At 61.6% G+C, this 111,118-nt stretch carries 114 protein-coding genes and 1 pseudogene (1 of these 115 cut by a window edge); 49 read left to right on the top strand and 66 right to left on the bottom strand.

Annotated elements, in window-relative coordinates; genetic code table 11:
• The 3 genes from CXR43_RS00005 to CXR43_RS00015 form a co-directional block, all read left to right on the top strand.
• The coding region (locus CXR43_RS00005) for an integrase core domain-containing protein (protein WP_146036443.1) at window positions 1-353 on the top strand (353 nt) is incomplete at its 5' end.
• Between the two features lie 63 nt (window positions 354-416).
• On the top strand, window positions 417-1,070 hold the full coding sequence (locus tag CXR43_RS00010; RefSeq protein ID WP_168219708.1) for a LysR family substrate-binding domain-containing protein: 654 nt from the start codon (window positions 417-419) through the stop codon (window positions 1,068-1,070).
• A 114-nt stretch (window positions 1,071-1,184) separates the two neighbouring features.
• Window positions 1,185-1,925 (top strand): alpha/beta hydrolase, encoded by a 741-nt coding sequence (locus tag CXR43_RS00015; RefSeq protein ID WP_103332020.1) that lies wholly within the window; start codon window positions 1,185-1,187, stop codon window positions 1,923-1,925.
• Window positions 1,926-2,001: 76 nt separating this feature from the next.
• Here CXR43_RS00015 and CXR43_RS00020 read toward each other — a convergent pair whose 3' ends face one another.
• From CXR43_RS00020 to CXR43_RS00050, 7 genes are all read right to left on the bottom strand, one after another.
• A complete protein-coding gene (locus CXR43_RS00020) occupies window positions 2,002-3,267 on the bottom strand; it encodes a class II aldolase/adducin family protein (protein WP_103332021.1) in 1,266 nt (421 codons plus the stop codon).
• Window positions 3,268-3,276: 9 nt separating this feature from the next.
• A complete protein-coding gene (locus CXR43_RS00025) occupies window positions 3,277-3,591 on the bottom strand; it encodes an antibiotic biosynthesis monooxygenase (RefSeq protein WP_103332022.1) in 315 nt (104 codons plus the stop codon).
• A gap of 2 nt (window positions 3,592-3,593) precedes the next feature.
• A complete protein-coding gene (locus CXR43_RS00030; protein WP_103332023.1) occupies window positions 3,594-4,085 on the bottom strand; it encodes an RbsD/FucU domain-containing protein in 492 nt (163 codons plus the stop codon).
• 27 nt (window positions 4,086-4,112) lie between these two features.
• Window positions 4,113-4,838 carry an ATP-binding cassette domain-containing protein gene (locus tag CXR43_RS00035; RefSeq protein ID WP_103332024.1) on the bottom strand — a complete coding sequence of 242 codons (726 nt, stop codon included), beginning with the start codon at window positions 4,836-4,838 and terminating at the stop codon, window positions 4,113-4,115.
• Between the two features lie 77 nt (window positions 4,839-4,915).
• Window positions 4,916-6,055 (bottom strand): substrate-binding domain-containing protein, encoded by a 1,140-nt coding sequence (locus CXR43_RS00040; RefSeq protein ID WP_168219709.1) that lies wholly within the window; start codon window positions 6,053-6,055, stop codon window positions 4,916-4,918.
• Window positions 6,056-6,107: 52 nt separating this feature from the next.
• Window positions 6,108-7,139, bottom strand: a complete 1,032-nt coding sequence (locus CXR43_RS00045) for an ABC transporter permease (protein ID WP_103332026.1) — start codon at window positions 7,137-7,139, stop codon at window positions 6,108-6,110.
• 129 nt (window positions 7,140-7,268) lie between these two features.
• The gene (locus tag CXR43_RS00050) at window positions 7,269-8,180 is read right to left on the bottom strand and encodes a sugar-binding transcriptional regulator (protein ID WP_246831235.1); all 912 of its coding nucleotides are present in this window, start codon (window positions 8,178-8,180) and stop codon (window positions 7,269-7,271) included.
• A gap of 182 nt (window positions 8,181-8,362) precedes the next feature.
• Between CXR43_RS00050 and CXR43_RS00055 the strand changes: the two genes are divergently transcribed.
• Both CXR43_RS00055 and lsrK read left to right on the top strand, forming a co-directional pair.
• The gene (locus tag CXR43_RS00055; RefSeq protein ID WP_103332027.1) at window positions 8,363-9,622 is read left to right on the top strand and encodes an LVIVD repeat-containing protein; all 1,260 of its coding nucleotides are present in this window, start codon (window positions 8,363-8,365) and stop codon (window positions 9,620-9,622) included.
• Between the two features lie 12 nt (window positions 9,623-9,634).
• Complete coding sequence (lsrK, locus tag CXR43_RS00060) at window positions 9,635-11,200, top strand: autoinducer-2 kinase (protein ID WP_103332028.1); 1,566 nt, start codon at window positions 9,635-9,637, stop codon at window positions 11,198-11,200.
• 466 nt (window positions 11,201-11,666) lie between these two features.
• Here the strand turns inward: lsrK and CXR43_RS00065 are convergent, their stop codons facing one another.
• The 3 genes from CXR43_RS00065 to pdxA all read right to left on the bottom strand — a co-directional run bounded on the left by CXR43_RS00065 (window position 11,667) and on the right by pdxA (window position 15,677).
• Window positions 11,667-12,881: an MFS transporter gene (locus CXR43_RS00065; RefSeq protein ID WP_103332029.1), complete on the bottom strand. Its 1,215-nt coding sequence runs from the start codon at window positions 12,879-12,881 to the stop codon at window positions 11,667-11,669.
• A gap of 250 nt (window positions 12,882-13,131) precedes the next feature.
• A complete protein-coding gene (aldA, locus tag CXR43_RS00070) occupies window positions 13,132-14,613 on the bottom strand; it encodes an aldehyde dehydrogenase (protein ID WP_103332030.1) in 1,482 nt (493 codons plus the stop codon).
• Between the two features lie 20 nt (window positions 14,614-14,633).
• Entirely contained in the window at window positions 14,634-15,677 is a 1,044-nt protein-coding gene (gene pdxA / locus CXR43_RS00075) for a 4-hydroxythreonine-4-phosphate dehydrogenase PdxA (RefSeq protein WP_103332031.1), read from the bottom strand.
• A gap of 169 nt (window positions 15,678-15,846) precedes the next feature.
• Between pdxA and CXR43_RS00080 the strand changes: the two genes are divergently transcribed.
• Window positions 15,847-16,626, top strand: a complete 780-nt coding sequence (locus tag CXR43_RS00080; RefSeq protein ID WP_103332032.1) for a DeoR/GlpR family DNA-binding transcription regulator — start codon at window positions 15,847-15,849, stop codon at window positions 16,624-16,626.
• An 8-nt stretch (window positions 16,627-16,634) separates the two neighbouring features.
• On the opposite strand, the gene CXR43_RS00085 is transcribed toward CXR43_RS00080, so the two are convergent.
• Both CXR43_RS00085 and CXR43_RS00090 read right to left on the bottom strand, forming a co-directional pair.
• Window positions 16,635-17,678 carry a four-carbon acid sugar kinase family protein gene (locus CXR43_RS00085; protein WP_103332033.1) on the bottom strand — a complete coding sequence of 348 codons (1,044 nt, stop codon included), beginning with the start codon at window positions 17,676-17,678 and terminating at the stop codon, window positions 16,635-16,637.
• A 45-nt stretch (window positions 17,679-17,723) separates the two neighbouring features.
• Complete coding sequence (locus CXR43_RS00090; RefSeq protein WP_103332034.1) at window positions 17,724-18,560, bottom strand: MurR/RpiR family transcriptional regulator; 837 nt, start codon at window positions 18,558-18,560, stop codon at window positions 17,724-17,726.
• 212 nt (window positions 18,561-18,772) lie between these two features.
• On the opposite strand from CXR43_RS00090, the gene CXR43_RS00095 reads away from it, so the two are divergent.
• The 7 genes from CXR43_RS00095 to CXR43_RS00125 all read left to right on the top strand — a co-directional run bounded on the left by CXR43_RS00095 (window position 18,773) and on the right by CXR43_RS00125 (window position 25,073).
• The gene (locus CXR43_RS00095) at window positions 18,773-19,699 is read left to right on the top strand and encodes an ABC transporter substrate-binding protein (RefSeq protein ID WP_168219710.1); all 927 of its coding nucleotides are present in this window, start codon (window positions 18,773-18,775) and stop codon (window positions 19,697-19,699) included.
• Window positions 19,700-19,720: 21 nt separating this feature from the next.
• Window positions 19,721-20,059 carry a type 2 periplasmic-binding domain-containing protein gene (locus tag CXR43_RS00100; protein WP_103332036.1) on the top strand — a complete coding sequence of 113 codons (339 nt, stop codon included), beginning with the start codon at window positions 19,721-19,723 and terminating at the stop codon, window positions 20,057-20,059.
• A gap of 84 nt (window positions 20,060-20,143) precedes the next feature.
• Window positions 20,144-21,070, top strand: a complete 927-nt coding sequence (locus tag CXR43_RS00105; RefSeq protein ID WP_103332037.1) for a carbohydrate ABC transporter permease — start codon at window positions 20,144-20,146, stop codon at window positions 21,068-21,070.
• A 20-nt stretch (window positions 21,071-21,090) separates the two neighbouring features.
• The gene (locus tag CXR43_RS00110) at window positions 21,091-21,930 is read left to right on the top strand and encodes a carbohydrate ABC transporter permease (protein WP_168219711.1); all 840 of its coding nucleotides are present in this window, start codon (window positions 21,091-21,093) and stop codon (window positions 21,928-21,930) included.
• A gap of 26 nt (window positions 21,931-21,956) precedes the next feature.
• Entirely contained in the window at window positions 21,957-23,030 is a 1,074-nt protein-coding gene (locus tag CXR43_RS00115) for an ABC transporter ATP-binding protein (RefSeq protein ID WP_103332039.1), read from the top strand.
• A gap of 37 nt (window positions 23,031-23,067) precedes the next feature.
• Window positions 23,068-24,057 carry a hypothetical protein gene (locus tag CXR43_RS00120; protein WP_103332719.1) on the top strand — a complete coding sequence of 330 codons (990 nt, stop codon included), beginning with the start codon at window positions 23,068-23,070 and terminating at the stop codon, window positions 24,055-24,057.
• The gene (locus tag CXR43_RS00125; RefSeq protein ID WP_103332040.1) at window positions 24,054-25,073 is read left to right on the top strand and encodes a carbohydrate kinase family protein; all 1,020 of its coding nucleotides are present in this window, start codon (window positions 24,054-24,056) and stop codon (window positions 25,071-25,073) included. The genes CXR43_RS00120 and CXR43_RS00125 overlap by 4 nt, the downstream gene beginning before the upstream one ends.
• Window positions 25,074-25,146: 73 nt before the next feature.
• Here the strand turns inward: CXR43_RS00125 and hydA are convergent, their stop codons facing one another.
• The 7 genes from hydA to CXR43_RS00160 form a co-directional block, all read right to left on the bottom strand.
• Window positions 25,147-26,547 carry a dihydropyrimidinase gene (gene hydA / locus CXR43_RS00130; RefSeq protein WP_103332041.1) on the bottom strand — a complete coding sequence of 467 codons (1,401 nt, stop codon included), beginning with the start codon at window positions 26,545-26,547 and terminating at the stop codon, window positions 25,147-25,149.
• A 13-nt stretch (window positions 26,548-26,560) separates the two neighbouring features.
• The gene (locus CXR43_RS00135; RefSeq protein WP_103332042.1) at window positions 26,561-27,457 is read right to left on the bottom strand and encodes a MurR/RpiR family transcriptional regulator; all 897 of its coding nucleotides are present in this window, start codon (window positions 27,455-27,457) and stop codon (window positions 26,561-26,563) included.
• Window positions 27,458-27,468: 11 nt separating this feature from the next.
• Window positions 27,469-28,209: an amino acid ABC transporter ATP-binding protein gene (locus tag CXR43_RS00140; RefSeq protein WP_103332043.1), complete on the bottom strand. Its 741-nt coding sequence runs from the start codon at window positions 28,207-28,209 to the stop codon at window positions 27,469-27,471.
• Complete coding sequence (locus CXR43_RS00145; RefSeq protein WP_103332044.1) at window positions 28,206-29,306, bottom strand: amino acid ABC transporter permease; 1,101 nt, start codon at window positions 29,304-29,306, stop codon at window positions 28,206-28,208. The genes CXR43_RS00140 and CXR43_RS00145 overlap by 4 nt, the downstream gene beginning before the upstream one ends.
• Window positions 29,296-30,474, bottom strand: coding sequence for an amino acid ABC transporter permease (locus CXR43_RS00150; RefSeq protein WP_103332045.1), 1,179 nt, complete (start codon window positions 30,472-30,474; stop codon window positions 29,296-29,298). Before CXR43_RS00150 ends, CXR43_RS00145 begins: the two co-directional genes overlap by 11 nt.
• Window positions 30,475-30,594: 120 nt before the next feature.
• Window positions 30,595-31,605: an amino acid ABC transporter substrate-binding protein gene (locus tag CXR43_RS00155; protein ID WP_210402050.1), complete on the bottom strand. Its 1,011-nt coding sequence runs from the start codon at window positions 31,603-31,605 to the stop codon at window positions 30,595-30,597.
• 40 nt (window positions 31,606-31,645) lie between these two features.
• Window positions 31,646-32,887 carry a cysteine desulfurase-like protein gene (locus CXR43_RS00160; protein ID WP_103332047.1) on the bottom strand — a complete coding sequence of 414 codons (1,242 nt, stop codon included), beginning with the start codon at window positions 32,885-32,887 and terminating at the stop codon, window positions 31,646-31,648.
• A 65-nt stretch (window positions 32,888-32,952) separates the two neighbouring features.
• On the opposite strand from CXR43_RS00160, the gene CXR43_RS18255 reads away from it, so the two are divergent.
• Window positions 32,953-33,246, top strand: coding sequence for a hypothetical protein (locus tag CXR43_RS18255; RefSeq protein ID WP_146036444.1), 294 nt, complete (start codon window positions 32,953-32,955; stop codon window positions 33,244-33,246).
• Window positions 33,186-33,593 (top strand): annotated as a pseudogene (locus CXR43_RS18260) (transposase); the annotation flags it as partial. The gene CXR43_RS18255 and the pseudogene CXR43_RS18260, both read left to right, overlap by 61 nt.
• Here CXR43_RS18260 and CXR43_RS00170 read toward each other — a convergent pair.
• Both CXR43_RS00170 and CXR43_RS00175 read right to left on the bottom strand, forming a co-directional pair.
• Complete coding sequence (locus tag CXR43_RS00170; protein WP_103332048.1) at window positions 33,518-34,834, bottom strand: MFS transporter; 1,317 nt, start codon at window positions 34,832-34,834, stop codon at window positions 33,518-33,520. The pseudogene CXR43_RS18260 and the gene CXR43_RS00170 sit on opposite strands and share 76 nt — an antisense overlap.
• A gap of 8 nt (window positions 34,835-34,842) precedes the next feature.
• Complete coding sequence (locus tag CXR43_RS00175) at window positions 34,843-35,103, bottom strand: metal-sensing transcriptional repressor (RefSeq protein ID WP_103332049.1); 261 nt, start codon at window positions 35,101-35,103, stop codon at window positions 34,843-34,845.
• A gap of 81 nt (window positions 35,104-35,184) precedes the next feature.
• Between CXR43_RS00175 and CXR43_RS17980 the strand changes: the two genes are divergently transcribed.
• Entirely contained in the window at window positions 35,185-35,439 is a 255-nt protein-coding gene (locus tag CXR43_RS17980; RefSeq protein WP_210402043.1) for a hypothetical protein, read from the top strand.
• 66 nt (window positions 35,440-35,505) lie between these two features.
• Complete coding sequence (locus CXR43_RS00180) at window positions 35,506-35,787, top strand: hypothetical protein (protein ID WP_210402044.1); 282 nt, start codon at window positions 35,506-35,508, stop codon at window positions 35,785-35,787.
• Here the strand turns inward: CXR43_RS00180 and CXR43_RS00185 are convergent.
• The 14 genes from CXR43_RS00185 to CXR43_RS00250 form a co-directional block, all read right to left on the bottom strand.
• The gene (locus CXR43_RS00185; RefSeq protein WP_103332050.1) at window positions 35,757-36,674 is read right to left on the bottom strand and encodes an MBL fold metallo-hydrolase; all 918 of its coding nucleotides are present in this window, start codon (window positions 36,672-36,674) and stop codon (window positions 35,757-35,759) included. The two genes, CXR43_RS00180 and CXR43_RS00185, sit on opposite strands and share 31 nt — an antisense overlap.
• Window positions 36,675-36,859: 185 nt before the next feature.
• Complete coding sequence (locus CXR43_RS00190) at window positions 36,860-38,278, bottom strand: FAD-binding oxidoreductase (RefSeq protein ID WP_103332051.1); 1,419 nt, start codon at window positions 38,276-38,278, stop codon at window positions 36,860-36,862.
• Window positions 38,271-38,504 carry a hypothetical protein gene (locus tag CXR43_RS00195; protein ID WP_146036445.1) on the bottom strand — a complete coding sequence of 78 codons (234 nt, stop codon included), beginning with the start codon at window positions 38,502-38,504 and terminating at the stop codon, window positions 38,271-38,273. Before CXR43_RS00195 ends, CXR43_RS00190 begins: the two co-directional genes overlap by 8 nt.
• Window positions 38,505-38,572: 68 nt before the next feature.
• Window positions 38,573-40,234, bottom strand: coding sequence for an acyl-CoA synthetase (locus tag CXR43_RS00200; protein ID WP_103332720.1), 1,662 nt, complete (start codon window positions 40,232-40,234; stop codon window positions 38,573-38,575).
• Window positions 40,235-40,248: 14 nt separating this feature from the next.
• The gene (locus tag CXR43_RS00205; protein WP_103332053.1) at window positions 40,249-40,641 is read right to left on the bottom strand and encodes a rhodanese-like domain-containing protein; all 393 of its coding nucleotides are present in this window, start codon (window positions 40,639-40,641) and stop codon (window positions 40,249-40,251) included.
• 2 nt (window positions 40,642-40,643) lie between these two features.
• The gene (locus CXR43_RS00210; protein ID WP_103332054.1) at window positions 40,644-41,213 is read right to left on the bottom strand and encodes a peroxidase-related enzyme; all 570 of its coding nucleotides are present in this window, start codon (window positions 41,211-41,213) and stop codon (window positions 40,644-40,646) included.
• Between the two features lie 16 nt (window positions 41,214-41,229).
• Entirely contained in the window at window positions 41,230-43,530 is a 2,301-nt protein-coding gene (locus tag CXR43_RS00215) for a molybdopterin guanine dinucleotide-containing S/N-oxide reductase (RefSeq protein ID WP_103332055.1), read from the bottom strand.
• A 12-nt stretch (window positions 43,531-43,542) separates the two neighbouring features.
• On the bottom strand, window positions 43,543-45,087 hold the full coding sequence (locus CXR43_RS00220; protein WP_103332056.1) for an acetolactate synthase large subunit: 1,545 nt from the start codon (window positions 45,085-45,087) through the stop codon (window positions 43,543-43,545).
• On the bottom strand, window positions 45,084-46,580 hold the full coding sequence (locus CXR43_RS00225) for an FGGY family carbohydrate kinase (protein WP_103332057.1): 1,497 nt from the start codon (window positions 46,578-46,580) through the stop codon (window positions 45,084-45,086). The genes CXR43_RS00220 and CXR43_RS00225 overlap by 4 nt, the downstream gene beginning before the upstream one ends.
• Window positions 46,580-47,257 carry a class II aldolase/adducin family protein gene (locus tag CXR43_RS00230; RefSeq protein ID WP_103332721.1) on the bottom strand — a complete coding sequence of 226 codons (678 nt, stop codon included), beginning with the start codon at window positions 47,255-47,257 and terminating at the stop codon, window positions 46,580-46,582. The genes CXR43_RS00225 and CXR43_RS00230 overlap by 1 nt, the downstream gene beginning before the upstream one ends.
• An 8-nt stretch (window positions 47,258-47,265) precedes the next feature.
• A complete protein-coding gene (locus tag CXR43_RS00235) occupies window positions 47,266-48,315 on the bottom strand; it encodes a 2-hydroxyacid dehydrogenase (RefSeq protein WP_103332058.1) in 1,050 nt (349 codons plus the stop codon).
• Between the two features lie 9 nt (window positions 48,316-48,324).
• Complete coding sequence (locus tag CXR43_RS00240; protein WP_103332059.1) at window positions 48,325-49,521, bottom strand: CaiB/BaiF CoA transferase family protein; 1,197 nt, start codon at window positions 49,519-49,521, stop codon at window positions 48,325-48,327.
• A 10-nt stretch (window positions 49,522-49,531) separates the two neighbouring features.
• Window positions 49,532-50,284: a CoA transferase gene (locus CXR43_RS00245; RefSeq protein WP_103332060.1), complete on the bottom strand. Its 753-nt coding sequence runs from the start codon at window positions 50,282-50,284 to the stop codon at window positions 49,532-49,534.
• Window positions 50,281-51,081, bottom strand: coding sequence for a CoA transferase subunit A (locus CXR43_RS00250; protein ID WP_103332061.1), 801 nt, complete (start codon window positions 51,079-51,081; stop codon window positions 50,281-50,283). The genes CXR43_RS00245 and CXR43_RS00250 overlap by 4 nt, the downstream gene beginning before the upstream one ends.
• A gap of 250 nt (window positions 51,082-51,331) precedes the next feature.
• On the opposite strand from CXR43_RS00250, the gene CXR43_RS00255 reads away from it, so the two are divergent.
• From CXR43_RS00255 to CXR43_RS00275, 5 genes are all read left to right on the top strand, one after another.
• Complete coding sequence (locus CXR43_RS00255; protein WP_103332062.1) at window positions 51,332-52,474, top strand: ABC transporter ATP-binding protein; 1,143 nt, start codon at window positions 51,332-51,334, stop codon at window positions 52,472-52,474.
• Entirely contained in the window at window positions 52,471-54,255 is a 1,785-nt protein-coding gene (locus CXR43_RS00260) for an ABC transporter permease subunit (protein ID WP_103332063.1), read from the top strand. Before CXR43_RS00255 ends, CXR43_RS00260 begins: the two co-directional genes overlap by 4 nt.
• A gap of 34 nt (window positions 54,256-54,289) precedes the next feature.
• Complete coding sequence (locus tag CXR43_RS00265) at window positions 54,290-55,375, top strand: extracellular solute-binding protein (RefSeq protein WP_103332064.1); 1,086 nt, start codon at window positions 54,290-54,292, stop codon at window positions 55,373-55,375.
• Between the two features lie 102 nt (window positions 55,376-55,477).
• A complete protein-coding gene (locus CXR43_RS00270) occupies window positions 55,478-56,230 on the top strand; it encodes an IclR family transcriptional regulator (protein WP_103332065.1) in 753 nt (250 codons plus the stop codon).
• A 16-nt stretch (window positions 56,231-56,246) separates the two neighbouring features.
• Window positions 56,247-57,698 (top strand): NAD-dependent succinate-semialdehyde dehydrogenase, encoded by a 1,452-nt coding sequence (locus CXR43_RS00275; RefSeq protein WP_103332066.1) that lies wholly within the window; start codon window positions 56,247-56,249, stop codon window positions 57,696-57,698.
• A gap of 246 nt (window positions 57,699-57,944) precedes the next feature.
• On the opposite strand, the gene CXR43_RS00280 is transcribed toward CXR43_RS00275, so the two are convergent.
• From CXR43_RS00280 to CXR43_RS00295, 4 genes are all read right to left on the bottom strand, one after another.
• Window positions 57,945-58,151, bottom strand: coding sequence for a cold-shock protein (locus tag CXR43_RS00280; RefSeq protein WP_103332067.1), 207 nt, complete (start codon window positions 58,149-58,151; stop codon window positions 57,945-57,947).
• 224 nt (window positions 58,152-58,375) lie between these two features.
• Window positions 58,376-59,332, bottom strand: a complete 957-nt coding sequence (locus tag CXR43_RS00285) for a 2-hydroxyacid dehydrogenase (protein WP_103332068.1) — start codon at window positions 59,330-59,332, stop codon at window positions 58,376-58,378.
• A gap of 173 nt (window positions 59,333-59,505) precedes the next feature.
• The gene (locus CXR43_RS00290) at window positions 59,506-60,570 is read right to left on the bottom strand and encodes a tyrosine-type recombinase/integrase (protein WP_246831236.1); all 1,065 of its coding nucleotides are present in this window, start codon (window positions 60,568-60,570) and stop codon (window positions 59,506-59,508) included.
• A gap of 116 nt (window positions 60,571-60,686) precedes the next feature.
• The gene (locus tag CXR43_RS00295) at window positions 60,687-61,571 is read right to left on the bottom strand and encodes a LysR family transcriptional regulator (RefSeq protein ID WP_103332069.1); all 885 of its coding nucleotides are present in this window, start codon (window positions 61,569-61,571) and stop codon (window positions 60,687-60,689) included.
• A 100-nt stretch (window positions 61,572-61,671) separates the two neighbouring features.
• On the opposite strand from CXR43_RS00295, the gene amaB reads away from it, so the two are divergent.
• Window positions 61,672-63,189 carry an L-piperidine-6-carboxylate dehydrogenase gene (amaB, locus tag CXR43_RS00300; RefSeq protein ID WP_103332723.1) on the top strand — a complete coding sequence of 506 codons (1,518 nt, stop codon included), beginning with the start codon at window positions 61,672-61,674 and terminating at the stop codon, window positions 63,187-63,189.
• A gap of 26 nt (window positions 63,190-63,215) precedes the next feature.
• Here amaB and CXR43_RS00305 read toward each other — a convergent pair whose 3' ends face one another.
• Window positions 63,216-64,751, bottom strand: coding sequence for an ATP-binding protein (locus CXR43_RS00305; protein ID WP_103332070.1), 1,536 nt, complete (start codon window positions 64,749-64,751; stop codon window positions 63,216-63,218).
• Between the two features lie 271 nt (window positions 64,752-65,022).
• Between CXR43_RS00305 and CXR43_RS00310 the strand changes: the two genes are divergently transcribed.
• Together CXR43_RS00310 and scpB are read left to right on the top strand one after the other, a co-directional pair.
• Entirely contained in the window at window positions 65,023-65,862 is an 840-nt protein-coding gene (locus tag CXR43_RS00310; RefSeq protein ID WP_103332071.1) for a DUF1403 family protein, read from the top strand.
• 77 nt (window positions 65,863-65,939) lie between these two features.
• Complete coding sequence (gene scpB / locus CXR43_RS00315; protein ID WP_103332724.1) at window positions 65,940-66,446, top strand: SMC-Scp complex subunit ScpB; 507 nt, start codon at window positions 65,940-65,942, stop codon at window positions 66,444-66,446.
• A 169-nt stretch (window positions 66,447-66,615) separates the two neighbouring features.
• On the opposite strand, the gene CXR43_RS17790 is transcribed toward scpB, so the two are convergent.
• The 9 genes from CXR43_RS17790 to mutM all read right to left on the bottom strand — a co-directional run bounded on the left by CXR43_RS17790 (window position 66,616) and on the right by mutM (window position 76,656).
• On the bottom strand, window positions 66,616-66,780 hold the full coding sequence (locus tag CXR43_RS17790; RefSeq protein ID WP_168219712.1) for a hypothetical protein: 165 nt from the start codon (window positions 66,778-66,780) through the stop codon (window positions 66,616-66,618).
• A 203-nt stretch (window positions 66,781-66,983) separates the two neighbouring features.
• Entirely contained in the window at window positions 66,984-69,434 is a 2,451-nt protein-coding gene (gyrB, locus tag CXR43_RS00320; protein WP_103332072.1) for a DNA topoisomerase (ATP-hydrolyzing) subunit B, read from the bottom strand.
• Between the two features lie 81 nt (window positions 69,435-69,515).
• Window positions 69,516-70,136 carry a LysE family translocator gene (locus tag CXR43_RS00325; RefSeq protein ID WP_103332073.1) on the bottom strand — a complete coding sequence of 207 codons (621 nt, stop codon included), beginning with the start codon at window positions 70,134-70,136 and terminating at the stop codon, window positions 69,516-69,518.
• Window positions 70,133-71,221, bottom strand: a complete 1,089-nt coding sequence (gene recF, locus CXR43_RS00330) for a DNA replication/repair protein RecF (protein ID WP_103332074.1) — start codon at window positions 71,219-71,221, stop codon at window positions 70,133-70,135. Before recF ends, CXR43_RS00325 begins: the two co-directional genes overlap by 4 nt.
• A gap of 76 nt (window positions 71,222-71,297) precedes the next feature.
• Window positions 71,298-72,416, bottom strand: a complete 1,119-nt coding sequence (gene dnaN / locus CXR43_RS00335) for a DNA polymerase III subunit beta (protein WP_103332725.1) — start codon at window positions 72,414-72,416, stop codon at window positions 71,298-71,300.
• Window positions 72,417-72,646: 230 nt separating this feature from the next.
• Window positions 72,647-74,008, bottom strand: a complete 1,362-nt coding sequence (gene dnaA, locus CXR43_RS00340) for a chromosomal replication initiator protein DnaA (RefSeq protein ID WP_103332075.1) — start codon at window positions 74,006-74,008, stop codon at window positions 72,647-72,649.
• Window positions 74,009-74,537: 529 nt separating this feature from the next.
• On the bottom strand, window positions 74,538-74,813 hold the full coding sequence (gene rpsT / locus CXR43_RS00350) for a 30S ribosomal protein S20 (protein ID WP_103332077.1): 276 nt from the start codon (window positions 74,811-74,813) through the stop codon (window positions 74,538-74,540).
• A 154-nt stretch (window positions 74,814-74,967) separates the two neighbouring features.
• A complete protein-coding gene (locus CXR43_RS00355; RefSeq protein WP_103332078.1) occupies window positions 74,968-75,744 on the bottom strand; it encodes an enoyl-CoA hydratase-related protein in 777 nt (258 codons plus the stop codon).
• Window positions 75,745-75,804: 60 nt separating this feature from the next.
• On the bottom strand, window positions 75,805-76,656 hold the full coding sequence (gene mutM / locus CXR43_RS00360; protein ID WP_103332079.1) for a bifunctional DNA-formamidopyrimidine glycosylase/DNA-(apurinic or apyrimidinic site) lyase: 852 nt from the start codon (window positions 76,654-76,656) through the stop codon (window positions 75,805-75,807).
• A gap of 112 nt (window positions 76,657-76,768) precedes the next feature.
• Between mutM and ubiE the strand changes: the two genes are divergently transcribed.
• Together ubiE and ubiB are read left to right on the top strand one after the other, a co-directional pair.
• Window positions 76,769-77,521 carry a bifunctional demethylmenaquinone methyltransferase/2-methoxy-6-polyprenyl-1,4-benzoquinol methylase UbiE gene (ubiE, locus tag CXR43_RS00365; RefSeq protein WP_103332080.1) on the top strand — a complete coding sequence of 251 codons (753 nt, stop codon included), beginning with the start codon at window positions 76,769-76,771 and terminating at the stop codon, window positions 77,519-77,521.
• Window positions 77,522-79,051, top strand: a complete 1,530-nt coding sequence (ubiB, locus tag CXR43_RS00370) for a 2-polyprenylphenol 6-hydroxylase (RefSeq protein WP_103332081.1) — start codon at window positions 77,522-77,524, stop codon at window positions 79,049-79,051.
• A gap of 6 nt (window positions 79,052-79,057) precedes the next feature.
• Here the strand turns inward: ubiB and CXR43_RS00375 are convergent, their stop codons facing one another.
• A complete protein-coding gene (locus CXR43_RS00375; protein WP_103332082.1) occupies window positions 79,058-79,726 on the bottom strand; it encodes a flagellar hook capping FlgD N-terminal domain-containing protein in 669 nt (222 codons plus the stop codon).
• Between the two features lie 12 nt (window positions 79,727-79,738).
• A complete protein-coding gene (locus tag CXR43_RS17795) occupies window positions 79,739-80,242 on the bottom strand; it encodes a flagellar hook-length control protein FliK (RefSeq protein ID WP_168219713.1) in 504 nt (167 codons plus the stop codon).
• Window positions 80,243-81,315: 1,073 nt separating this feature from the next.
• Here CXR43_RS17795 and CXR43_RS00385 point away from each other — a divergent pair.
• The 6 genes from CXR43_RS00385 (at window position 81,316) to CXR43_RS00410 (ending at window position 85,069) form a co-directional block, all read left to right on the top strand.
• On the top strand, window positions 81,316-81,609 hold the full coding sequence (locus tag CXR43_RS00385; RefSeq protein ID WP_103332084.1) for a rod-binding protein: 294 nt from the start codon (window positions 81,316-81,318) through the stop codon (window positions 81,607-81,609).
• Entirely contained in the window at window positions 81,593-81,913 is a 321-nt protein-coding gene (locus CXR43_RS00390; RefSeq protein WP_103332085.1) for a hypothetical protein, read from the top strand. The genes CXR43_RS00385 and CXR43_RS00390 overlap by 17 nt, the downstream gene beginning before the upstream one ends.
• Before the next feature lie 197 nt (window positions 81,914-82,110).
• A complete protein-coding gene (locus CXR43_RS00395; protein ID WP_103332086.1) occupies window positions 82,111-83,406 on the top strand; it encodes a flagellin N-terminal helical domain-containing protein in 1,296 nt (431 codons plus the stop codon).
• A gap of 69 nt (window positions 83,407-83,475) precedes the next feature.
• Window positions 83,476-83,853, top strand: coding sequence for a flagellar biosynthesis regulator FlaF (flaF, locus tag CXR43_RS00400; protein WP_103332087.1), 378 nt, complete (start codon window positions 83,476-83,478; stop codon window positions 83,851-83,853).
• Window positions 83,850-84,254, top strand: a complete 405-nt coding sequence (gene flbT, locus CXR43_RS00405; protein ID WP_103332088.1) for a flagellar biosynthesis repressor FlbT — start codon at window positions 83,850-83,852, stop codon at window positions 84,252-84,254. Before flaF ends, flbT begins: the two co-directional genes overlap by 4 nt.
• 59 nt (window positions 84,255-84,313) lie before the next feature.
• On the top strand, window positions 84,314-85,069 hold the full coding sequence (locus tag CXR43_RS00410) for a DUF1217 domain-containing protein (protein ID WP_246831237.1): 756 nt from the start codon (window positions 84,314-84,316) through the stop codon (window positions 85,067-85,069).
• A 13-nt stretch (window positions 85,070-85,082) separates the two neighbouring features.
• Here the strand turns inward: CXR43_RS00410 and CXR43_RS00415 are convergent, their stop codons facing one another.
• Window positions 85,083-86,423, bottom strand: a complete 1,341-nt coding sequence (locus CXR43_RS00415; RefSeq protein WP_103332090.1) for a FliI/YscN family ATPase — start codon at window positions 86,421-86,423, stop codon at window positions 85,083-85,085.
• 84 nt (window positions 86,424-86,507) lie between these two features.
• Between CXR43_RS00415 and CXR43_RS00420 the strand changes: the two genes are divergently transcribed.
• The 9 genes from CXR43_RS00420 to CXR43_RS00460 are packed head-to-tail and all read left to right on the top strand — an operon-like array spanning window position 86,508 to window position 91,002.
• Complete coding sequence (locus CXR43_RS00420; protein ID WP_103332091.1) at window positions 86,508-86,891, top strand: FlgB family protein; 384 nt, start codon at window positions 86,508-86,510, stop codon at window positions 86,889-86,891.
• A gap of 10 nt (window positions 86,892-86,901) precedes the next feature.
• Complete coding sequence (flgC, locus tag CXR43_RS00425) at window positions 86,902-87,282, top strand: flagellar basal body rod protein FlgC (RefSeq protein WP_103332726.1); 381 nt, start codon at window positions 86,902-86,904, stop codon at window positions 87,280-87,282.
• An 11-nt stretch (window positions 87,283-87,293) separates the two neighbouring features.
• Window positions 87,294-87,584 carry a flagellar hook-basal body complex protein FliE gene (gene fliE, locus CXR43_RS00430; RefSeq protein WP_103332092.1) on the top strand — a complete coding sequence of 97 codons (291 nt, stop codon included), beginning with the start codon at window positions 87,294-87,296 and terminating at the stop codon, window positions 87,582-87,584.
• An 8-nt stretch (window positions 87,585-87,592) separates the two neighbouring features.
• Window positions 87,593-87,859, top strand: a complete 267-nt coding sequence (locus CXR43_RS00435; RefSeq protein ID WP_103332093.1) for a flagellar biosynthetic protein FliQ — start codon at window positions 87,593-87,595, stop codon at window positions 87,857-87,859.
• A gap of 1 nt (window position 87,860) precedes the next feature.
• Entirely contained in the window at window positions 87,861-88,571 is a 711-nt protein-coding gene (locus CXR43_RS00440) for a flagellar hook-basal body complex protein (protein ID WP_103332094.1), read from the top strand.
• Between the two features lie 9 nt (window positions 88,572-88,580).
• The gene (flgG, locus tag CXR43_RS00445; protein ID WP_103332095.1) at window positions 88,581-89,366 is read left to right on the top strand and encodes a flagellar basal-body rod protein FlgG; all 786 of its coding nucleotides are present in this window, start codon (window positions 88,581-88,583) and stop codon (window positions 89,364-89,366) included.
• On the top strand, window positions 89,366-89,785 hold the full coding sequence (gene flgA / locus CXR43_RS00450) for a flagellar basal body P-ring formation chaperone FlgA (protein WP_103332096.1): 420 nt from the start codon (window positions 89,366-89,368) through the stop codon (window positions 89,783-89,785). Before flgG ends, flgA begins: the two co-directional genes overlap by 1 nt.
• Before the next feature lie 4 nt (window positions 89,786-89,789).
• Entirely contained in the window at window positions 89,790-90,509 is a 720-nt protein-coding gene (flgH, locus tag CXR43_RS00455; protein WP_103332097.1) for a flagellar basal body L-ring protein FlgH, read from the top strand.
• Window positions 90,510-90,516: 7 nt separating this feature from the next.
• Window positions 90,517-91,002: a flagellar basal body-associated FliL family protein gene (locus CXR43_RS00460; RefSeq protein ID WP_103332098.1), complete on the top strand. Its 486-nt coding sequence runs from the start codon at window positions 90,517-90,519 to the stop codon at window positions 91,000-91,002.
• A gap of 215 nt (window positions 91,003-91,217) precedes the next feature.
• Here the strand turns inward: CXR43_RS00460 and CXR43_RS00465 are convergent, their stop codons facing one another.
• Genes CXR43_RS00465 through CXR43_RS00485 form a run of 5 tightly spaced genes read right to left on the bottom strand, consistent with a single transcriptional unit; the run spans window position 91,218 to window position 96,171 of the window.
• Entirely contained in the window at window positions 91,218-91,526 is a 309-nt protein-coding gene (locus CXR43_RS00465) for a hypothetical protein (RefSeq protein ID WP_146036446.1), read from the bottom strand.
• 17 nt (window positions 91,527-91,543) lie between these two features.
• Window positions 91,544-92,632: a flagellar type III secretion system protein FlhB gene (flhB, locus tag CXR43_RS00470; protein WP_103332100.1), complete on the bottom strand. Its 1,089-nt coding sequence runs from the start codon at window positions 92,630-92,632 to the stop codon at window positions 91,544-91,546.
• Window positions 92,633-92,637: 5 nt separating this feature from the next.
• Window positions 92,638-93,408 carry a flagellar biosynthetic protein FliR gene (locus CXR43_RS00475; protein ID WP_103332101.1) on the bottom strand — a complete coding sequence of 257 codons (771 nt, stop codon included), beginning with the start codon at window positions 93,406-93,408 and terminating at the stop codon, window positions 92,638-92,640.
• Window positions 93,405-95,480 (bottom strand): flagellar biosynthesis protein FlhA, encoded by a 2,076-nt coding sequence (locus CXR43_RS00480; RefSeq protein ID WP_103332102.1) that lies wholly within the window; start codon window positions 95,478-95,480, stop codon window positions 93,405-93,407. Before CXR43_RS00480 ends, CXR43_RS00475 begins: the two co-directional genes overlap by 4 nt.
• Before the next feature lie 7 nt (window positions 95,481-95,487).
• Window positions 95,488-96,171, bottom strand: a complete 684-nt coding sequence (locus tag CXR43_RS00485) for a lytic transglycosylase domain-containing protein (RefSeq protein ID WP_103332103.1) — start codon at window positions 96,169-96,171, stop codon at window positions 95,488-95,490.
• A 170-nt stretch (window positions 96,172-96,341) separates the two neighbouring features.
• Between CXR43_RS00485 and CXR43_RS00490 the strand changes: the two genes are divergently transcribed.
• Genes CXR43_RS00490 through lpxK form a run of 3 tightly spaced genes read left to right on the top strand, consistent with a single transcriptional unit; the run spans window position 96,342 to window position 98,768 of the window.
• Window positions 96,342-96,584 carry a DUF4170 domain-containing protein gene (locus CXR43_RS00490; RefSeq protein ID WP_103332104.1) on the top strand — a complete coding sequence of 81 codons (243 nt, stop codon included), beginning with the start codon at window positions 96,342-96,344 and terminating at the stop codon, window positions 96,582-96,584.
• Between the two features lie 13 nt (window positions 96,585-96,597).
• Complete coding sequence (locus tag CXR43_RS00495) at window positions 96,598-97,794, top strand: 3-deoxy-D-manno-octulosonic acid transferase (RefSeq protein WP_103332105.1); 1,197 nt, start codon at window positions 96,598-96,600, stop codon at window positions 97,792-97,794.
• Entirely contained in the window at window positions 97,794-98,768 is a 975-nt protein-coding gene (lpxK, locus tag CXR43_RS00500) for a tetraacyldisaccharide 4'-kinase (protein ID WP_103332727.1), read from the top strand. Before CXR43_RS00495 ends, lpxK begins: the two co-directional genes overlap by 1 nt.
• 9 nt (window positions 98,769-98,777) lie before the next feature.
• On the opposite strand, the gene CXR43_RS00505 is transcribed toward lpxK, so the two are convergent.
• The 3 genes from CXR43_RS00505 to CXR43_RS00515 are packed head-to-tail and all read right to left on the bottom strand — an operon-like array spanning window position 98,778 to window position 101,097.
• Window positions 98,778-99,902, bottom strand: coding sequence for a CaiB/BaiF CoA transferase family protein (locus CXR43_RS00505; RefSeq protein WP_103332106.1), 1,125 nt, complete (start codon window positions 99,900-99,902; stop codon window positions 98,778-98,780).
• Window positions 99,899-100,558 carry a DsbA family protein gene (locus CXR43_RS00510; RefSeq protein WP_246831238.1) on the bottom strand — a complete coding sequence of 220 codons (660 nt, stop codon included), beginning with the start codon at window positions 100,556-100,558 and terminating at the stop codon, window positions 99,899-99,901. The genes CXR43_RS00505 and CXR43_RS00510 overlap by 4 nt, the downstream gene beginning before the upstream one ends.
• Window positions 100,558-101,097: a DUF721 domain-containing protein gene (locus CXR43_RS00515; protein ID WP_246831239.1), complete on the bottom strand. Its 540-nt coding sequence runs from the start codon at window positions 101,095-101,097 to the stop codon at window positions 100,558-100,560. The genes CXR43_RS00510 and CXR43_RS00515 overlap by 1 nt, the downstream gene beginning before the upstream one ends.
• An 81-nt stretch (window positions 101,098-101,178) precedes the next feature.
• Here CXR43_RS00515 and mutY point away from each other — a divergent pair, with 81 nt between their 5' ends.
• Window positions 101,179-102,225, top strand: a complete 1,047-nt coding sequence (gene mutY, locus CXR43_RS00520) for an A/G-specific adenine glycosylase (protein WP_103332109.1) — start codon at window positions 101,179-101,181, stop codon at window positions 102,223-102,225.
• 48 nt (window positions 102,226-102,273) lie between these two features.
• Complete coding sequence (locus CXR43_RS00525) at window positions 102,274-103,410, top strand: alkane 1-monooxygenase (protein ID WP_103332110.1); 1,137 nt, start codon at window positions 102,274-102,276, stop codon at window positions 103,408-103,410.
• A 5-nt stretch (window positions 103,411-103,415) separates the two neighbouring features.
• On the opposite strand, the gene pcaF is transcribed toward CXR43_RS00525, so the two are convergent.
• Genes pcaF through CXR43_RS00540 form a run of 3 tightly spaced genes read right to left on the bottom strand, consistent with a single transcriptional unit; the run spans window position 103,416 to window position 106,030 of the window.
• Complete coding sequence (gene pcaF, locus CXR43_RS00530; protein WP_103332111.1) at window positions 103,416-104,615, bottom strand: 3-oxoadipyl-CoA thiolase; 1,200 nt, start codon at window positions 104,613-104,615, stop codon at window positions 103,416-103,418.
• A 12-nt stretch (window positions 104,616-104,627) separates the two neighbouring features.
• Window positions 104,628-105,299, bottom strand: a complete 672-nt coding sequence (locus CXR43_RS00535; RefSeq protein ID WP_103332112.1) for a 3-oxoacid CoA-transferase subunit B — start codon at window positions 105,297-105,299, stop codon at window positions 104,628-104,630.
• Window positions 105,296-106,030 (bottom strand): 3-oxoacid CoA-transferase subunit A, encoded by a 735-nt coding sequence (locus CXR43_RS00540; RefSeq protein WP_103332113.1) that lies wholly within the window; start codon window positions 106,028-106,030, stop codon window positions 105,296-105,298. The genes CXR43_RS00535 and CXR43_RS00540 overlap by 4 nt, the downstream gene beginning before the upstream one ends.
• Window positions 106,031-106,146: 116 nt before the next feature.
• Between CXR43_RS00540 and CXR43_RS00545 the strand changes: the two genes are divergently transcribed.
• Window positions 106,147-106,908 carry an IclR family transcriptional regulator domain-containing protein gene (locus tag CXR43_RS00545; RefSeq protein WP_103332114.1) on the top strand — a complete coding sequence of 254 codons (762 nt, stop codon included), beginning with the start codon at window positions 106,147-106,149 and terminating at the stop codon, window positions 106,906-106,908.
• Between the two features lie 63 nt (window positions 106,909-106,971).
• Here CXR43_RS00545 and CXR43_RS00550 read toward each other — a convergent pair whose 3' ends face one another.
• Window positions 106,972-108,846, bottom strand: coding sequence for an ATP-binding protein (locus CXR43_RS00550; RefSeq protein WP_103332115.1), 1,875 nt, complete (start codon window positions 108,844-108,846; stop codon window positions 106,972-106,974).
• A gap of 524 nt (window positions 108,847-109,370) precedes the next feature.
• On the opposite strand from CXR43_RS00550, the gene CXR43_RS00555 reads away from it, so the two are divergent.
• Window positions 109,371-109,697, top strand: coding sequence for an Hpt domain-containing protein (locus CXR43_RS00555; RefSeq protein WP_103332116.1), 327 nt, complete (start codon window positions 109,371-109,373; stop codon window positions 109,695-109,697).
• Window positions 109,698-109,764: 67 nt separating this feature from the next.
• Here CXR43_RS00555 and CXR43_RS00560 read toward each other — a convergent pair whose 3' ends face one another.
• Together CXR43_RS00560 and CXR43_RS00565 are read right to left on the bottom strand one after the other, a co-directional pair.
• Entirely contained in the window at window positions 109,765-110,109 is a 345-nt protein-coding gene (locus CXR43_RS00560; RefSeq protein WP_103332728.1) for a DUF1850 domain-containing protein, read from the bottom strand.
• Window positions 110,110-110,117: 8 nt separating this feature from the next.
• Window positions 110,118-111,118: the end of a TRAP transporter permease gene (locus tag CXR43_RS00565; RefSeq protein WP_103332117.1), read on the bottom strand. 1,090 nt of this gene lie beyond the right edge of the window; 1,001 of the gene's 2,091 nt are visible here — the last part of the coding sequence; its start codon lies off the right edge, out of view — the gene reads right to left on this strand; its stop codon occupies window positions 110,118-110,120.

Raw genomic sequence — 111,118 nt, forward strand, 5'->3', positions numbered from 1 at the left:
TGAAGTTCGTGGATGATCGCAAGTTTGACTGGCATTACATCGCGCCAGGCAAGCCGACCCAGAATGCCTTCATCGAAAGCTTCAACGGCCGCCTGCGCGACGAGCTCCTGAACGAGACCCTGTTCCCATCTCTGCACCATGCCCGCGTCACGCTTGCCGCCTGGCGCACCGACTACAACACCGAACGCCCCCACTCGCGACTCCGCTGGCAGACGCCTGCCGAGTTCGCCCTGACCTTCACCCCGCAACGGGGCCTGACGCTGCGCAATCCACAAAGCTCCGCGCCAGCCCCCGTTGCCCAACCCGCCCAAAGGGGCAAAACTCAAACCCGGAGTCTCGCTCACCATGGATAAAAGTCGGGGGCAACGTCAGAAATAACCGAAGCTGGACAGGTTTTTCTCGAAGACGCACGGCTGGTGCTCGCGACGTTCGAACGAACCATCCGCGCTTCCCGCCAGAATGACCTTGGTGCGCGCGGCCACATCATTGTGGCGTATTCAGCCCTTGCAACCTCATCTCAAATCTCCGCCGGCTTGGACAAGTTTGACAAGCGCCACCCTGGCTGCCAGGTCGAGATGCATGTCATGTCAACGGATGCCATGATGCGCAAACTCAAGACTGGCGAAATCGACATCGGCTTTCTTCTGTCACATGCCAGTGTGCAGGACCCAGAGGTCACCCAAAGCCCGGTATGGTCCACACAGATCGGTGTCGTCGTTCCACGCTCGGCCAGCGAGGTGTCTCTCGACGATCTTCGCGAGGCAAATTTTGTGCTTGGCGTCCGGGAAAACTGGCGATCCTTTCGCGCGCTTCTGGATGAGGCCTTTCTTGCACCAGGCCTGAGGCCGACCATTGTGGATGAGGCTTGGGATGTGCAGGTGATATTTCAGCGTGTCGCCGAGGGACGTGGGCTGACGTTTTTCCCGATCAGTGCAGCGGACAGCTTGCCCGCCGCGCTCAAGATCCTGCCGGTGCCGATCTGGGCACCACAACTGACCATCGCGATAGCGTGGAGCAATGTGGTGGATGCCAAGCTGCTGCGGGCTTTCCGGGAGAGCTTCACTCAATAGCGCCAAACACGTGATCCAATTTTGTGATCAGCTGATCGCACAACCCTATTTGAGCTTCCTCACATTCTTACGCTTTATGCCGCAATATCAACGATTGACGGCAATGAGCGTGTGATGGACTACGATACCGATCCGAAGCCATGCTATCTTCACGGATCGCGTATCGGCCTCGTCTTGCTGCATGGTTTCACAAGCACACCGCAAAGTGTCGCCTATGTGGGCCGTCGGATTCATGCCGCGACCGGCGCAACCGTCAGTGTGCCGCTGCTTGCAGGCCATGGAGAGACGCCGGAAGCGCTGGCGCAGACCGGGTATCACGACTGGCTTGGGTCGGCGCAAGAGGCGCTCAATCGTGTGCGCGCGGAATGCGATGTGGTGGTTATAGCGGGCTTGTCGCTTGGGGGAATGATCGCACTCAATCTTGCCATCAGGTTCCCAGAGGTTGTGGACCGCGTCATCAGCATCAACGGATCAACCGGCATTTACAGGCCAGATCAGGCGCAAGGATTGTTTGCTTCCGACGAGAGCGGATTTCATTGTGGCATTGGGTCCGACATCAAGCATCCGACACGACGTGAGACATGTTACGACCGTATTCCGCTGGCAAACATGCGCGAGCGGTTCGTCCTGACATGCGCGACAGGCATCATGCTACCTGATCTAAAGCAGCCCATTCTTGTGTTTCAATCCCGCGAAGACCATGTTGTTGCGCCAGAGAATGGATCTCGCATTGTCCGAGACGTCGGCTCGTCGAACGTGCGCTTGCACTGGCTTGACCAATCCTATCACGTGGCGACACTCGACAATGACCGGGACCAGATCGTGATGCAGTGCTCAGATTTCATTACCCAGTGATGGAGCGGCTCAACCTTTCTTGAGCCGGCCTGTTCACCTGCCCCCCGTCATACAAAACGCAACGATCTGTTAACTATTAACCACTTTTAAGCTTTGCCTGCTCAAGCGACCAATATTCCATTTCGAACAGCCGCAGAGGATGAAGTGGTTCAAAGCGGCCATAGCGTTCCGCTGCTGCAACCACACGCACCATCTGCATTGCCAAATCCGCCACGATCTTGGCGTCGCCAGCGGACTTTCCGATACCGAATATACCCAAGCCCGGCACAAGAACCAGCCGGGGAAGCGGGTCGAGCATGATCTTTGGTTCTGCAGCCTGAGATGCGCCCTGTTCAAAGTATTGATGGTAGCGGGTGGAGAAATCCTTCAAGGCGTTCCCAATGTCAGCCACCGTAGCATCGCACTGCAACACCAGCGGAAATGGCTTGAGCCGGATCACATGGTCAGGTGTGACGGTACCGCGTTGCAGCGCCTGCACATTTTGAGGTTGGTCAAGAATGGCGCGGATCAATCGTGATGTGCGAAAATCAAACACCACTTTCGCCCATCCATGATGTGTTTGAGCGATGGCCTCTTGCAGACTCGTCGTGAATTCTGTCGCCGCATCAGGTGGTGTCTGCTCTGCCCCTGGCTCTGGGTCGAGTGCAGCCTTATGATCTTCAAGGAAACGCTCTGCCATGGTGGCGAACTCGATCATCCGTGCATAGGATTGCTCTGCTGTGTCACCAAAGGTGAACAGGCCATGATTGACCAGCCAGAGCCCTTCGCAATCTGGAGAACTGTCAAAAATCCGGGCCGCTTCTATGGAAAGATCATAGCCAGGCATCACATAGTCAACGACGGCAACCCGCTTGCCGTAAATATCAGATCCGATTTGGGCAGCATCGGGCTGATTGGCCAGCGCCAACACCGCCGAGGCATGGGAGTGATCCACAAACTTGGCAGGCAGGAAGGCGTGGAGCAGGGTTTCTAGCGACGGGTTCGGCGCGGTCGGGTCCAGAAGGTTGGCCCGCAGAAATGCGACCATCTCCTCATCCGACATTGGCGGCATGTTGCGCGCAGATTGCAGGGCCTCAAGGTCAAGGGCAGGCAGACCCGGCCCTTCTATCGTGGCCAGATCCCAACCGCTCCCCTTGACATGAAGCGTTGGGCGACGTGATCCATCCGGCCAGAGTCGGATCGTTTTGACCGAGGTGTTTCCGCCCCCGTGCAAGACAAGATCAGGGTCGCCCCCGATCAGCCGCGAGGTATACACCCGATCCGCCAGATCAAGATCTGCCGGATCGGATCCCGCCGCAGCACGATAGCGGGCCGCGTCTGCATCTTTCCAACGTGACTGCATGGCTTTTCCTTAATGCGCCGATTGAGTGATCAGGTCGGACATCCGCAGATGATAAAGGTCTTTGCTTCGCGGCCCTTCCATAATGTCGTCCAGCAATGCAACGGTCTGGCGGTAATGGTCCGTGTTGCGGTGGTCATCCACGGACTCGGCCGAGCGAAATACCTCTACGATGGTGAAGTGCGTCGGCTCTTCCCGATCCTGCAGCACATCAAACCTGAGGTTTCCAGGCTCTTGTGTTGTCCCATCGTAATTGATCCGGAAGGCGTCGAGAAAGGCGTCGATCTTGTCGGGTTTGACCCGAATATGAACCAATTGCACAAACATGTTTACTTGACCCCCTTCATGCCGTGCTTGACATTCAAGGTATGGCGTTCCGTCCAGCTGTCGGGCACGTCGCCGCCCGTGTTGTCAAACCATTCCTTGACCGGAATGCCTGAGATCAGCGCGACATTGCCCCAAGGCATCCAGCCGCCGGTGCGCACGATATATTTGGCACCGTGGTAGCCCTCTTCGTGAAACCAGCTGTTTGGGCGTGTGTCGGGCAGAGCGTCGGGGAAGACGTCATTGGTTGTGCCCCAGGCGTTTGGATTGTTGGCCTTCGCTTCCTCGATCATGTAGAATGCCTCAACCCACATATCTTGGCGGATCGCACTCAGCACAGTGCGCAGATCCGGCACGCCGGGGCAGAGGGCAAGGTCTATGACGCGGTCATCATAGACCATCGGAAAGCCGGCATCGACGACAAGCATGATGTCATCATGGCCCATTTCAGAAATGGCGCGGCTGAGTTTGACGTTCAGAATACCTTTGCGACGCATGGTCGGTCCTTTCGTGTAGAAGTAGGTTCAGGCGTGACCCTGAACGATGAGTGAGATGATTTCGTCCTGAGTGGTGTCCGCCATGTTGCGAATGCCTGCCATCCGGCCCAGATGCAGAATGGCGACGCGGTCGCATACCTTGCGCACATGGCCAAGGTCATGGCTGACCATGATGATGCCGATGCCCTGATCAGCCAAGTCACGTACGATGGCCAGCACCTCATCCCGTGCCGAGGGCGACAGGGCCGAGGTCGGCTCGTCGAGAATAATGTAGCGGCTGCCAAAAGCGGTTGTGCGTGCCAGCGCCGAAACTTGCCGCTGCCCCCCCGACAGATGGCCTGACGGCGTTCGCACATCAAAGGGGCGCACCGAAAAGCTGTTCACAATTTCCTGCGCACGCTTGCGCATGGCACCATAGCGCAGAAAGCCAAACCGATTGGTGATTTCGCGCCCCAGAAAGATGTTGTGCACGACCGACATGTCATCACACAGCGCCAGATCCTGATAAAGCATTGCGATGCCGGCATCCCGGGCCGCACTGGAACTGGTAAAACTGTAGGTTTCGCCGTCTACCATGATTGTACCGGCATCGGGGGCGGTGGCCCCGGCAAGAATTTTCATCAGGGTAGATTTGCCCGCCCCGTTGTCACCAAGAACACCCACGACCTCGCCGGCCTCAACGGTCAGATCTATGTCTTCAATCGCCTTGACCGCGCCGTAGGATTTCGCAATGCCGCTCAGAACCACGCTCATCGACTTGCCTCATTTTTGTGAAAGGCCCACATCTGGGCCGGGAGTGATCCGGGGCCGAGGGCCCCGGACCTGCAGGATCAGCGGTCGAGCTTGCCAGAATAGCGGAACGCGTAATCGGTCTCGGCGGTGATCTCATCCGGTGTCAGCTTGTAATCCAGCGCCTTGATCGTTGCGGCCAGAACGACCGGCACCGGCTGTTCTTCTGCATGGGCGCGGATTGCTTCGGCAACGGCAGTGCCCCAGTCGTCATTCACGCGAAACGCGGTGACCTTCAGGCCGCCATCCATGATGGATTTCAGCTCATCCGCGCCACCGCCCCATCCGTTGATGATCACATCATCCAGAACTCCGCGTTCTGTCGCGGCCGCCAGCGCTCCAAGCGCGATGGCAGTGCTTGCTGCATGCAGCATCTTGATGTCGGGATGGCGGCTGAGCAGCGCATTGGCCCCGGAAAACGACAGCTCACGGTCACCATTCGCCTCAAAATGATCGACGATTTCCATGTTGGAGTTATCTTCGACGCATTTCGCAAAATGGTCAGACCGCTGTGAGTCAATCAAGCCAGGGATGTACCGCAAGAGGGCAATCTTTCCCTCCCCGCCGGTTTCCGCAATCGTCCAGCGGCAGAGTTCCTCGGCACCGATCGTGTGGTCAAATCCGACATGGGTGATCGGTTGATTTTCCGTGCCCAGCAGATCAACAAACGGGTTGACGACGTTCATCACCAGGGTCGGAACCTCTGCGGACAAGCGGGCAATATTGGACTTTTGTACTTGGTACTCGGTTGGACCAATCACGACGTAGTCAAAATCCCCGGCGAGAATCTGTTCAACCTGCGCGCCCTGCCGGTCATGTTCATCGGGCTTGAACATGTATTCCACGATTTCGAAGGGGACGCCCATTTCTTCCATCCGTGCCCGGATCGAAAGGTTCAACCGCGCCCAAGCATCCGACGTTTCCAGACTTGGAAACATGAGCGCTATTTTCAGCGGTGCCTCATAAGTCTTGTCTGATGGGACAGCCGCGGCCTGCACACGTGCCATGAACTCGGTCATCGCATCGCGTTCGGCTGGCAGCATTTCGTGTAGTTCGGGCAACAGCAGGTACCCCCGCTCTTTGGCTGCGTCCGGCACCGTTTGTGCAGTCACATGGTGTGCAAGGCTCGAAATCAGCAGGCCTGACAACAGTAGGCTTTTCAGAGACATCTTTCCGGTCATGGTATTTCCTCCCATTTGTGGTTCAGTGCATCCGTTTTATTTGGTCCTACGCTCATTCTTCGGCGCGGGTGTTTCTGCGGGAATAGAGCGCGATGGTGATCAGGATCACCGCACCGGCGGCGACGTGCTGCCAGAACGCTTCAAAGCCCAGCATTACGACGGCGTTGGTGATGGTGGCCAAAAGCCATGCCCCAAGTAACGTACCGATGATGGACCCTCGCCCGCCGAACAGGTGGGTGCCTCCGACAATCACGGCCGCAACTGTGTTCAGCAGGATGGTTACGGCTCCCGACGCCACGACTGCATCCAGCCGCCCGGTCAGGATGATGCCGCCAATCGCCGCGATAATGCCCATGAAAACATAGACCCCTACGCGGTAGCCGGTGACGCTGATGCCAAGGCGCTTGGCCGCTGTCGGGTTGCCGCCAACTGCATGGAGTCGCATGCCGATACGGTGATAGGCAAAGATGCAATGCGCCACCACGACAAGCGTCAGCGCAATGATCAGAGGCATCGGGACGCCTATTACACGCCCCCGACCCAGGAAGGTGATGACCTCGGGAAACCCGAAGAACACGCCGCCGCCGGCGTAGACCAGCGCCAGACCGCGAAACACGAGTTCAGACGACAACGTCACAATGAAATCGGGCATCCTCAGCCGGGTGATGAGCAGCCCATTAAACAGCCCGCACAAGGCGCCAACTGTCAGGCCAACAAGGACCGATACCCAAAGTGGCAGACCGAAATCCTTAAGCGCTGCGGCGAAGGCCACACTCGACAGCGTCAGAATGGCACCAATCGACAGATCAATCCCACGTGCGGTGATCACGGCCGTCATACCTATTCCCAAGAGCATGATCAGCGACGCGTCCAGTGCGATCGCCCGCAAGTTCCCCACTGCAAAGAAGTTCGGCGCAGCCAACACCATGCCGACCGCAATGATCGCCAGCATGACAAGAGGGGCAGCAAGCGGAACCTGGGTCGGGCCGAGAAGCGGTGGCATTCGCGCGCGCCATCCCGTTTCCCCCAATAGTGCAGCGCGGCGTTCATCGGCCGATGACATGTTGTCGGTCGCGGGCGTCATCTCGTCTCCTGCAGTGTTCAAATGTTTGTATAACGATCATATGAACAGATCTGCACATTTTCTGTCAAGCGGAACTTGAAAAGAAAACGGCCAGCTCCGAAAGCTGGCCCGAGGGATGAAAATCAGAGGTTAGTGCAGCAGCGCAGGGGCTGTTTCTTCATCCGTGATGAAGATGTTGATAAATCCCCCCCGCAGGGCTGCGCGAATGGCCTGTACCTTTTCTGAGCCAGCTGCAGCAGCAATCACCTTTGGGCCCCTGCGCAAATCGGATAACGGTACCCCAACCACTCTGCGGTGGAGTGGAAGGTCAACCTCTGCTCCATCCGAGTCGATGAATCGGCATAGGACGTCTCCTACCACACCGCGTCGACGCATCGATTCCACTTCGTTGGGATGCACATAGCCATGCCTGATGACTGTCGCTTCTGGCGTCAGCCCGCCGATGCCCACCAGGGCAAAATTGGCTTGCATCGACATGTCCAGAATGCTCCGCACACTGGTTTCGTTGCGCAGCGCGGACGCAATTTCCCCGCTTTCAACAATGAGAGGGGCGGGCACGAGGTAGAACTTTTGCGCACCACCGACGATTCGAAGTCCATCTGCATAGGCCTGGACTCCACCGGTCAGGCTCACCAGATCCACGCGACGATCAGTGGCCAGGTGGCCCAATCGATGAATTGCTGCCCCCACCATTTCGCCCCAGCCCACCGCCAGCAGGCTGTTTTCCGGGAGATGTCGCATCAGATATTGCGCCGCCGCCTGTCCCAACCTTTCGCTGACCCGCACACCATCCAGTCGCGGAATCACACGAACCTCGGCGATATCGAACTGCTCCTCAATGAGGCGTTCAAGGTTCAGGCAGCCCTGCAAGGCAGAGTTTATCCGCAATTCTAGCAGGCCTGTCCGCCGTCCCATCTCCAGCAGGCGTGACACCTTGATGCGCGGAATCCCAAGGCGCTCACCGATTTCCTGCTGCGTCTGGCCGTCATTGTAATAATACCAGGCTGCCCGCGCCATCAGGGCTTCATCATCATCTATCAAGGGGTGATCCAAGCAGTTGCCTCTCGACCTTATCAGTGCGTCACGTGAAAAAACCTTGACCCGACCATCGGGCCACTGTTCATATGTTCAGAATAGAAACTTTTGGTCGCATCGCAAGCGAACAAGCGCAGGCTGTCACCGGGTGCGGCTGCGAACTGAACCATGCAAGTATAGAGGGTGACATGTCAGGGCCAAACGGGAAAACAGCACAATACACGCGGAATATGCGCCTGATCGGACATTGCGATCAAGGAGGTCGTGGCGACGGCACGCAGATCATGGTCGCCAATGGCTATGCCTATGTGGCGCATATTTTCTCGCAAGGGTTTAGTGTGCTTGATGTCCGCGACCCCGCAAAGCCCCGGACGGTCCTTCATGTGCCCGCTCCTGCCAATACCTGGACCCTGCATCTTCAGCAAGCCGACGGCCTTTTGTTGGTAGTCCATGCCCAAGATCAGTTCCGCCGCGCCGACATTCGTCACGAGTCTGATTATTACAAGGCCGACACCCGCGATACGGGCAAGTCTGTCGCGACCGAGCAGCGCGATTATTCGGCGGGGATGGCGGTGTATGACCTTTCTGACCCGGCAGCCCCCAGACAGATCGGCTTTATGCCGGTCAATGGCATTGGCCTGCATCGCATCTGGTACGTTGGTGGACGCTGGGCTTACGCATCCGCCCAGATCGAAGGGTTCAGCGACTTCATTCTGGTCACCATCGACATGTCCAATCCAGCACGACCTGAAATTATTGGACAATTCTGGTTGCCAGGTATGAACATCGCAGCCGGTGAAGTGCCGGACTGGCCGCTCGAACGCGGTCGCTACAGCCTGCACCACCCGATTGTGCACGATGACGTCGCCTATTGCGGCTGGCGTGACGGCTGCCTTGTGATTGTCGACGTGGCCGACAAGGCTGAGCCGAAGCTGATGGCACATCGCAACTGGGCTCCGCCCTTTGGCGGCGGAACCCACAATTGCCTGCCTTTGCCGGACCGTGATCTTTTGGTGGTGGTTGACGAAGCTGTACTGGACAATGGCGAAGATGGTGACAAGCCGATCTGGCTGTTTGATATCCGCGATAAGACCAATCCTGTCAGCATATCCACACTGCCTAAGCCGTCTGACCGAAATTATCTGGCGGTTGGCGGTCACTTTGGGCCGCATAACGTGCATGAAAACCGCCCCGGCAGCTTTGTCAGCTCTACTCTGATCTTCTCAACCTGGCAAAATGCAGGGCTGCGGGTCCACGACATTGGCAATGCCTATGCCCCGCAAGAGGTTGGTGCCTTTGTTCCAGAGGCTCCGGCCCGTCACGTCGACCCGCGACCAGGGCGACCGCTCGTCATCAACACCACCGATGTTTTCGTCGACAAAGCGGGATTGATTTACTTCACCGACTTTAGTGGGGGGGGGCTGCACATTGCAGAGTTCAATGGCTGAGGGGAAGAATCAATGACCCGGTACTTTTTGGCAATCGACGCGGGCACCGGGAGTGGCCGTGCAGTCATCTTTGATCAAAGTGGCAATCAGGTGGGGATGGGCCAGCAAGAGTGGACCCATATCAGCGAACCGGGCGTGCAGGGCTCGATGGCGTTTGACTGCCAGGCCAACTGGCGCATTCTGTCGGATTGCATCCGCGCCTCCGTTGCAGATGCCGGAATTTCTGCAGACCAGATTGCAGCTGTCAGTTCCACCAGCATGCGCGAAGGCATAGTCCTTTACGACCGCGATGGACGGGAACTTTGGGCATGCGCCAATGTCGATGGACGCGCGGTCCAAGAAGTAATCGATCTGAAGCGGCAGGATGACGGCATGGAAGCTGCCTTTTATGCCGTGAGTGGCCAGACCTTCGCGCTCGGAGCCTGGCCCCGGTTGGAGTGGCTGCGCCGCAATCGACCTGCGCTTTTGGACAAGGCCGCCAAGGTCTCTATGATCAACGATTGGGTTCTGGCCCGACTGTGTGGTGAAATTGTCACCGAACCCTCAAACGGTGGCACAAGCGGCCTGATCGACCTCTCCACCCGGCAATGGTCGCCCGAGTTGATTGCGCGGACTGGCCTTGCGTCTGATCTGTTCCCCGCCATGGTTGAGCCCGGCACAGCGGTAGGCCGCGTCTCGTACAAGGCGGCGGCTGAAACCGGCCTCACTGTCGGCACAGCCGTCATCTGTGGCGGCGGCGACGTACAACTTGGAACCTTGGGTCTTGGTCTGGTCGATGAGGGGGCGGCTGCCGTCCTGGGCGGCACGTTCTGGCAGCAGGTTATCAACATCGGTCAAGGGCGCACGGATTCGACCATGCGCGTTCGGATCAACCCGCATGTGCAGAACAATCTGAACCAAGCTGAGTGCATTTCATTCTTCGTTGGCCTGACGATGCGCTGGTTCCGGGATACCTTTTGTCAGGATGAAAAGGCGCATGCCGCCGCTCATGGCCTGGATGCTTATACCGTGCTGGAACAGATGGCCGCGCAGGTGCCAGCCGGCGCGAACGGAATCATCCCGATTTTTTCCGACGCTATGGATTTCGGACGCTGGTATCATGCGGCCCCGTCCTTCTTGAACATGTCGATCGACCCCGGCCACACCACCAAAGCCAGCTTGTTCCGTGCCTTGCAGGAAAATGCTGCTATCGTGTCGGCTGTGAATTTAGACCGCGTGTTGGACTTTGCCGGTGTCAGCATTGATCGTCCGGTCGTCTTTGCGGGCGGGGCATCAAAAGGGGCGCTCTGGTCGCAGATCTTGGCAGATGTCCTGGGACGCCCCGTCGCCATTCCCAAAGTGCGCGAGGCCACGGCACTTGGGTGCGCCGCCGCTGCGGCTTGTGGGGTTGGGCAATTTGCGACGCTAGCAGAAGCTGGACGGAGTTTTGCCGCAACCGATCGGATTGTCGAGCCAAACACCGCCAACGCCTCTGTGTATGCACGCGCACGCACCGATTGGATGCAGGCTTATGCCGCACAAAAAGCTCTGGTCGATCAAGGTGTGACGACGTCCCTGTGGAAGGCCCCTGGAACTTGATGCGCTATCCGGTCTTCGACGTGACACGCAAGATGGGGTGGCTGTTGTTGCGTTGTCTCATTGCCAACAAAGCGCCGCAAGCCTTTCTTAAGGCGCGGACCGCAAAGATCAGCCGGTACTCCGCAATGAAAGCATACCTCACCGGGAGTCCCTGGCGAAGCATGGGATCGCCTTTTTGAGGATGCTCCCATGCGCCGGGAAAACAGTCCGCCGGACTGTTTTCTTGTCCCGCTCAACTCCGTCACCCTGGCAAGGTCGCGCTTGAGGCGGCGGATCTCGTCCGCTTGGGCATCGACCTCCTTGATCACCTTGGCCGATCGCAAAATCTACTTTTGCCAAGTGTGGATCGACTTGGTGCTAATCCCCAACCGCTGCGCCATCTGTCGATCCGGCGCGAAACTTTCATGCTGGAAAACGTTGCAGACTCGCCTGGTTGCAGTCGGATGACGTCTGCTCTTGGAGTGTCTCAAAGGTGACGTGCAGCGCGGCGGCCGCCGATGGCCCCAAGAGTTGCGGCGATCACGAAATAGGCGCTCATGCCAAAGGCCTGTTGCGGCATGTCAATGCCCTGGTCGATCAGCCAGCCGCAGATGCCCGGCCCGAGCGCAGAGCCCAGTACCATGACGGCCCCGGTCATCGCGCGGATGCGGCCCAGATTTGCTGTGCCGAAAAACTCTGCCCACAGGGCTGCGCTCATCGTTGAGCTGGCCCCGACGGAAGCCCCGAGCAGCACCAGGGCCCCGGCACCGAGCCACAGGTTTTCGGCGATGGCGATCAACAGATAGCCGAAGGCCATGGGAATGAGATAAAGCCCCGCAATCCGGGGAGATCCGATCCGGTCCACCAGCCAGCCGGTCAGCAGCATGGATGTGACTGCCGTTGCGCTGAAAACCGGAAACAGTGCGACCAGATCAAAATGCGCCCAGCCCTTGGCTTCTGCGAAATGAACCTGACGGAAAAAGAACGCGGTATTCCATGCGGCCGGTCCCAGTAGCGCGGGCAGCGTCAGCCAGAACAACCAATGGCGCAACACCTCGATCCGGGTCCAACTTCGCCCGCCCATGCCAACAGAGGTATCGTCGCGGGCCATGGCCTGCGGGGTGCGTTCGGATTTCAGGATCAACACCATGACCAGTGCCGCAACCACCAGAAAGAGCGCGGCGATCATCCAAAGTGCGCGCCATTCGAACCAGCCCATCAGCCCGACAAAGGCGAGGGGCAGCACCGCTTCGCCCAGGGAAACTCCCAGGGCAGCAATCGAAATCGCCCGCCCCCGGGTTGCGACGAACCAGCGCGACATGGCGACCATGGAGGTCTGCATCATCATGCCCTGACCCATCAGCCGCAGCAGAAAGATGGCGCAGGTGAGTGCGGCAATGCTTGTGGAGAGCGACACAAGGGTTGTGGCAAGTGCCAAGCCGATCAGGATGACCGGGCCAATCAATCGCACGCGGAACCGGTCTGTCAACCCGCCGGCAAAGACCATGCACGCAGCGGATGCCATGGTGGCAAGCGCATAGATGCCCCCCCAACCGGCATTGGTCAGGCCAAATTCTTCCCGGATGTCACCGGCAAAAACGGCAATAAAGAAGGTCTGGCCGAAGCTGGACGAAAACGTCAGCAGGAACCCCGCAAAAAGCCAGGGCGCATTCTGACGTAAAAAGCCAATCGGACTGGGCATCCAGTCAGATCTCCTGAGTCACGCGTGCGTTTGAACGGTTCTCCGAAGCGCTTTTCACGCATTTTCCGCAAGGGCCCAGAAAAACTCCAGGTTCGAAAAGATCAGTCCCGGACCGGAAGATCAAGGCGAAACCCGGTGTGCGGCGTCGTCCGGACGGGAACGGCATGTCGCCGGGCAACTGGGTGGATGGGTCACGCGCAGACCTGAGCAGTGCGCGTGACCCCGATCAGAGCTGAAAAGGCGTCACGCCTCAGGCATAGGGCATCAGCGGCACGGGCGAGGAGCCGGACCAGTTCACATAGACGGATTTCTTGCGCAGATAGGATTCAAGTCCGTGAATGCCGTCATCGCCACCGGGACCCGAATTCCGGTATCCGGTGTGATAGCCCTGCAGTGCCTCTGGCCCGATGCGGTTCACATAGATCTCGCCAAAGCGGATGTCGGCCACCGCCTGCATGATGCGTCGGTAATCTTGGGTGAACAGATAGGCGGAGAGGCCATAGCGACTGTCGTTTGCCACGGCCATCGCCTCGTCAAAGCCAGAGACTTTCATCACCGGAACAACGGGGCCAAAGATTTCGTCCTGCATGATCGCCATATCGGCAGTCACCCCACCCAGCACTGTCGGTGTCATCCAGTAACCCCCGGCCACCGGCGGTGTGTCGGGCCGGCCGCCCAGCAGCAGCGGTTCGGCACCGGATTTCAGCGCAGCGGCCAGAATGGCCTCCACCTTCTCCAGTTCCGGTTGCGAGACTTTGGGGCCAAGATCTGTCGTCTCCAGCATCGGGTCTCCCAGCCGCAGCGCCTTGGTGGCCTGTACGAAGCGGGTGACAAAGGCATCGTAGACCTTTTCATGCACCAGCATCCGTTCGTTGCAGATGCAGACCTGCCCGCAGTTCATGAAGCGCGAAGTGACGGCCGAGGCCACGGCAAGATCGAGATCGGCATCTTCCATCACGATCAGCGGGGCCTTGCCGCCCAGTTCCAGCGAGACGGGCACAAGGTTCGGGGCAGCAGCGACCATGATGCGCTTGCCGGTTGGCACAGAGCCGGTCATGGTCACAAGATCAACGTCCGAGTGCGTGGTCAGGGCCGCGCCCACTGTGCCGCCCGCGCCGGTGACAATGTTCACCACCCCTGCAGGCAGGCCCGCCTGTTCGAACAATCGCGCCATGTACAGCGCCGAAAGCGGCGTTTCTTCATGGGGCTTCAGAACAATCGTGTTCCCGGCAATCAGGGCAGGGGCCACTTTGCGACTGACCAGTGCTGCGGGATAATTCCAAGGAATGATGCCGACGACGACACCCACCGGCACCCGCTGAATCCAGATCTGTTCGCCGGGCGCGTCCGAGGGCAGGATCTCCCCTTGAATGCGGCGGGCAAATTCTGCAAAATAGGTGAAGAACTCGGCAGCGCCCCCCACTTCACCCCGCGCCTCGGTGATGGGTTTGCCTTGTTCGCGCACGACCAGCTGCGCCAAAGGCTCGGCGTGTTCTCGGATCAGCCCCGCGATCTTGTGCATAAAGACCCCGCGTTGCAGCGGTGACAGCCGCGCCCAGGCGGGTTGTGCGGCGCGAGCTGCATCAATGGCCTGCAGGGCCTGTGCCGCGCTGGCCTCGGGGGCATGGGCAAATACCTCTCCGGTGGCGGGGTTGATGACGGGGCGGGTGCCTTCGGCCCCCTTATGCCAGTGCCCGCCAATCCACATGCTGCTGTGATCCTCGCTTTGCATCCTGTCTCCTCCCAAAGATCTTAGTCCGTGATGGCGGTATCCGCCTTGCTGCTTACCAGGGCCAGCGCGTAGTCGATGGCCTCGATCAGGCTGGTCGCTTCGGCAATGCCCTGACCTGCAATGTCGAAGGCGGTGCCGTGATCGACAGAGGTGCGGATGATCGGCAGGCCAAGGGTGACATTCACCCCACTGAGCCCGACCCAGCGGCCAGTTGCCGGATCAACAGTAAAGCCAAGCAGCTTGACCGGAATATGCCCCTGATCGTGATACATCGCGACCACGGCATCAAAGGCTCCGCCGCGCATTTTCACAAAAACCGTATCGCCGGGCACCGGGCCGGTGATGTTCAACCCTTCGCTGCGCAACTGGGCCACCAAAGGCTCGGTCACGTCGATGTCCTGTCGCCCGAAGATGCCGCCTTCGCCTGCGTGGGGGTTCAGCGCGGCTATGGCAATGCGGGGGGTGGCAATGCCCAGCCGGCACAGGGCGCTGTGGGTCAGGGTCACAACATGCCGGATGCGTGCGGCGGTGGCGCGCGTGGGCACATCTTCCAGCGCACAATGTGTTGTGACATGGGACACGCGAAACGCCCCATGGGCCAGCATCATCACGCTGCCTTTTGCGCCAGTCAGATCAGCCAGCAGTTCGGTATGGCCCGCATAGGCATGGCCTGCCAGATGCAGCGCCTCTTTGTTCAGGGGTCCGGTCACGATGGCATCGGCGGCCCCCGTCATGGCAAGCGTGGTTGCCTGCACCACTGCACGATAGGCCTGATCGCCCGCATCGGCGGATAGGGTGCCGGGCAGGATGGGACGCGCAGGCGGGACTGTCGGCAAGATCGCCGCGCCGGACAGGCTGCGCACGTCATCCTGCCCGATGACGGGCGGGCAGGGCAGGCCAAGGCTTGCCGCGCTGCGCTGCAACGTTGCCGCGTCGCCAATCAGCACAAGGGCCAGGTCCTGTGCAGACAGCCTGGCCATCAGGGCATGGCACGCCTTCAGCGCGATTTCGGGGCCGATCCCGGCAGGGTCACCGATCGAGATGGCCAGAACAGATTTTGGCATCTTTTGACGCGGCCTTTCCGAAGCTTGCTCCGATTCGTGTTATATTTTGATCTTTTATGAAACATCTTGAACTATTTTGGTAGAACATTGCAACGCTGTGAGAGCAGGCTGGAACATTTTCGCGGTTTTGTGCCAGTATGCTGACAAGTCAGCGATCAACAGGGCGCATATGCTACCAGCAAAAAGACGAGCCCGGATTCTGGAGGTGCTGGGAGCCGAACAGATGGTGTCCCTGAAAGACCTGTCGGAAGCCTTGGGCATTTCGATATCCACGGTGCGCCGCGATGTCGATTATCTGGATGAGGCAGGCTATTTGTCCCGCACCCATGGCGGCGCGATTTCAACCGCGCGGGCATCCACGACGTTTGAGCCTGAAGCTGCCATCGCATCGGCCATCGAAAGTGCGGCAAAGGCTGCCATCGGTGCCGTTGCGGCGCAGCTGATTCAGCCGGGGCAATCGGTGTTGTTTGACAGCGGAACCACGACCGCAGCGGCGGCGAGGGCCGCAGCCAAGCTGAGCATTCCCTTCACCGCGATGACCAATGATGTGATGATCGCATCTTGCCTGTCACAGAATGCGCTGGTGCAGACCAGCGTCACAGGCGGGACCATGCGCAGTGGCACCACCACATTGCTGGGGGCGGATGCGGTGAATTCTGTCGCGCGGCTGCGGGCCGATATCGCCTTTGTGGGCACCCATGCGATCACGCCAGAGGTGCTGTCGGATACGTCGCTGGAACTGGCAGACCTCAAGCGCCGGTTTATGGCAGCGGCAGACCGGGTGATCCTGCTGGTGGACAGCAGCAAGTTTTTCAACCGGGCGTTCTGCGCCTTTGGCGAAACCTCTGCGGTGGATCTGGTGCTGACCGACAGCCGGATCAGCGCGGATGCGACGGCCGCCCTCAAAGACCGGGGTATTGACCTGCGGATGGTGGATATCGCGCCATAAAGGGCGGATCAGCGCGGAGATGCGCCCGAGATAAGCCGCGACATGGTATCGGGCGCGCCAAAGCCGCCGGATTTGGTGATGATCTGAAGCCCGGGCCATCCGGTCAGGGCGGTCGAAAGCGGCAGTCCCGGCAGCACTTCACCCCGCACCTCAAGCAGCCCGATGCCCAGTTCAGACAGAACAGCTTCGGCGGTGGAACCGCCACAGGCCAGAACCGTGGCGGGCGGTGAGGCTTTGACCCATAAAGCCACACCCGTGGCAAATCGGGCCGCTGCCTGAAGGGGCGTTGTCCCAGAGCGGCCGGGTTGCATCTGCAAAATCATCAAAGGCCCTGACGCCGCCGGTGGCGGCGGCACCGCGCCATCGGGTGCCGGGAAAACATCAAACCCGGTGAGCTGAGCCAGCGTGATCGGATCGCGCGATCCGATGGCAAACAGGGCAGGGGAAGCCAGCCGCTGATGAGCGGCTTGCGGCGCGCCAGCCGTTAACCGCCGTGCCAGAGAGTCTGCCAAGCCGGCAGCACCCACCAGCAAGGCAGCCTCAGAGGCCGCTGCAAGCCCGGCGTCAATCTGGGCCTCGGTATGAGCATTCAGCACGGCAGAGGCGGCAACCCCGGCGCGCTCTGCCACGGGAAGGGCACGCTCAACGCCCATTCCGGTGACATGGCCATCCTCAACAAAGCGGCCCAGCCTTGGAATGGCCGGGCAGATCAGCACAGGCTGACCCGGAATGCAAAGCGCCTGAAGCTCGGCGGCGATGTGTCCCTTCATCCGGCTGTCGATTTTCTTGAAGACGATCGCACTCCGGGCCACAGGGTCGCCCATCAAAGCAACCCGCACCTGCAAAACACGGGCAACAGCGGCGTCTTGCGTGCCGTCGCGCGATCCGGTCGAGACGGCGACCACCTGCGCCCCGCTGCGCAGCGCCGCGTCAAGATGGTTGGTCGAGGTTGCACAGACGACCGTCATGCCCCGCGCCGCAAAGGCGGCAGAGCTGTCCAGCGCGCCGGTCAGATCATCTGCAATCACGATCACCTTTGGCCCCAAGGTCATGCGATGGCCTGACGGCAAGACCGAGATGTCCCGGCAGGGCACATCCTAGCGGCTTTCACTGGGTCGGGTTTCATTGACGGCAATGGCAAGGGCCTGCAATACGCAGGTTCCGATCACCAGCGGATGCGCGGCAATCGGGCTGCGCTGGGGGGTTTCAATGGTCACTCTGGCGATGGCTGCCAGCGGGCTGAGCACATTGTCCGTCACCGCGACCACAATGCCGCCCCGCGCGGCATGCAGCTTGGCCCCGCGCACGACAGAGGTCTGATAGGGGGCGAAACTGATGGCCAGAATGGCGTCTTCCATCCCCAGAAGCTCGATTTGACGACTGAAAAAGGAACCCGCCTCATCCAGCATGTTGGTGGGCGTGCCAAGGCTGAGCGCGGTGGCGTGAAAGATGCAGCCAAGCGCAAATGAGGTTTGCTGCGCCAGAACATGGATGCGATCCGCTCGCACCAGTTCGATCACCGCGCGGTCAAATTGTTTACGGTCAAGTTCCTTGAACAACCGGTCCAGATCGCGGCGGGCCTCGCTCATCAGCGCATCGGCAACGGCAATGGCCCCGCTGGCGGGATGGGCGCTGATCGCCTCACGCTCGCGGATTTCGCCCATCCGGTACACCAGATTGTCACGGAAATCGCGCTTCAACTCGTTGAACCCGGCATAGCCAAGCGTCTGTGCAAAGCGGACCATACTGGAAGGCGGCACACCGATTCGCTTGGCAAGCTGCTGCGCGGTTTCCACTGCGACCGTATCGGCGTTCTGGATGGAAAACTCGGCAATGGCCCGCAGCTGCGGACTAAGCTCCGGATAGGCGCGGGCAATGCGGTCTCGCAAGCCGGCAAAGGCCCCGTTTGTCTCGGTTTCGGCAATATTCCCCAAGATGAGGCCCTTTCGAACGGTGGTTCAAAAATTCCAATACCGTCTTAAGAATGAAAATTCAATCGTTGACAGGTTTGCGAATTTACGGGTTACTGGTGTCAGGAGGGTAGAGATAGCAGAGTTTCGATCCGTTTTGGAGGACGTGTCGCAACGGAACTTTGGCCCTGATGGTCAGAGAGAATGCAGGAAAAATGCAACCAGGGAGGACTACAATGAAATTTGGACGCAGAACGACAACGTTCATGCTGACAGCGGCACTGGCACTGGGAACGACTGCGCTTTCCGGGCTGTCCAGCCAGTTGGCGGCGCAGGAGCGCACGCTCAAGGTCTGGTTCGGGCGGGATCAGTTCATCCCCGAGGATCAGTTCGCACAGTTCAAGGCCGAGAACCCCGATATCGCGGTTGAGTTCGAAGTGATCCGGCTGGAAGATGTCAGCGCGCAACTTGTGCTGGCCACGCGGTCCGGCAATGCCCCCGATATCGTGCAGATTCAGGCCCGCGACATCACCCAGCTTGCGCAGGGCGGTATGCTGAAGGAATTCGATGCACAGATCGAGACCTTCAAAGAGCAGTTTCCCGACACCTACAACCAGCTTTCTCCCATCGCGTGGGAAGGCGCTTCAAGTGCCGATGGCAAGCTTTACGGCGTGGCGCTGTTTGTGCAGTCGATTTACCTAACCTATCGCAAAGACCTGCTGGAAGCTGCTGGCATTGCGATGCCGCTGGAGACCACAGACAAGGTTCTTGCGGCGGCAAAGGCGGTCAGCACCATTCCAGGCGGCGGCGACATGCTTGGGTTCAGCCTGATCGGCTGCTGCGTGGCACCGACCTGGGAACTGCCGCTGTTTCTGGCGATGGGCGGGCAATTCATCGACGGCGTGCCGCAGATCGACAGTGAAGTCGGCATCGAATGGATCGAATTCTACCAGACCCTGATGCGCGATAAATCGGCCAGCCCGGATTCTGCAAGCTGGGATTCCGGCCAGATGCGCGCAGCCTTTGTCGGTGGTCGTGCCGGTGTGATGCACGAAGGCGAGCATATCTACGTCGAGATCGAAAAGACCATGCCTTATGCCGAGGGTAAGTGGACGTTCGAGCGTCTGCCGACCCGCCCGGGCCAGACCGAACCGCATGTGTAGTCGGGCTTTGCCTTTCCCTTTGTGGTGACCACGGCGGCGGATGATGATGATGCGGTCGTCCGTGCGCTGGAATATCTGGCGCGACCGGATTTTGCCAAGCAGGTCGCCATCCGGTATCAGCCGACCACCAATTCGGCGGTCTCGAACGACCCGGAGTATCTGGCGGCAAAGCCATGGGCGCAGGATATCGCCCCCTTGGCCGCATCGCTGGTGTCCCTGCCGACCCACCCGACACGGGTGATCCAGATCTATGACGTGCTGACCCAACTGCGGGACCGGTCTGTCGCCGACACCACGACCTCGGCTGCCGATCTGGCCAAAGAGTACCAGGAACTGGTGAACAAGGCCGCCGGCCTCTGACCAACCCCCTTTTGCTCCCAAGCAACTGCGGTACGGAGAAATCCGTACCGCCCTTTTCACCCACGCTTAACGTCAGAGGCCCGTATGTCACATACCACGCCCATGGTTGAAGACGGACCAACAGGTGCCGACCGCCTGAAACCGTTTGTTCCCTATCTTCTTGTTCTGCCGGGACTGCTCTTTGTCATGGGCATTCTGGGCTATGCCGTTGTGGGCGGTATCATCTTGTCTCTGAACGAAACCGACATGTTCATGAACAAGACATTCGTCGGTCTCAAGAATTACATCGATGTCTTTGCCGACCCCCGGTTTCAGGACGCAATGGTCCGCACGCTGAGCTTTGTTGTGATCAGCATCGTGCTAGGGATCTTCATGTCGATGAGCTTTGCGCTGGTGCTTTACAAGGTGGTGCGCGGGCGTCGGTTCTTTCGTGGCCTCAGCCTTGTGCCCTATTTCGTTTCCGGCATCGCCACCGCTGTGATGTTCCGCTTTATTTTTACCACCAGCGGCGGCTTCGTGAACACGGTGCTGGCGCAATTGGGGCTGCCGGCGCAATCCTGGCTGGGCGATCCGACTCTGGCCTTTGCGGTGGCGATCATGGCCAATTGCTGGTTCATGGTGCCCTTTGCTTCGCTGATCCTGCTCGGCGGGTTGCAAACCATCGACAAGGATCTGTATGACGCCGCCGCGATCGACGGGGCAAACCCGATCCAGATTTTCTTCCGCATCACCCTGCCGCTGATCAAACCCATGCTGGGGGTCAGCCTGATCTGGGTGTCTTACATCAGCTTTTCGACCTTCGATATCGTGCTGGCGCTGACGTCGGGCGGGCCGCTGAAAGCGACCGAGCTGGTGTCGATCTACATGTATGAACTGGCGTTCCAGCAACTGAACTTCGGTCAGGGCGCGGTGCTGATGGTGGTGCTGCTGGTGTTCAACACGGTGCTCAGCCTGATCTACATCAAGATCTTCGTGATGGGCGACCGCCGTCATTCGGAGGCAGGCAAATGAGGGTGCAAGAGTCCGGCCCCATGGCGCTGCTGTTCCAGCGCCTTGGCCCCAAGGTGCTGATCTGGTTGACCCTGACCTTTCTGGTGATCTGGACAGCAACCCCGATCATCTGGGCGATCCTGTCGTCCTTCAAAGACCCGCTGGAGATCTATGAGAGCAAAAGCCTGCTGCCCGAGGTCTGGCGGCTGGATGCTTACCGCAAGGTGCTCAGCATGCCGGGGTTCGGTACATGGCTGATGAACAGCATCATCGTGACCGTTGTCGCCACGATCGTGCCGCTGATCCTTGCCATCCTCGCGGCCTATGGCTTTGCCCGCTACGCGTTCAAATTCCGCCATGTGCTTCTGCTCTTGTATCTGATCCCGCGCATCATTCCGCGCGTCAGCCTGATCGTGCCGCTGAATGACCTGATGAGCGATCTGGGCCTGATCAACACCTATTCCGTGCTGTTCATCACCTACATCGCCAGTGCGGTGCCTTTGGCGACATGGATTCTGGTGGGCTTTTTCGGCTCGATCCCAAAAGAGATCGAGGAAAGCGCCACGCTGGACGGCGCAAACATGTGGAACCGCCTGCGCCATGTGATGCTGCCGATGGCCTGGCCCGGCGTGGTGACGGCGGCCGTGCTGTGCCTGCGCGAAGCCTGGAACGAGTTTTCCTTCGTGCTGGCTCTGGTGAACCAGACCGACATGCGAACGCTGCCCTATCAGCTCTACATGCTCAAGGATTCCATGGGGATACAGGATTACGCGGTTTACAACGCCTTTACCATCCTGACCGTGCTGCCGCTCTTGCTGGTCTATCTGCTGCTGGAACGAAAGGTCGTGGACAGCATCGTATCGGGGGCGGTGAAATCATGACAACGCAAGTATCGGAAGGACAGAAAATGGCAGAGGGCTATGTCGAGTATCGCAATCTGCGCAAGAGCTTTGGCGGATTGGAAATCCTGCACGGCGTTGACCTGACCATACCAGAAGGTGCCTTTGCCGTGCTTGTCGGACCGTCAGGTTGCGGGAAATCGACGCTGCTGCGGATGACGGCCGGGCTGGAAAACGTGACCAGCGGCGAGATCAACATCGCCGGGCGCCTGGTGAACAACGTGCATGCCAAGAACCGCGGCATTGCCATGGTGTTCCAGTCCTACGCGCTCTACCCGCACATGAGCGTCGAGGACAATATGTCCTTCGGCCTGAAGATGCGCAAAACGCCTTTGCAGCTCATCACCGACCGGATCAAGCGCGCGGCGTCGATCCTGAAACTCGGGCCCATGCTGGACCGCTTGCCATCGCAACTGTCAGGCGGGCAGCGCCAGCGTGTGGCCATGGGCCGCGCCCTGACACGAGAGCCGGAAGTGTTCCTGTTCGACGAGCCGTTGTCCAACCTGGACGCCAAACTGCGGGTCGAGATGCGGGCGGAAATCAAGGCGCTGCATCAACGCCTGAAGACCACGACGATCTATGTGACCCATGATCAGATCGAGGCCATGACCATGGCCGATATCGTGGTGGTGATGCATGACGGCCGGATCGAGCAGGTGGGCGAACCGCTGGCCATCTATGACCGCCCGGCCAACCTGTTCGTGGCGGAATTTCTGGGCTCACCTGCGATGAACCTGATCCCCGGCACCATCGCGCAGGATGCAGACGGACGCTGTGTGCAGACCGAGGCGGGCATGCGCCTGCCGTTGGACTCTGGGGCAAAGGGCACTGTGGGGCAGAAGGTGGTCTACGGCATCCGCCCGGAACATCTGCAGCTTGATCCGGCGGGTGATCTGCCCATCCGACTGACGCTGGTCGAGCCCGCCGGGTGGGAAACCCATGTGCATGCCGATCTGGGAGGCCAGATTGTCCGCATGGTGTCTACCAAACGTGTGGCGCAGCGCGCGGGTGACAGCACGACCGCCAAAATCGACGCAACCCGCGCGCATCTGTTCGATGCCGCCACCGGCAATCGCCTGTGACCTGAATTTTGAAGACGACAAAGAAAGAGGAACCGGAATGACACGTCCGCTTGATGCAAAGCTCGCCCGTATCCGCGAAGGCAACTACACTCCCGCCGATTTCGTGATTGCCGACGCCAAGGACGGCGATATGTCGATGGGCGTGGCTACGCCAGGCTTTCGCACGGGGGCCGACGGCAAGCCAACCACCCAGCCCCGCCCTCTGTCGGACTACCGCGATGACATGCGCAGGATGACCCGATCCGGGTTGGTCGATGTGATGCTGACCTCGCTGTCGTCAGCTGAAACACTGGCCGCCGAAGGTCTGTTCGAGGGCAGTGACGTGACCCCCGCCGTGCGCCTGAACGATGCGTCGGACATCTGGGCCTACCGGGGGGCAAGTTACCGCAAGGTGCCAGCGGCCCCCTTCCGCACCGCGCGGCTGGACCGGGCGCTCAAGGTCGCAGATCTTGGTCTGTATGCGGCGACCTTCTACAACGATCTGGCGCAGGACGCCGCAACGCTGAACGCCTATACCGCCTTCCGCGATGAGGCCAGCGCCGCTGGGATGCGCCACTTTCTGGAGGTGTTCAATCCGGCCTTCGATATCGACACCAACGGCGTCGACATCGGCCACTACATCAACGACACAATTGCCCGTTGCCTTGCAGGTGTGTCCAGCGAGGAATATCCGCTGTTCCTCAAGATCGCCTATAACGGTCCGCGCGCGATGGAGGAACTTGCCAGCTATGATCCCGGCAAGCTGATCGTCGGCATTCTGGGCGGCGGTGTTGGCACCACCCGCGACACGTTCGAACTGGTTTCGCAGGCCGAGAAATATGGCGCGCGGATCGCGCTCTTCGGTCGCAAGATCTATTTTGCCGAAGACAGCACCGAAATCGTCGCCGCGATGCGCCGGGTGGTGGAAGGCGTGCAAACCCCGGAAGATGCCGTGCGTGACTACCACGACCGGCTTGCGAAAAAGGGTATCAACCCAAACCGCTCGCTGGAAGATGATGTTCAGGTGACCGAGGCGGTGCTGAAATGACCAGTCGGCAAGGAGTCCTCACGGCCGGAACATGGTGCGCGGATCACAACAAGGTTGTCGAATTCTGGCCGCTGGAGAATGAGGTGGTCGAGATCCTGTCCGAAGACGTCAAAGGGGGCGGTTCGGGCTGCAATCTGGCGATCGATCTCAAACGGCTCGATTCTTCCATTCCGGTCGAAACCATCGGTGTGATCGGAAATGACGAAGATGGTCGCATCCTGCTGGCAGAGGCCGACGCTTACGGCATCGAGCGGAGTCGGCTGCATGTGGTCGAAGGGCTGCGCACAAACTACACCGACGCCTATACCTCCAACCGGACGGGACGGCGTACACATATTTACCTCCAGGGTGCGAGTGCCGAGCTGAACCCGGATCACTTCGATTTCTCCAAAACCAATGCCCGCTTCCTGCATCTGGGGCTTCCCGGCATTCATCGACAGATGGACCGTGCCTGGGGCAATGACGAAAACGGCTGGGTCACTGTGCTGCGCGCCGCGCAGGCGGTGGGGATAGAGACCAATATGGAACTGTGTTCCATCGCACCGGAAAAGCTGGCCAAGATCGTTCGGCCCTGCCTGCCGCATCTGGATTACCTGATCATCAATGATTTCGAGATGGCGGCAATTTCCGGCAATCCGACGGTGGCGGCAGAGGCGGCGGATATCCCCCGGGTCATTGCATCGGCAAAGACGGTGCTTGCCATGGGCAGCATGAAACTGCTGGTGGCGCATTTCCCCGAAGGCGCGGTTGTGTTGCCGCGCGGCGGCGAGGCCATGTTCATCCCCTCGGTTGACGTTCCTCCGGAAAAAGTCATCGGCGCAAACGGGGCGGGCGATGCCTTTGCTGCGGGTGTCATCTACGGTCTGCACCAGAACTGGCCGATGGAAGAAACCGTCAGGCTGGGCCACGCCGCAGCGGCCGTCTCGCTGCGCAGTCTTGGCACAACAGATGCGGTGTTGCCGGTGGCCGAATCTTTGGCGCTGGCGAAAAAATGGGGATGGCGCAACGCAGCCTGAGGCCGGACCCGATCTGTAAGGCAGACGCCCTGTCGTGGCGTTTGCGGCTACTGAAACCTTTGCTCCGTTCCTGTCAGCCGATCTTGGGAAGCCCCCGGGACACATAGGCCCCAGCCCCTTGTGTCCCGCAAAGCTGTCCGTCCTCGACCATCACCTTGCCACGCAAAACGACAGTCACCGGCCAGCCGGTGACGGCAAAGCCTTCATAGGGCGAATAATCTGATCCGTCATGCAGGTCCGCATGGCGGATGATCCGTTCGGCCTCAGGATCCCAGACCGTCAGGTCGGCATCCGAGCCGATGGCGATCGTGCCCTTCCGGGGGTAAAGCCCATAGGTTTTCGCTTGATTGGTCGCGGTCAGCGCCACAAAGCGGCAAAGGTCGATCCGCCCTTTCGAGACCCCTTCCGAGAACAGGATCGGCAGGCGGGTTTCCACGCCGGGGATACCGTTCGGCACATGCCGGAACGAGGTGCGGCCCTTTGGGTTCAGCTTTCCCTTCGGGTCGTCATAGACAAAGGGACAATGGTCGGAGGACACCAGATCGAACACGCCCGTGCGGATGCCTTCCCAGCAAGCCTCCTGATCGGCCGTGGTTCTGGGCGGGGGCGAGCAGACGAATTTTGCCCCGCTCCAGTCCATCGCTTCCAGATCATCTGCTGTCAGCACAAGGTATTGCGGGCAGGTTTCGCCCACCACCCGGCTTCCCCGGGCGCGCGCGCGGGAGATTTCCTCCATCGCCTCGCGGTTTGAGACGTGAACGATGACGACCGGCACATCTGCCACATCCGCCAAGGCCATGGCGCGATGGGTGGCTTCGCGCTCTGCCGACACCGGGCGGGTTCGGGCATGGGCGGCCGGCACCAGATCACCATTGCGCTCGGCCCTGTCGGCCAGAAAGCGGATCACATCCTCATTCTCGCAATGGACCATGACCAGCGCCCCGGCCCCTTGTGCGGCATCCATGGTGGCCAGGATCTGCGCGTCGTTCAGGCGCAACCCTTCATAGGTCATGAACACCTTGAAGGAGGTATAGCCGTCAGCCACCAGCGCGGGGATTTCCTGCCCCAGGATCTGATCGGTCGTATCGGGGATGATCACATGAAAGCTGACATCGGTGTAACAGGCCCCTTCGGCCAGATTGTGATAGTCCTGCAGCGCAGCGCGTAGCGACTGGCCCTTGGCAGGCAGGCAAAACGGCAGGACCATGGTGTTGCCGCCGAACAGGGCCGATAGCGTGCCGGATGCAAAATCATCCGCCATCTGAATGCCATCGCCCGAGGGTTGCGCAATATGCACATGGCTGTCGATGCCGCCCGGCAGGACATATTTTCCGCTGGCGTCGATCACGCGCTTGGCCTCGCCCAGATCCATACCGATCTGCACGATCTGTCCGTTTCGAATGGCGATGTCGGCTTTGTACACATCGGCGGCGGTGGCCAGGGTGCCACCCCGGATGATCAGATCGAATGCCATGCGGTCTGTGTCCTTACGCGTTTATATCGTCGATGTCGAAATCGTCGCGCTCACCGCGCTTGCGATAGGCAATGCCCATCATCAGCGTCTGCACCAGCGACAACAGGGCGGTCAGCGACCGGAATCCGTGCAATTCGGCATCGTCCACCAAAATCACTTCTGCCGCCCTTTCGGTGATCGGGCTGATCGTGCTGTTGGTGATGGCCAGAACCGGATTTCCGCGCGCAAGCGCCACGCCTGCAACCGTTACCGTGTCATCGGCATAGGGCGGAAAGCTGATCGCCACCAGCAGATCGCCGGGGGCCATCACATTGGCCTGATCGGCCACCGAACTGCCCAGGCCCGCAATCTGCACACATTGCACACCCGCCCGGTTGAGCGCGTAAGACAGATAGGACGCAGCGGCAAAGGAACGGTCAGCCCCGATCACATGCACCACCCGCGCGCCAAGGACCAGATTGATCGCTGCCTCCAGTGGCATACGGTCAAGTTTTTCGGCCAGATGGGTCAGTGATGCGATATTGGCCTGCGCAAAAGACCGGCCTATGGCCACCACATCATTCGGATTGGGGATAACCTGTTCCCCCTGCGAATGCCGGATCCGTTCCTCGAGCGAGGCCGGATAGGCCTCGCGCAACGGATCGCGGAACAGGGCCTGCATTTCGGTAAAGCCTGCAAACCCCATGGATTGGGCCAGCCGCACGAAGTTGGCGCTTGCGAGACCCGACCGCGCCGAAAGCTGGGATACCGGGCTGAAGGCAACCTCTTTCGGGTTGTCGATGACATATCCGCCCGCTTCCAGCATCTTGGGGGTAAAGCGGTCTCGTTCCTGCATCAGCAGGTTCTGAAACTCTGAGGCCGATGCCGGCTTGCGCGGCTTGTCGGCCTCTGATTTCTGGGCATCTCTCACGAAAGCAATCCTCAATTCAACCTGACCTGCGACAGGAACAGCTTTGCCCTGTCGCTCTGCGGATTGGAAAAGAATTCGGCAGGGGACCCCTGTTCCACGATCCGCCCGGCATCCATGAAGATCACGCGATTGGCAACATTGCGGGCAAACCCCATTTCATGCGTCACGCAGATCATGGTCATGCCTTCGGTCGCCAGTTCGGTCATCACGTCCAGCACTTCCTTGATCATTTCCGGGTCAAGCGCGCTGGTGGGTTCATCGAACAGCAAGATCTTTGGTTTCGTGCACAGCGCGCGGGCAATCGCCACACGCTGCTGCTGACCGCCCGAAAGCTGCGCCGGGAACTTGTCGGCCTGTTCGGGAATATGAACCCGGTCAAGGTAGTGGCGCGCGACTTTTTCGGCATCGCGGCGCTTGCGGCCCTGCACCCAGATCTGGGCCAGCATCAGGTTTTGCAAGACGGTCATGTGCGGATAAAGATTGAACGACTGAAAAACCATGCCGATCTCACGCCGCACCAGATCGAGCGTTTTCAGCTCGGCATCCACCTTGACCCCATTCACCACGATATCGCCCATCTGGTGATGTTCCAGCTGATTGATGCAGCGGATCAGGGTCGATTTGCCCGATCCCGACGGGCCGCAGATGACCAGCTTTTCGCCCTCCGCCACGGTCAGGTTGATATCGGCCAGCACGCGCATCTGGCCGAACCATTTGTTCACGCCGCGCATGGCAATCATGTCCGTGCTCATCGTGAGGCCCCCAGTCCAAGCCGCCTTTCAAGATACATCGAATAGCGCGAGAGTGAGAAACACAGGATCCAGAACCCCATGGCCGCAAAGACATAACCGGTTTTCGTGACCGAGGCCGACAGCCAGTTCGCATCGGCGATGCCCGCCTGCACAATGCCCAAGAGATCAAACAGACCGATGATCAGCACAAGGGTCGTATCCTTGATGATGGCCACCCAGGTGTTGACCAGCCCCGGTATCACCAGACGCAGCGCCTGCGGCAGGATGACAAAGCCCATCATCCGCCAATAGCCCATGCCTGCCGCCGTTGCCGCCTCATACTGGCCTTTGGGAATGGCCTGCAACCCACCGCGCACCACCTCGGCCATCAGCGCGCCGTTGAAGACCGCCACCCCGATCAGGGCGCGCAACAGCTTGTCCAGGCTGAAGCCGCTGGGCAGAAACAGGGGCAGCATGACCGAGGCCATGAACAGCACGGTGATCAGCGGCACGGCGCGGAACAGCTCGATGAACAGGGTGCAGAAGGTGCGGATCGCAGGCATGTCTGACCGCCGCCCAAGCGCCAGCAGGATTCCAATCGGCAACGAGCCGACAATGCCGGTGATTGCGACCACAAGTGTCAGCATGAAACCTCCCCAGCGGGCAGTTTCCACCACCGGCAGGCCCAAGACCCCACCATACAGCAGACAAAAGGCCAGCACGGGATAAAGCGTCAGCAGAAAGCCGATGATCCAAGCCTTGCCGCGCACCATTGGAAGGACCAGCGGCACCACCGATACTGCCAGCACCGCAAAAGTGACGTTGACGCGCCACCGTTCCTCGACTGGGTAGAACCCATAGATGAACTGACCCCAGCGCGCTGAAACAAATGCCCAGCAGGCACCGCCGTTTGCGACGCAGTCATCGCGCGTGCCTTGCCATGTGGCATCCACAAACAGCCAGCCCAGCAAAGGCGGCACGCCCCTTATGACCGCATAGAGCACAATCAGAGTCAACGCCGTCTGCCGCCAGTCGGTAAACAGGTTGCGCCGCATCCACGCCCACGGCCCGGCCGATACGACAGGCGGTGGCAGAAAGGCGGTAGGGTCAATTGCCATGGCGCAGCACCCGATAGTTGAGGAAGTTCATGACAGCGGCAATCGACAGGCTGACGCCCATGTAGAACAGCATGGCCAGCGTGATCGCCTCCAGCGCCTGACCGGTCTGCGTCAGGGTGGTGCCTGCGACGATCGAAATGATTTCCGGAAAGGCGATGGCTGCGGCCAGCGAGGTGTTCTTCGCCAGTGACAGATATTGCGTGGCCAAGGGCGGAATGATGATGCGCATGGCCTGCGGAAGAACCACCAGCCGCATGATATCACGCCGCGCCAGCCCCAGCGCCGATGCCGCTTCGACCTGCCCCTTGTCCACGCCCTGAATGCCCGAGCGCACGATCTCGCCAATCGCGGCCGCGATGTAGAACCCAAGGCCCAGCAGCGCAGCCAGCATTTCCGGCAGCATCAACATGCCGCCGCGATAGTTGAAACCGCGCAATTCGGGAATGACAAAGGACAGGCTGGCACCGGTGATCATGAACGCAGTAAGGGGAAGGGCAACAAGACCGATGGGCCACCAGTACCAGGATTTCGGGCCATGGCCAGTTTTCAGCCGCTGCTGTCTGGCACGCAACGTCATGACCAAAGCCATACATAAACCAGCCACGAAGCAGACCATTATCACCCAGCCGCCTTGATCGACCTGCGGGCGCGGCATGTACAGCCCACGATTGTTCAGAAAGACCAGATCGGCCAGAACAACGCTTTCCTTTGGCCCGGGCAACTGTCGCAGAATGGCAAAATACCAGAAGAACAGTTGCAGCAGCAGCGGGATATTGCGGAAGATCTCGATATAGACAGTTGCCAGCCGGGCAATCAGCCAGTTTTTTGACACCCGCGCCAGCCCAAGCCCGAACCCGAGTATGGTTGCCAGCACAATCCCCAAGGCCGAAAGCACCAACGCGTTGACCACGGCCACCCAGAACGCCCGGCCATAGCTTGAATCACTGGTGAAGGGCAGGAAAGACAAGGAAACGTCAAATCCGGCCCGCTGCGACAGAAAGCCAAAGCCCGAGGCGATGCCCTGACGCTGAAGGTTGGCCGTGGTGTTGGCAAACAGAAAGTAGGCAAGCCAGGCCAATCCGCCCAGAAACACCACCTGCACCAGTAGCGACTTCACGCGACGGCGGGTCCAGAAGATCTGGCGCGGGGGCAAAAAAGGTGCGGTCATGGGGCACTCGACAGTATGAGAGACGCCGCACAACCCGCAGGGCGCGCGCGCATCAGAGGGACGTGAGATCAGAGAGCAGGGGGCGGGCCACCGGCACCGCCCCCTGTCGGATTGCCGGCCTTACTTGATCGGCATGGCGTATTGGATGCCGCCGTTGTTGTAGAGCTCGTTCAGGCCGCGTGCGAGTTTGAGCGGGGTATCGGGTCCAAGGTGACGGGCCCAAAGCTCACCATAGTTGCCACCTGCGGCAATGGCCCGTGTCGCCCAATCATTGTCGAGCCCGACCCATTCGCCGGTTCCAGTCTCGCTTGATCCCAGCAGACGCTGGACGTCCGGGCTGCCTTCGGCCTTCATCTGATCGATATTGGCGGCGGTCACGCCAAGTTCTTCGGCCGCAATCAGCGCATAAACGGTCCATGTTACGATATCGAACCAGGCATCATCACCGTGCCGAACAGCCGGAGCCAACGGCTCTTTCGAAATGGTTTCCTTCAGCATCAGGTGCTCGGCCGGGTTCTGCATCACAAGGCGGCGTGCGGCCAGACCGGACAAATCTGATGTGTAGACGTCGCAGCGGCCTGCGTCATAAGCCGCCAGAACCTCATCCGCCTTTTCAAAGCGGACCGGCTCATAGGTCATGTTATTGGCGGTGAAATAGTCGGCCACGTTCAGCTCGCTGGTCGATCCGGCAGAGACACAGACGGTGGTTCCATCCAGTTCCAAAGCCGATGTGATGCCCGAGCTTTCGCGGACCATGAAGCCCTGACCATCATAGAACACCACCGGCGCAAAGTTCAGGCCCAGTGCGGTGTCGCGGTTCAATGTCCGCGTTGTGGTGCGCGACAGAATGTCGACCTCGCCCGATTGCAATGCTGTAAAGCGTTCGGTGTTGGACAGCGGGGTATAGCGCACCGCATCGGCATCGCTCAGCACGGCGGCAGCCACCGCGCGGCAGATATCGACGTCAAAGCCGGTCCAGTCGCCGGCGTCATTCGGGTTCGAGAACCCGGGCACGCCTTGCGTCACGCCGCACTGGATGTGGCCGCGCGCCTTGATGTCGTCAATTGTGCCGGCAAGGGCAAGGCCCGTTCCGGCCAAGGTGATGGCCGTGGTTGCAGTCAGCAGTTTCATCATGGTCTTGTATCCCTGTTGGTTGGATGTGGGGGGAGGTTCAGGCGGCCTGTCTGCGCAGGCCTTCCAGAAGGGCGATCAACCGATCCATTTCGTCGATTGTGTTGTAATGAACAGCAGAGGCGCGGATCACGGCATTGCCGCCAGGCAACTGCAGGCTCTCCACCAGCCGCTTGGAATGGAAATCACCATGCCGGATGCCGATGCCCGAAGGGTCCACGGCGCGCACCACCTCTTCGGCGGACAGACCGTCGATGGTGAAAGAGATGGTGGGCACGCGGCGATGCTTGTCGGCAGACGTATCTCCGATCACTGTCACATCGGCGCGGGCATTCAGATAGTCCAGCAGCCGCGCCGACAACGCAGCTTCGTGCTCGGCAAAGATATCAAAAGCTGCTTCAACCGCTGGCCTGCCTTTGGCATTGGCCCCATGCGCGGCCGCAAAGGCTTCGAGATAATCAATCACGCCCAGACAGCCGTAGGCCAGTTCGTAATTGGCATTCCCGGGCTCCAGCTTGCCCGGCACTTTGTCTTCACCATAGAAATAGTGGTTAATGTTGCCCGCCTTGTGCCGCAACAGATCGTATTTTCCATACAAGGCCGCATGGTGTGGGCCATAAACCTTGTAGACCGAGAACCCGTAAAAATCGGCATCCAGCGCCTGCACATCGACGGCTCGGTGCGGTGCATAGGCGACCCCATCAACGCAAATCAGGGCACCCGCTGCGTGAACGGCGTCGGCAATGTCGCGCACTGGCAGAATGGAACCAAAGATATTCGACACATGCGTGACCGCAACCAGTCGGGTCCGTTCGTTCATCAGCGCCTGCAAGTCGCTGAGCTTCGGCTCAAACTCACCTTCCGGCAGCCGCCATTCGCGAATGACAATGCCCTGCGCTTCCAGCCGACGCCAAGGGCCGATGTTGGCCTCATGGTCAAAGCCGGTGACAATCACCTCGTCGCCGGGCTGCCAGTGCTGAACCAAGGCGCGCGCAAGCTGGTCAAACAACTGGGTGGTGGTGGCACCCATGACCACCTCTTCGGGCCGGGCCGCGTTCATCAACAGTGCCAAAGCGGCGCGGCCTTGCGCCACCTGCGCCCCAGCCTCCACCGAGGCACTGTAGCTTGCCCCAAGTTGCACATTGCGACTCAGCAGATAGTCCGTGATCCTCTCTGCGACCGGCCGCGCAACCTGGCTGCCGCCTGCGTTGTCCAGAAAGATGGTCCCTTCGGTCAGCGAAGGAAAATTTCCATGGATGAAGTCCTGCTTTATCGCCGCCATTGCCAACACACTTTCTCGTTTCCCCCGAAGTTTGGAAGGGACATTTCGCTTTGAAATAAAACTGATTGAAACGTTTCATCCAGTCAAACAAAAATGGCAATAATCCATTCTTTTTTGCAACTGCCCAAAAATTGAGTGCTTCGCATGACGCTGCTTCTCGAATTCGGGCAGATTGGGTCTGCAATCCCGAAGACGGTGATGATCGACGCGACCTGCCTCAAGGCGCACCGCAGGGCGACGCGCCTGCGGCCGAAAAAGGGGGACGTGGCGACCAAAAGGGACGGTCGACCAAGGGCGGTACGCACACCAACTGCACTCCATCACCGACGCCGATGGTCGCCCGATCCGGTTCTTCATGACTGCGGGCCGGGTTAGCGATTACACCGGCGCGGCGGCGCTGCTGAGCAGCTTGCCAAAGGCGGAGTGGTTGCTGGTCGACCGGGGTTATAGCGCCGACTGGTTCAGAAAAGCATTGAAAGACAAGGGGATAAGGCCCTGCATTTTGGGCCGGAAGTCGCGCGGCAAGCCCATCAAGCTCGACAAGCGCCGCAACCGTCATGTTCTGGCCACGATCCGAGACCGAGTCCTGACCCTAGAGCATGCTGAAAGCGTGCATCGCATTCACCATCGTCATTGCGACGCCCACCGGGCATGGTTTTCATCGATGACGAAAGCATGCGCGTGCCGCCTTGTACCATGGATATGAGGGTGATCCAGCGGCAGGGAGTCATGGCTATGCTCAATGATCTCCGGGTCGTTCTGCGGCCAGACACGCAGCGCGAAGATCACACCGCCACCCGCCAGAACCGCCAGAACGATAAGCGCCGTCACCGGGCCGAACTGAGTCATCAGCCAGCCGGACAGCGGATAGGTCACCAGCCAGCAGGCGTGGCTCAGCGCGAATTGTGCGGCGAACAGGGCGGGCCGGTCTTCGGTTTGGGCCGACCGGCGCAGCAACCGCCCCGAGGGTGTCTGAACGGCCGAAAAGCCCAGCCCGATCATCAGCCAGGCCACCAGCAGGATGGGCCAGACAAGGCCGGCAAAGGCGATCGTCACCGCCAGCGTCACCAATGTGGCCACCATCAGCAGCGCGCCGCCCACCATCACCGGGCGATCCGCCACGCGGTCCAGCACGCGGGGCAAGGCAAGCGCCGCGATCATCGACCCTGCGCCGAAGGCAAAGATCGTCCAGGCAAGGGCGGAGTCATTCAGCCCCAGCGTGCCACGCACCAGCAGCACGGAATTCACCAGCACCATCGCCCCGGCAGAGGCCGCCGCAACGTTCAGAGCCAATAGGCCGCGCAAGCGCGGGGTTGCCAGGTAGATCCGGATGCCGCGTGTTGTGCGGTCATAGATGCCGCGCCGCGTTGCAGGTTTCGGGCTGGGCAGCAGCACCGAGATAATCAGCGCCGCAGACCCCACAAAGCCGACGACAGTGCCCAGAAACAGGGAGTTATAGCTGACCATGGTCAGCAAAACTGCCGCAAGCGTCGGGCTGGCGATGTTTTCCAGATCATAGGCCAACCGCGACAGGGACAGCGCACGGGTATAGCGCGCCTCTTCTGGCAGCACGTCGGGAATCGTGGCCTGAAACATCGGGGTAAAGGCGGCAGAGGCGGATTGCAGCAGGAAGATCAGGACATAGACCTGCCAGACCTCGGTGACGAAGGGCAAGCACAGGGCCACACCCGCCCGCACCAGATCAAGGGTGACCAATAATGCCCTGCGGTTGACCCGGTCTGCCAGCGCCGCTGCGACCGGGGCGATTCCGACATAGGCGACCATCTTGATGAAAAACACTGTCCCCAAAACCATTGCCGCATTGTCTTCGGCAAGATCATAGGCCAGCAGCCCCAGGGCAACTGTGGCAAGCCCGGTGCCAAGCAGGGCCACCACCTGCGCCGCAAACAGGTTGCGATAGGTGCGGTCGGACAGGATTTCAAACATGTGTCACCTTAGAGATACCGGGCGATGGTCTTGAGGTCGGCGCGGTCTTCGGGGGAATGGTCGACATCGAGGCAGTGATCCATGTGGTCATGGATCAGCGCGCGCTTGGCGTTGACCACGGCCTTTTCAACGGCGTGGAGTTGCTGGGCGATCTCAAGACAGGGCTTTTCTGCCTCGATCATCTCGATCACAGCGCGAAGGTGGCCATCGGCGCGTTTCAGCCGGGCGATCAGCGCGGGGTGGGTTGCATGTGCATGGGGCTTTATCATAGAACGACGCTATCCTCCCCCGGGGGATAGAGCAAGGCGGAGCTTTGACGCCGCAACAATGACGGGCAGACAAGCTCGCTGATGCAACGATTGTGGAGCAGCGGGCGGCAGATCATGGCGGTACTTTTGTGCCTGTCCCTGCTGGTCTGGTCGTTTCTGCCCACAGTCTCGCACGTGCCCAAGATTGCCGAGGTGCTGGCAGAGCATGCGCAGACCGTTGCAGAGCATGGGCATTCCCACGGATTGCAGGACGATCTGCTCTGGGCTTTGCACGGGCACAGCCATGATGCCGACACCCATGATCACAGCCCGGCCCGGGTCGAAATCAAGGTTTAACTTGCCGCCGAGGCCGAGGCGGACAACCTGCTGGACGAACAGCGCGCGCAGGATCAGTCCTCAATTGTGCTTGATGCCGTGTTCGGACTGTTTGTGGGCACGGCCCACGCGCAGGATGCAACCGATGTTTGCCGTGACGAAGTGACCTTTGTCCTCGAACCGGGCGGCACCGCAGAAATCAAGATGACAATGGAAGCGGGACATATGGCCGAATACGAATGGACCGCCGCCAGGGGAAGGGTCAACTTTGACCTGCATGCCCATAGCGGCGGTGAGTCGATTGTTTACGAACGCGCTTGCAACCATCAGTGCTCTGCTCAGAAACGGTTGACGGGAATTTTCAGATAGCTCTGCCCGTCCGCTTCGGGTTCGGGCAGGCGGCCGCCGCGCAGGTTGATCTGCAGCGCGGCGAGGATGCGGTCGGGCAGTGGCAGAGTGGCGTCACGCGCGTTGCGCAGGCTGATCCAGTCCTCGCGCTTGGTGCCGTCCTTGACGTGGCGGTTGCGGCTGCGATGCTCGGCCACGGTCGCTTCCCAGTCCGGCTCGTCGCGGCTGTCCGTGCCATAGTCGTGGCCAACGAAAAGGCGCGTGTCCTCCGGCAGCGCCAGAATGGCCTCAATCGAGTCCCATAGCGCTTCAGGGGTGCCGCCGGGGAAATCGGCGCGCGAGGTGCCGACATCGGGCTGCATCAGCGTGTCATGCGTGAAAGCCGCGTCGCCGCAGACATAGGTAATCGAGCCGAGCGTGTGGCCCGGCGACAGCATCACCCGCACCTCCAGATCGCCGATGCGGCAGGTCTCGCCCTCGGCAAAGAGGTGGTCGAAATCGCGGGCCGGATCGAAGGCACCCGGCAGGTTGTAGAGCTTCGCCCAGATGTCGGCAATGTCGCGCGCCTTCTCGCCGATGGCGTTTGGCGCGCCGGTGCGCTCCTTGAGCAGGGCCGAGGCCATAACGTGATCGGCATGCGGGTGCGTGTCGAGAACCCATTCGACGCTCAGGCCGTTCTCGCGCACCAGGTCCAGCACCTGGTCCATGCTCTCGGTCGAAAAGCGGTAATGCTTCACGTCGAGGTTCCAAACCACGTCGATCAGCGCCGCCTTCTTTGTGGCCGGGTCTGCGCAAATATACTGGATCGAGCCGGTGTCAGGCTCGTAGATGCCCCAGACATCGGGGCTGCCCGCCCCGCGCGAAGGGGACTGCCGGACAACGCGTTGCTTGAGTTTTGAGGTGCTCATGTTGCTGCTCCTTGCTCTGCGAAAAATGAGGTGCTTTTTCAGCCGGGACCGCAGTCACAGCCCTGCCAGCACCGCTGGTTATAACCGCAGCCAGCTTAAAACTGCAGCCAGCTTAAAGCCGCAGCCAGCGCGCGACCTGACGACCGCGCCAGCCCGCAGTTCAGGTCAGGGAGCATTCACCCGGCCTACAACCCGTCAGCAAGGTCGAAAATCCTGTGTCGGTTGAGTATCAACCGCGGGTCCAGCGTGGTTTTGAGCAAGCGCATCGTATCGATTTCCGCCGGGCTGCGGGACAGATGCAGCCAGGGCTTCTTGTCAACGCCGATCCCATGCTCTGCCGAGACAGAACCGCCAAAGGCTGCGACCATCGTGAGCAGTTGTGATAGGGCAGGCTCTTTCCGGACCGTCTGAAACACGTAGTGCAGGTTGCCGTCGCCCATATGGCCAAAAGCCAGGAAAACGCTGTCCGGATCGATGGCGCGAAGGGCAGTCTGGCTTTCGCGCAGAAAATCAGGCACCCGGCCCACCGGAACGCTGATGTCACCGTTGGCGACGTTTGGAAGCGTCCGCACGAAATCGGCGCAGCCGTCGCGCAGGTCCCACAACGCCTGAAACTCACGTCGGGATTGCGACACCACGGCGTCGAGAATGCAATTGTCTTCGATTGCTGCCATCAGGGTGGTTTCAAACACCTCCTGAGCTGTCAGGGCCAGTGGCCCGGCCTGAATTTCAGCCAGGACATAGACCTGTGCCTTTGTGCCAAGCGGCGGGGAGATCTGCAAGTGGCGGCACACTCCGTGGTAAACTTCGGGCAGCATGATCTCGAACGCCGAAAGCGCTCCGCCCATGGCGCTGCGCAGCCGCGAGAGCAGGTCAAGCGCAGCGTCTGCCGAGGGCAGTGCCAGCAAGGAGTTGGCCTCGGTCACCGGGGCGGGATGCAGGCGCAGCCGTGCCCGCGTCACAACGCCCAACACGCCTTCGCTGCCGATGAACAGCTGGCCAAGATCCGGACCGGTGTTGTCTTTCTCGACCTGTTTCATCGAGGTCAGCACAGTGCCGTCCGCCAGCACCGCTTCGAGCCCCGCTACCTGTGCCCGGAACATGCCGTAGCGCATGACCCGGATACCGCCTGCGTTGGTGGCGATGTTGCCGCCGATGGTCGCGCTGCCACGCGCCCCGATATCCACCCCGAACATCAGGCCAACATCATTGGCGGCCTCTTGCACCCGTTGCAGCGCGACGCCGGCCTGCGCCTCGATGCTGGCACTGTCTGTGTCGATCTGACCGAGAGCGTTCAGGCGCTCCAACGACAGCACCGCCTCTCCTGGCAGGATGCGATGCCCGCCCGACAGCCCGGTGCGCCCGCCGTGAACCACAACCGGCTGGCGGAAGGCGTGGCAAGCGGCCAGCCCCGCCGACACATCAGCCGTTGAGGATGGACGCAGCACGAACAGCGGCCGGGCCGAATAGCGATCGCGCCGGTCTTCCTGATACTGCGGGCCGATGTCAGTACCGGTCAGCACGGTGCCGGGCGGCAGGGTGGAGAAAAGCCGGTCCAGAAGGGCGGCGTCAGCTGCAGGCAGCGTGTCCCTGACGTCAGTCATGATCGTGATCTTCCTCGCTCCAGACTGGCAGCAACGCTACCTTCATTCCTATATTTGTCAAACCTTTTAGGGTTAAGGCTCCGCTGCTGCCGGTTTGGTTGGATGGACGCCTGCCGAACGGTGGCAAGACCGGCTGACCGATAGATCCCGGGCACGGACGGTCGTTGATCACGCGGGCAAGCCAAAGGCCGAATACTGCCTGACCAAAGCCGATCTGCCAGTTCATGAGGTGCGGGTCGGCCTGGCCGGTTCGGCGGCCCATCTCAGCCCCGGGCTGATAGCCCGGAGCCTGCATCAGGCCTTGGCAACCTCGGTCGCCACGCCGCGCAGCACATATTTCTGGATCTTCCCGGTCGATGTTTTGGGCAGATCTGTGAACACCACGCGGTCAGGGCATTTGTAGGCTGCCATCGTCGTGCGGCAATGGGCGATGATGGCGGCCTCTGTGGCGGTCTGGCCGGAGCGCAGTTCCACAAAGGCGCAGGGCCGTTCGCCCCATTTCGGATCGGGCATCGCTACCACAGCGCAGAGCGCCACGGCCGGATGGCGATACAGCGCATCCTCCACCTCGATTGACGAGATATTCTCGCCTCCGGAAATGATGATGTCCTTGGAGCGGTCTTTCAGCTGGACATAGCCATCGGCATGCATGACCCCCAGATCACCGGAATGGAACCAGCCACCGGCAAAAGCCTCTTCCGTGGCCTTGGGGTTCTTGAGATAACCCTTCATCACCAGATTGCCGCGAAACATCACCTCGCCCAAGGTCTCGCCATCTGCCGGAACCGGCTGCATCGTTTCCGGGTCCAGCACGGCCAGATCAGACAGCGAGAGATAGCGGATGCCCTGCCGCGCCTTGCGTATGGCCTGTTCGGCAGGGGGCAGGGCATCCCAGGCGCTGTGCCATTCATTGGCGACGGTCGGGCCGTAGGTTTCGGTCAGGCCGTAAAGATGGTTGACATGAAAGCCTTGTTCTTTCATCGCCTGCAGCACCGCCTCGGGCGGTGGCGCGGCGGCGGTGTTGAAGGTCACCCGGTGTGGCAGATCACGGCGCGCGGATGCGGGGGCATTCAGCAGGGTCGACATAACGATCGGCGCGCCGCACAGATGGGTAACGCCATGATCTGCGATGGCCGCATAAATCGCCTCGGCCCGAACCCAGCGCAGACAGACATGGGTTCCGGCCTGCACGGCGATGGACCAGCTGAAGCTCCACCCGTTGCAGTGAAACATCGGCAATGTCCACAGATAGACCGGATGTTTGCCAAGCTCGCCATGGATGGTGTTGTTCAGCGCCATCAGTGCCGCGCCGCGATGGTGACACACCACGCCCTTGGGATTTCCGGTGGTGCCCGAGGTGTAGTTCAGGGCGATGGCATCCCATTCATCCTGGGGGGCGGCCGCGGCAAAATCCGGGTCGCCGCTTGCCAGAAACCCGGCATAATCCAGCGTTCCGATGGCAGGGCCTTTGGGATATGGCGCATCATCGGGGTATTCGTTGTCATCAAAGTCAATGATCAGGGGCCGGACCTTTGCCATGCCAAGTGCCTGCGACACCACCGCCGAAAACTCGCGGTCTACGATCAGCACCTTGGTTTCGGCATGGTCAAGCTGAAAGGCGATGGTGGCGGCATCAGACCGTGTATTGAGCGAATGGAGCACTGCGCCATTGGCCATCGGCACGCCATAATGCGCCTGCACCATCGGCGGTGTGTTTGACAACATCACTGTCACCGTGTCTCCCCGCCCGACACCCTGCGCGACAAGGGCCGAGGCCAGACGGCGGCAATCCTGCCACAAGGCGGCATAGCTGATGCGAAGACGCCCGTGGATCACCGCCGGGTGGTCGGGATAGGTGCGGGCCGACCGCTCCAGATAGGACACAGGCGTCATCGGCTGGTGGTTCGCCGCGCGGCGGCCAAGCCCGTCATCATATTTGTTCAAGGCGCTCTCCATCCTGGTTCCGCCGGTCACCCGTGCTTTGCCCGCTCGGCCACCGGCCTGCCCGCGGCTTTCCAATCCCCAAACCCCCCGCGCAGGGATCGCGCGTTCAGCCCCATCTCTTGCGCCAGCTGCGCCGCCAGCAAGGACCGCCAGCCAGAGGCGCAATAGAAAACGAAGGTTTTCGGCTCTGCAAAACGGGGCTTGTGATAGGGGCTTTCCGGATCGATCCAGAATTCCAGCATCCCGCGCGGCGCGTGAAACGCCCCCGGGATCATGCCCTCGCGCTCCAGTTCGCGGGGGTCGCGGATATCGACGAAAACAATGCTGTCATCGTCCAGCCGGTCGGCCATGGCATCGCCCTCAACCGATTGCACCACGGCCTCGGCTTCGGCCAGCATCTGTTTGTACCCTTTGGCCATGATCAGCGCCCCAATGCGTAGAACTCGTCATTTGGCCGCATGCTGGTGACATTTGCCAGCCGGTTGGACATGCCGAAAAACGCCGAGATCGCGGCGATGTCCCAGATGTCATCCTCGGTAAAGCCGTGGGATTTCAGCAGCTCCATGTCAGCCTCGTCCACCTCATAGGCGCGGGCCGAAACCTTCATGCCAAAGTCGATCATCGCCATCTGGCGCGGCGTGATATCAGCCTTGCGGTAATTGACCGCGACCTGATCGGCGATCAGTGGGTTTTTGGCCCGGATGCGCAGGATGGCCCCATGCGCGACCACGCAATACTGGCACTGATTGGCGTTGGACGTGGCCACCACAATCATCTCTCGCTCGGCCTTGGTCAGATTGCCGGGCTTGTCCATCAGCGCATCGTGATAGGCAAAAAATGCCCGGAACTCATCGGGCCGGTGCGCAAGGGTCAGGAACACATTGGGCACAAAGCCCGATTTTTCCTGCACGGCCAGAATGCGGCTGCGGATATCTTCGGGAATGTCGTCCAGCGCGGGAACGGCAAAGCGGCTGATGGCATGGTCGGTCATGGATGAGGTCTCCTCCTCAGACGGGTACGATTTCGGTAAGCTGCGCGGTGTAGGTGTCGATGGCATCCGGTGCGGTGCCATGGGGTTCGATGCGGATCAGGCAGGTATGGGCCGAACAGCCCTGACCAAAGGCAGAGGTGCCGATATCAAGGGTCAGCACATTGGGGTTGCCCGACAGGTCCAGCCCGCTGTTCCCCGATGGCGTGAACCACGCCCCGGTTGGCAACACGGCAACGCCGCGCGCCACCGCGTCGGTCAGGCAGGCGGTGGCAAGGCAGGCACCGCGCGCATTCCACAACCGCACCGTGGCACCATCTGCGATGCTGCGCGTGGCCGCATCGACGGGGTTCAGGCGCACCTGCTCGCGCCCCGACCGCTTGTCGGCGCGGCTGCTTGGCGCGGTTTCCAGCTGGCTGTGCAAGCGGCCATTGGGCTGGTGCGAGATCAGATGCAGCTCTCCTTCGGCAGCCCCGCCCAGCCATTCCGCCGGCGCAATCCAGGACGGGTGGGACCCGCAATCGGCATAGCCAAGGCGGGCCAGCGTCTCGCTGCCCAGCACGATCCGGCCCGTCTCGGTGTTCAGCGGATGCGCCGCGGGGTCATCGCGGTACTCGGCCAGATAGGTGTGATTGCGTTCCACCGGACAGGCGGCATAGCCCTGCGCCCAGAAGGTATCAAAGTCTGGCATATCGAACGCTAACTGCCGCGCCGCATGGTCGCGGCTTTCATTGTAGAGATGTCGCACCCAGCCCATCTCATCCCGGCCTTCGCTGAAGGCGTCGGATACGCCCAGCTTTCCTGCAATCGCTAGAAAAATATCGAAATCAGACCGCGCCTCGCCCAAGGGTTCAATGGCTTTGCCCATGGCCAGGATGAAGTCGGAGCGTTTGTTGCCCGCCAGATCGTTGCGTTCCAGCGACGTGGTCGCAGGCAGCACGATATCGGCGCGTCTGGCGGTGGCGGTGAACATCGGGTCTTGCACGATGATCGTCTCGGGCCGGGTCCAGGCTTCTGACAGCCGGTTCAGATCCTGATGATGGTGGAAGGGATTGCCGCCTGCCCAATAGACAAGCCGGGTGTCGGGATAGGTCCGGTCCTGCCCTTCATAGGTGTAAGAACCGCCGGGGTTCAGCAGCATGTCGCTGATCCGCGCCACGGGGATAAAGCTGTTGATCGGTCGCAGGCCTTGCGACATCGCAGGGGATTTTCCGGTGACAAACGGCGCGCCGACGCCGCCAAGAGAACCATAGCCAAAGCCCATCCCGCCGCCGGGCAGGCCGATCTGCCCGGCCACGGCGGCCAGCCCGATGGCGGCCCAGAACGGTTGTTCGCCATGATGCGCGCGTTGCAGCGCCCAACTTGCGGTGATCATGCTGCGCGTGTCCACCAGCCGCCGCGCCAGTCCGCGGATGGCCTCTGCATCAAGCCCGGTGATCCTTGCGGCCCAGTCCGCCGTCTTCGGCGCTCCGTCCGACGCGCCGCGCAGATAGGCCAGAAACCGGTCTGATCCGCTGGTGCAGCGGTCCAGGAAATCCGCGTCATGGCGACCGGCCAGAACAATTTCACCCGCAAGACCCAGCATCAGGGCCGTGTCGGTGTTGGGGCGGATCGGCCACCACTCCGCCCTGACCCAATCGGGCAGATCCTCACGGAAAGGCGAGACAAGGATGACCCGGATGCCCCGCGCCGCAATGGCGCGCAGATAACCGACCAGATGGTGCGCGCCGATCCCGCCGGCTTCGCTTTGCGCGGTGCGGGGGCTCATCGCGCCAAAGATCACCAGCGTCTCGCTGTGGGCGGCGATGGTGTCCAAGGTGTTGGACTGGCCACCACAGGCACGCTCATCGCCCAGCGTATGGCGCAGGATCACCGGTCCCGCCGCGATGGAATAGGTATCGACATGGCCGGTATAGCCGCCCGCGAAATTCAGCATCCGTTTCAACAGGGTGGGGGCGTGGTGAAAGCGGCCGCAACTCGTCCAGCCATAGCTGCCGGCAAAGATTGACTCATTGCCATGATCGCGCGCCACGCGCCGGATCTCGCCCGCAACCAGATCGGTCGCCTCGTCCCAGCTGACGGGCACAAAGCGCTCGCGCCCCCGGCCGCGCCGGTCACTTTGCGCGCCCTTGGCCAGCCAGCCCTCGCGCACCATGGGGCGCAGGATGCGGCGTTCGGGGTTGGCCCATTCGGTAACCGACTGGATAACAGGTGACGGCGCGGGGTCGTGGACGAAGGGCTCCACCCCCACGATCCGGCCATCCTCGACCAGCAAGGTATAGGCTCCCCAATGGCTGCAATGCGGAACACGGCGGATCATGCGGGCATCTCCTCAGATCACAGCTTCGATCAGAAACGGCCCCTTGCGGGCCAGCGCGCTGTGCAGCACATCGCGGAACCCTTCCGCCGACTCCGCACGGGCCGCTTCGACCCCCATCGACCGGGCCATCATCACCCAGTCCAGCGCGGGATCTTCAAGGTCCAGCATGCGGCGCGCAGTCTCGCCCGCCGGGCCTGCGCCGACATTCAGCAATTCACCATGCAAAATCTGATAGCGGCGGTTGGCAAAGATGATGGTCAGCACATCCAGCCGTTCCCGCGCCTGTGTCCACAGGCCCTGCACCGTATACATGCCGCTGCCATCGGCCTGCAGGCCGATCACCTTGCGGTCGGGACAGGCCACCGCGGCCCCTGTCGCCAGGGGAATGCCCATGCCGATTGCCCCGCCGGTCAGTTGCAGAAAGTCATGCGGTGCCGCGCCATAGGTTGACCGGAAGAAATCCCGCCCCGAGGTGACGGATTCGTCGCAGATGATGGCATTGTCGGGCATGGCCCCGGCCAATGCGATGGCAATGGCATCGGGCGTCAGCTTGCCCGTGGGCAGGTCTGGCCGGTGCCGCGCCGCCAGCCGCGCAGCGGGCGCAGTGCCCACCGCATCGGCCAAAGCGTTGATAATGGCGGTCAGATCGTGATCGGGGCTTGCAAGCTCGATCACCTCACAGGACGGTGGCAGCATGGAGCCGGACTTGCCGGGATAGGCGAAAAATCCGACCGGGGCCTTTGCGCCAATCAGGATCAGCTGTTCGGTGGTCGCAAAACAGGCCAGCGCCTGATCAATCACGTACGGAACACGGTCCAGCGCCACCCGGCCCGCGCCGCGCTGCATCCGCCCATTGGCCTGTTGCGCCAGCAAGCGGGCCCCGGCTTTCTGCGCAATCCGGTCGAGCAAGTCCAGCTGCCGGTCGCGCAGGGCATGGCCGCTGATAAGAAGGGTTGTCTGTCTGCCATTGCGCAGCGCCGCCGCTGCCCGAGCGACCAGCGCGGCGTCCGGACCGGCCAGTTCCGGCAGGGAAACGGGGATCGGTTGCACGAAGGGCGTTTCGGTCCAGGCGGCGTCTGCATGCAGGATCAGCGTGGCAATGCCACCGGCCCCGCTGCGCGCCGCGCGGATTGCCGCTTCACACTCCGCGCCGACAGTTTGTGCGGTCTCTGCCCGGCCAACCCAATGCGACATAGGCCGGGCAAGCGAGTCGATGTCCGAGGTCAGCGGCGCATCGTGGATCAGGTGGCCCGTCGCGTGGTCCCCCACCACATTGATCATCGGCGTGCGGGCGCGGCGGGCGTTGTGCAGATTGGCCAGCCCGTTCGCCAGCCCCGGCCCCAGATGCAGCAGCGTCGCGGCGGGCTTGTCGGCCATGCGGGCATATCCATCGGCGGCCCCTGTCACCACGCCCTCAAACAGGCCCAGCACGCAGCGCATCCGCGGCTGTCGGTCCAGTGCGGCCACAAAATGCATTTCCGACGTGCCGGGGTTGGCAAAGCAGGTGTCGATGCCATTGGCCAGCAGGGTTTCGCAAAGGATGTCTGCACCGTTCATTCTGGTCTCCCGGCAAGGGTTTCGGCGGTGGTGCGAAGCTCTGCAAGGTCCGGCCAATGCGGGCGCAGGGCTTCGACCAATGCCACAAAGACCGCGTATTTGCGGTCGGCATAGCGGGTGATGTCAACGCCGTCCTGCGGGCCGACGGTCGTGTCCGGCGGGCCGATCAGCTGCGTGGCGATGGTCTCAAGATCTTTGCCCAACAGGAATTTTGCCCCGATCGCGGCGAGTCCGCGCAAACCTGCCTGCGTGCCGGGGCTCAGCTGCACCTCGTGACCCGTGGTTGTGGCCAGAAAACGCGCGAAATGCACGTCGCCGGCCAATCCGCCGCCCAAAGACAGGGCCCCTGGTGCGGTGCCCAGCATGTCATGGCTGTGCCGCGCGACAAAGGCCAACGCCTCGCGCCCCGCCCAGGCAATTTCGGCAGGTGTGGTGGCGGCGGTCAGGCCCAGCATCGCGCCGATAGCCTGAGGGTCAGTCCAGGGCGCGCGTTCGCCGCCCGGTTCAAAGAACGGATGCAGGATCAGGCCGGAATACTGTGGCAGCGCAGGCGCGGGCAGGTTGCTGAACCGGGCGGACAGATGGTGCAGGAGTGTTGCACCGTTGAAACTGGGGTGAAAGGACACCCATCCTGACCCCAGCGCAAAGGCCTGCACCATCGCGCCGGGCGGGGCTTCGCCCATCGTGCTCTGGTCCTTGTGCAGGCAGGCATGAATGGAACTTGTGCCGAAGATCGAGGCCCGCGCCACCCCGGCACGGCTGCCAAGGCCCAGCCCGATCAGCGTGGATTGCACATCGCCCGGCCCCAGCAGCACCGGCAGGCCCGTTGGCAGGCCGATGTCTGCGGTCAGGCCGGCATGGCATCTGCCCACGGGCAAAAACGCGGGCAGCAGGTCCAGACCGCGGGTCAGGCCCAGGGCCTGCTCGACAGCCAAAGACAGCTGCCCGTCGCGCCAGTTGCCCCAGACCGGCAGGGCCGCCGTGGGTTCCCCCATCAGCTTGCCGGTCAGGGACAGGAACAGCCATTCCTTCAGGCGCAGCGCATGGGCAATGCGCGCAAAGCGATCCGGCTCGTGCCGCTGCATCCAAAGCAACTGCAGGCTGGCCGAGGCGGCGGTGGGGCGCGACCCGGTGGTCGACTGAACGGCATCCAGGGCCGCAGCCTCTTGCGCCATCACCCCGCGGGCCCGGCCATCCAGCCAGGTCATCGCGTGCCCCAGCGCCTGTCCCGCTGCATCTACCGGCCACAGGCCGTCGCCCTGTCCGGTAATGACCAGCCCGGTCACCGGCTGGGACAGCTTGGCAACACAGTCCCGCAGCACACCGAAGGCTTCATCCCGCGTGGCGGCCATGTCCTGCTCTACCCGCGCGCCATCGCGGCGCAGCGCGCCGTTCGGTCGTGCGGCGCAGGCGATCATGCGACCCTGGCCGTCGAAGGCCGCCGCCTTGACCGCTGTGGTCCCTGAATCGAGGCAGAGCAGGATTTCAGTCATCACGAGGCCTGACGCAGACCGTCCTGAACCTGCGGCACCTGCTGGCCATAGGTTTTGAACTTCACCAGAACATCGGCGATCTCAGCCTCTGACAGAACCGGCGGCGCACCCAGCGGCAGGCACAGCAGATATTGCGTCGCCAGTTCCTCCACCGTCACCGCCAGCGCCAGCGCCCGCGCAATCGACACATGGGCCGCAATCACGCCGTGATGCGCCAGCAGACAGGCGCGCCGCCCCTCCAGTGCGGTGACAACACGGTCGGCCAATTCTTGGGATCCGAAAATTTCATACGGGGCGCAGCGGATGCTGGACCCGCCAGTTGCGGCGATAGAATAGTGGATCGCAGGTATGTCATGCCCTAGGATGGAGACGCTGGTGGCCTGAGTGGAATGGGTATGCACCACCGCATTCAGATCGGGGCGTGCGCGCAGGATATCGCGGTGAAACCGCCATTCAGAGGACGGCAGCACATCGCCCTGAAAGGTGGCATCCCAGCTCATCGCCACAACATGTTCGGGCTTCAGTTGATCATAGGGTATGCCGGTGGGTGAGATCAGAAAGCCGTCGCCCTGGCGTACACTGATGTTTCCGGCTGTCCCCTTGTTGATGCCAAGCCGGTTCATGCTGCGGCAGGCTTCGATCAGTTCGGTGCGCAGGGCGCGGTCTTCATCGGTCATCACAAACCTCATGTGCAGGGGAAAAGCGGCGTCTTGCCTTCAAGGATCAGCGCGATGTCTTCGGCGATCATGCTTGCGGCCTTTGTGGCCGAATGGCGCGAAGCACCCGCGATATGGGGCGACAGGGTGACATTGGGCAGCTTGAGCAAAGGCCAGTCGGGTGGCGGTGGTTCGGGTTCGAACGTGTCCAGCGCCGCGCCCTTCAGATGGCCGGACACCAGCGCATCATAAAGGGCGTCATAGTCCAGAACCTGACCTCGGGTTGTGTTCACGATATAGCCGCCGGGCTTCATCATCGCGATCCGGTCCCGGCTGATCATGCCCTTGGTTTGCGGGGTAACGCGCGGATGCAGCGTGATCACATCGGCCTGACGCATCACATCATCCAGATCGGCCTTGCGGAAGCCTGCGGCCTTTTCATCTTCGGTCAGCTCCTTGAACGGATCATAGATCAGGATCGAGCAGCCGAACGGGCGCAAAAGCTGTGCGACACGCGTGCCGATGTCGCCATAGCCAATAATCCCCACCGTCAGCTCGCACAGTTCCGGCCCGGTGTTGGCATAGTGATAAAATTCGCGCCCGAACGTGCCATTGGCCACGGCCAGATGCCCACGGATCAGGTTGCGCGTTTCTGCCAGAAGCGAGGCCACCGTGAATTCCGCCACCGCCGACGCATTGCGTCCGGGGGTGTTCACCACCGTGATGCCGCGGTCTCGCGCTGCGGCCATTTCAATATTCACCGGCCCGCCGCGCGACACCGCGATCACCCGCAGGTCTGGCGCATGGGTCAGGCTTTGGGCGGTGATCGGGGCCAGATGGGTGATCAGAACATCCAGTCCGGCCAGGAACGCGAAGTAGTCTTCCGGACGGCCGACAAATTCACCGACCGGCAGGGTAGGATCATATTTGGTCGATTTCAGCTTCAAAGGCCAGTCAAGTTCCAAGCTGCGGAAGTGCAGGTCGTGATCCGGCAACCGCCTGCTCAGCGCGGTCTGAAAAAAGGCGGGCTGCATGAATCCGTCACCGATGATGCCGACGGTCAGGGGTTGTTTGGGCATGGGTGTTCCTTACACTTCGGCTGCGGCGGCCACCGGGTCTATCCCCGGCAGCACGTCGCGATAACGGTCGGTGTCGAGCCCGCGTTCGGCCATCACCTCGGCAGTGTGCTGGGCGAAGTGCGGCGGGGCAAGGCGATAGCTTGCGGGGGTGCGCGACAGCTTGATCGGGCTGCCCGTGCCACGGTACGCCCCGATATCCACAACCATTTCGCGGTGAACCGTATGCGGGTCCGCCACCACCTGATCAATCCGGCGCACCGCACCGCAGGGGACGCCCGCCTTGATCAGCTGATCCGAAAGACTGGCGCAGTCAAAGGCGGACAGCGCTGCCTCCAGCTCTGCCTTCAGCGCATCGCGGTGGGTGTTGCGCTGGCTGTTTGACACGAACCGTGGGTCATCGGGCAGGTCGGGGCGACCGATCATCCGGCACAGGGTGGCGAACTGGCGGTTGTTGCCGACAGCCAGAAACACCGGCTCGGTCGCGGTGGCGAATGTGTCATAGGGGCAGATGTTGGGGTGGGCATTGCCCGATGGCGCGGCCACCTGTCCCGACAGGTAATAATTCGGCAAATGCGGATGCAGCAAAGAGATGCCGCAATCATAAAGGCTTGCCTCGACAAACTGGCCCTTGCCGCTTTGGTGGCGTTCGTTCAGCGCCATCAGGATTCCCAGAGCGGCGTTCAGGCCCGTCACCATATCCACCACGGGCAGGCCGACGCGCAGCGGCTGGCCACCCTGTTCGCCGTTCACGCTCATGATGCCGCACAGGGCCTGAATGGCCGCGTCATAGCCGGGCAGTCCCCCCATCGGCCCATCTGCGCCAAAACCGGAAACACGGGCGTGGATCAGCCTCGGAAACCGGCGCGACAACTCTTCCTGCCCCAGACCCCAGCGCTCCAGCGTGCCGGTCTTGAAGTTTTCGATCAGCACATCCGCATCGGCCAGCAGGTCAAGCAACAGGTCGCGCCCAGCCTCTTGCGCCAGATCAACGGCAATGCCGCGCTTGTTGCGGTTGAGACCAAGGAAATAGCTTGCCGCCCCATCCAGAAACGGCGGGCCCCAGCCCCGCGTCTCATCCCCGGCAGGGGGTTCCAGTTTGATGACATCAGCCCCGTGATCGGCCAGAATCTGCCCGGCATAGGGGCCACCCAACACGCGGCTGGCGTCGATCACCTTAAGTTTGGCCAGAGAACCGATTTTGAACATGACAGACCTTTCAGGCAGCTTGCGTGGCCAGATCGCGGCGCCAGTCGGCTGCGAAGGCGGGGTAAGTTTCGGCAATTTCATCAAGCACCCGCCCGCGCAGCAGCGCCAGTTCGGCGGCATCGGGCAGCAGCGTTTGGCGCGGGGTGCCATGGCATTCATAGGCAAAGCCGGTCGCTTCGGCGATGTCTGCGGCCGTGTGGCCCGGATGAACGCTTTCCAGCGTGAAACCCGGCCGGTCCTTGTCAAAGTGGAACAGGGCCTTGCTGGTGAGCAATGCCACAGGCCCGCCGGGGCGGTACACGCCCGCCGGGCTGATGCCAGGGGCCGAGACGAAATCCACCTGATCGACCAGAACCCGTGGACTATGCTCTTCTCGGAACAGGATCACCTTCGGCACCGTGAAATAGAGATAGGCCGATCCGAAGGATCCCGGCCAGCGCACCGTGCTGGCCGGATAACCCCCGACACCCACCAGGTTGACATTGGCCCGACCGTCGATCTGCCCGCCCCCCAGAAAGAAGGCGTCCAGCCGGCCCTGACCGGCCGCATCAAACAGCTCGGCAGAGCCGTTGGTGAAGAAATTGTGTTTCACCGAGCCCAGAACCGACAGGCGCACCTGATGGCCGCTTTCGTCCAAGGCCCGCCGCAGCATGGAGCCTGCGGCAGGAATGGGCGATGCGGCCCCGACAGCGACCATCCGCACCCCTTCAAGCAGGCGGGCGATCGTGAAGATCAGCGTCTCGCGCAGCAGCACTCCGCTCATGCCGCCGCCTCCTGTGCCATATATCCGGCAAAGCCCTCGGCCGTGCGGGCGGCCCGGGCGTAGCGCATCAGCTCATCGGTGTCCGTGGGGTATTCGCCCCATAACCCATAGGGCCAGGCTCCGCGCGGGGCTGTGGCGATCGCGGTCACGTACAAGGCAGGCAGGGTGCCCGCCGCGGTTCTCTCTTCGGCCAGCAGATCGTGGTCGACAATGCGCTCCACCGTGACCAAGGTCCGGGTCGAGGCATAGGCCATGGCCCCCAACTCGCGGCGCCGCCCGATCCAGACATTGCCGAAGCGGTCGGCCATTGCCGCGTGAAAGATCGCCAGATCCGGGCGGATGGCGGGGATCAGCACGATCGGGTCACCCTGATCGGCAAAGGGATTGTCGATCACGCGCCAGTCATCGCGATGGCGCAGCACATCCGTGCCCAGCAGGCCACGCAAGGGAACGAAGGGGCTGCCCTTCTGTGCGGCCATCAACCCGGCATGCACGGCCGGGCAGGTGGAATCGCGCAAACGGATGCTGCCGTCTTTCACGGCCTGATTGAAGCGGGGGGCACCGCCCGCCTCCCCCAGAGACATGGCGCTGGTTTCCACGCTGCGAACCAGGCCCGCACCGATCAGCTGATCAACCTGCAGTCCGCCCGTCGGCACGCAGACCAGATCCAGATTGCCTGCGCCATGGGCGATCATCGGACGCGTCATCGCCATCGATACGCCGGCATAATCCACCGGCAGCGCAATGCGCATTCCGGGCTCTATGCTTGCGGCCATCGCCCGCAAATCGGCTTGCATCGGTTTTCCCTCCCGATCGTCCTTCGGTCCTCCAACCACAAGACGAACGTTCCATAATATAGAACAACATTCTGAAATTAAGGATATGCAGAGCCCGGTGGCGGTGTCAATCACCATGGTGAGGGGTGCGGAAGACAAATTTTCGATCATTCCGGCTTTGGGTGCGCAGAACTTCTTGACAAGTTGAAAAGTGAGTTGAGAATGAAATACGGAATGCTGTTCTATAATGTAGAACGCGTGGGAGGATGCAATGATACAGACCCAGACGTGGCGCGACCCGGCCAGGGAAGCCGCGCCATCCGGCAAGACGGCGCGTGGCGCAGACATCATCGGTGCCCGGATATCGCTGCGAGACGTGGTGAAAAGATACGGTGCCTTCGTCGCTGCCGATCGGATCAGCCTGGACGTGGAGCCAGGAGAATTCATCACCCTGCTTGGGCCTTCGGGCAGCGGAAAGACCACGCTTCTGAACCTGCTGGCCGGCTTTCAGGGCATTGATGGCGGCGAAATTCTGGTTGACGGAAAGCCGATCACCCCTGTGCCGACACATAAGCGCGGCTTTGGAATGGTGTTCCAGAGCTATGCCCTGTTTCCGAACATGACCGTCGCACAGAATGTGGCCTTTCCGATGCGGATGGCCGGGGTGGACCGTGCCACATCTGACCGGCGCGTCGGTGAAACACTTGAAATGATGCGCCTTTCGGAACATGCGCACAAAACGCCTTCGGAAATGTCGGGCGGTCAGCAGCAGCGTGTGGCCATTGCCCGCGCCATTGTCATGCGCCCGCGCGTCGTGCTGATGGACGAGCCTTTGTCGGCGCTGGATCGCCGTTTGCGCGAATCGATCCAGATCGAACTGCGCGAACTGCATCAGGCCATCGGCAGCACGATCCTGTTCGTCACCCATGACCAGAGCGAGGCGCTGACGATGAGCGACCGGATCGCCGTGATGGACAAGGGGCACATCATCCAGGTGGCCCGCCCGTTGGAGATCTACCGCCACCCGCAAAGCCGGTTCGTTGCCGGATTTGTCGGCGAAAGCAATCTGATAGAAGCCGAAGTGCTGGAGCGTCGCGAGGATGTCGCGGTGCTGCGCAGCCGGTCGGGGCATGTGTTCCAGACCGGTTGTCGCAATGTGCCCGCCACGGGCAAGGTGACCGTTCTGGTCCGGCCAGAGCGGATGGCATTGCACCAAAGCCCCCAGCCCGGCACGACCCCTGCGACGGTGACCTCGGCCTTGTTCCTTGGGGAAACCTTGCGGATCGAGGCTGTGATCGAAGGCGGCGAAACGCTGCTGATCCGCTGTCCGGATACTGCGGCGCGTGAACTGCCTGAAACTGGCAGCGTGATTCACGTCGGTTGGGGTGCGCAAGACTGCTGGGTGCTGTCATGACCGCTACACCGCTTTCTGCCCCTGCGGCCCCGGCCCGCCGCGCCTGGATCACATCCCCGGCCCTGCTTCTTGTGCCGGCGATTCTGTTCCTGTCGGTGATCTATGTCCTGCCGCTGATTGATCTGGCGCGTGTCAGCGTGGCCGCCGACCCGTGGTGGACCCATATCGCCCGGGTGTTTTCGGTACCGCTGTACTGGGAATCGCTGGTTCGGACGATGAAGATCGCGCTGACGGTGGCCTGTCTCTGCGCGGTGCTCGGCTATCCGACCGCGCTGCTTATTCAACGCAGCCGGGGCACCGTGCAGGCGCTGATCGCGACCGCGGTGGTGCTGCCCTATTTTATCGCCATTCTGATCCGCACTTACGCCTGGATGGTGCTTCTCGGCCGCAACGGACCGCTCAACAAGACAGCCATCTGGCTGGGCATTTACGACGAACCGCTGGCGCTGCTGTTCAACCGGGGCACGGTTTTGCTGGGAATGACGGCGGTGCTGATGCCGCTGATGGTACTGACCATCTATTCCAGCCTGTCGCGGCTGGACCAGAACCTGATTCGTGCGGCACTGGCCGGCGGGGCCGGGCCGATGGCCGTGTTCTGGCGCGTGTTGCTGCCATTAACCTTGCCGGGTGTTGGGGCAGGCTTTCTTCTGGTGTTTGTCAGCGCCCTGGGCTTCTTCATCACGCCCACCCTTCTGGGCGGGCCCGGCGATCAGATGTTCGCCATGCACATCACGCAGCAGGCCGATTCGATCACCGGTGAAGGCTTTTTGCAGGCGCTGGCCGTTGTGTTGCTGTTGATCACTCTGGCGGTGGTCGGCATCGCCGGCCGGATGATGGGGTTCGAGTTCATCTGGGGCGGCGGCAAGCTGGCCGCGCCGGTCCAGACCGCCGTGCCAGAGCAGCGCGGCACCATGGCACCGCCCCGCCGCAGTGTCGCAATGATGCTGGCCGATACCCTCGGCTGGCCGATCCTGCGGCTGATGGGGCGGCTGCCCGCCAATACCGGAGCCTGGGCGGTCCGCATCATTGGCGCCATCGTCCTGAGCGCGCTGATCCTGCCCATTTTGGTCGTGATCGTCATTTCGTTCAGCGAAGCCAGCTATCTGACCTTCCCGCCGCCGGGTTGGTCGCTGCAGTGGTACGAAAAGTTCTTTTCCGACTCGAACTGGATGACCGCGTTCTGGAATTCGCTGACCATTGCTGCGCTGTCCTCGCTGATCGCCGTCGTCCTGGGGGGAACGGCGGCGGTGGGCATCGTGCGCAGCGAGATCAAGTACAAATCAGCGTTGATGCTGTTGCTGGTCAGCCCGATGATCGTGCCGCCGGTTGTGCTGGGCCTGTCGCTCTACAGCCTGTTTCTGCACCTGAATCTGGTTGGCACCTATTTCGGTCTGGCGGCGGCCCATGCCATCGGAGGTATTCCGATTGTTGTGGTCATCATCGCGGCATCGCTGCAGGCGGTCGACCGGCGGCTAGAGCAGGGCGCAGCCGTCCATGGCGCGTCACCGCTGACCGTGTTTCGCACGGTGACCCTGCCGGCGATTGCGCCCGGCCTTGCCGCGGCGGTGTTCTTTGCCTTCCTGCACTCGTTCGACGAACTGGTGCTGTCCCTGTTTCTGTCCAGCCCGCGGATGAAGACGCTTCCGCTGATGCTCTGGGCCGACATCAACTATCAGCTCAACCCCGTTCTGGCTGTCGTCTCGACGCTGGAGGTTGTGCTGGTGGTCGGTGGAATACTCCTTGCGCGGCCCGTCCTTGGACGGTCGCGCGGGGCGCACTGACTGCAAGACCAAGTTAAACAGAGGAGGAGATGTCATGCTTGGACGGAGAAAACTGATAGGAATGGTGTCGGCGCTGGCCGTCACCGCGGCGCTGGGCACCGCCCCGGTGCTGGCACAAAGCAACGAAGTCATCATGCAAGACCCCGGCGGCGGCTATGGCGAAGCGCTGCGCAAGGTGATGTATGACTCCTTTGAAGCCGAAACCGGCATCAAGGTCATCACCGTGCAAGAGGCGCGGTCAGGCCCGCGCATCAAGGCGCAGGTCGAGGCTGGCAAGACCGAATGGGATCTGACCTTCATCTTCGATCAGGAAACCAAGCTGCTGGGCGATTGCTGCCTTGCGGACATCGATTATTCCATGATGTCGGAAGAGGCGCAGAAGACCCTTGCCGTCATGCCCGACAATCTCAAACGCCCCAAGGGGGTTGCGCTTCAGGTGATTGGCGTCGGGATGGTCTACAACACCGATGTCTACAGCGAAGGCAACAGACCGCAAAGCTGGGCTGATTTCTGGGATGTTGAGACATTCCCGGGCCAGCGCTGCCTGCCCGCCTGGCCGCGTTTCGTGATGGAAGCGGCCCTGATGGCTGACGGCGTTGAACAGGATCAGCTTTACCCGCTGGATATGGACCGCGCGCTGGCAAAGATCGCCGAGATCAAGCCGCATGTGTCGAAATGGTGGACCACGTCGGCCCAGCCGCCCCAGCTGTTGCTGGATGGCGAGGCGGATATGTGCATGGCCTATACCGGATCGACCTCGAAACTGGCACTGGACGGTGCCCCGATCGAGGTGGAATGGAACCAGGGCTTCATCTATTACGATTTCTTCTCGATCCCGAAAGATGCGCCGAACTATGAAAACGCGATGAAGCTGCTGTCCTGGCGGTTGGAACCTGCGCGCGCGGCCGAGCTGACCTCCAACTTCCCGGTGGCATTGCCGTCTTCGGTGGTGTTTGACGCGGCAGATCCGGCGGTCAGTGTGTACTGGGCCAACAATCCGGCCAACGTATCGCGCGCCATCGAATGGAGCCCGGATTACTGGGGTGCCATGTCGGAAGGGGGCACCACGACCAATGAAGAACATGGTCAGGAACAACTGAACGCCCTTTTGGCACAATAACCTTTGGGGGTGGCCGCCACGGTCTTGTCGCGGCCACCCCCTTCCGCGCTATAGTTGGGGATCATCGTCCCGCCATCGCGGAACCAGAGTAACGGATTTTCTATGGACAAAGCCTTCATCAAGGGACTGCGCCTTATCGAGACGCTCGCCCTCAGCGATACACCGCGCGGGGTCAGTGATCTTGCGGCAGAGCTGGAGATGACGAAAAGCAATGTCCACCGCCTGTTGCAGACCCTTCAGGGGCTGGGCTACGTGCGTCAGGTGCCGGTGAACAGCTGCTACGAGCTGACGACCAAGATCTGGGAGCTGGGCAGCCATGTCATCCGGCGGATGGATCTGATCAAGATTGCCCGTCCGGCCATGACGCTTTTGGCAGAGCAGACGGGCGAGACGATCCACCTTTCGGTGCTGGAAGACACCGATGTGATCTATCTGGACAAGATCGAAAGCGCGCATCACATCCGCGCCAATACCAGCGTCGGCGCGCGTGCCCCGGCTTTCACGGTGGCAACGGGAAAGGCGATGCTGGCGCAGTTGCCGGATGAGTATCTGGAACGGTTCAGGCCGCATCTGCGCGCCTATACAGCCACCACCCGCACCACGATCGAAGCGTTGCGCAGCGATATCGAGCTGGCGCGTGCGCAAGGCTATGCCGTGGTGCCGCAGGGCGAATGGCGCGACGGTATCGCCGCCTGCGCCTGTGCCATTCTGGGCCGCACCGGTGAACTGGTGGGTGCGATCGGCATTTCGGGCCCGGACTCGCGTGTGAAACGCAAACAATTGAAACTGATCGCGCCGCAAGTGATGGAGGCCGCACAGACGATCTCTGCCGCTTTGGGATATGTGCGACGCTGAGCGCAAAGGAAAACCCATGCCCGACTATCCTGATACCCAGCTTTTCATTGATGGCCATTGGCGGAACGGGGCAGGCGGGCGCAGCATCGCGGTGACGGACCCGGCCACGTCCGAGGTGATCGGGCAGGTCGCCCATGCAGAGACGGCGGATCTGGATCAGGCACTGGCCGCTGCCGAACGCGCATGTGCCGTTTGGCGCAGCACGGGCGGGTTCGAGCGGTGCCGCATTCTGCGCCGCGCTGCAGACCTGTTGCGCGACAGGGCCGGATCGATTGCCGAAATGATGACGCGTGAACAGGGCAAGCCGCTGGCCGAGGCGCGCAGCGAAGTGATGGCCGCGGCCGATATCATCGACTGGTTTGCCGAAGAGGGCCGCCGCGCCTATGGCCAGATCATTCCCGCCCGGGTGCCGGGGGTTCTGCAAATGGCGATCAGGCTGCCGGTCGGCCCGGTGGCAGCCTTTACGCCCTGGAACTTTCCGATCAATCAGGCCGTGCGCAAGATCGCGGTGGCGCTGGCGGCGGGCTGTTCGATCATCGTCAAAGCCCCCGAGGAAACACCCGCAAGCCCGGCCGCATTGGTGCGCGTCTTTGCCGATGCCGGGGTGCCTGCGGGCGTGGTCAACCTTGTGTTCGGCGTGCCTGCCGAAATTTCCGAATACCTGATCCCGCATCCGGTCATCCGCAAGATCTCGTTCACCGGGTCAACCCCGGTCGGCAAGCATCTGGCAGCACTCGCCGGGCAGCACATGAAACGGGTGACGATGGAACTGGGAGGCCATGCGCCGGTCATCATCTGTGCCGATGCCGATCTGGATCAGGCCATTCGCCTGAGCGCCGGCTCAAAGCTGCGCAATGCCGGGCAGGTCTGCGTGTCACCCACCCGGTTTCTGGTGGAAGATGCCGCCTTTGACCCGTTCCTGTCGGGATTTACGCAAAGGCTATCTGCGGCGCGCATCGGCAACGGGCTGGAGGACGGGGTGCAGATCGGCCCGCTTGCCAATGACCGCCGCGTCGCCGCGCTGGAATCGCTGGTGACAGATGCGGTGGCACAAGGGGCGCGGCTGATGACCGGGGGCACACGGCTTGGGAATGTGGGCAACTTCTTTCCACCCACCGTTCTGGCCGATGTCCCGCTATCGGCGCGGATCATGCATGAGGAACCCTTTGGCCCGGTGGCCATCGTCAACCGCTTCACCACGCTGGATCAGGCGATCACCGAGGCCAACCGCCTGCCGTTCGGCCTCGCCTCCTATGCGTTCACCCGGTCAGGCGATGCCATGTACCGGCTGGGGCAAGAGATAGAGGCGGGCATGACCACGATAAATCATCTGGGTCTCGGCCTGCCGGAAGTCCCTTTCGGTGGCGTGCGCGAGTCCGGGTATGGCACAGAAGGCGGTTCAGAGGCGATTGATGCCTATCTGATCACCAAATTTGTCACACAGATGAACGGCTCGACAGCGCCGTAGACGCTGCGCGCAGACCAAGGCAGCGGTTTGGCCGCGCGCGACGTGACGCTCTGATGAAAGTCCCGACCCGCCTGTCAGATCTTCGGTCCCCGTGGGCCAGCCCACCGGGGTCACGCCCCGGCCGGGTCGGGTCAGGCTGAAAGCCAGCACTCCGGTCCTTGGATGCCCCTCAACGGAACGTCGACATACGAAAACGGGGGCGGCCTGCGCCACCCCCGTTTCACATCGTGTCAACCGAACCGAGGTTCAGGCGAGCGCGAGGTTCGTTGCGGATTCGCGGCCATTGCGGTCGCTTTCCAGATCAAAGGTCACAGCCTGACCGTCATCCAGCTGGCGGATGCCGGCGCGTTCCAGAGCGCTCACATGAACGAACACGTCCTTGGAGCCTTGTGCCGGTGCGATAAAACCGAAACCTTTAGTTGCGTTGAACCATTTCACGGTGCCATTGGCCATCGTGTGTCTCCTAAATAATACCACCCGCAGAATTGCGATGGTCCGGCTCAGTGTCGTCAGAGTCGCAACTGAAGCCGTAAGGAAACAGGAGGTCGAAAGAAGAAGCTTTGCCAGACCTACCTAACAGACCGGGCTGTCAGATGCAAGCCCTGCCCGGCAGGGGGCGCGTGGCACCACCTGCACCACGCAGCGCGTCTGGCTGCCGAACGGCCCGCCTTGCCTTGTCAGTCGGGCAGATTGACGGGTGTCAACAATGGGCGACCCGCAAAATGCGCGGCCAGATTGTCCACCACCAGCTGTGCCATCGCGGCGCGCGTTTCCACGGTGCCACTGGCATGATGTGGATAAAGCGTCACATTCGGCAGCAGGGTCAGCGCCGGGTCAGGGTTTGGCTCGTTCCAGAACACATCAAGCCCGGCGGAGCCCAGCGCGCCCTCGCGCAAGGCGGCAATCAGCGCGGTTTCATCGACCACCGACCCCCGGCTGACATTGATCAGCGTGCCCTGCGGCCCCAGCGCGTGCAGCACCTGCGCGTCGATCAGGTTGCGCGTGCCCGGCCCGCCTGCAACGATCACCACCAGAATATCGGCCCAATGGGCCAAGGCCAGCAAATCCGGTTGGAACGGCAGATCAACATCCGCCTTGGCGCTGCGGCTGAAATAGGCGGTCTCCAGCCCCACCGCCTGTGCCCGTCCGATGATCGCCCGTCCGATGCGTCCCATGCCCAAAATGCCCAGCTTCTTGCCGCGCAGCGAGGATTGCAGCGGGTAGGCCCCCTTTGTTCCCCAGTCGCCCGAGACGACATGGGCATGGCCTGCGACCAAGGCCCGTCTTGCCGCCATGGTCAGCATCAGCGCCGTATCCGCCACATCGTCAAACAGCGCATCCGAGGTATTGGTCAGCGCAACACCCTGCGCGGTCAGCGCCTCCACATCGATCATTTCATACCCGGCAGAGGCGCAGGCCACCACCTTCAGGGCTGGCATCTGCTCAATCATCTGGCGCGTCAGGGGGGTGTGGCCGTCGGTCACGATGGCTTGGCAGCGCTGGCCTGCGCCGGCCAACAGCGCCGCCTGGCCCTCGGCATCGGCCAGATCATGGCGGTGAAGCGTATAGCTTTGCGCAAGCGCCTGCATCTGGGGGGCAAGCGTCGGGCGAAGCACCAGAACATCGGGTTTCAAGCGAAGGACCTTCCTGTTTCGCAGGCCTTCGGACGTGCGTTCCGGCGCGCGAGCGGCAGGATCGGAGCTGCATGCAAAGAGGAGGGCCGGCAGGTGAGTTGTCGGAAAGATATAGGACAGGCGCAGGTGTCAGCGCAAGCCGTGACCCGGGCCTTGGCCACGCAGCACTCTGGCTACAACCCCGCTGCCTTGGTCAGGTTCACCCGGAACCGGTCGCGGCGGCGCTGATAGCGGCGCGTCATCTCGGCGCTGGCATGGCCAAGCTGCTTTTGTACATGGCGTTCATCGACCTCGGCGCTGCTGGCCAATCCCGCGCGCAGGGAATGGCCGGAATAGAGCCTCAAGCGGTCCGCCTTCGACAGGTCCGGCCGCAGACCCGCATCCTCGACGCATTGCTTGATCAGCCGGGCGACATGCCGGTCGCTCAGCCGGTCTGGCGTCGCGCGGCGGCCATCGCGGGACACGGCGACAAAGACCGGGCCAAAGTCGATGCGGGAAAAGTGAAGCCATTGCGTCAGCGCATGCACCGGGCAGGTCTGGTCGGCGCTGCCGCGCCCGATTTCCACCTCGCGCCAGCCGGTCTTGCCGCGCAGCGTGATCAGCGCGCCATCGTCCAGGATCTGCACCCAGCCGCCCGAGTCCGGGGTGTCATCCTTGCCATGGTCCAGGCCCACGATTTCGGATCGCCGCAGCCCCCCGGCAAAGCCGATCAGCAACAAGGCCCGGTCCCGCAAGCCGCGCAGATCATGCGGCAGGGTGGCCAGCATCTCGCGCAGATCCTGCGGCAGGATCGCCTCCTTCTGCACCGGCGGCCGCGCATGCTTGCGACGGATGCCCGCCAATACGGTTGCGATGTGGCGATCCTTGCGGTCAAGGCGGAACCCGCGCTGCGCGTACCCCCAGCACAGTCCCGACAGCCGTCGCTCGATGGAGGCGACCGACAGGGCGGCGGTCCGGCCAGAGGGGGCGGCCAGTTCGGTAATATAAAGGCCGATTGCCTCGGGCGACGGCGGCAGCAGCTCTGCACCGTGCATGCGCCCCCAGCGCGCGAAATGCGCCCAGTCCTGCGCATAGGCCCGGAGCGTATTGTCCGAGGTCGCCGCGCGCGCATAGTCTTGCGCCGCCTCCACCAGCCGGTCGATGGTGCCAGAGCCCGGCAGGGAGGCAGGCGTTCGTGCCGAATCCTCGGTCTCCGGCTCGGTCTGGTGCCCATCGGGCACGCCTGGCTGCATTGTCATCGGCGGTTTGGTCATGGTGCAAAGCATAGTCGCTTGCGGTTCGGTATTGCAATTGCGCGCGGTCAGGCTGTCGCCGGGTTTCGGCAGATCTCGCCACAGCGCAAGGACCCAGCCCCTCAGGTCGAAACACAGGATCTGATCCAGCCCAGAAACGCGCTGCACAGCGGGTCGGAGACATGGTCATTCGGCAAGACGACATAATAGGCCGCGTCGGTCCGCAGCGGGGCGTTGTGCACGATCTGCAAGGATCGGTCGCGCAATTCGCGCTCCACCAGATAGGTCGGCACCAGCGCCACCCCCAGCCCGGCCATCGCCGCTTCGATCAGCAGGGTGAACTGGTCAAACCTGTGCCCGCGCATCCCGTCGGTGCGGATGTCCCCGGTCGCGGCAAGCCAGTCGACCCAAAGCATCGGCCGCGAGTCCATATGCAGCAGGGGCGCCGTCAGCACCGAACCGTCAAGCTGCCCTGCCAGCAGCGGCGAGGCCACGGGCACCACCGTCTCGGCGCAAAGATAGGTACAGCTGGCGCGGGGCCAGACCGGCTGTCCGTAATGGATCGCCACATTCACGCCTGCCTCGTTCAGATCGAAGCTCTCGGCGCGGCAGGTGACCGTCAGCTGCAGGCCGGTATGCTGGGCCAGAAAATCGGGCAGCCGTGGCACCAGCCAGCGGCTGCCGAAGGTCGGCAGGGTGGCGACAGAGAGATGTCCGGTCACATCGCGGGTGCCTGCTGCGCGCAGGGTCATCATCTCGACCTGCGACAGCACGCGGCTGGCGTCCGGCAACAGCCGCAAGCCTGCGGCCGACAGCACCACCCGCTGGCGCACCCGTTCAAACAGCGCAACGCCAAGCTGTGCTTCCAGATCCTTGATCTGGCGGCTGACAGCGCTTTGCGTCAGGCTCAGCTCTTCTGCGGCGCGCGTAAAGCTGCCATGGCGGGCCGCCGCCTCGAAAGATTGCAGCGCCAGGATGTCGGGAATACGGCTGCGGCTCAGCTTCATTCCAAAATCGCATCAAGTAAGTTGAAATCATCATGTTTCATCGCTGATGTGATACGTTATCAGAATGATCACAGCAACCTGCTTTGCCCAAGGATATGCCATGACCGACACCATCGCCACCGACTGCGCCGCCCTTCTGACCCGTCTGGGCGTCGATGCTTCGCGCTACACCGGCGGCACGCTGCACAGTTTTTCGCCCATATCCGGCGAAAACATCGCCCAACTGCCCGAGCAGGATGCGGCAGCCGTGGCAGAAACCATCGGCCGGGCTGCTGTCGCCTTCCGGGCCTGGCGCGATGTCCCCAGCCCGCGCCGGGGGGAGCTGGTGCGCTTGCTGGGCGAAGAACTGCGCGCGTCCAAAGCCGATCTGGGCCATCTGGTGTCGATCGAGGCGGGTAAAAGCCCGTCCGAAGGCGCGGGCGAGGTGCAAGAGATGATCGACATCTGCGATTTCGCCGTCGGCCTGTCGCGTCAGCTCTATGGTCTGACGATTGCGACCGAACGCCCGGGGCATCGCATGATGGAAACCTGGCATCCGCTGGGGGTAGTGGGCGTGATCTCGGCCTTCAACTTCCCGGTGGCGGTCTGGTCCTGGAACGCGGCGCTGGCGCTGGTCTGTGGCAACCCTGTGGTCTGGAAACCCTCGGAGAAGACGCCGCTCACCGCGCTGGCCTCGCAGGCCATTCTGGACCGCGCGCTGGCCCGCTTCGGCGATGCGCCCGCAAATCTGTCGCAGGTGATCATCGGCGGGCGCGAAACCGGCGCGGCCCTGGTGGATGATCCGCGGGTGGCGCTGGTCTCGGCCACCGGCTCCACCCGCATGGGGCGGCAGGTCGGCCCCAAGGTCGCCGCGCGCTTTGGCCGGTCGATCCTGGAGCTGGGCGGCAACAATGCCGGTATCGTCTGCCCGTCGGCCGATCTGGACATGGCGCTGCGGGCGATTGCCTTTGGCGCGATGGGCACCGCTGGCCAGCGCTGCACCACGATGCGGCGGCTCTTCGTGCATGACAGCGTGTATGATGCGCTGGTGCCGCGCCTGATCAAGGCCTACGGCTCGGTTTCTGTCGGCAACCCGCTGACCACGCCATCGCTGGTGGGGCCGCTGGTGGACAAGTCTGCCTATGAGGCCATGCAGGCCGCACTGGTGGCAGCGCAGGCCGCCGGTGGCACGGTGCATGGCGGCACCCGCGTAACGGACGCCGGCCCCGAGGCAGCCTATTACGTCAGGCCCGCGCTGGTAGAGATGCCCGCGCAAACCGGCCCGGTGTTCGAAGAAACCTTTGCGCCGATCCTTTATGTGATGCGCTACACCGACCTGCCCAGCGTGATCGAGGATCACAACGCGGTTGGCGCGGGCCTGTCATCTTCGATCTTCACCACCGACCTGCGCGAGAGTGAGCTGTTCCTGTCCGCCTCGGGCTCTGATTGCGGCATCGCCAATGTGAACATCGGCACCTCGGGCGCCGAAATCGGCGGGGCCTTTGGCGGCGAAAAGGAAACCGGCGGCGGGCGCGAAAGCGGCTCGGATGCCTGGAAAGCCTATATGCGCCGCGCCACCAACACCATCAATTATTCCCGCGCGCTGCCGCTGGCGCAAGGCGTGGTCTTTGACATCTGAGCGCGCAAGGACAGCAGGCGCAGCCCTCACCGGTCCTGTGCACTGGCCCGACCATCCTCGTCAGGGCCGGTGTCAGACAGGGCGCGCGTGATTTCCTCCAGCAAGACCGGCAAGCGGATCGGCTTGCTGGCATAGCCCTGCATGCCCATCTGCAGGCAGCGCTCCCGCTCTCCGCCCATCGCATTTGCGGTCAAGGCAACCACCCGCACCTGTGACCAGGGTTCCCCCGACCGGCGGATGGCCTGCAAGGTCGCGGCACCATCCATCACCGGCATCTGCATGTCGAGCAGAACCAGATCAACCGCGCATTCGGCCAGAACGGCCAGACACTCAAGGCCGCCCGCGGCCTCATGGCAGATGGCGCCCAAGGGCGTCAGAAGGCCGCCAGCCACGCGGCGGTTTACCGCGCTGTCATCCACCACAAGAATGGAAATGCCCTGCAAGTCGCGCCGCGCAAAGGTTTTTTGCGACTCTGCCTCGATCTGTGATGCAGCAGCCGGCGCAACCCTTTGCGCAAGGAACCGGAAGACAAAGGACGATCCCGCCCCGGGGGCAGAGGTGACGCTGATATCGCCACCCATCATCCGCGCCAGCCGGCGCGAAATGGCCAGCCCCAGACCCGTACCACCATAGTCCTTGACTGTGGTCGCTTCCGCCTGGGTAAAGGCCTCAAACAGCCGCTTTTGCGCCAGCGGATCAATGCCGATCCCGGTATCCGTTACGGTCAGCACCACCTCTGTCTGCCCGTCGTCCAGCAGGGTGGTGGACAAGGTGACCGCAATTGTGCCGCCTGTGGTGAACTTGACCGCATTGGACACCAGATTGCCCAGACATTGCCGGACCCGCACAGAATCGTACAGCAACCGTTCGGGCGTGCCGGGCGCAGCGGCAAAGGTCAGCGCGGTGCCGTTCTCTGTGGCCCTTGCCTGAAACAGCGCAACCGTGTCTTCAAGGGATTTGATCAGCGCATGAGGCGCAGGCTGAAGATCCATCCGCCCGGCCTCGATCCGCGACAGATCAAGGATATCGTCGATCAACGACATCAGCATGTCACCGGAAACCCGGATCAGCCGCAGGTTTTCGCGCTGGCTCTGTGTCAGCTCAGTCGCGTCCAGCACCTGGACCATCCCCAGCACGCCGTTCATCGGTGTCCGGATTTCATGACTGATGTTTGCCAGAAACTCTGATTTTGCCCGGCTCGCCAATGTGGCCTGCGTCAAGGCATCGTTCAGCTTGCGCTGGGCGCCATTCAGGCGCCGCATGATCGTATCTGCATAAAGCACGGCGGGCACGGCAATGATCAATGACACGATCAAAGAGATCACGACCACAATCCGGTAGAAATTTGCCTGCGGGTAGGGGCCCAGCATCGGTTCAAGCACAACCGCCAGCGACAGCGATAACAGCAGGCTGCAAGCGACGATTGACGCCACCAGAGTGGCGTTCAGACGACGGGCACTGATGCCTTCGGTCAGCCGCAGAAAATGGTCAAGCAGGCGGGCACGCCGCCCAGCGTGGTCTCGGATGCTGTTCAAGGGCCGTGGGGACTTAGGCTTGGTCATTTTCGCTGCTGTGCTTTCTTGCCCCGGTTTTAATCCATACGTTGAATCGACGGGCGCGTGAAACCAATAAAGCGATCAATTTTGGCGGTGTGCAATCGCGGCTAAAGTCGTGCTGAGGCCGGCGCTACTTGCGCGGCAGGCCGGCGCTACTTGCGCGGCAGGCCGGCGCTATTTGCGCGGCATGCTTGCCCAAAGCGCCGGACTGATCTAGCCTTCTTGCATGAAGCCTGTTCCCCCTCCACCGCAACCAGCCCTTTCGCCTCTGCCGGTGATGCCGGGGTGGATCGCACTGGGGCGGGCAGAATCGGTCGAAGACCTGGCCTTTTTGTCCGGAGCGGCGCTGGCGCACGTGCATGGGGCAATCCTTCGCCCCGATATCCCCCAGGCCCTGTGGCGCGCCCGGCTGGCACTGGCGGCGGCAGAGGTTTGCGTGCGGATGGCCGGGCGGCCAGAGCGTGCCGGGGCGCTGCGCGACGCCTTGTATCTGACCCGTCCCGGCGATCAGCCCGGTCCGGCGGGGGAGGTGTTTGGCCAGTGGCTGCGGGCGACAGAACGGCCCGTCTCGGTGGCGGCCCTGTCGCGCGCCCTGCCCAAGGTTCCAGCCGACCGGATCGCAAAGCTGCTGGGCTCGTCTCAGGGGTCGCCGGTCTCTCGCGCCGCTGCGGTGATTCAGACAGTGCTGGCAGAGAGCCCGCGTTCGGAAACACCTGCGCTCATTCTGGGGGAGGCGGTGCTGGCACAGGCTCTGGGTTGGTCGCATCTGTTGCCCCTGCTGGCGGCAGGGCTGGCGCCGCGCGATCTGCGCCAGACCGATGCGGCGCTGCGGCTGGCCTGCCACCGGGCGGTCATTGCTGCGGCCCGACCGGCCCTGCAAATGGCGGCGGATCTGGGGCGCAAGGCCGACAGGTTGCATGCGGTCGCGCCCAAGCTGAGGGCCAAGGGTGCCACGCAGGCGGTTGACCTGTTCCTGACCCGTGATGCCCTGACCGCGCCCGCGCTGGTCCCCATCTTGTCGGACCGCGCGGCACGGCGGCTCTGCGACCGTCTGGTTCTGCTCGGGGCGGTGCGCGAACTGACCGGGCGCGACACGTTCCGTCTGTACGGCCTATAGAAGTGTCGGGGCGTGAACCCTCTGCCTTTGATGCGGAACTGGCTGATCTGCCGGCCGATCTGCGCTGGCGCCACTGGATGCGGCGGATAGAGGCGGTGCTCTTTGCCAGTGCTGCGCCGGTGCCGCGCGAAGATCTTGCGCGGGTCGTGGGCAGGGAGGCAAGTCTGGACATGCTGATTGCAGATCTGGCGGCAGATCTGGAAGATCGGCCCTATACCGTGGCGCGGGTGGGAGTGGGCTGGGTGCTGCGCACCCGCCCGGCTTTCGCGCAGGCCATCCGCACGGCCGCGGATGTCACGCCTCAGGCGCTGAACCTTGATGCCTTCGACACCGCCGTACTTGCGGCCATCGCCTATCATCAGCCCATCACCCGCGACGGGCTGCGCGAGATTTTTGGCAAGGACATCAGCCGCGATCTGATCGGCCGCCTGTTCGACCGCGCCCTGATCGCCGCGGGCCCGCGCGCGCCGCGCCGGGGCGCGCCTTACACCTTTGTGACCACAGATGCTTTCCTGGCCGCCTTCGGGCTGGAAAGCCTCGCCGACCTGCCGGATGCCGAGCAGTTGCGGGATGCGACAGGTTAGGCCGCACAGGGTGCCTCGGTCACACAGCACCGGAGGGCGGTGAAGAGGCGCCGGGGCTGCCCTGCAGGTGCGGTCGCATCACCTCGGTCCGACATGAAAGTGCCGGGCCTGTGTCTTAGCACAGCACCCGGCATGTCATCCGGCCCAGGCGGGGGCCCTGAAGTCTGTCTCAGAGTTTCGCAGGCACATCCGTTTCGTCGGACGCATCCTCTTTCGCCACGGCGGCAGGGCGCGCCCCCATGGAAAACCGCTTCCACTTGCGGATGTTCGGATTTGCAGGCTTGCTCAGAAATTCGGTCAGGTCGAACGGGGTTTTTTGCGGGGAATATCCCATGATAGGCTCCTGTCAGGCTGGATTCGGTTGGAAACCGGCCGGGACAGAGCCTGCCATGAAACGGCACACAAGGGATGTGCAGCTTATTTCAAGATGGGGGCCCGGCAGCCGGTAAACCAGTGCCAGATCTGAACAATCGCCCAAGCCAAGGGGAAGGCCCGGAACTTTCTGCGCCGCCCCGTCGCAAAACGGGGCGGACCGGGTCAGAAGTCAAGATTTTCCACATTCAGCGCGTTTTGCTGAATGAAGTCGCGGCGCGGTTCGACCACATCGCCCATCAGCTTGGTAAAGATGTCATCCGCCTCGGCCAGATCATCCACCTTCACCTGCAACAGGGTGCGCGCCTCGGGGTCCAGCGTGGTTTCCCACAGCTGTTCGGGGTTCATCTCACCCAGACCCTTGTAGCGTTGCAGGGTCAGGCCCTTTTCGCCCTCGGCCAGAATGGACTTCAGCAGATCGGTCGGGCCATAGACCAGCTGCTCGCGGTCCTTGCGCACCAGCTTGGCCGGATCGCGGAACGAGTCCCGTGTCTCGCGCGAGATGCTGGAAAGCCGCCGCGCCTCGCCCGATCGCAGCACCGCGCCGTCCAGCGTGCGCAATTCCTCCACCCCGCGCAGAATGCGCGACAGCCGGATGCCATGATCCTGCGTGATCCGCCCGGCCCAGCCCTTTTCGTATTCGGCTGCAATCAGGTTCAGACGAACGGCCACCGTATCGGCCACCGCCTGCAGATCGGCATCGGCCTGACCGGGATCAAACGCCCCCGCCAGCGCCGCCTGTTCCAGCAGGTTGCGCGGATAGTTGGTCGGGAACGACTCCAGCACCCGGCGGAACTGACGCGCGCCGTTGATCACCCGGCGCAGGTCTTCGCCCGCCAGTTCCTCGCCATTGCCAAGGCGCAGGATTGCCCCGTCAAGACCCATGTCGATCAGGTAATCTTCCAGACCGGCCTGATCCTTGATGTAAACCTCTGATTTGCCGCGCGCGACCTTGTACAGGGGCGGCTGCGCGATATAGAGATAGCCGCCTTCGATCAGCTCCGGCATCTGCCGGAAAAAGAAGGTCAGGATCAGCGTGCGGATATGCGCACCATCCACATCGGCGTCGGTCATGATGACAACCTTGTGGTAGCGCAGCTTCTTGATGTCAAACTCATCCCGGCCGATGCCGGTGCCAAGCGCGGTGATCAGCGTGCCGATTTCCTGACTGGCCAGCATCCGGTCAAACCGGGCGCGTTCCACGTTCAGGATCTTGCCCTTCAGCGGCAAAACCGCCTGATTGGACCGCGACCGCCCCTGCTTGGCGGACCCGCCCGCCGAATCCCCCTCGACGAGGAAGATTTCAGACTTGGCCGGATCGCGCTCCTGACAATCGGCAAGTTTGCCGGGCAGGCTCGCCACATCCAGTGCCGTCTTGCGCCGCGTCAGCTCGCGCGCCTTGCGCGCCGCCTCACGCGCCATGGCGGCCTCGATGATCTTGCCCACGATCACCTTGGCCTGTGACGGGTTCTCCTCAAACCATTCCGACAGCTTTTCGTTCACCAGGTTCTCGACCGCCGGCCGCACCTCGGAGGACACCAGCTTGTCCTTGGTCTGGCTCGAGAATTTCGGGTCCGGCACCTTGACCGACAACACGCAGGTCAGCCCCTCGCGGGCATCATCGCCGGTGAAATCGATCTTTTCCTTCTTGGCAATGCCGGTCGCCTGCGCATAGCCGTTGATCGTCCGCGTCAGCGCGCCGCGAAAACCCGCCAGATGCGTGCCGCCATCGCGCTGCGGGATGTTGTTGGTAAACGGCAGCACCATTTCATTATAGCTGTCGTTCCACCACATCGCGACCTCGACGGTCATGCCATTGCGCTCGCCGATCATATAGATCGGTTCCGCCATGATGCTGGATTTCGACCGGTCGAGGTATTTCACATATTCCCGCACACCGCCCTCATAGAACAGCTCGGTGTGCAGCGGCTCGGCAGGGCGGGCGTCCTCCACGATGATCCGCACGCCAGAGTTCAGGAAGGCCAGTTCCCGCAGCCGGTTTTCCAGCGTCTTGAAGCTGTAGTCGAGGTTGGAAAACGTGCCCTCGGGAATGTTGGTCTTGGCGGATGCCAGAAACCGCACTTCCGTCCCCCGCATCCCCGGCGCAGGCCCGATTTCCCGGACATGTTCCACGCATTCGCCGTGCTCGAACCGCGCCCGATACTCGGTCTCATCGCGCCAGACCGTCAGTTCCAGCCATTCCGACAGCGCGTTGACCACCGACACGCCCACGCCGTGCAACCCGCCCGACACCTTGTAGGCGTTGCCACCCTCATCCGTGTTGTTGAACTTTCCCCCGGCATGCAGCTGGGTCATGATGACCTCTGCCGCCGACACGCCCTCGCCCTCATGGATATCCACCGGAATGCCGCGCCCATTGTCGCGCACCGATACGCTGGAATCCGCGTGGATCTTGACGGTGACGGCGGTGGCATGCCCGGCCAGCGCCTCATCAATGCCGTTGTCCACCACCTCATAAACCATGTGGTGCAGACCCGACCCGTCATCGGTGTCACCGATATACATGCCAGGGCGTTTGCGAACCGCCTCTAACCCCTTGAGGACCTTGATGGAATCGGCGCCGTATTCGGCGGGTTTGCGGGCAGCTTCGGCCATGCGTCATGAACCCCAAATAATGTGCGCGACTTATACCGCCGGGGGGCGGGAATGTCACCCCTCAGACACAAGATTTGGGGGTCAGGTAAAGGGAATCACGCAACCAACCGCAATCAGCAAAACCCCCGAGACGATGTTCAGTCGCTGCAGGGCTGCGGGGCTTTGCAACACCCGCCGCGCGCGGTCCAGAAACAGCGCAAGACCCAGATTGCCCAGCATGGGAACCACCGCCGAAATCAGCAAGATCGCCACAATATCCCAGCCCGTCACCCGGCTCAGATCAAAGAACCCCGGCAGAAATCCCATGTAGAACAGAATGGCCTTCGGATTGCCGATCACCGCCGCCAGCCCCACCGAAAACCCGGCCCAGACCCCGGGGCGCGTCATCCGGCTCTCCACCCCCGGCACCGCCGCCGGCTTGCGCAGCAGCAGCACCCCCATCACGATGAAGACCCCCGCCGCAATCCAGCGCATGACCTCGAGCAGATCGCCATAAAGCGACAACACCCAGGCCAGCCCCAGAATGGCGCAGAGCGGCCAGATCAGGTCTCCCAGCGCCACCCCAACCGCCAGCGGCCAGGCCCCCGCCATCCCGCCTGACAGCGCCCGCGCGGTCAGCGCCACCCAGACCGGGCCGGGGATTACCCACAACCCGGCCATGGCCAGCGCATACAGCGCCAGTTGATGCAGCGTCACCGTCATCCCCGAACCTCCGATCGGCCGCCCGCTTCGGTCACGGCCAAATGCTGCGCCCGACCGCCCAAAGCCTCAAACAAGCCCGGTTCTGTCCCGGTCATGATCGCCTGGGCCCCCAGCGCGCAGATCTCATCATAAAGCGCCGCCCGCCGCGCCGCGTCCAGATGCGCCGCCACCTCGTCCAGCAACACCACCGGGGCCCGCCCCAGATCGGCGGCCAGCGCCCGCGCATTGGCAAGGATCAGCGAAATCAGCAAGGCCTTCTGTTCCCCGGTCGAACATTGCGCCGCAGCCACGCCCTTGGCCGCGTAAACCGCCGCCAGATCCACCCGGTGCGGCCCTTGCAAGCTGCGCCCTGCCGCCATGTCGCGTGCGCGTGCCCTGGCCAGCACCTCCGCCAGGTCGTCATAGCGCCCCTCGGGATGCAGCAGTGCCAGATCGGCCTGCGGAAAGGCGGTTTGCGCGCCATCCTGCGCCAGCGTCAGCCGCGCCAGCGCCGCCGCCCGGTTGGCATCGATCAGCGCCGCCGCCTCGGCCATCCGTGCTTCGATCACCCCGTACCAATGGGCGTCGCGGACCTGATCCTTCAGCAGCCGATTGCGCTCGCGCATCGCCTTGTCATAGGCCAGAACCGCTTCGCCATGCTCCGGCGTGAAACTGAGCGTCATCCGGTCCAGAAACCGCCGCCGTCCTTCCGCCGCCTCGATCCACAGCCGGTCCATCGCAGGCACCAGCCACAGAATGCGCAGCACCCGCCCCAGCATGGCCTGCGTCGCCGCCTTGCCATCAATCCGCACCACCCGTGCATCGGTGCTTTCGGCAAAGGTCACCACCTCATGCGGCGCGTCCAGCCCATCGACCTGCGCGGAAATCTTCCAGCCAATCGCCTCCGGCCGCCGCGCCAGCTCTTCGGCCCCTGCGCGTCGCAACCCACGTCCGGGCGACAGCAAGGACACCGCTTCCAGAATATTGGTCTTGCCTGCCCCGTTCGGCCCATGCACAGCCACAGGCCGCCCGTCAAAGGCCAGCCGCGTCAGGCCGTGGCTGCGAAACTGCGACAGCACCAGCGATGTTATGGCCAAGCCGCCCAACCGCCGCCCTCATTATCTGTTCTTAAATATCCCGGGGGTCCGGGGGTCCGGGGGCTGGCCCCCGGTCAGACGCCCATTACACGCGCATCGGCATGACGACATAGATCGCGCTGGTATCATTTCCCTCACGCATCAAGGTCGGATCGCCCGAGGAGTTGAACAGAAACACCGCATTTTCCCGGTCCACCTGGCTCGCGATTTCCAGCAGATACTTGGCGTTGAAGCCAATCTCCAGCCGCTCGTCACTATAGGCCACCGCCAGCTCCTCCTCGGCCGCGCCCGAATCCGGGGCGTTGACCGACAGGATCAGCCGGTCTTCATCCAGAGCGAGCTTGACCGCGCGGCTGCGCTCGCTCGACACGGTGGCCACGCGGTCCACGGCCTTGGCAAATTCGGACGCATCCACTTCCAGCCGCCGCGTGTTTCCGGTCGGGATGACGCGGGTGTAATCCGGGAAGGTGCCGTCGATTACCTTCGAGGTCAGGGTTATGGCGGGGGTAGCAAAGCGGATCTTCGTTTCCGACACGGAAACCGCAATCGTCGCCTCATCATCATCCAGCAGCTTGCGCAACTCGTTCACGGTCTTGCGCGGCACGATCACGCCCGGCATGCCCGTGGCCCCGTCTGGCAAGGCGGCATCAATCCGGGCCAGTCGGTGCCCGTCGGTCGCCACGGCGCGCAGCACCGGCCCGTCTTCGCTGGTCGAGACATGCAGATACACGCCGTTCAGGTAATAACGGGTCTCTTCGGTGGAAATCGCGAACTTCGCCTTGTCGAACAACCGGCGCAGGGCCGGGGCCGGGGCCGAGAAGTTTGAGGAATATTCCGAGGTCGCCATCACCGGAAAATCTTCTTTCGGCAATGTCGCCAGACTGAATGACGACCGCCCCGCCATGATCGACAACCGGCCAGAGGCCGGGTCTTCGGTCAGGTTCACCAGCGCCCCATCGGGCAGCTTGCGCACAATCTCATGCAGCATCACCGCCGAAACGGTGGTGGCGCCGGGGCGTTCCACCATGGCGGGGGCGCGGTCCACCACCTCGATGTCCAGATCGGTGGCGCGGAACGAGATCTGCGCCCCTTCGGCCTCGATCAGCACATTGGCCAGGATCGGAATGGTGTTGCGCCGTTCCACCACAGACTGGGCCTGCGCAAGGGCCTTGAGCAGTGTGCCGCGTTCAATCGAAAGCTTCATCTTCCATCCCCCGTCTTCCATCCCCGGGCCGGGCCGGTTCAGGGACGCCGACATTACCCGTTTTCTGCGGGTTCACAAGTGCTTGACCCGACTTTGTTGGGCTTTGCCGCCAAGGTCAAGGCCAACAGCCAGCATCACGGCCCAACCCTTAATTTTCCGTAAATTCGCAACGGCAAACCCTTGAAAACAAACGGAGCCCCCAGCTGTAACACAGGGAGCAAACCCAAAGGTCAGCTTTGCAGCAACCGTTTCAAGAGCTGCACATCATCGGCCAGCTGCCCATCCGCCGCCATCAGCTCTTCAATCTTGCGGATGCCATGCATGATCGTGGTGTGATCGCGCCCGCCAAACCGCCGGCCAATCTCAGGCAGGCTGCGGCTGGTCATCTGCTTGGACAGATACATCGCCACCTGCCGTGGCCGCGCAATGGTGCGCAGCCGTTTCGGCCCGATCATGTCTGACAGCCGCACATTGTAATGCTCGGCCACCTTGCGCTGAATCTCTTCGATCGTCAGTCGCTTTTCCGAACTGCGCAGGATATCGGACAGGCATTCCTGCACCAGATCCAGGTTGATCTCACGCCCGACCAGCGATGCAAAGGCAAACAGCCGCATCAGCGCGCCTTCCAGCACGCGCACATTGGTGGTGATCCGATGCGCCAGAAATTCCAATACGCCCGGCACCATCGTCAGCCCGCGGTACTGGTTGGAATAATGCTCCAGCTTGGATTGCAGGATGCCCAGCCGCAACTCGTAATCCGTGGGGTGCAGGTCCACCACCAGCCCGCATTGCAGCCGTGACCGGATGCGCTCTTCCAGATCCTTGATCTCTCCGGGCGCCCGGTCGGCAGAGATCACGATCTGCTTGTTCTGGTCGACCAGCGCGTTGAAGGTATGGAAGAACTCTTCCTGCGTGCTGTCCTTGCCGGCGATGAACTGCACGTCATCAACCATGAGCACGTCAACGGACCGGAACAGCTCCTTGAAATCCATGATCTGCCGGTCGCGCAGCGCCTGCACGAAGCGGTACATGAATTGTTCAGCCGACAAATACAGCACATGCAGATCGGGGCGGCTGAACTTCAGCTCATGCGCAATGGCATGCATCAGGTGGGTTTTGCCCAGGCCGACGCCACCATAGAGAAACAGCGGGTTGAAGGTGACCGGCCCGCCTTCGGCAACGCGGCGGGCGGCGGCGTGGGCCAGTTCGTTTGGCTTGCCGACCACAAAATTATCAAAGGTGAAGCGCTGCTCCAGCTGAGCGCCAGTCACCTCATCAGTGCCGTTCTGCCGGACCCGCGCCGGTTTTGCGGCAGGCTTTGTGGCTGGCCGCGCAGCGGGCTGTTCCGGCACGGTGCCGACGGTAAATTCTACGCGGTCCACGGGTTCCCCCGCAACAGCAAGCTGACCACGGATGTGATCGGCAAAATTGCGTGACACCCAGTCGCCGAAGAAGGTTGTCGGCACTTCAAAACTGGCAACACCGTTTTTCAGATGTGAAAGACGAAGCGGTTCGATCCATGTCGTGTAGTTGTTCTTGCCAACCCTCTTGATCAGTTCTTCCCGAACCTGTCCCCACGTGTCGTTCGTCATTCGTTTTGACCTGTTTTTATTTTGCCCGCCACCTCCGGTCCCCCGGTCGGGCTTGTTTCCCACACACCGCCCATGCAGGCCCGGGACAACCGGGCCTTTCCCTTTTGCAACACACGCAAAAGGGTCTGACCCGGAGCCGGGCCAGATATGGGCACCTCACAGCACAACAAATCCGGCCCCTGAAGGCCGATCTCATTGAACCACCTGAGTGCGGAATAGACCGCAGACAGCATAACACCTTGATCCGTGGCAAAATTCTGGTGGCAAGCTGGCAGCAAGGCCGATCAGAAGGCTGCGCAAGGTGGTGTCATGTCCCCCAAGACGAAGTGAATCGCCTCGAGAAGGTAGCAAGGCCGCGATGGCCTTCGCAACCGAACTATTAAGTTGACACAGCTTTGGTCCGAGCGAATCCGGGGGCTTTGGCAAATCGGCAACGGGCGGTGAGAAAAGCACCTGAAAAGCTGTGAGGGCGATAAAAAAGGGCGTCCCCGCAAAAGGACGCCCTTGACACAAAACTGAGAAGGTCGACTCAGGCAGCCGGGGTCGACAGCGCCTTGACGCGCGACGACAGGCGCGAGATTTTGCGCGACACCGTGTTCTTGTGAAGGACGCCTTTGGTCACACCACGCGCCAATTCTGGCTGGGCGTTCTTGAGTGCTTCTACGGCGGCTTCGGAGTTGCCCGAGGCGATGGCCTCTTCCACTTTGCGGACGAAGGTACGGATGCGCGAACGGCGGGCTTTGTTCACGGCATAGCGTGCCTCGGACTGGCGGGCGCGTTTCTTGGACTGTTCACTGTTTGCCATGGTGGTGGCCTTTCCTGGGTCTGATTCAATGCATTCGCACGAAAGCCCCAAGACCCCACCTTATAGGAGGGGATGATTCTTGCCTAAGCGGGCCCACGCGCATGTGAGGCGGCGTATAGGATGATTTCAGGCCAAGGGAAACAGAAAAATCAGGTTACTTGTCGCGGAACTGCGGCTGGCGCTTTTCCAGAAAGGCGGCCATGCCCTCTTTCTGGTCTTCGGTGGCAAACATTGAATGAAACACCCGGCGTTCGAAGAGCAGGCCTTCTGCCAGGGTGGTTTCCTGCGCCCGGTTCACACATTCCTTGACCGCCATCGACGAGAGCAGCGATTTCTCGACGATTTTCTGGGCAATCTTCATGACCTCGGCCATCAGATCCTTGGCGGGGAACACCCGGCTGACCAGACCGCAACGCTCGGCTTCGGCGGCATCCATGAAGCGGCCCGTCAGGTGCATGTCCATCGACTTGGATTTGCCCACAAAGCGCGTCAGCCGCTGGGTGCCGCCCATTCCGGCAACAATGCCAAGGTTGATCTCGGGCTGCCCGAATTTCACGCTATCCGCCGCAATGATGAAATCCGCCAGCATCGCAAGTTCGCAGCCGCCGCCAAGACAATAGCCCGAAACCGCAGCGATGATCGGCTTGCGCACCTGACCGATGATGGCCGCTTCGACACCGAACAGGTTGTCGAAATAGACCTCGGTAAACGATTTTTCGGCCATTTCCTTGACATCCGCCCCGGCGGCAAAGGATTTCTCCGACCCGGTCAGCACGATGACACGCACATTGTCATCGCGGTCGGCAGCCTGCACGGCGCTGGCCAGTTCCTTCATCAGTTTGGAATTGAGCGCATTCAGCGCATCGGGGCGATTGAGCCGGATCAGGGAAACATAATCCTCAACCTCAACAATCAGCGTATCATAGGCCATGCGCGGGCTCCACGGTTGTGCGATGCGGTGACTCCTAGCAGTATATCGCCCGATGGCAAGTCAACGCTGGCATGTCGGGCAGTAGAAGGAAGAGCGCCCGGACTGCACGATCCGTTCCACGACTGCCCCGCATCCGGGGGTGGCGCAGGGCTGGCCTTCGCGGTCATAGACCTGAAAGCCATGCTGAAAATAGCCCAGTTCGCCATCGGCCTGCCGGAAATCGCGCAGACTGCTGCCACCCGCAGCAATCGCCTCAAGCAGAACCTCGCGAACAATCGGCACCAGCGCCGCCACCTGAGTGCTGGACAGGTCGCCCGCCTTGGTCTGCGGGGCGATGCGGGCGTGGTACAGCGTTTCGCAGACATAGATATTGCCAAGGCCCGCCACGATGTGCTGATCCAGCAAGGCAGACTTGATCGGCGTGTTGCGACCCTTGAGGCGCGCCACCAGATAGCTTTCGTTAAAAGCATTGCCCAAAGGCTCTGGCCCCAGCGTCGCAAGAAGGGGGTGCCGATCGGCTGTTGCCGTGTCCATCAGATCCATGGCTCCAAAGCGCCGCGCATCGTTGAACGTCACGCGCGCCCCGCCTTCCATGTCGAGCACCACGTGGTCATGTTTTTGCGCTGCGGGATGGTCCTGGTGAAACTGCCCCAGCATATGCCCCGAGATCAGCATCCGCCCTGACATGCCAAGGTGGATCAGCAACGTCTCGGCCGTCGACAGATCCGCCAGAATGTACTTTGATCGCCGCCGCAGCACCGTTACCCGCGCCCCGGTCAGCCGGCCGGCCATGCCCTGCGGAAACGGCCAGCGCAGCCCGTCCCGATTGACCACGGCCTGGGTGATCACCTGCCCCTCCATCACGGGCGACAGCCCACGTCGGACAGTTTCAACCTCGGGCAGTTCTGGCATGGTGACGCTCCTGAGCCTTGGGCGCGATGCCGCCCCGGACAGGGTGGCGCATTGCAGCCGCGCGGATGCGCCCTATAAGAAGACTGGCAGACAATAAAGGGCAAGGCCCCCCATGACCGACGACGACAAAGGCACGACGCATTTCGGCTATCAGACCGTTCCGGAGGCCGACAAGGCCGGCATGGTGCATGGCGTCTTCACGCGCGTGGCCAGCAAATACGACATCATGAACGACCTGATGTCGGTTGGCGTGCACCGTTTGTGGAAAGATGCGATGATGGATTGGCTGGCCCCCCGGCCCGGCCAGCGCCTGCTGGATGTGGCAGGCGGTACCGGTGATGTGGCCTTCCGCTTCCTGAACCGTGCGCCAGCGGCCAGTGCCGTGGTCTGCGATCTGACCGAATCGATGCTGGTGGCGGGGCGGCAAAGGGCCGAGGCGGACAGCATGGCCGACCGGCTGGGCTGGGTTGTGGGCGATGCGATGGCTTTGCCGTTCGAAAGCAACAGCTTTGACGTCTATACAATCAGCTTTGGCATCCGCAATGTCACCCGCATCGATGACGCCCTGTCCGAAGCTTACCGCGTGCTGAGGCCCGGCGGGCGGCTTATGGTGCTGGAGTTCAGCCAGATCCCCAATGATCTGATGCAAAAGGCCTATGACCTCTATTCCTTCAACGTCATCCCGCTGATGGGGCAGGTCGTGGCAGGGGATCGTGACAGCTATCAGTATCTGGTCGAAAGCATCCGCAAATTTCCCGATCAGGACACCTTTGCCAGCATGATCCGTCAGGCCGGTTTTGATCAGGTCAAATACCGCAATCAGACCATGGGCATCGCCGCCCTTCATTCGGGATGGAAGCTGTAAGTGCGAGGCCCTCACAACATCTGGCGTCTGATCCGCACCCTTGCCACGCTGGAGCGGACCGGTGCGATCGGCGTGGTGCTGGAGGCGTTTCGCGCGCCGCCCGGGTTGCGCATTGTTGCGCGGATCCTGGGCTGGCCGTTCAAGCCTTTGGGGCTGCGCGGTGATCCGTCGCTGCCACCGGTGACCCGGGCGCTGCAGGCGCTCGGCCCCGCTTATATCAAGTTCGGACAGATTCTGTCGACGCGCCCTGATGTGGTCGGCGACGAGTTGGCTTTGCAATTGAAATACCTGCAAGACAAGCTGCCGCCTTTCCCGATTGCCGTGGCCAAGAGGATGATCGAGGCAGAACTGGGCCTGCCGGTCGATCAGATGTTCCGCGACTTTTCCGAACCCGTTGCCGCCGCTTCCATCGCGCAGGTCCACAAGGCCTGGCTGGTCGAAGACGGGCGCGAAGTTGCGGTCAAGGTGCTGCGTCCGGGCATCGAGCGGGCCTTCCGAAAGGATATTGATGCGTTCTACTTTGCCGCGCAGGCCATTGAATTCATCTCCCCTTCATCGCGCCGCCTGCGCCCTTTGGAGGTGATCCGTCACTTCGAAGGTGTGGTTATGGGAGAGCTGGACTTCCGGCTCGAATCCAGCGCGGCGGCAGAATTTGCTGCCAATACTGAAGGCGATGCGGGCTTTCAGGTGCCAAGGCCGATCTGGTTTTTGTCAGGCCGCAGCGTCATGACGCTGGATTGGGCCGAGGGGATCGGTCTGAATGACAATGCCCTGATCGACGCCGCCGGACACGACCGCAAGGAACTGGGCGCTCGGGTTCTGCATCTGTTTCTTAACCATGCCCTGCGCGACGGCTATTTCCATGCCGATATGCATCAGGGTAACCTGAAGGTGGCGGCCAACGGCAATATCATCGCCTATGATTTCGGGATCATGGGTCGGATTGATGAATATACCCGCCGTGTCTATGCGGAAATTCTGTTCGGCTTCATCCGCAAGGATTATCGCCGGGTGGCAGAAGTGCATTTCGAGGCCGGTTATGTGCCTGCCGACCGTGATATCGATGAATTTGCCCGCGCCTTGCGGGCAGTGGGGGAGCCGATTTTCGGCATGGACGCCAGCCGCATTTCGATGGCGCGCCTTCTGGCCTATCTGTTCGAAGTGACGGAACGGTTCGGCATGGAAACCCGGACCGAATTGATCTTGCTGCAACGCACGATGGTTGTGGTGGAAGGCGTGGCGCGGGGCCTGGACCCCCATATCAATATATGGAACGTCGCCAAGCCGGTGGTCGAAGGTTACATCACCAAGAACATCGGCCCCCGCGCCCTCTTGCGTGATCTGGGCAAAACCGCGCGGGTCCTGGCTCGCTTTGGACCCAGGTTGCCGCAGTTGGTTGAAAGGGCGCTGATCGCGCAGGCTGACACGCAACCGATTGTGCCGGCAAAACGAAACTGGTGGCCGGCCTGGACCGTGCTCACCGGTGCGGTGATGCTGGTGGCGGGACTATGGTTGGGCCGGATACTGTAACGCAGGCTATTGCATCCGCAAAGCAGTGACACTGCTTGCCGGAACCTCGATGCCGCCGCGGAGCACCAGCCGCGTTCCGTCAACACCGCCCCGCGCCTCAAGGATCTGGGCGTAATATTCCACGGTCTTGCTGTCCAGCAGCGTGTCTGCAAAATAGCTTTCCAGAGTCAGCGTGTAACTGCCCGGCGGCAGCGTGGCACCGGTCGCATCGGTGCCGGCCCAATCATAGTGCGCGGTGGAAACTGGCAGTTCTTCACGCGACAAGACGCGGTCTTGCGCATCACGCACAACAAGAACCGCACGGTCGGCCGCCGAGGCCGGGTCCGGCGACAAGGTGACTGGTGCCCCGTCAAAATAGACCGGGGCTGCAGCGCGCGCCTCCTGTCCGACCCAGCCGGCAAGCTGCGCCATGCCGAGCAAGCCAAACTGCGATTGCAGACTTTCTAGCAGCTGATTGGTACGAACCGCCTGTTCCACCCCTGAAAAGGTTGCAAGCTGTACCGCATAGTCAGCTGAATCGATGGGATTCAGCGGGTCCTGGTTTTGCATCTGCACCGTCAGCATGCGCAAGAACATCTCGTAATCCGAACTCGCAGTGGTGTCCGTGCCCCGGGCTTGCTGTTCGGCAAGGCGGGCACCGATGGCGGTTCCGGTTTGGGTTGTGGCTAATGTCATGTCGGTCTCCTTTCAAAGCCGCAGATCGAGTCGCCCGGCTGCAACGGTGCGGCTCGCCTGACCGGCGTCTATGGCATAGGCCGCCGCGCTGCCCTCGGCTGGTTTGGCTGAACCCTGAGATTTCCCGGGCCGCGTATCCCGCTGCGACCACTCCCCGAAGCTGAGAGAAGGATGGCCAAAGCCAGCAAGGCGCAGATCGTTCAGCAATTGCTCCCCATGGCGGCGGATCAGATCCATGGCATCAGGCCGCTCAACATAAAGCATGACATGCAACCGATCGCTGATCGTGGTCAGATCAAACCGAATTTTGCCCAGTTCTTCCGGCCGCAATGTGACTTCCACCGGGCTGTCTGCGCCCTTCTGGATGATCTGCACAATGGTTTGCGAAATCTGGCTGGCGGGGACGGGGACGGGGACAGCCGTGCCTGTCGTGCCGCCTTGGGGAGTGAGGCCCGGCACTGCGACACTGTCGCGCGCAAGGCCCAAGGGATCGGCAGTATCAGGTCTGAAATCCATCCCCGACGTTAGAGGACTAAGGGGGACGGAAGGTGCAGGGGAAACTGCTTGTGCAGGTTTGGCGGGTTTTGCATCCTGCGAAAGGTGGTCTGTCTCAACGGTGCGGGCAACCGGTTCGACCCGAAGACCCGGTTCTGTCTCTGCCGCGCCAAATGACAAGACGGTTGCAAGACTGGCGACTTCAGTTGCGGAAGACGCTGTTCGGCGCCCCACAGTCGACGCTCCGGCTTGTGCACGATCTGCGTACCCGGCTGCGGGGAACGCGGTCAGCGGCAGATCTTCAGCCTGCGGGCGGCCCGTTTTTGGTGCTGCCAAGGCTGCTTCTGGCTGGTCTGCAAGAGTGCCGAGCCTTTGCGCTTCTGCCGCCGGGCCTGCGACATTGATCTGCGGCCCATCTTCTGCCTCGCCCCGCGCCGAAGGCAGTTGAACCGGCGTCGCTGATCCCTGTCGCGCCTCCGGTCCGTTCTCTGAATGGTCACGTCCTGGCCCTTGATCTGCAGGGTCTGTCTGACCTGACGGTGCCGTCAGAGCTGCAGCGGGATGAGAGCCTGCCTCAGCTTCGGGCACCGCCTGCCGCATCAATGGCTCGGCCAGGCTGCTGGAAACGGCGGCTGGACCCGTTACAGGGACTTCCGGCAAGTGGACGGATCTTGTTGGGATAGGCGCAACCAGCGTTCCCCACGAAGCGCCCTGTGCTGAAACTGCCGCGCCTTCCTGGGCGGGTGTTGAAAGCTGGCCATCGGCCAACAGCGCGTCAGACTCGAGCAAAACCCCTTCGACCTCAACCCTTTCAGTGCCGGTTTCAATCTCTGCTCTTTTGCTTTGACAATGGGCACCGCCCTCCCGCTCGCCCGGAGCAGAGGACATCATCAGCTTTTCAAATACGGCACCGTCGCCGGATACATCTGCCGGGGCCATGGCAACGGAGGTTTGGGGCGGGGAAAGCGGGGTGATTTGCATTCTGCAATCCGGTGTCTGTCAGCGCTGTGCCTGAAGTTGCGCGAAACTGCTTACCGACTGTTTACCTAAGCAGCAGATATTCAGAACAATTCAACCGAAAGCGGAGATCTGCGATGAACCCTGAACCTGTCCTGATTGGTCCCGCCCGCCTTGCACCGGACCGCAACCATCTGATGCACAGGGCAAAAGAGTTGGAGGCGGTGTTTCTGTCGGAAATGCTGTCCCATGCCGGCCTCGGCGAATCATCCGGTGAATTCGAGGGTGGGATGGGCGAACGGCAGTTCGCCTCCTTCTTGCGCGACGCGCAGGCGCGCAGCATCGTTGAAAAGGGCGGCCTTGGTCTTGCCCAAACGATTTTTGAGGCCCTGATCAAAGCAGAGGAGGCACGGGATGTCGCAAAGTCCTGAAGGCATTTTGCAAAATCTTCGCCGCGCAATAACGGAAGGGGAGTACGCGCAGCTTGAAGCCCTGCTGCCTGCCTTGCGCGACACCGAGGCCGCCTTGGTGAACAGTGACCTGACCACGCTGCAAACCCTGCAGGCTGAGGCGGAGCGGACCGAATCCTGTCTGGTCTCTGCGCTTGCCGGCGTGCGGGCCGCGCGCAGGCGTGTTGCCGAGGTGTCGGAGGCCGCCAAAGGACTGACGACATATGATCGGGGCGGTCACAAGGCGACCGTGCCTGCGGCCTTGCCAACCTCGAGGCGCGTCTGAATTGTTTCAATTCATTGATGATTGGCAAGCAGCAATTCACCAGTGATTAGGAATTGGAGGTTTGTATTGGTCTTGCGCCCCGAGGTCGGGGTGGCGCCGCGGGCCGTGCCCCGGGGCACAGGCAAGAATGCCCTTCCAGCCGTCGGTTGACGGTATAACAGGCTGCGAAAAGCGCGGCATTTGCGAAGGAAACGAACATGTCTTCCATTCTGACGAACAATGGCGCGATGGTTGCCCTGCAAACCATGAAGTCCATCACAAAGAACATGGGCCAGGTTCAGGCCGAGATTTCCACCGGCATGGCCGTGGGCAGCGCCAAGGACAATGCCGCCGTCTGGGCCATCGCCAAAACCATGGAATCGGATGTGTCCGGCTTCAAGGCAATTTCCGACAGCCTCTCGCTCGGAAACTCCACCATTTCCCTGGCCAGATCATCTTCGGAGCAGATCACCAAACTGCTCGAGGAAGTGAAAGGCAAGATTGTCAACTCTCAGGAAGAGAACGTTGACCGCAGCAAGATCCAGGCGGATATCGGCGCGCTGCGCGACCAGATCAGTTCGATCGTCGGTGCTGCCCAGTTCAACGGTCTGAACATGCTGTCGAACAAGTCCAAAACTGTTGGTTCTGGCACTGTCAACGTCCTGTCGTCCCTCGACCGGTCCTCGGACGGCACGGTTGCTGCGTCCAACATCAACGTCAGCAAGGCAGATCTGAGCACGACAACTTCGGTTCTCGGTGGCACGGCTTTGGCAGCTGGTGCACCGCTGACTGCAAAAGCGACCGGCCTGACAACAGCAGCGACCCTCACGGGCAACTCACCGGCACCGACGACGACACTTACGATTGTCACAAATTCCGTGGTTGCTGGTGATGGCTACAATATCACGCTGACAGCGGGTGCGGCGGGGCTTGTAACCGCAAATACCGCGAGCATCCAGGACATCCGCTATGTGGCGCGTGATGGCGATACCGCGGCAGATGTCGCAAAGGGACTGGCGAGCGCCTTCAATGAGTATGCCAAGGCAAAAGGTCTGGATACCCAGTTGTCAGCCGCCGTTGGCACCACTGCTGCTACTGCCAATGTGGTCACCCTCACCGGCTCCAGCATTACTGGCAACAACGTGGGTGCGCAGGCGTTCGTCTACGCACCTGCCGGCAACACCATCGGCGGCGGCCTTGAAAAGCTGGCCACTGTTGATGTTTCCACCAGTGAAGGTGCCGAATCGGCGCTGGATGTGATTGAAGGCCTGACGCAAACCGCAATTCAGGCGGCCTCTGACTTTGGTACCGCACAAAAGCGGATCGAAATTCAGAAGACCTTTGTGGGGAATCTGGTCGACTCGCTCAAGTCCGGTATCGGGTCTCTGGTCGATGCAAACATGGAAGAGGCATCGGCGCGCTTGCAGGCCCTGCAGGTGCAGCAGCAGCTGGCCACGCAGTCACTGTCGATTGCCAACCAGGCCCCACAGAACATCCTGGCGCTGTTCCGTTGATGGCTCAGGCCGGGGGAAAACCCCGGCCCACCCCTTTGAAGCACAAAGACACAACGCGAAGGATTCGCTGTGAACGCGCATATTCATGCAAAACTGGGCTATTCGCGCCCGAACTCCTCCCTGCGCAGCCCGCGCGGCATCGAGTACGAGGCTTTGGCGCGTGTGACACAAAGGCTGTCGGCCGCATGGCTGCAGCGGAAGGCCGATTATCCCGCGCTGGTGCAGGCTCTGTCAGACAATCTTGGCCTCTGGTCCACTCTGGCCGCCGATGTCGCATCGCCCGGCAACGCATTGCCTGCCCCATTGCGGGCGCAATTGTTCTATCTTTATGAATTCTCCGAAGTGCACACCAGAAACGTGTTGAACGGCCCTGCCTCGGTTGAGGTTTTGATTGATGTCAACACGGCCATCATGCGCGGATTGCGTGGGCAAGGCAGCACGGAATGAGCGGCCTTGTCATCAAACTTGGTCCACATGAACGCGTGCTTATAAACGGCGCGGTGATTGAAAACGGTGACCGGCGTTCACGGCTCGCCATCATGACCCCGAACGCGCACATCCTGCGCCTTCGCGACGCCATCCACCCAGAGGAGGTGAATACCCCGGTGCGTCGCGTATGCTATATCGCGCAGCTGGTCTTATCAGGCGATGTCGGGCCTGCTGAGGCGCATGGACAATTGCTCCGCGGCATCGAACAGCTCAGCCAGGTTCTGACAGATCCGGACAGCCGCCTGCAGCTGTCCCTCGCCAGCAAGGCTGTGCTGGAAGACCAGCACTATCAGGCCCTGAAACATCTGCGCAGCCTGCTTCCGCGGGAAGAGCGCCTTATGGCGCTCGGCCCACAATGACATATACACCTGTTCTCCCGATCTCGGGCTACGCTGGCTGGTCTTTCCTGAAACGGACGATGGACCGGCAGACAGCGACATTCAACGCGCAACCCTCGATCCAGCGTGACGACGCCTATTTCCGAGACAAGATCGGCAAAATTACGACCGCCGAACAACTTGTGAACGACCCTCGGTTGCTGCGGGTGGCGTTGGGCGCTTTCGGATTGGAGGGTGACGTCGCAAACAAGTTCTTCATCCGAAAGGTCCTCGAAGGCGGCACGCTCAGCCCTGACGCGCTTGCCAACAAGATGACCAACAAGCAATATGTGAAGTTGGCGGAAGCTTTTGGGTTCGGAAATTTCGCCACCCCCAACACAAAGCTATCAGACTTTGCGGATAAAATTCTTACGCCATACAAAAGTCAGCAGTTTGCAGTGGCGGTTGGGGCGCAGAACGACGATATGCGTCTTGCGCTGAACGCCGAAACCGCACTGCCGGAATTGGCCAAATCAAATGCTTCTCCTTTGGCCCAATGGTATACCGTGCTGGGCAATCCACCGCTGCGCAAGGTGTTCGAACGGGCCTTTGGCCTGCCCCTCTCTTTCGGGGCGATAGACCTCGACATGCAGGTTGAAACCCTGCAGCGTCGTGCAAGGTCGTCCTTTGGTGAAGACAGCGTAGCGCAGTTCAAAGACCCCCAAAAGCTTGACAAGTTGGTCAGGCAATTCCTTGTGCGATCTGAACTTGATGCCAATGCCGCCTCTCTTGGCTCTGGTCAGGCGGCATTGACCCTGCTGCAAAGCGCGGCACGCTTTCGGCCTGCAAGGCTTTGATTCGTGCGGCGCCTTAGCCGCGCAGGCACTCTGCCAAGCGGGCAAAGCTGCCCTCGATCCCGTTGCCCGGCGCATCTTCGGCGAGAAACTGGTCCAGTTCCGGCCACAGTCGAATGGCCTGATCGATCAACGGGTCGCTGCCCTTCTGATACAGCCCGGCCTGCACCATCATTTCTGCGCGCTCCCAGGCGGCGATGATGGATCTGGCCTGCGCAATCAGTGCATTTTCCGGATCACTTGCCGCAGCAGGCAAGCTGCGCGACACCGAGCGGAGCAGATCAACCGCCGGAAAGCGCCCGCGCTCGGCGATACGGCGGTCAAGGATCACGTGACCATCCAGAACACCCCGCAGGATGTCGGCCACCGGTTCATCCATGTCCGACCCGGCGACCAGCACGGTAAAGACGGCGGTAATATCGCCCTGTCCCACCGCCCCTGGCCCAGCCCGTTCCGCCAGCGACATGATCATGTGCTGAAGCGATGGGGGATAGCCCCGAAGGCTTGCGGGTTCGCCGGCAGAAAGTGCAATTTCACGATGCGCATCGGCAAAACGTGTCACACTGTCGAGCAGCAGCAGCACATTCAGCCCTGTGTCCCGAAAATACTCGGCCACTGTCATCGCTGCAAGCGCACAGCGCCGTCGCAGCAAGGGTGACCGGTCGGATGTGGCCGCGATCACGACGCTGCGCTTCATTCCCTCGGGGCCAAGAACGCTTTCTGTGAACTCCCGCAGCTCCCGGCCACGCTCGCCAACCAATGCGATGACCACGATATCGGCCTGTAGTGCCCGGGCAAATGTGCCAAGCAGACTGGATTTTCCCACGCCAGAGCCGGCAAACAACCCGATTCTCTGGCCACGTACGATGGGCAGCAGGGTATCGAATGCCGCCTTTCCGGTGGCGAGCCGTTCCCCCAGGCGGCGGCGTTGCGCGGCTGGGGGAGGGGGGGCGGTCAAACTGCAGCTTTGGGCCCCCGCAAACAGCGGTCTGCCGTCCAGTGGCTGGCCAAACGGGTCGATGATCCGCCCGACCCAGCTGTCATCTGGCGCGATATGCGTCGGACCCGCCAATGCGATTTCGGTGCCGATCGCCAGACCGGCCAGCCCCTGATCTGGCAGAATCGTGACAGTTTCGGTTCCCAAGCCAATGACTTCGCCGCCGCCTTGCGCGTCCCTGCCCTGCATGGTCTTGCGCTGATCTCGGGTTCGAATTTCGATCCGGTCCCCCAGTGCTGCAGCCTTCTGCAGACCGTTGACACAGATGGTACCCCCGCCCACCGAGCGGATACGCCCGATGGGGCGTGACAGGTCGATCTGGGCAATGTGGTGGGTCAGCGGGGCAAATAGATCGGACATCGGACTCTCCATTTGTTTGGCAATTACCGTTTCTAAAGGAATCAGCCCTAAGAACTGATGAAGTAGGTCGAGGGAGAAGCCCCGATGTTTGAAAAACTTGGATTGACCAGAATGGCACAGGCACTCGCAGCGCATTCCGGCGCAAGGGTAGAGGTGGTGGCGCGTAACATCGCCAACGCGGATACCCCCGGATTTCGCGCAATGGATATGCCCGATTTTCGTACCATTTACGGAAATGATGTCAGTTTTGTGCCGCGCCGCACCCGCGCAGCCCATATTATGAGTGAAGAGTCACAATCGGCCCAAGCTGTCCCCTCTGGCACCGGGATGGCCCCCAATGGCAATGATGTATCGCTCGATCAGCAGATGATGAAGGCGGTCGTGGCGCGGCAAAGCCATGAAATGGCGCTGGCCATATATCAGAACACTTCCGCCATCCTGCGCGCGTCGCTTGGCCGCAATACATAAGGGGGCGATGATGTCAGACCTTTTGAATTCGCTTTCCCTGTCTGCATCCGGAATGGACGCGCAGGCCAGACGCCTTCGCCATGTCTCAGAAAACATCGCCAACGCGGATACCCCTGGCTATCACCGCAAGGTGGTGTCCTTCCGCTCGGAGCTGGAGACGGGAACAGTCACCGTCGGACCGGTCCGGCTGGATCAAAGCCCCTTGGCCAAGGTCTACGCGCCAGATCATCCACTGGCTGATACGACTGGTCACTATGATGGATCGAATGTCGATCTGGTGATCGAAATCGCTGACGCGCGCGAAGCGCAGCGCAGCTATGAGGCGAACCTCAGACTCTTCGATCAGGCGCGTCAAATGACGCAGAGCCTGTTCGATCTCATCCGTCGATAGGGAGATCCAGAATGGATATCAAGAAGTCGCTGGCCGCTCAGGCCTATGCACAAACACGTTCGGCGGCGACCGCAGAGCCGCCGCCGAACTCTGCCGAAGACAGCGCGGCGCGGTTTTTGGAAACCTTTGCCGAAACGCTGTCAGGCAGCGAAGACACCGCCCGCGCAGCCATGACAGGCGGTGCTGATCCGCATTCGCTCGTCGCCGCGCTGGCATCGTCTCAGACCGCGGTGGAAACCGTGGTCACGGTTCGCGATCGTGTGGTCGAAGCCTATCAGGAGATTCTGAGGATGCCGGTGTGACCCAGCCGATGACCGAAGGGGCCATTTTTGACATCTTGCGTCAGGCCCTCTGGATTTCCGTCAGCATCTCGGCCCCCTTGCTTGGGGTTGCGCTGGTGGCCGGCGTGATCGTCGGCCTGTTTCAGGCCCTGACCTCCATTCAGGAAATGACCCTGACCTTTGTCCCGAAAGTCGGTGCCATGCTTGTCGTGTTCTGGGTTTCGATGAGTTTCATGACATCCACGCTCGTCTCCTTCTTCACCGATGCGATTATTCCACAGATAGAAGGCGGCTGACATGGAAACGCCCGGCTACACCACTCTGACCCGGCAATCCGGCCTGATGCGCGAGATGCAGGTCATTGCCAACAACATTGCCAATATCTCCACCACCGGTTTCCGTCGCGAAGGGGTGGTGTTCTCGGAATACATTGCCCGGCTGGAGGGAGAGCCCTCCTTGTCAATGGCGCGGGGCAATGCCCGCCACATTGATCTTGGTCAGGCAGGGCTTTCCCTCACGGGCGGGACTTATGATCTGGGGCTGCAGGGTGAAGGCTTCTTTTTGATCGCAACGCCGGACGGCGACCGGTTGACACGCGCAGGTGCCTTCACCCTGTCGGGGGAGGGCACGCTTGTGACCCCCGACGGCTTTGCCCTGCTTGATGCGGGCGGGGCCCCAGTTGCGGTACCGCCCGGGGCGAGCAGCATATCGGTCGCCGCGGACGGTACGCTCTCGGCGGATGGTCAGGCTGTGGCCCAGATTGGTCTGTGGCAACCGGTAGACCCCTTATCTTTGCAACACCAGACCGGGACGATGTTTTCGGCCACAGACCTTGAGCCGGCAGAAAGTGCCGTGATCCGGCAAGGTTTTCTTGAAGACAGCAATGTGCAGCCGGTGTCGGAAATCGCCCGGATGATCACCGTGCAGCGCGCCTATGAGATGGGCCAAAAGTTTCTCGATGCCGAAGATCAGCGCCAGCGCGCCGTGATCCAAACCCTTGGCCGATAGGAGAATTCGATGAAAGCACTGCAGATCGCCGCAACCGGCATGGCCGCACAACAGATGCGGGTCGATGTCGTCGCCAATAATCTCGCAAACATGTCGACCACCGGCTACAACGCCCGTCGCGCCGACTTTGCAGACCTTCACTATCAGCAGCTGGCACGACCTGGATCTGTCACCGCCAATGATGGCACAGTGTTGCCTACCGGTGTCCAGCTTGGCCTCGGCGTACGCCCCGCTGCAGTCTCGGTCGTGCTGGAGCAAGGGGCTCCCACCCAGACCGGCGGGGATCTGGACCTCGCCATAGAAGGTCGCGGCTATCTGGAAGTCACCTTGCCCGGCGGCAACGCCGCCTACACCCGCGATGGCGCGCTCAAGCGCACTGGCGACGGGCTGATCGTGAATTCCGAGGGGCATCAGGTGGCCCCGGGCCTGACCATTCCGTCAGATGCCAGGTCGCTTGCCATCAATGCTGACGGGGAGATTTACGCCTATTTTGCCGACCGGGTGGAACCGGAACTGCTGGGCGCATTGTCATTGGTGGGATTTGCCAATGAAAAGGGGTTGGAAGCCATTGGATCCAATCTTTTTGTTGAAACCGAGGCATCCGGCCCGGCACTGCCAGGAGCCCCGGGCGAGGAAGGTCTGGGGACACTGCGTCAGGGCTATCTGGAGGAAAGCTCTGTCGATGCTGTGCGCGAAGTGACCGAACTGATCAAGGCGCAACGCGGCTATGAACTGAACGCCAAGGTCATCACCGCCGCAGATCAGATGCTGGCCGCCACGGCACAGGTGCGTTGATGTGGCTTGTGGTTTTCTGCCTGCTTCCGCTTCCGGCCTTTGCGGATGCTCTGATCACCAACCGCGTCATCAAGGCAGGTCAGATGATTGAAGCTGCCGATCTCTCGATCATCGAGGCGGAGATTCCGGGCACCCTTTCTGATCCGGCGCGCGTCGCCGGGCAAGAGGCGCGGGTCATGCTGTATCCCGGCCGGCCCATTCGCGAAGACCAGGTCGGTCCTCCGACGGTCATCGCCAGAAATCAGGTGGTGGGGCTGTCCTATATCGCAGGCGCGCTGGCGATATCGACCGAAGGCCGCGCCCTTGAGCGGGGCTCGGTCGGCGATGTGATCCGAGTCGTGAACCTGTCTTCCCGCAACACTGTGCACGGCCGGGTCATGCCCGACGGGACCGTGCGCGTCAGCCCCTCCGAAGGATAGCCCCATGCGAGTTGCATTCTGTTTTCTTCTTGGTCTGGCGGGGTGTACCTCCCTGGACGAGGTTGGTCGCGCGCCGGGCTTTTCGCCACTGGAGGGCAGCTATCAGCATCACGCCATGTATTCCAACGCGCTGCCGGAGTCTGCAGACCCGACCGGGCCGACGGAGGCTTCCTCTCTCTGGACCGCAGGGCGCTCATCCCTTCTCGGAGACAGGCGCGCCGGGAAGCGGGGCGATATCCTGACCGTGGTGATCGAGATCGACGACAGCGCCGAGATGTCAAATTCATCTGATCGCTCCCGAACCGGCAACCAGAGCATGGGCATCCCGCAGCTTCTTGGCCTGCCGCAGCGCATTGATCGCGCCCTGCCGGAGGGGGCCTCGATGGCCGAGGCGGTGGAAACAGGGTCCTCTTCTACCTTTACCGGGGATGGCTCGGTCTCGCGGCAGGAGCAATTGACGCTCCGGGTGGCCGCTACCATTGTGGAAGAGTTGCCAAACGGGGTGTTGCGGATCGAGGGGCAGCAAGAGGTCAGGGTCAATTTTGAGCTGCGCGAACTGGTGGTCACCGGCTATGTGCGCCCGGCCGATATTTCGCGCACGAATGAGGTGACATATGACAAGGTCGCTGGGGCGCGAATTTCCTATGGTGGCAGGGGTCAGATCACCGATTTTCAACAACCCCGTTATGGTCAGCAGATCACTGACATCCTCCTCCCGTTCTGAGGGCAGAATGCGCAAACTCCTTCCTCTACTCCTGATCCTGATCGGTGCGGGTGCCGGCCTTGGTGCCGGGCTGTTCCTGCGTCCCGCTGCTCCGATTGCCGAGGGGGAAGCCGACCCCAGCGCAGAAGGCATTGCCCCTGCCGAAGACGCTGAGGCCAGCCCGGAGCAGTTGCCGGAGTTTGTAAAGTTGACCAATCAATTCGTGGTGCCCCTGGTTGAACGAAACCAGATCACCTCGATGGTGATCCTCTCTCTGAGCATTGAGGTGACCGCGGGGGGGACCGACCTGGTCTACGCCAAAGAGCCGAAGTTGCGGGACGAAATCCTCCAGAGGCTTTTTGACCACGCAAATACCGGCGGGTTCCGGGGCACATTTACCGATGCAGACAATCTTGTGATCCTGCGCAAGGGTTTGACGGAAGTGGCGCAGAACGTCTTGGGGGATATCGTCAAGACTGTTCTGATCACCGATATCATCCGACAAGACAACTGATCCGGCTGCCGCGCAGACGCGCCGCGACAGCAACGCTTCGGTCGATGAGGTCGGGCCCATGCGACGAAGGATGTCTTCGTGGTGGCGTGCTTGATCCCGAACCGCGACAGGCTGAACAATCGCCAAGACAGCAGTCGATGACGTCAAGGCCACTTTGCGGAAACGCGCGACTCTTTGCCCAAGTGACCGGCCGGTGCCACGTCGCATGCCCGCCTTTAGCGCCTCAAGGTCAATTTGCCCAGAACATCCGCCTGACCGAAGGAGCGCTGTGCGGCTGAGCGCAGGGCGATCCATTCCGCCGTATCCCGTGCCAGCTGCTGATTGAGCAGAATGCGGCGGTTCGTTGTCCAGAGACCGAAACGGTCAACAACCTGCGCGGCGACGATCGGATCAAGCCCGCCTCCGGTCTGGGTCTTGTCCAGCGCGGCGAGCAACGCTTCTGTCTGCCGTTTGCGCGAAGAGGCCATGCTCAACTGCATCAGGTCGCGTTCACGCAAAAGCTGCGCAATTTTCTGCAACTGCAAAAGCTGTTTTCCTGCGGTCATCTGCGCCGCTCCCTAGCGCGCTGCCGCATGGCGTCAGCGAAACGGATTGCCGCCGCAACGGCACGATACTGGTCGCGCTCGACCGGCTTGCCGATATCGACTGTCGCAAACAGCAACCGTGCCGTCGGCGGGTCGGAATGAAGCGGCACGCCATGCGCCTCGGCCGCGTCGCGGATCCGGCGGGCGACTTCATCGACACCTTTGGCCACTACAATCGGCGCAGTGCGCGCGCCTTTGGTCCACCGCAGGGCCACGGCAAAATGGGTGGGGTTGACGATCACCACATTGGCCGTCGCAACATCAGCCAGCATCTGGTTCATCGCGATGTCCTGACCCCGCTGACGTCGCTGAGCCTTGCTGTGCGGATCGCCCTCGCTGTCCTTCAGCTCATCCATGACCTCTTTGCGGGACATGCGATTGCGCTGGGCAAGGGCGTGGCGTTGCCACAGCAAATCGATTGCGCCGATCACGGCGGTCACCAGTATGACGAAGCCCAGAAACTGCCCCAGCAAGGCGATCAGAAGCAGAAGGCTCTGGCGCGGATCCAGCGCGGCAGTGGCCAGAATGCTGGAGGCGTGACCGATCAGAAACCAGGCGAGGACAAGCGAGACGATGGCCAGCTTGAGAAAGCTCTTCGCAAACTCGAACATGCCCTCTGCCCCAAATTTCTTTTTGGCAGTGGCGAGGACCGAGATGCGCGACAGTTTCGGCACAAGCTTGTCGGGCGCAAAGACAATCGCCTGATGCGAGACCAGCGCAAGAAGCACTGCGCCCGCCGGAACGGCCATGAACAGCACAAAGGGCAAGATAGCCGTTTCGATAATGCCCCCCACGACCGGGATGGCAGACTGCGCTGCGAGATGCGCGATCTCGGGTGCCTGATCCAGCAGGACCAGCCCTGTGGTTGCGGCCCTGTCAATGGCCGGGGCACCAAGAAAGCCTGCAAGAAGCAACCCTGCATAGGCCGCGGCCGCCGGAAGCTCGGTTGATTTGGCGATGTCCCCTTGCCGGCGAGCCTCGGCCAGTTTTCGTTCTGTGGGGGCATGTTCCTTATCGCCCGGTCCCTGATCGTCTGACTGTGACATGGCAGTTAAGGCAGCGGCGCGGCCGGTGCCGCCAGGAAGCCGTTAAGTGTCTGAAGCCAGACCGACAGAGCCAGCGGCGTGACCAGAAAAAGCAGGACCAGCCCCCCCAGACTGAGCGCAGGGGCACCGATAAAGGTGACCATCAGTTGCGGCATGGCGCGGTTGATCACCCCGAGGGCGAGATTGTAGATCAGCGATGCGATCACAAATGGCATCGCGATCATGAAGGCCAAGCCAAAGGCGCGCGCGGTTTGGGCGACCCCCCATTCAGCGACCAATGCCGCCGATGGCCAGCGGCCGGCGGGAAAAAGCTCATAGGCCAAGAGCAGATAATGCAAGACCCGGACATGCAACCCGGCCCCTACGGCAAGCGCCAGCCCGGTGATGACCAGCAGTTTAGAAATTGCCGGTTGTGCCTCTGCTCCGGCAGGGAACAATTGGGACAGCGATGTCGCATTCGCGGCAATGGAACCCGCGGTCAGCAGGCACAGCACGAACAGCCGCACCATCAGCCCAAGGATCAGCCCGATTGCAACCTCTGGCGCAAAAGCGGTCGTGAGGGGAATATCTGACACTGCAGGGTAAGCTGCAGGACCAATGGCGGCCGAGAAAACCACCGCCAGCACCAGCTTGATTCGTGCGGGAATACTGGTTTCGCCAAAGGCTGGCAATGTGGCCATCACAGCTCCGACGCGCAGGAACACCAGAGTTGCCGCCTCTGCATAGGCGGATAGAGTTGTGTGATAGGTCAGCAGAAGGTCGTTGAGGGCGGTCATTGCGGGACGAGGCCCACGATTGCGGGCCGCGCTTCCAGCCCGATTTCCTCATAAGACAGCACAGGCGCGCTCAAGCCTTTGGCGGCAAGGACTGTCCGGATAAACCTTCGACGCAGGGTCGAGGTGACAACTGCGGCGGAGATTCCGGTCTCTGCCGTCCGGTTGAGCTTTTCGGCAAGCAGCGTAGACAAGCGCGCGAATTGTTCCGGGGGCAGCGCAATGTCCTGCAGACCCCGCTCTCCCGCAATTTGATAGGTGGAAAAGGTCTTTTCCCATTCCGGCGCGATCTGGATAAGGGGAATTGTGCCATCCTTTCGCTTCAGATCCGACACCAGCTGAAAGCCGATTTTTTGCCGGACATGTTCGCAGATGGATTCAGCGGAGGGCAGGCCGCGACCTTCTGCGATGGCTTCAAGGATCAAGGGCAGGTTACGGATCGACACCCGCTCTTCCAGCAAAAGCCGGAGCACCGACAGCAGCAGGTCTGTGGGCACTTTTTCAGGGATCATCTCATCCAGAAGCTTGCGATTGGCCGCGGCGCGTGCGGGATCCGTGACATTGATGAATTCGTCGAGCAATCGCCGCAACCCCCGCAAGGACAAGAGCCGCGCGAGATTGGAGCGGATCACTTCGAGCAGATGGGTGGCCAGGACTTCGGGGGGCGAGACGACCGTCATCCCGGCGATCACCGCATCTTCCTGCTTGTCAGGAAGAATCCAGCGGGCTGCGGTGCCATAGACCGGTTCGCTGACATCCACGCCATCGGGGGCCGGCATGCCTTCGTTCAGCAGCACAAGGCAGCGATCCGGCATCAGCCGGTTGGTCACCCGTTCCACACCCTGAATCCGGATGCGGTAGGTTCCTGAGGGCAAAGACGGCTCGTCCGTCAGCCGGATTTCCGGCAGGATCAGGCCGTAACTGGCTGCGATGTGGTTGCGCATATTGCCGATCCGGCCATCCAGCCCGGTCGCCGGGTCCAGCACCATGGCAACCAGATCGGGCGCAAATTCGAGATGAAGTTCGTCGAAATCAAGCACGTCCCCCAGTGGGGTCCGCTTTGGAATATCCGGGGTGGCACTGGGCTCCACTTCCGGATGGAGGTGTTGGCGATGCACCATGAGCGCCAAGCCCGCAAGCGCTGCAGACCCAAGGATAAAGGGCAAGAAAGGCATGCCCGGCACCAGCGCAAAAAGCGCCAGCAGCACCGCGACCGTGCCGAGGGCACCGGGATATCGGCCCAGCTGCGCGAAGAAGGACACATCTGTCGCACCTGTGGCACCGCCGCGCGCCAGCAGCAGGGCCGCAGCGACAGAGATGATCACTGCGGGGATCTGACTGACCAAGCCATCACCGACCGTCAGGATTGAATAGGTTTCGAACGCGAGTCCAATCGGCATGTCATGGACGAACACGCCCATGACAAGCCCCATCACGATGTTGAGTATGGTGATCAGAAGGCCCGCAACCGCATCGCCCTTCACGAACTTTGACGCCCCGTCAAGGGAACCGAAAAAGTTGGTTTCGGCGAGTTCACGCTCGCGTCGTGCCTTGGCTTCGCTGTGGTCAATCGCACCGGCCGCCATGTCGGCGTCAATTGCCAGCTGGCGACCGGGCATGCCGTCAAGGGCGAAGCGAGCCCCGACCTCTGCCATCCGGCCTGCACCCTTGGTGATGACCATGAAGTTCACGATCAGCAGGACGCAGAAGATGACGACGCCGAGCAGGACGTTTCCCCCCATGATGAAATTGGCAAAGCCTTCAATCACCGCTCCGGCGGCGTCGGTTCCGGTGTGCCCTTCGCCAATGATCAGCTTGGTCGAAGACACGTTCAACGATAGCCGGAGCATCAGCGAGGCAAGCAGGATGGTGGGGAAGGCCGAAAAATCCAGGGGGCGTTCAATGAACAGGGTCACCGTCAGCATCAAAATGGCAAGCGCGAACGAAAGTGCGAGCCCGATATCGAGCAACCAGGCCGGAACCGGAAGGACCATCATGACGATGACGCCCATCAATGCGAAGGCAAGCAGAATGGTCGGGCGGAAGAAAAGCGCGAGTCTGGCGGTAGGGGTCATGTCGGCGTCACTGCAGCAAGGGGAGGGCAGGATGATCAAAGGTGCTGACCAATGATCCGTAAGAACCGGGCTGCCCGGCCCTGAGCAGCGGATAACGGTTGTCGCGGTCAGCGCGTTGTTCGGCAGCGGGGTGCGGTGGTGCCCCCATTACCCCAGCCACTTTTGCCAGATAGGCCCCTGCGGCACCCGAGTGACGTGAATGATAGGCTCCGACCGCCCCCTCCCATGAACCGAACTCGTCAAAAAGTGTCAGCAGGAAGCGGGCAGCATAAAGCGCGTTTTCCTCTGGGTCGAACATATCTGCCAAGGACGCGAACTTTGCTCCGTGCCAGTGAACATTGATCTGAAAACACCCGATATCAATATTGGATTGACCCTGCGCCAAGGCGGCAGAGACATGGGTCATTGCCTCTGTCGCGCTGTCAAAGAAGGAACCCGCCCCGGCCTGATTGACCGTCCAGGGCCAGGGTGCCAGCACCCCCTCAACCGACCGACCCGACTCAATGCGGGAAATTGCCTTGAGCACGCGAACCGGAACGCCGCTTGTCTGGGCAGCCTTGGCGGCGGCCTTGTCACAAAGGTTTGCGACAGCCTGCGACGAAAGGGCAAAGGCGGGCCGTCGGTCATCCTCTGGCAAACCCGCCATCCAGGCAAGGGCAGAGCCAATCACAACAACCGCATTCCGCCGCATGAGAATTTACCCGCCCGATTTACACACACCATTCTGGTGCTTATGCAGACCGTACGAAGCGAATCTTTCAAATTCGAAAACAGCTTGCTTCAGATGCAGGCTTGATCTTGGCATTGGCCTGCTTACCCTTGCCGACCGGGGGGGCGATCCAGAGATGACGGAGCAGATGAATGGCCCAGCGGCTACACCTTGTGTTTGGGGGAGAACTTGTTGACCCCTCAAAATCGACCTTTGTCGACGTGAACGATATCCACATCGTCGGCATGTTCCCTGACTACGCTTCGGCCCACAAAGCCTGGAAAGCAGAGGCGCAGCGGACCGTCGACAATGCCCATATGCGGTATTTCATCGCGCATATTCACCGCCTGCGCGATGAAGAGCAGGCAGGTTCTGGCACGGAAGAGCTGCGGTAATCAGACTGTAGACATGGTGCATTCTCTTGGCCTGACGCTTTACAATATGCGTCCCCGGCGTGATCCTTTGGTGGGACATGCCTGGCCGCAGCGCTTGGCCGGACGGCTGATCTGGATGCATTCGCCGTCAGCCGAGTCGGGCCGTGGTCTGTTGGAACTGGCCAGCCGCCTGATTGAGGAAGACGGTCTGACGGTTCTGGTCACCTGCGAAGAACCTGTGCCGCTGCGTCCCGGTCTGATCAGGCTGGTCCCGCCAGAGGACCGGCCTGCCGAGGTGCGCGCCTTTCTCGATCACTGGCGGCCGGAGATGGCCGTTTTCTCTGATGGCGAACTGCGCCCGGCGCTGATCCATGAGGCAGGAGAACGCGGTATACCGCTGGTGATGGTCGACGGACGTGCGCCCTATATGCTCAAGGAACGCGACGGCTGGTATCCTGGCTTGATGCGCTCTTCGCTTCAGTCGTTTTCGCATGTTCTGGCCCTTGATGAAGCGGCGGCGCGGGCGTTCCGCAAAGCCGGGGCGGCCTTGTCTGCCGTGGCTGTCACCGGACGGATGGAGGAAGACAGCGCAGCGCTGCCTTGTCTGGAAGCGGAGCGCGCTGCACTGGCAAAGCTGTTGGCAACGCGTCCGGTGTGGCTTGCCGTTGGCCTGCCTGAAGCCGAAGAGACGGCCGTCATTCTGGCGCATCGCGCGGCACAAAGCCTTGCCCATCGGCTTTTGCTGATCATCGCCCCGCAGGATCCGGCGCGGGCAGAGCCTTTGGCGCGGCGGCTGGCGGAGGATGAAGGCTGGATTGTCGCTGAGCGGGGCGAAGATCAGGAACCGGAAGCCGAGGTCGAGGTGTTTGTGGCCGATGGGATGGCAGAGCTTGGCTTGTGGTACCGGCTGGCCCCCATCACTTTCATGGGGGGCAGCCTCGCCGGACAGGGCTGTGTGCGCAACCCGATGGAGCCTGCGGCTCTGGGATCGGCCATTCTTTATGGTCCACGTCCAGGCCCATTTGGCGGCACATTTGGCAGGCTGGGTGCGGCGCGTGCAGCCCGTGCAGTCGGGAGCGCGGCTGATCTGGCCGAAGCACTGTCAGACCTGTTGTCGCCAGACCGGGCGGCCCGTCTTGCCCAGGCGGCCTGGACAGTGGCATCAGACGGGGCAGAGGTCACACAGAATGTTGTCGGTCTGGTGCGCAAGTGCACCGCGGAGGTCAGGTGATGCGCCCGCCTGCCTTCTGGCAAGCCCCGGCTTCGGCACCGGGCCTGGTAGCGCGGCTGTTGCAGCCCCTGGGGATGATCTATGGCGCGGCAACGGCCCGCCGTGTGGCGCAATCCGGCTATCGGGCGGCTGTACCGGTGATCTGTATCGGCAATCTGAATGTTGGCGGCACAGGCAAGACCCCCACCGCCATCGCGCTTCTGGGTCGGGTTCAAGGCGCTCAGGTGGTGTCGCGGGGCTATGGCGGATCGCTCGCGGGGCCGGTTCTGGTGGACCCCCGGCTGCACAGCGCCGCGCAGGTGGGGGATGAGCCTTTGCTGCTGGCGGCCTTTGCGCCGACATGGGTCGCCAAAGACCGCGCCGCGGGCGTCCGGGCGGCCGAGGCGGCCGGGGCGCGGATCATCCTGATGGATGATGGCTTTCAGAACCCGTCGGTTCAAAAGGATCTGTCGATTGTGGTGGTTGACGCCGCCCGTGGCTTTGGCAACGGGTTGTGCCTTCCCGCCGGACCGCTGCGCGAGCCGGTGGCCGCCGGTCTGGCTCGGGCCGATGTCCTGCTGTCGATCGGCGCGCCGGATGCGCAGGCGCAATTTGTCCGCGATTGGGCGGATCAGATCAACCTGCCGCATGTGCAAGGCGCTTTGAAACCCCTGTCGATGGGCCTCGACTGGCGGGGCCAGCGGGTGCTGGCCTTTGCAGGCATCGGTCATCCGGAGAAGTTTTTCGCCACCCTGCGTGGTGAAGGGGCAGAGGTTCTGCGCAGCGTGTCGCTTGATGATCATCAGACCCTGTCTGACACATTGCTGCGCCGGCTTGAGGCCGAGGCCAAGGCCTTGGGGGCGCAACTGGTGACAACCGAAAAAGATCAGGTTCGCCTGCCGGCTGACTTCCGGCCTAAGGTTCTGAGCCTTGTTGTCCGGCTTGAACTGGCAGACTGGTCACCGCTGGACGCCGCCATCAGCAGCCTGTTGTAACCCTGCAGGTCAGAGGATTTCGGCCTGATGCTCGCCCAATGTCGGGGCAGGGCGGTCCAGCACCAGATCGGCACCCGAAAAGCGGAACGGTGATCGCACGCCCGGCATGCCGCCCGGTGCAATCTGCAGGCCGCGCGCAATGATTTGCGGATCGGCAAACACCTCATCCAGACTGTTGATCGGCCCGGCGGGCACACCCGCGGCCTCACAGGCGGCCAGAAGATCGGCCTTGGTCCATGTGCGGGTTGCGGCAGTGAGCCGATCTGTCAGCTCCGCACGGTTCTGGACACGGTCTGCGTTGGTGAGAAAGTCCTGCGCTGTGGCCATATCCCCCAGCCCGAGAATCCTGCACAACCGCTGATACTGCCCGTCATTTCCAATCGCCAGGATCAGCCAGCCATCTGCGCAGTCAAAGACCGCATAGGGGGCAAGATTGGGATGGGCATTGCCCATCTTGGTTGGTGCCACACCGGTCGTCAGATAGTTCAGTGACTGATTGGCCATGACCGAAGTGGCCACATCCAGAAGCGCCATGTCGACATGCTGACCAAGCCCGGTCGTTTGCCGCTGATGAAGCGCGGCCAGAATGGCAGTTGCGGCATATACGCCTGTAAAGATGTCTGTCACAGCAACGCCAACCTTTTGCGGCTGGCCGTTGCTGTCCCCGGTCACACTCATCAATCCGGCCATGCCCTGGATGATGAAATCATACCCCGCGCGATGTGCATAGGGCCCGTCCTGCCCGAACCCGGTGATCGAACAATAGACCAGACGCGGGTTCACCTCTTGCAGGCTTGCGTAATCCAGTCCGTATTTCGACAGACCGCCGACCTTGAAATTCTCGATCACCACATCCGCGTCTGCGATCAGGCGGCGCACCAGCGCCTGTCCCTCTGGCGTGCGGAAATCACAGGTGATGGACCGCTTTCCCCGGTTCGTCGCGTGGAAATAGGCTGCCGACCGCTCGCCCTCCCGCTCAAGAAACGGCGGCCCCCAACGGCGGGTGTCATCGCCTTCGGGAGCCTCGACCTTGATCACATCCGCCCCAAGATCTGCCAATGTCTGGCCAGCCCATGGGCCCGCAAGAATGCGGGCCAGTTCAATGACCTTCACACCGGCAAGGGGTGCCATCATTCTTCTGCGAGCTCTGCGTCGATAAGGGTTTTCAGATCGGCATAAGACATGTTGGCATGTTTGGTGCCGTTGATGATCAGGGTTGGCGTGCCCTGAATGTCATATTCGGTCATGTTTTCGTTGAACAGATCCAGCATCCCCTGTGCAAGGGTCGCATCCTGCATGCAGGCATCAAGGGCGGCCTTGTCCAACCCGTTGACCAGCCCGCTTTTCTTCAGGCTCTCGACCATATCTGCCGGATTGTTGATGGACAGCCATTCCTGCTGACGTGCAAAAAGCGAGTCCTGAATGGCAAAATACCGCATTTCCCCGCCGCAACGTGCCACCATCGCGGCCCAGAACGCAGGCCTGTCCTGATTGAAATAAACCTCACGGTACACAAAGCGGACTTTGCCCGTGTCGATATACTCCGCCTTCAGCGGTTTGAAGATCTGTTCGTGGAAGTTCGCGCAATGCGGGCAGGTGTAGGACGCGTATTCGATCAGCGTAACCGGCGCATCCACAGGGCCAAGTGCCATATCCTTGATGTCCATGGCCGGTGCTTCGGCAGAGGATGCTGTGTCCTGTGCCATGGTAGACGAAGCGGGCGCAAGTGAAAGGCCAAAGCTGCCTGCAAGGATAAGGGCCGAAGCGGCCAGGGTGGTCTTCAGTGACATCATGTTTCGCCTTCTTTCGTCTTTCGACGGTTTAGGATGTTTTCGGCAAGAGCTTCAAGGGCTGCACGCAACCCCGGATCATGGATCGGTGCGGCGGTCTTGCAGGCTTCGGCCCGGATGGCGGGATCAACCTGGGGTGCCGCCTTGGCAGCAGGGGTAAATTCTGCCTGACCTTCGGCGAAACCAACAGGGGCCGTCTGGGTCAGCAAGACCCGGGATATCGCGTTGTAACCATAGATGGCATTCACTTTGGCCCGGATCATTTCCTTTTGCATTTCGATCATCGGGGCCATCGGCCCGGTGGTCAGCAGCGTCAGGCTGCCGCCAAAGCCGTCGCGCCCATAGCCCACCTTGACCGGTCGGGTGCATTTGGCCAGATCTTCGCCCACCACTTCCGTCCAATGGGTCAGAAGCCGCGTGATCGCAAAACCGCGGGATTCCCCCGCTACGCGCACAGGATCTTTCATCAGGCCGAAGGCTGGTTCAAACCCACGCATCCGGCGGGATGGTTTCTGATAAGGAGTCGCGTTGCGGGCCATCTGGTATCCTGTGACACTGCCGCTATCTTATCCTGCCAAGGCCGCGCCGCCAGTGGCAAGACGGAACAAAGGACATAAAGATTGCGTGACGCCGGGTTGAGCGACCTTTTGCTGGAATGGTACGATAGGGAAGCGCGGGTGATGCCCTGGCGGGTGTCGCCCCAAGATCGCAAGGCTGGCATTCTGCCCGATCCCTACCGGATCTGGTTGTCAGAGGTGATGTTGCAGCAGACAACGGTTGCGGCGGTGAAGGCCTATTACCAACGCTTCACCGCGCGTTGGCCCGGCGTGGCCGATCTCGCCGCCGCGCGGGACGAGGAGGTGATGGCCGAATGGGCTGGCCTTGGCTATTACGCCCGCGCCCGCAACCTGCTCAAGGCGGCCCGCGCCGTTGTGGCCGATCATCGCGGCGTGTTCCCCGCCACCCGAAATGGCTTGCTGGCTCTGCCCGGCATCGGTCCCTATACGGCAAGCGCGGTGGCCGCCATTGCCTATGACGAGCCGGCAACGGTGGTGGATGGCAATGTCGAACGGGTCATGGCGCGGCTGTTCGCGGTCCAAACTCCGCTTCCCCTGGCCAAGCCCGAGCTGACAGGGCTGGCGGCATCGGTGACCCCAGACCGGCGCGCGGGGGATTATGCCCAGGCAGTGATGGACCTTGGCGCCACGATCTGCACCCCCCGCAGCCCGGCTTGCGCCATCTGTCCCGTGGTGCGGGTCTGCGCGGCGCGCGAGCAGGGCATTCAGGCCGAGTTGCCCCGCAAGCTGCCAAAGCCGGAAAAGCCCGTGCGCCGGGGTAGGCTTTGGCTGGCAACGCAGGGCGACCGGATGCTGTTGCAGCGTAGGCCGGACAAGGGGCTGCTGGGTGGCATGCTGGGCTTTCCCGGTGATGGGTGGGATGGCGCGGGTGGCGATGCCCCCGCGGTCGCGGACTGGCGTGAGATCGGCGAGATCCGCCATACCTTCACCCATTTTCACCTGTACCTGACCCTTCATGCCGCTGAACTGCCGACAAATGCGGCGATCACGCGCGGTCAATTGGTCTCGGGCAATGAATTCAGCGCCGATGATCTGCCGACGGTGATGCGAAAAGCCTATGATTGCCTGCGAGAAACTGTAACCCGTTGAGAAAGTAACCTTGCTGGCCCATCCTGCGCCAAAATGCCTAGGCCCGTCATGACAGATCGCTCCCGCCAGACCATCGGATTTGCCCAGGCAGTGCCGTTCTGGCTGACGCTTGGCATTGTGCCGCTGGCGGCGATCGGCGCGGTGCACGGCGGATGGTACACGGCGCTGGTGCCGGCCTATTCGATCCTTGTCTATTCCTCTCTTGACGCGCTGACCGGATTGAACGACCGCAACGCAGACCCTGAAACGCCCGAAGGCATGCTGTTCTGGTATCGGCTGCTGACCCTGATCTGGACCCCGGTCCAGATGGGGGTCCTGTTCGGGACAATCTGGTACGTGACCCATAGGGGACATCTTGCAGGGCCAGAGCTCGGGGTGCTGTTCTTTGGCATCGGCATCATCAGCGGCACTGTCGGCATCAATTACAGCCACGAGCTGATTCACCAGAAGAACCGGCTGGAACGGTGGCTGGGCGATATTCTTCTGGCCTCGGTGCTGTATTCGCATTTCCGGTCTGAACATCTGCGGGTGCACCACACCTATGTCGGCACCTGCCGCGATCCTGTGACCGCGCGTTACAATGAAGGATTTCACCGCTTCTTCCCGCGTGTACTGCTGCAAAGTCCGGTTTCGGCCTGGCGGGCCGAAGCGGCGATGCTGGCGCGGCGCGGCTTTTCATGGTGGCATCACAGCAACCCGTTCTGGCGCTATGCCGCGTTGCAGATGGTGATGCTGGGCCTTGCCTATGCGGTCGGGGGCGGGCTGGGGCTTGGCCTGTTCTTCTGGCAGGCGGCGGTGGCAATCTGGCAGCTGGAGGCAGTGAATTATGTCGAACATTACGGCCTGACGCGCAGGCATCTGGGCGATGGCAAGTATGAACATGTCAAACCCCATCACAGCTGGAACGCCGCCCATACCGCGTCAAACTGGCTGCTGATCAACCTGCAGCGCCATTCTGACCATCACTTCAAACCCGACCGCCGCTTTCCGCTGCTGCAGACCTATACGCCGGACCAGGCCCCGCAGCTGCCGCTGGGCTATCCCCTGATGGTGTTCATCGCGATGAACCCGCTTTGGTGGCGGCGGATGATGAATCCGCGCGTCCGGGCGTGGCGCAAATTCCACTATCCCGACATCACGGACTGGCACCCTTACAACAAGGCGCTGAATCCGCCGCCACGCTGAATGGGTCAGACCCGCTCCAGCGCGATGGCGATGCCTTGGCCTACGCCAATGCACATGGTGGCCAGTGCCCGGTCCCCGCCGCCTTGCGCCAGTTGCAGGGCGGCCGTGCCGGTGATGCGCGCGCCGGACATGCCCAGCGGATGCCCAAGTGCGATGGCCCCGCCATTCGGGTTCACGCGCTGATCATCGTCTGCGATGCCAAGCGCCCTCAGGGTGGCAATCCCTTGGGCGGCAAAAGCCTCGTTCAACTCGATCACCGCCAGGTCGTCAGGCGTCAGGTTCAACCTTGCCAGCAGCTTCTGCGAGGCCGGTGCCGGGCCGATGCCCATGATACGTGGCGCGACCCCAGCTGTTGCTCCGCCCAGAATGCGTGCAATCGGGGTCAGACCGTATTTCGCAGCCGCTGCGGCATTGGCCAAAATCAACGCCGCCGCGCCATCATTCACGCCACTGGCATTGCCGGCGGTGACCGAGCCACCTGCAAACAGTGGTTTCAACTTGGCCAGAGCCTCTGGGGTTGTCGCGCGGGGGTGTTCGTCACGGTCCACCACCAGTGGATCGCCTTTGCGCTGCGGGATGGTGACTGGGGTGATTTCCAGTGCCAGCCGCCCGCTGTCCTGCGCGGCGGCTGCCTTGGCCTGTGAGGAAAGCGCCATGGCGTCCTGCGCGTCGCGGCTGATGCCATAGTCATCGGCGACGTTTTGCCCGGTCTGCGGCATCGAATCCGTGCCATAGGCGGCCTGCATCGCCGGGTTGATGAAGCGCCAGCCGATGGTGGTGTCATATATTGCCGCATCGCGGCTGAAGGCTGATCCCGCCTTTGGCATCACGAAAGGGGCCCTGCTCATGCTTTCTACGCCGCCCGCCAGCATCAAATCGGCCTCGCCCGCTGCGATGGACCGCGCGGCCATCAACACCGCATCCATGCCAGACCCGCACAAACGGTTGATCGTGGTGCCGCTGACGCCGATCGGCAAACCGGCCAGCAGGAGCGACATGCGCGCCACGTTGCGGTTGTCCTCGCCTGCTTGATTGGCGCAGCCAAAGATCACGTCATCGACTGCTTCCCAATCGACGCCTGCATTGCGCGCCATCAGCGCGCGCAAAGGCACAGCGCCCAGATCATCGGGACGCACGTTGGCAAGGCTGCCGGCATAGCGTCCGATGGGGGTACGGATATAGTCGCATATAAACACATCGGTCATGATCAGAGCCTTTTACAGTGCAGGAACATCAAGATCGGCCACCGCACCGTCAAGGTGCAGGGTGGCCCCGGTCAGCGCTTGCAGGTCTGAAACTGAAAACGCGGCCAGCTTTTCACGCAGCACGAAATGGCCATCGACAATATCGATCACCGCCAGACTGGAATAGATCCGCGTCACGCAGCCCACCCCGGTCAGCGGCAGGGAACAGCGCTGCACCAGCTTTGGCTTGCCATCCTTGGTCACGTGATCGGTGATCACGGCCACGGTCTTGGCCCCATGCACCAGATCCATCGCGCCGCCTACGGCAGGCACGCCGCGCGGGCCGGTGGACCAGTTCGCCAGATCGCCGGTTTCGGCCACCTCATAGGCTCCAAGGATTGCCACATCCAGATGCCCGCCCCGCACCATGGCAAAGCTGTCGGCGTGGTGGAAAAATGCCGTGCCAGGTTTGATCGTCACCGCCTTCTTGCCGGCGTTGATCAGATCCCAATCCTCGGCCCCCGCTGCCGGCGCTTCGCCAAAGCCGAGAATGCCGTTTTCGGTATGGAAGATCGCCTCGCGCCCGGGGGGCTGGAATTTTGCCACCATTTCGGGAAAGCCGATGCCAAGGTTGACATAGGCCCCGTCGGCAATGTCTTGCGCCGCGCGCCATGCCATCTGGGTGGGGGTCAGTTTCTGGGTCATTCTGCGGCCTCCGGATAGACCGCTTTGGCGCGGTTCAGATCTTCTTCCTGCTGGGGGTTTGGCACTTCGACCACGCCCTGCACAAAGATGCCCGGGGTGATTACCGCCTCGGGGTCGATGCTGCCGGGGTCAACGATCCGTGACACCTGCACGATTGTTGTGGCCGCCGCCATGCACATCAGCGGGTTGAAATTGCGCCCTGCCATCCGATAGGTCAGATTGCCCAAACGGTCGCCCAGATGCGCCTTGACCAGGGCGACATCGGCCTTCAACCAGCGTTCCTGCACGTAAGACCGGCCCTCGAACACCTCGACCGGCTTGCCCTTGGCCAGATCGGTGCCAAAGCTGGTGGGCGTGTAAAAGGCCGGAATGCCCGCGCCACCAGCGCGGATGCGTTCGGCCAATGTGCCCTGCGGCACCAGTTCCAACGCGATATGACCGGCCAGATAACGTTCGGTGAACACCACCGGATCGGCCGAGCGTGGGAACGAGCAGATCAGCTTTGCCACCATGCCCGCCTCGATCAGCGCGGCCAGCCCGACATGGCCGTTGCCCGCGTTGTTGTTCACCACCACAAGGTTTTTCGGGTGCCCGGTGGCAAGGAAGCGGTCGATCAGGGCATGGATCAACTCGATCGGCGCGCCAGAGCCGCCAAATCCGCCAATCATCACGGTCATGCCATCAGTGATCCCCGCCACGGCGGTGGCAAGGTCGGGAAGGGTTTTGTCCATCAGGAACCTCTATCGGGGCGTCTTTTGACTCTGGCCTAGCGGGCCGCCCGCCTTGTCGTCCAGCCTATTTGTGCGATATGCTGTATTTGTTGAGATATCGCACAAAAGGTGCTGCCATGATCATCACCGAGCGCGATACGATGGGCGGCCTTGCCAAAGGCCTGGCGGTGATCGAAACCTTTACCGCCACCCGACCGCGACAGTCGATTGCCGAGGTGGCGGCGGCATCGGGACTGGACCGGGCGACGGCGCGCCGCTGCTTGCTGACACTGGCCCGTCACGGCTATGCAGATTGGGACGGTAAGTTCTTTACCCTGACCCCGCGGGTGTTGCGGCTTGGCTCAGCCTGTCTTGCCACCATGCCCCTGCCGCAGATCGTGCAGCCGGTTCTGGATGATCTTTCAGACCGGATCGCGCAAAGCAGTTCCGTTTCCATTCTGGACGGTGCCGAAATTGTCTATGTCGCGCGGGCGGCGCAGAAAAAGCTGATGTCTGTCGGGTTGATGCCCGGCTCGCGCCTGCCCGCGCACTGCACCAGCATGGGCCGTGTCTTGCTGGCGGCGCGGCCGGTGGATGAGGTGAGGGCCTTGCTGCAGGCGCATCCGCCCGTCGCCCGCACGCCGCTGACGCGGACCGGACCAGCGGATATCCTGGCGGAACTGGATCAGGTCCGGACCCAAGGCTATGCCATCATCGACCAAGAGGTCGAGCTTGGCTTGCGGTCCCTTGCCGTACCGCTGTTCGACGTGCACGGCAGGGTGATCGCCGCATTGAATGTCGGGGTCGCGGCCATTCACGCCGAGGTGAACCAGCTTGTCACCTTGTATCTGGCCCCATTGCAACGGGTGCAGGCGGACTTGCGCCACTTGCTGCGATAGGCCCGGTTCCGAAACTGGCAGTGTCAGCCAGTGGGTCGGTAAGGTCATCTCTGTTCAGCACAGCTAGGCATGAGATGCTTTTTGTTCCTTTGCCACAAAAGCTGAAAGCCCGGATGGACTTTTGCGCCGTTCCCGCTCTTCCTGACAGGCCAAAAGCACAGACCGCAATGCGTCCAGCCGGATGGGCTTTGGCAGATGCGCGTCAAACCCGGAGGCAAGATAAAGCGTCAGATCCGAAGACAGGGCATTGGCCGTCGCCGCCACGGCATAGGCGGGGAGACGGTGCTGATCCTTTTCCAGCTGCTGCAACTGATGCAAAGTCTCGATGCCTGAAAACCCGGGCATGGAGATGTCCAGCAGATAGAGATCAAAGGCCTGCTGCGCGGTCATCCTGATTGCGGCATGGCCGTCTTCGGCGATTTGCGGCTCTATTCCCAATTGACGCAGCATCGCCCGCAAGACCATCAGATTGACCGTGCTGTCATCGGCACACAAAACGCTCAGCCCCGAGAAATCATGCAGTGGCACCACAACCGGAACAGGCTTGACCTCGTTGTCCGGGGTAGCGCGTTCCAGCGGCAGCGAAATGGTAAACCGGGTGCCTTGCTGTGGCTGGCTTTCAACCGCAATCGTCCCGCCCATGGCGGTGACCAGCCGGTGTACGATCGTCATGCCCAGGCCGGTGCCGCCAAAGAGCCGTGTTATGCCTTCATCGGCCTGATGAAATTCATCGAACAAAGTCGCGACCTGAATCTCTGTCATGCCAATTCCGGTGTCTTCGACCATGATCTGTAACGCCCCGGTGCCGCCATTCACCGAGACACGAACATATCCTGTCTGCGTGAACTTGACCGCATTTCCGACAACGTTTTGCAGGATCTGGTTCACCCGGTGCCCGTCGCCCAGCCAGTCCCCGGCGGCTTCGGGCCCAAGGTCTATGCTCAACGCGATGCCGCGCTCGCGGCATTTCGGGTCATGACTGACCCGGATCTGATCAAGCAAGGTCTCTGGATCGAAGGGCCGCTTTTCCAGCGTGACGGCATTGGCCTGCAGTTTTGACACATCCAGAATGTCGTTCAGGATGTAGATGAGCAGATCCCCCGAATGCTGGATATGGCCGATCAGCTTGCGCGCATCCGGTTGGTTCACAATTCCTTGCAAGACATCGGCAAGTCCGATGACAGAGTTCAGTGGTGTACGGATTTCATGGCTCATATGCGCCAGAAACCGCGCGCGGGATTCAGCAAGCTCATAGGCGCGTTTCTGTTCACGGTTGAGCGACTGATTTAGCCTGGCTGCGCGCAGGGCAATCAATGCAAAGCTCCACTGCAGGGCAGAATAGGCCAGAGCAAAGGCAATCAGGGCAGTCGTCGTCAGGTGCACGGAAAGGGGGGCCCCCGCCGCAAGCAGGGCCAGACGAAGCATGTAGCCGCTGAACAACACAAAAAACGGGAAACTGACCAGAAGCCGCAGTTCGCGGTCATAGGGCTTTGACAGCCGCAGGACGATGAAAGCCATGATCAGAGTGTAGGCGCTGTTGGCGAGAGACGTGGTAACAAACAGCACCGTTGTTGCCGGCCCGCTCAACACAAACGCCCAATGCAGCCCCACATTCACCGCACTGACGGCGGCAAAAAGCCAGTAGCGCGGCTGCGCGCCCAGGCCGCGGTACATGGCGAAAAAGCCGAACAGAATGCCAAAATGCGCGCCGCAGATTATGATGCAAGCGCCCAGCCAGAACGGCAACCCCTCGTGAAACAGCAAGGTGATGGCGGCCGTGAGCATGGCGATATTGGACAGGCTCAGCCAGGTGGACGCTGTTCGCAGGTCCGTGTCGACAACCCGGGTCCGGCGTTCGATCAGGCAAATCAGCAGCGCGAAAAGTGACATTGTCGCCGCAATCAGGACAACGACGCTGATTTCTACGGTGGTGCTCAATCTGTTTCCTTTGTCAGGTCATCGCCTGACCCGTCTATAATGCTGGCCCGGACTTGAACGGCTTTTGACCGTCATGCGGCGTCGCGCTAAATTAGGAGAACTCGTGTACTCGTAAAGAACATCGATATGTCAGGCATAGAGGCAATTACGGTGGCCTATGTCTTCAACGCTGAACAAACACATGAAAGAGCGACTCTTGCGCCGGAGATGCCTGCCGGAGCGGGCAGGTTGCCTTTGGGTAGAATCGCCTGAAATGAGGCTGCGATCAAGCTGCATTTCCGGAACCGCGCCGCCGATCTCTGACAGAACCCGTCGGGACAGTCTGACCGCAACTGTCATGCTTGGGCCAGGGTGGAACAGGAAGCGAAGTTTTTGTAATGCCGGGTAAAAAAGGCACTTGCTCCTCCGGCCAATTCCCGCGACTCTTCCCAAAGTTGATAATGCGTTGCCGGAAGGGTGCCTTGTGATGCCTGGATGTTCAGTTTGGCCGGCAGGGCTCTTAGGAACCAAAGGGGCGACATGCGATGATTGATTGGCAAGTTGCAAACGATCTCAAGCAAGCCATCGGTACAGACGTGTTTGATGAGGTGATCGAAGTTTTTTTTACAGAAGCGGATGGCACCCTGACGCGGATGATGGCCGCAACAACGGCTGACGACATGAAAAGCGAGTTGCATTTCATGAAGGGCAGCGCGCTGAACCTGGGGTTCCGAGAGGTTGCACAGCTGTGTCAGACGCTTGAGCATCGGGCTGAAGCAGGTGATACCGATCTGCCGCTATCGCAGGTGCAGACCATCTATGCCGCGTCTCGGGAAGAGTTTTCTCTGCGCCGCGCCGAGATGCTTGGCTAAGGCCAAGGTGCGTGTCTTGCGGGCAAGACAATGGCCTTTTTTGCGGTGATAATCCGATGGCCGGTCGTCACGGTGCACAGGGGGCGATGCGGATAGGGTCAGCCGAAAGCGCGCCAAGCGTATGGCAGATGGCTCCGTCGCAAAGCCGCCAACCGGCACCGGTGCTGCCAGAAGCGGCCAGATGCAGGGAAGACACCTCGGTTCCGGGCGACCAGACCCACCAGCCGTCTTGCTGCACTGCCCCGGGCCCCGGTTCCATCCCCGCGCCAGAGCCTTTGATGCGGGCCTGAACAAGGCGCAGGCCATGCGGGCGAAGCTCCCATGCCTCGACCCATTCGGTCTTTTCGACCGAATGGGTCCAGTGCAAAGAAAAGCCCGGGCCTGACAGGGAAAGCACCAGTGCCCCGGCCATCAGGCAGGTCACGCGGTGGCCTTCCGGCGCAGCAGAAGAATATGCTGGACGGCAAAGGCCAGCACCAGCGCGAAGCCTACGCCATCGGTTGCAGGCAGCGCCACCACAAGCGCCCCTGCGGCAACCATTGCCAGCGCGCGCTGCCACAGCAGCAACGGTGTCCCAAACCAGCCGATCACCGCGATGCCCCACAAGCCAATGGCCAGAACGGTCTTGGTGACCACATAGATCACCGCCGGGACAAAGCCGATGGCACCAGCCAGCGATCCGCCGTTCTGAAGCATCAGCGCCGGGGTATAGACAGCCATGAACGGGATCACGAACCCCGCCGCTGCAATCTTCACCGCCTGGATCGAGATGGTCAGGCCACGCTCTTTGGCAATCGGCGCGGCCGCAAAGCAGGCCAGCGCCACGGGCGGCGTCAGATCGGCAAGGATGCCGAAGTAGAACACGAACATATGGCTGACGATCAGCGGCACGCCCAGTTCCAGCAGGGCAGGGCCGGCGATCGAAGAGGTGATGATGTAATTCGGGATGGTGGGAATCCCCATGCCCAGCACGATGCAGGTGATCATGGTCAGCACAAGGCTCAGGAACAGGCTGCTTTCCCCCACGCCAACGATGAACTGGCCAAAGGTATTGGCCGCCCCGGTCAGTGTCATGGTGCCGATGATGATGCCGACCAGCGCGCAGGCAATGCCCACAGGCAGGGCGGTCTTCGCGCCATCGGCCAAGGCGTCGCGGCAGATGATCAACGTCTCGCGCCCACCTTTGGACAAGGCATTGACCGCGATCAGGGCGGCAACCACGCCGGCCACCACCCAGATGCCCCATTGCAGAAAGGCTCCGGCGGCAAAGCCAAGCCCGATCCAGAACATCATCCGGATCACCCCCGCAGGTAGGCCAAGCGCCACGCTGGCCCCAAGGATCAGCATCAGTGTCAGGCCAAGCCCCACGGTGCCGGCGAACAGCGGCGTGTAGCCGGAGAACAGCAGCCAGACCAGCACGG

The organism is Pseudotabrizicola formosa, assembly GCF_002900965.1.
Lineage (GTDB): Bacteria > Pseudomonadota > Alphaproteobacteria > Rhodobacterales > Rhodobacteraceae > Pseudotabrizicola > Pseudotabrizicola formosa.

What these genes read in the sequence shown, in the direction of transcription:
- CXR43_RS00015 (WP_103332020.1), top strand. Translation starts at nt 1,185, where the DNA reads ATGGACTACGATACCGATCCGAAGCCATGCTATCTTCACGGATCGCGT.
- CXR43_RS00020 (WP_103332021.1), bottom strand. Translation starts at nt 3,267, where the DNA reads ATGCAGTCACGTTGGAAAGATGCAGACGCGGCCCGCTATCGTGCTGCG.
- CXR43_RS00025 (WP_103332022.1), bottom strand. Translation starts at nt 3,591, where the DNA reads ATGTTTGTGCAATTGGTTCATATTCGGGTCAAACCCGACAAGATCGAC.
- CXR43_RS00030 (WP_103332023.1), bottom strand. Translation starts at nt 4,085, where the DNA reads ATGCGTCGCAAAGGTATTCTGAACGTCAAACTCAGCCGCGCCATTTCT.
- CXR43_RS00035 (WP_103332024.1), bottom strand. Translation starts at nt 4,838, where the DNA reads ATGAGCGTGGTTCTGAGCGGCATTGCGAAATCCTACGGCGCGGTCAAG.
- CXR43_RS00040 (WP_168219709.1), bottom strand. Translation starts at nt 6,055, where the DNA reads ATGACCGGAAAGATGTCTCTGAAAAGCCTACTGTTGTCAGGCCTGCTG.
- CXR43_RS00045 (WP_103332026.1), bottom strand. Translation starts at nt 7,139, where the DNA reads ATGACGCCCGCGACCGACAACATGTCATCGGCCGATGAACGCCGCGCT.
- CXR43_RS00055 (WP_103332027.1), top strand. Translation starts at nt 8,363, where the DNA reads ATGTCAGGGCCAAACGGGAAAACAGCACAATACACGCGGAATATGCGC.
- lsrK (WP_103332028.1), top strand. Translation starts at nt 9,635, where the DNA reads ATGACCCGGTACTTTTTGGCAATCGACGCGGGCACCGGGAGTGGCCGT.
- CXR43_RS00065 (WP_103332029.1), bottom strand. Translation starts at nt 12,881, where the DNA reads ATGCCCAGTCCGATTGGCTTTTTACGTCAGAATGCGCCCTGGCTTTTT.
- aldA (WP_103332030.1), bottom strand. Translation starts at nt 14,613, where the DNA reads ATGCAAAGCGAGGATCACAGCAGCATGTGGATTGGCGGGCACTGGCAT.
- pdxA (WP_103332031.1), bottom strand. Translation starts at nt 15,677, where the DNA reads ATGCCAAAATCTGTTCTGGCCATCTCGATCGGTGACCCTGCCGGGATC.
- CXR43_RS00080 (WP_103332032.1), top strand. Translation starts at nt 15,847, where the DNA reads ATGCTACCAGCAAAAAGACGAGCCCGGATTCTGGAGGTGCTGGGAGCC.
- CXR43_RS00085 (WP_103332033.1), bottom strand. Translation starts at nt 17,678, where the DNA reads ATGACCTTGGGGCCAAAGGTGATCGTGATTGCAGATGATCTGACCGGC.
- CXR43_RS00095 (WP_168219710.1), top strand. Translation starts at nt 18,773, where the DNA reads ATGAAATTTGGACGCAGAACGACAACGTTCATGCTGACAGCGGCACTG.
- CXR43_RS00105 (WP_103332037.1), top strand. Translation starts at nt 20,144, where the DNA reads ATGTCACATACCACGCCCATGGTTGAAGACGGACCAACAGGTGCCGAC.
- CXR43_RS00110 (WP_168219711.1), top strand. Translation starts at nt 21,091, where the DNA reads ATGGCGCTGCTGTTCCAGCGCCTTGGCCCCAAGGTGCTGATCTGGTTG.
- CXR43_RS00115 (WP_103332039.1), top strand. Translation starts at nt 21,957, where the DNA reads ATGGCAGAGGGCTATGTCGAGTATCGCAATCTGCGCAAGAGCTTTGGC.
- CXR43_RS00120 (WP_103332719.1), top strand. Translation starts at nt 23,068, where the DNA reads ATGACACGTCCGCTTGATGCAAAGCTCGCCCGTATCCGCGAAGGCAAC.
- CXR43_RS00125 (WP_103332040.1), top strand. Translation starts at nt 24,054, where the DNA reads ATGACCAGTCGGCAAGGAGTCCTCACGGCCGGAACATGGTGCGCGGAT.
- hydA (WP_103332041.1), bottom strand. Translation starts at nt 26,547, where the DNA reads ATGGCATTCGATCTGATCATCCGGGGTGGCACCCTGGCCACCGCCGCC.
- CXR43_RS00140 (WP_103332043.1), bottom strand. Translation starts at nt 28,209, where the DNA reads ATGAGCACGGACATGATTGCCATGCGCGGCGTGAACAAATGGTTCGGC.
- CXR43_RS00145 (WP_103332044.1), bottom strand. Translation starts at nt 29,306, where the DNA reads ATGGCAATTGACCCTACCGCCTTTCTGCCACCGCCTGTCGTATCGGCC.
- CXR43_RS00150 (WP_103332045.1), bottom strand. Translation starts at nt 30,474, where the DNA reads ATGACCGCACCTTTTTTGCCCCCGCGCCAGATCTTCTGGACCCGCCGT.
- CXR43_RS00155 (WP_210402050.1), bottom strand. Translation starts at nt 31,605, where the DNA reads ATGAAACTGCTGACTGCAACCACGGCCATCACCTTGGCCGGAACGGGC.
- CXR43_RS00160 (WP_103332047.1), bottom strand. Translation starts at nt 32,887, where the DNA reads ATGGCGGCGATAAAGCAGGACTTCATCCATGGAAATTTTCCTTCGCTG.
- CXR43_RS00170 (WP_103332048.1), bottom strand. Translation starts at nt 34,834, where the DNA reads ATGTTTGAAATCCTGTCCGACCGCACCTATCGCAACCTGTTTGCGGCG.
- CXR43_RS00175 (WP_103332049.1), bottom strand. Translation starts at nt 35,103, where the DNA reads ATGATAAAGCCCCATGCACATGCAACCCACCCCGCGCTGATCGCCCGG.
- CXR43_RS17980 (WP_210402043.1), top strand. Translation starts at nt 35,185, where the DNA reads ATGCAACGATTGTGGAGCAGCGGGCGGCAGATCATGGCGGTACTTTTG.
- CXR43_RS00185 (WP_103332050.1), bottom strand. Translation starts at nt 36,674, where the DNA reads ATGAGCACCTCAAAACTCAAGCAACGCGTTGTCCGGCAGTCCCCTTCG.
- CXR43_RS00190 (WP_103332051.1), bottom strand. Translation starts at nt 38,278, where the DNA reads ATGACTGACGTCAGGGACACGCTGCCTGCAGCTGACGCCGCCCTTCTG.
- CXR43_RS00195 (WP_146036445.1), bottom strand. Translation starts at nt 38,504, where the DNA reads ATGAACTGGCAGATCGGCTTTGGTCAGGCAGTATTCGGCCTTTGGCTT.
- CXR43_RS00200 (WP_103332720.1), bottom strand. Translation starts at nt 40,234, where the DNA reads ATGGAGAGCGCCTTGAACAAATATGATGACGGGCTTGGCCGCCGCGCG.
- CXR43_RS00205 (WP_103332053.1), bottom strand. Translation starts at nt 40,641, where the DNA reads ATGGCCAAAGGGTACAAACAGATGCTGGCCGAAGCCGAGGCCGTGGTG.
- CXR43_RS00210 (WP_103332054.1), bottom strand. Translation starts at nt 41,213, where the DNA reads ATGACCGACCATGCCATCAGCCGCTTTGCCGTTCCCGCGCTGGACGAC.
- CXR43_RS00215 (WP_103332055.1), bottom strand. Translation starts at nt 43,530, where the DNA reads ATGATCCGCCGTGTTCCGCATTGCAGCCATTGGGGAGCCTATACCTTG.
- CXR43_RS00220 (WP_103332056.1), bottom strand. Translation starts at nt 45,087, where the DNA reads ATGAACGGTGCAGACATCCTTTGCGAAACCCTGCTGGCCAATGGCATC.
- CXR43_RS00225 (WP_103332057.1), bottom strand. Translation starts at nt 46,580, where the DNA reads ATGACTGAAATCCTGCTCTGCCTCGATTCAGGGACCACAGCGGTCAAG.
- CXR43_RS00230 (WP_103332721.1), bottom strand. Translation starts at nt 47,257, where the DNA reads ATGACCGATGAAGACCGCGCCCTGCGCACCGAACTGATCGAAGCCTGC.
- CXR43_RS00235 (WP_103332058.1), bottom strand. Translation starts at nt 48,315, where the DNA reads ATGCCCAAACAACCCCTGACCGTCGGCATCATCGGTGACGGATTCATG.
- CXR43_RS00240 (WP_103332059.1), bottom strand. Translation starts at nt 49,521, where the DNA reads ATGTTCAAAATCGGTTCTCTGGCCAAACTTAAGGTGATCGACGCCAGC.
- CXR43_RS00245 (WP_103332060.1), bottom strand. Translation starts at nt 50,284, where the DNA reads ATGAGCGGAGTGCTGCTGCGCGAGACGCTGATCTTCACGATCGCCCGC.
- CXR43_RS00250 (WP_103332061.1), bottom strand. Translation starts at nt 51,081, where the DNA reads ATGCAAGCCGATTTGCGGGCGATGGCCGCAAGCATAGAGCCCGGAATG.
- CXR43_RS00255 (WP_103332062.1), top strand. Translation starts at nt 51,332, where the DNA reads ATGATACAGACCCAGACGTGGCGCGACCCGGCCAGGGAAGCCGCGCCA.
- CXR43_RS00260 (WP_103332063.1), top strand. Translation starts at nt 52,471, where the DNA reads ATGACCGCTACACCGCTTTCTGCCCCTGCGGCCCCGGCCCGCCGCGCC.
- CXR43_RS00265 (WP_103332064.1), top strand. Translation starts at nt 54,290, where the DNA reads ATGCTTGGACGGAGAAAACTGATAGGAATGGTGTCGGCGCTGGCCGTC.
- CXR43_RS00270 (WP_103332065.1), top strand. Translation starts at nt 55,478, where the DNA reads ATGGACAAAGCCTTCATCAAGGGACTGCGCCTTATCGAGACGCTCGCC.
- CXR43_RS00275 (WP_103332066.1), top strand. Translation starts at nt 56,247, where the DNA reads ATGCCCGACTATCCTGATACCCAGCTTTTCATTGATGGCCATTGGCGG.
- CXR43_RS00280 (WP_103332067.1), bottom strand. Translation starts at nt 58,151, where the DNA reads ATGGCCAATGGCACCGTGAAATGGTTCAACGCAACTAAAGGTTTCGGT.
- CXR43_RS00290 (WP_246831236.1), bottom strand. Translation starts at nt 60,570, where the DNA reads ATGACAATGCAGCCAGGCGTGCCCGATGGGCACCAGACCGAGCCGGAG.
- CXR43_RS00295 (WP_103332069.1), bottom strand. Translation starts at nt 61,571, where the DNA reads ATGAAGCTGAGCCGCAGCCGTATTCCCGACATCCTGGCGCTGCAATCT.
- amaB (WP_103332723.1), top strand. Translation starts at nt 61,672, where the DNA reads ATGACCGACACCATCGCCACCGACTGCGCCGCCCTTCTGACCCGTCTG.
- CXR43_RS00305 (WP_103332070.1), bottom strand. Translation starts at nt 64,751, where the DNA reads ATGACCAAGCCTAAGTCCCCACGGCCCTTGAACAGCATCCGAGACCAC.
- CXR43_RS00310 (WP_103332071.1), top strand. Translation starts at nt 65,023, where the DNA reads ATGCCGGGGTGGATCGCACTGGGGCGGGCAGAATCGGTCGAAGACCTG.
- scpB (WP_103332724.1), top strand. Translation starts at nt 65,940, where the DNA reads ATGCGGCGGATAGAGGCGGTGCTCTTTGCCAGTGCTGCGCCGGTGCCG.
- CXR43_RS17790 (WP_168219712.1), bottom strand. Translation starts at nt 66,780, where the DNA reads ATGGGATATTCCCCGCAAAAAACCCCGTTCGACCTGACCGAATTTCTG.
- gyrB (WP_103332072.1), bottom strand. Translation starts at nt 69,434, where the DNA reads ATGGCCGAAGCTGCCCGCAAACCCGCCGAATACGGCGCCGATTCCATC.
- CXR43_RS00325 (WP_103332073.1), bottom strand. Translation starts at nt 70,136, where the DNA reads ATGACGGTGACGCTGCATCAACTGGCGCTGTATGCGCTGGCCATGGCC.
- dnaN (WP_103332725.1), bottom strand. Translation starts at nt 72,416, where the DNA reads ATGAAGCTTTCGATTGAACGCGGCACACTGCTCAAGGCCCTTGCGCAG.
- dnaA (WP_103332075.1), bottom strand. Translation starts at nt 74,008, where the DNA reads ATGACGAACGACACGTGGGGACAGGTTCGGGAAGAACTGATCAAGAGG.
- rpsT (WP_103332077.1), bottom strand. Translation starts at nt 74,813, where the DNA reads ATGGCAAACAGTGAACAGTCCAAGAAACGCGCCCGCCAGTCCGAGGCA.
- CXR43_RS00355 (WP_103332078.1), bottom strand. Translation starts at nt 75,744, where the DNA reads ATGGCCTATGATACGCTGATTGTTGAGGTTGAGGATTATGTTTCCCTG.
- mutM (WP_103332079.1), bottom strand. Translation starts at nt 76,656, where the DNA reads ATGCCAGAACTGCCCGAGGTTGAAACTGTCCGACGTGGGCTGTCGCCC.
- ubiE (WP_103332080.1), top strand. Translation starts at nt 76,769, where the DNA reads ATGACCGACGACGACAAAGGCACGACGCATTTCGGCTATCAGACCGTT.
- CXR43_RS00375 (WP_103332082.1), bottom strand. Translation starts at nt 79,726, where the DNA reads ATGACATTAGCCACAACCCAAACCGGAACCGCCATCGGTGCCCGCCTT.
- CXR43_RS17795 (WP_168219713.1), bottom strand. Translation starts at nt 80,242, where the DNA reads ATGGATTTCAGACCTGATACTGCCGATCCCTTGGGCCTTGCGCGCGAC.
- CXR43_RS00385 (WP_103332084.1), top strand. Translation starts at nt 81,316, where the DNA reads ATGAACCCTGAACCTGTCCTGATTGGTCCCGCCCGCCTTGCACCGGAC.
- CXR43_RS00390 (WP_103332085.1), top strand. Translation starts at nt 81,593, where the DNA reads ATGTCGCAAAGTCCTGAAGGCATTTTGCAAAATCTTCGCCGCGCAATA.
- CXR43_RS00395 (WP_103332086.1), top strand. Translation starts at nt 82,111, where the DNA reads ATGTCTTCCATTCTGACGAACAATGGCGCGATGGTTGCCCTGCAAACC.
- flbT (WP_103332088.1), top strand. Translation starts at nt 83,850, where the DNA reads ATGAGCGGCCTTGTCATCAAACTTGGTCCACATGAACGCGTGCTTATA.
- CXR43_RS00410 (WP_246831237.1), top strand. Translation starts at nt 84,314, where the DNA reads ATGGACCGGCAGACAGCGACATTCAACGCGCAACCCTCGATCCAGCGT.
- CXR43_RS00415 (WP_103332090.1), bottom strand. Translation starts at nt 86,423, where the DNA reads ATGTCCGATCTATTTGCCCCGCTGACCCACCACATTGCCCAGATCGAC.
- CXR43_RS00420 (WP_103332091.1), top strand. Translation starts at nt 86,508, where the DNA reads ATGTTTGAAAAACTTGGATTGACCAGAATGGCACAGGCACTCGCAGCG.
- flgC (WP_103332726.1), top strand. Translation starts at nt 86,902, where the DNA reads ATGTCAGACCTTTTGAATTCGCTTTCCCTGTCTGCATCCGGAATGGAC.
- fliE (WP_103332092.1), top strand. Translation starts at nt 87,294, where the DNA reads ATGGATATCAAGAAGTCGCTGGCCGCTCAGGCCTATGCACAAACACGT.
- CXR43_RS00435 (WP_103332093.1), top strand. Translation starts at nt 87,593, where the DNA reads ATGACCGAAGGGGCCATTTTTGACATCTTGCGTCAGGCCCTCTGGATT.
- CXR43_RS00440 (WP_103332094.1), top strand. Translation starts at nt 87,861, where the DNA reads ATGGAAACGCCCGGCTACACCACTCTGACCCGGCAATCCGGCCTGATG.
- flgG (WP_103332095.1), top strand. Translation starts at nt 88,581, where the DNA reads ATGAAAGCACTGCAGATCGCCGCAACCGGCATGGCCGCACAACAGATG.
- flgA (WP_103332096.1), top strand. Translation starts at nt 89,366, where the DNA reads ATGTGGCTTGTGGTTTTCTGCCTGCTTCCGCTTCCGGCCTTTGCGGAT.
- flgH (WP_103332097.1), top strand. Translation starts at nt 89,790, where the DNA reads ATGCGAGTTGCATTCTGTTTTCTTCTTGGTCTGGCGGGGTGTACCTCC.
- CXR43_RS00460 (WP_103332098.1), top strand. Translation starts at nt 90,517, where the DNA reads ATGCGCAAACTCCTTCCTCTACTCCTGATCCTGATCGGTGCGGGTGCC.
- flhB (WP_103332100.1), bottom strand. Translation starts at nt 92,632, where the DNA reads ATGTCACAGTCAGACGATCAGGGACCGGGCGATAAGGAACATGCCCCC.
- CXR43_RS00475 (WP_103332101.1), bottom strand. Translation starts at nt 93,408, where the DNA reads ATGACCGCCCTCAACGACCTTCTGCTGACCTATCACACAACTCTATCC.
- CXR43_RS00480 (WP_103332102.1), bottom strand. Translation starts at nt 95,480, where the DNA reads ATGACCCCTACCGCCAGACTCGCGCTTTTCTTCCGCCCGACCATTCTG.
- CXR43_RS00485 (WP_103332103.1), bottom strand. Translation starts at nt 96,171, where the DNA reads ATGCGGCGGAATGCGGTTGTTGTGATTGGCTCTGCCCTTGCCTGGATG.
- CXR43_RS00490 (WP_103332104.1), top strand. Translation starts at nt 96,342, where the DNA reads ATGGCCCAGCGGCTACACCTTGTGTTTGGGGGAGAACTTGTTGACCCC.
- CXR43_RS00495 (WP_103332105.1), top strand. Translation starts at nt 96,598, where the DNA reads ATGGTGCATTCTCTTGGCCTGACGCTTTACAATATGCGTCCCCGGCGT.
- lpxK (WP_103332727.1), top strand. Translation starts at nt 97,794, where the DNA reads ATGCGCCCGCCTGCCTTCTGGCAAGCCCCGGCTTCGGCACCGGGCCTG.
- CXR43_RS00505 (WP_103332106.1), bottom strand. Translation starts at nt 99,902, where the DNA reads ATGATGGCACCCCTTGCCGGTGTGAAGGTCATTGAACTGGCCCGCATT.
- CXR43_RS00510 (WP_246831238.1), bottom strand. Translation starts at nt 100,558, where the DNA reads ATGTCACTGAAGACCACCCTGGCCGCTTCGGCCCTTATCCTTGCAGGC.
- CXR43_RS00515 (WP_246831239.1), bottom strand. Translation starts at nt 101,097, where the DNA reads ATGGCCCGCAACGCGACTCCTTATCAGAAACCATCCCGCCGGATGCGT.
- CXR43_RS00525 (WP_103332110.1), top strand. Translation starts at nt 102,274, where the DNA reads ATGACAGATCGCTCCCGCCAGACCATCGGATTTGCCCAGGCAGTGCCG.
- pcaF (WP_103332111.1), bottom strand. Translation starts at nt 104,615, where the DNA reads ATGACCGATGTGTTTATATGCGACTATATCCGTACCCCCATCGGACGC.
- CXR43_RS00535 (WP_103332112.1), bottom strand. Translation starts at nt 105,299, where the DNA reads ATGACCCAGAAACTGACCCCCACCCAGATGGCATGGCGCGCGGCGCAA.
- CXR43_RS00540 (WP_103332113.1), bottom strand. Translation starts at nt 106,030, where the DNA reads ATGGACAAAACCCTTCCCGACCTTGCCACCGCCGTGGCGGGGATCACT.
- CXR43_RS00545 (WP_103332114.1), top strand. Translation starts at nt 106,147, where the DNA reads ATGATCATCACCGAGCGCGATACGATGGGCGGCCTTGCCAAAGGCCTG.
- CXR43_RS00555 (WP_103332116.1), top strand. Translation starts at nt 109,371, where the DNA reads ATGATTGATTGGCAAGTTGCAAACGATCTCAAGCAAGCCATCGGTACA.
- CXR43_RS00560 (WP_103332728.1), bottom strand. Translation starts at nt 110,109, where the DNA reads ATGGCCGGGGCACTGGTGCTTTCCCTGTCAGGCCCGGGCTTTTCTTTG.